Here is a 115,343-nt window from a genome sequence, read left to right as displayed (position 1 = left end):
CTGCTGCTTCTGAGTCGGTAGCCAAACTTTTGAAACTCGCAGCTATGGGCGACATTGAAGATTTTTTTCAGGAAACGGCTAATCTGGAAATTCTGGAACCAAGATTAGTGCCGTTTGTCACGAACTTACGCCAACTTGCTAAGGGATTTCAGCTCAAACAAATTCGGAGGATTTTAAAGCAGTATATCGAGGGGCAGTAGCTCGTCGGTTTTTCGGGTTTGGGGATTTAAATCGTTACCAAGCAAATGATGTCCGCGCCAAATTAAATCAATTCTGGTTGCACTCATACATGATGTTAACAGTTAACTGTTAACTGTTAACTGTTAATTTACTATTTCGATGAAGAGAGGATTTGATGTCAAATCAACAATCAAGATATTTAAGCATGGTTTGGTATCTAATAGTATCGGCTCAATTACCTGACATAAAATGTGTTTGTAGTGAGAAAGAAAGTCCTCAACATAAATTTTGAGTCGCGCCGATCTGGGTCAATTTTACGGTATTTTATGCTATTTAAAATAAGAGTTTTCTGGTAAAATAACCTGTAAAGTAGCCTTTCATCGCTAGACTGAAGTCGCAGGGGTTTTAGGCTATTTGTTGACAGTAGAGTTTTTGAGAGAGTTGGGATTGAAATTACTTTGCCTCAGTAACGGCCACGGAGAAGACGCGATCGCCCTTCGCATCTTGCGGGAACTGCAACAGCACCCGCACCCCCCAGAATTAGCCGTGTTTCCGCTAGTGGGCGAAGGGCAAGCTTTCGCTCAACTAGAAAACGCCCGCATCATCGGCCCGGTGCAGCGGATGCCTTCGGGCGGATTTATCTACATGGATGGAAGGGAATTTTTGCGGGATGTCAAAGGCGGCCTGCTGCAGTTGACCGTAGCTCAGTTTAAAGCGATCCGCGCTTGGGTGCGATCGCAAACACAGTCTGGCAATCAAGACGCGGTGATCTTAGCCTGCGGCGATATCGTACCGCTGCTGTTTGCTTGGCTCGCTGGCGCGCCCTATGCTTTTGTCGGTACCGCCAAGTCCGACTATTATTTGCGGGACGAGAACGGGCCTCTGGCTCGCAAATCCGGCTTGTTTGCTTGGATTTCGTCGCCGCGATCGGTTTATTTCCTTTGGGAGCGCTGGTTGATGACGAGAAACCGCTGTCGCGCCGTTTTTGTCCGGGATGCGCTAACCGCCGAGACTTTAGAAAAGCTGGGAATTTCCGCCTACAATCTTGGCAATCCCATGATGGACGGACTCGAACCGGAAAACCCAGCCAGTTTTTACGGCCCTGATGCAGAGTTTCGGGAAAAGGAGCGATCGCTCGTCATCACCTTACTCCCCGGCTCTAGAGCGCCGGAAGCCTATGCTAATTGGCAGCTAATAGTAGAGGCTGCAGGCGGAATTTTGTCCTTGTTTGCCGATCGTAAACTGTTATTTTTCGGAGCCATTTCTCCCGAGTTAAACTTAGAAGCTTTGCGACCTATATTAGAATTTTTCGGCTGGCGACAAGACGGCGAAATAAAAACGCAGCGGCGAGAAGGAAGTATTTTGCGGCCTCCCGTTTCTAGCCCTCAAGAAATTCGGCAAGAATTTCCTAATTTGCTATTGCCCTTGACCTTTGTGCAGAGAAACGCCACGATGATTTTAACTCAGCAAAGTTTTAACGATTGTTTGTATGAAGCCGATGTAGCAATAGCAATGGCTGGAACCGCTACAGAACAATTTGTCGGTTTAGGAAAACCCGCGATCGCCATTCCCGGAAACGGCCCGCAATTTACCCCCGCCTTTGCAGAAGCCCAAAGTCGCCTGTTAGGCCCGTCATTAATTTTAGTCAAACATCCCGCCGAAGTTGCCGGCGCAGTACAGTCTTTGTTCCGCGATCCCGACAGATTGCAGTTAATCGCTGAAAATGGCTTGCGCCGCATGGGAGAACCCGGTGCCGCCGCCAGAATTGCCGAGTGTTTAATTCAGCGGTTCGGTAATTCTAAATTGCCTCCAATACATTAGGGCATAGGCCAAACCGGGCATAGGGCATACTTTACCACGCTTGAAAACCGCTATATGTTGCTACGGAATATCTTTAATTCAACTTTCTATAAAAACAATCTTGTTCGCTAACTACTAATACTAAATCCACGTATCCGAGCCATTTTTGTCATTGTTCGCGAACAATAACAAAAATGGGATGACAAACCCGGATTTAGTATAATTTCCGTTGTTCGATCGTTGGGAATGCAAGTCCCGGTTTGTATTACGGACTTTAGTCCGCAATATGAAAGCGGACTGAAGTCCGCACTACAAACCTATTTTATCGTCGTTTTTCAAGTAAGGTTCTATAAGGGCACACCCTACTAATACTGCACTCAAAAAAAATTAATTCCTAGTTTTTTCCCAAGATGGAAACCTGAAATTAGCCTAAGAAATTTTAAAATCAGACTTCACCAAAACACCCGGTTCTCGCTGCATGGGAAGCACATCTAAAGTATCCAATTGCGCGCAATATTTTAAATCTTCAATCACGCCCATACGCAACAGGCGCTGGCCGTGACTGGCTTTTTCCAACAATTCGTGCAGCCGATCTTGCCACTGCCAATAAAGAGCGATCGCCGCAAATACTTCATCGTTACCAGCAAAATCGATCGCCGGAATACCGCTTTCTGATAGCAGGCTTTGGGCGATCGCCCCAGCACAAACCGTATCCTCCAACGAATAACTCCCTTCCCAACCAGAACCCACAATCCAAATACTTTCCGGCTTTTTGCTTAACAAAAACTGCACTACAGATTTGCGGTTAATCAAAGCCGCCGTCAGCACAGTTGCAGCAGCTTGCACTCGTTGCAAAGCCCGAGTACCGTTAGTTGTACTGATAAAAATGCGCTTCCCACTCACCTTTTCTCGCGCGCAGTCCAGCGGAGAATTCCCCATGTCAAAACCGTCAACTTTGCCTCCGCCACGCTCTCCAGCCCGAATCCGCTTGTCTGCAGGCCATTTTTCGCTCTCTGCCATCAGCTTATCTAAGTCGCTGAAAACTTGGACAGCTTCCGCCCCATTATTCAGGGCCGTCGCCATTGTCGTAGTCGCCCGCAGCACATCAACTGCGATCGCGCAAGCCGGCATTTTGTCCGCTGGCGTAAGTTCCGGGGTATGGTAAATAAAAAGCTTCACTTTTGGGCAACCTGCAATAAATCCTCATAGGCAATAATAATAGAAAATGACGCTCTCACCCCTAATATGTCAAAACAGCTCAATTCAAATCCCGCCCGCAGCGCCATTACTGCACCAATTCGACTCCTGGCAGGTTTCACCTATCCTTTTCGAGCTTTCACGCTGATTTGGCAAACTCCCAAGCTGTGGAGTTATGTATTAGTTCCCGTCTTACTAAATTTTCTAATTGGTACCGGACTTTATTTAAGCTTGCTATTTCCCAGTTTGGCAGGCATAGACGTTTTAGTAGCCGATTTATCCCTCCGATTTAATGATTTAATTGCGAATTTGCCAGCTTGGCTGAGCTTTTTGGGCGGGTTGACAGTTGCTTTCGGCTGGCTGCTGCGCGTACTCCTAGTGTCAGGACTTTTGCTAATCATCGGATTTTTGTTAGTGCAGTTTGGCGTGATTTTAGGTTCGCCCTGGTACGGCAAACTTTCCGAACAATTGGAACTGCTGCGGAACGGTCAATTGCCCGCAGAAGCCCCAATGAATTTGGCTAGTGTTTTTGGGGATATTCAAAGGGCGATCGCCTTTGAACTGCGAAAAATACAAATTTTGTTGAGCGTCGGCATACCCCTACTGTTGCTAAATTTTATCCCTGGCTTCGGCTCTATTCTTAGCACTTTGGGCGGCGTAGCTTTGGGCGCGACTATTGTCTGTTTAGATTTTTTAGATGCACCTTTGGAGAGAAGGCGCAGGCCTTTTCAGGAGAAGTTAGAAATAATTTGGGCAAGTTTGCCGGCTAGTGGCAGTTTTGGTTTAGTGTGTTTGGGTTTGGTGAGCATTCCGCTGTTGAATCTGTTGGCAATTCCGCTGTGCGTGACGGCGGGAACTTTGTTTTTTTGCGATCGCATTTGGCCGGCCCGCTTTGCCTCAGAAGAAACAAGCACCGCTCCAGAAACTAACATTACAACTTAAAAAACTACGGAGATGCTTCTACCTTCTCCCCAACCAAACGCTGGGGAGTAGCTCAATCGGTATAGCGCGGTGCGATTAATCTTAAATCTTGGACTTAAATGTGGTATTCTCTGCAAATGGGCGGCAAATAAAAACTCAGTAGTAAGGTCAAAACTACTGGGTTTTATGCTCATAATTGAATCAATTCGTTAAATCCGTCAGTCCTGGACGTATCAAGACAGATGATTTACTGCATCAACCCTCAATGCGAACAACGCGAAAACTCTGCTGCTGCTCAAAACTGTCAAGCTTGCGGCACGGCTTTATTAATTGCCGATCGCTATCGTATCCTTAAACCAGTGCGATCGCCCAATCCCGCCCGCCCCACAGACATCTTAGAAGTCGAAGATTTGGGAACCGGCGAAAACGAATGGGGCACAGTCAAAATTTTTAAAGTGTTCAAACACAGCCACAATCCCCATTTACTTCGCTGCTTCCAGCAAGAAGCGCGAGTGTTAATTTGGCTGGGGGGAAAAGCCGGAGTTCCCCAAGTTGAACCAGACGGTTATTTCCAAATTAAACTCGGCAACAATTCCCAGAAATTGTGTTGTTTGGCGATGGAAAAAATCGGCGGAGTAAACTTGACAGAATTCTTAACTAAAAACCAACAGGTTTCTCAAACACTCGCCGTTAATTGGCTGCAACAATTGCTCGCTATTTTGCAAAAAATCCACAAATATCATCTCGTACATCGGGATATTAAGCCATCCAACTTGATGCTAGAACCCGATGGGAAATTGAGATTAATTGACTTCGGCTGCGCCACCGAAGCAGGCACAGATACCGCACCCATCGGTTCTGCTGGGTACTCCGCGCCCGAACAAATTGCCGGAAAACCAGAAGTGCGATCGGACTTTTTTGCCCTAGGGCGTACTTTTGTACATTTATTAACAGGCTTAAAGCCGATCGACTTTCCCGTCAATCAAAAAACTGGTAAAATCAACTGGAAAAACCAGGCCGTAGATGTTGACCAGTCCTTTGTAGACTCGATCGACGAATTGATGGAACCGCTACCCGAAAACCGGCCTGAAAATAGCCAAGCTATTTTAGAAAAACTCAAAAATATAGAGTTTTTGATGACCTCCACAGAACCAAAGTAATAATTCCCGATTCCCGATTCCCGATTCCCGGTTCCCGATTCCCGGTTCCCGATTCCCGGTTCCCGATTCCCCAATCAATAAATCTGTTCCAACTTGCGAAAATCTCGCTCAACTTCCGCCCACAAAGCCCGATTGTGAGGGTCAGTTTTTACAGCTTTTTTCAAATAAATTCTCGCCTTATCAACCTGCTTTTCCTCGATCAAATGCCGCCCCCAGCGCTGATAGGCGATCGCCTGCCACTGTCGCACTTCCCGATCTTCAGGAACCCGCTGCGCCAAACCCTCAATCAGGGCGATCGCCCGGGGGAACCTCTGATATTTCAGCAACTGCTGCAACTGAAAATAAGCATCTTGCTTTAACTTTTCTTCCGCCGCCGACAAATCCGGGCTATCTGGAGTCGGTTGCTGTTTCCGAGTCACCTTAACTGTCTGCGATCGATCTTTCACCGCTGCAGCGGGCGGTGTCGAAGTAGGCGCTACTGTTGAACTAGCAGTTGTTGACTCCGCAACATCGGCGGGGGCTATATTTACCAGGAACTTATAAGCCTCAGTAATAGCAATAAACTTATTCTTAGCCTGTTCGTTTCCCGGATTCACATCCGGGTGATACTGTCTGGCTAACTTTCGATAAGAACTCTTAACTTGCGATAAACTCGCACCAGATCTGAGTCCTAACTGTCGGTAATAATCTGCAATATCCATTTAGCATGAATCAAGTTTTATAATACCATTAAATATGGCAGAATCCTTAAATGTAAAGATTCTGCCATATTTTACTGCCAACTAGGTCGTAATGCGAGGTTTCCCCGCACTACTGAATCGAAAAAACAACTTACGGACGATCTTCGACTACTCTGTCAATCAAGCCGTATTCCTTGGCTTCCTCAGCGGACATGAAATAGTCGCGATCCATGTCTTTCTCGATTTTCTCGATCGGCTGTCCGGTATTTTTAGCATAAATACCGTTGAGTTGGTGGCGCAAGCGCAAAATCTCCTTCGCCTCAATCTGAATGTCCGTTGCTTGTCCCCGCGTGCCCCCAGAAGGTTGGTGAATCATAATCCGCGAGTGAGGCAAAGCCAACCGTTTCCCCTTCGTACCCGCAGCCAGCAGGAAAGAACCCATCGAAGCAGCCAAGCCCACACAAATCGTCACCACGTCCGATTTAATGTGCTGCATGGTATCAAAAATAGCCATGCCTGCCGACACCATCCCGCCGGGGGAATTGATGTACAAAATGATATCCTTACCCGAATCTTCCGAATCCAGATACAGCATCACGGCGATGATTTGATTGGCAATTTCATCGTCAATATCTTTACCTAAGAAAATAATCCGTTCCCGGTAAAGACGATCGTAGATATTAATCCACTGAGTATCATAACCACCAGGCATTTTGTAGGGGACTTTTGGCACACCTATAGGCATAATTCGGAACTCCTTTTAGTTGGTAATTGGTAATCGGGGATTTGGAATGGATTATTTGTTATTAGTTACTTGTTCTTAGTTACTTGTTATTAGTTACTTGTTATTAGTTACTTTCGAGTTTTTGGTGATAACAACCAATAACCAATAACCAATAACCAATAACCAATAACCAATAACTAATAACCAATAACTAATAACCAAATTAGATGACTCCAGCCGGCAGTGGTTTAGCCAATTCTTCCGAACTTTCTAGAACGCGATCGATCAAACCGTATTCTTTAGCTTCCTGGGGCGTCATGTACAGCAACCTATCCATATCTTTAGTAATCTTTTCGATCGGTTGGCCAGTACAGCTTGCAAAAATATCGAGCATCGTGGCCTTATTTGCCAGCACTTCCTTCGCCCGAATTTGAATGTCGCTGGCTTGACCCCGCGTGTAAGCCTTGGGTTGGTGCAACACGATCGAAGCGTGCGGCAAACTAGCCCGAAAGCCCTTTGTACCGGCCGCTAGCAGCATCGCAGCCATGCCCATTGCCGAACCGAGGCAAATAGTGTGCACGGGTGGCTTAATGTACCTGATCGTGTCGCAGATAGCGAAGGCTTCGGTTTCAAAGCCGACGGGTTCCCCGCTGTAACCAGAAGTGCCTGTTGAGTTGATATAGATTTTGATCGGCTTATCCGGGTCTTCGTACTGCAAGAACAACAGTTCAGCAATAATCAGTTCTGTTACCGCAGGCACCAGAGGCATACCGAGATAAACGATCCGCTCCTTCAGCAACAGGGATGGCAAATCGGGTGGTGGCGTCCGAGAGTTGCCTTCCCCGTAGTATTGCGATTGCACAGCTTTAATTGGTGTGTTCATAAACCGAAATGTTGCCTGAACTGATGGAGCTATTCTTAAAGAAATAGTAACGCAATCTTTAGGTATCCCGCATGAAAGTTAGTTTGCTCCCGGTCTTAAACGACCCCAACCTTGACGCGATCGCGCCCTCAACCCAGCGCCAGCTAGCGATTTCAGTGTCTGCGACGGCAAGCTCGATCGACTCCAGCGTACCCTTAAATCTGTGCCTGATTCTCGACCACAGTGGGTCGATGGGCGGACGGCCGTTGGAAACCGTCAAACAAGCCGCCGGACGGTTGCTCGACCGGTTGAAGCCTGGGGATCGCTTTTGCGCGGTGGCTTTCGATCACAAAGCCAAAGTCCTCGTCCCCAACCAAATTGTGGAAGACTCCGCTAGCATTAAACGCCAAATTGAGAGGTTGCGACCGGCCGGCGGTACAGCAATTGATGAGGGCATTAAGTTAGGTATTGAAGAGTTGGGGAAAGGCAAAAAAGAAGCTATATCTCAGGCATTTCTACTTACTGACGGCGAAAACGAACACGGCGACGACAGTCGCTGTTTGAAGCTGGCGAAACTCGCCGCCGAGTACAATATGACTTTAAATTCTCTGGGCTTTGGCGATAACTGGAATCAGGATATTTTGGAAAAGATTGCTGATGCTGGCGGCGGTGCTTTGGCTCACATTCAGCGGCCCGAAGATGCGGTTGATGAGTTTGGAAAATTATTTACTCGCATCCAAGGTGTAGGTTTGACTAATGCTTATTTGCTATTTTCGCTGATGCCAAAAGTGCGGTTAGCCGAACTTAAACCGATCGCCCAAGTTGCTCCTGATACGATCGAATTACCGGTACAGCAAGAGGGCGATCGCTTTATGGTCCGCTTGGGAGATTTAATGAAGGATGTAGAGCGAGTAGTTTTGGCTAATATTTATATTGGACAGTTACCTGAAGGTACGCAGGCGATCGGGCAATTGCAAATTCGCTACGACGATCCGACTGTCGGTGAAGGTTTACTTTCCGATCCTGTGGCAGTTTCCGCTAATGTCCTGAAAGTTTATCAGCCGGCACTTAACCCGATGGTGCAGCAGCATATTTTAGCTTTGGCTAAATACCGCCAAACTCAACTCGCCGAAACTAGATTACAACAGGGCGATCGCGCCGGTGCCGCCACAATGTTACAAACGGCGGCTAAAACTGCTCTGCAAATGGGCGATAAAAGTGCGGCCACAGTGCTGCAAACTTCTGCTACTCGCTTGCAGTCTGGTGAAGATTTGAGTGAGGCCGATCGCAAGAAAACTCGGATTGCTTCTAAAACTGTTCTTAAGTAGTGTAATGTGCGGTTAATTGCGATCGACCCCATAGTTTGTAGTAAGGACTTTAGTCCTAATTGACTAAAAGTCGCAGAGAGGGCTGAAGTCCTTACTAGGAAGTGGTTTATAATGTTTGTACCACCTATTATAGAGTGCTTGTATGAGCCAGACAATATCTGATAAAGTACGCTGGACTACCGCTGATTTGGAACTATTGCCCGATAACGGCGATCGTTACGAACTTATTGATGGAGAGTTATTTGTGACTAGAGCACCGCATTGGGGGCATCAAGAAGCTTGTGGTAACTTTTACCTAGAGTTGAAAACCTGGTCGCGATCGACTGGTTTGGGAAGAGCCGCCATCAATCCAGGTCTTATTTTCACGGACGCTGATAACGTTATTCCTGATGTAGTTTGGGCCAGCAATGAACGCTTGGATATCTTGCTAGACGAAGCCGGACATTTAACCGCCGCCCCCGAGTTAATTGTTGAAGTATTGTCTCCCGGTACAGACAATGAAAGACGCGATAGAGATTTGAAACTCAGACTCTATTCTGTACGAGGAGTACAGGAATACTGGATTGCGAATTGGCGGTTGCAACAAATTGAGGTTTATCGCAGGGAAGAAGCAAGTTTAAGGCTTGTTGCTACACTGTTGAGGAATGATGAATTGACATCGCCTTTGTTACCCGGTTTTAGTTGTTCTGTCGCTCAGATTTTTGCTTAGAATTATGAAATACTTTTACAGGGCGATCGCCCTTTGGGGATTTGTGACAGTTTTTGGTGGCATATCTCCTGCCATTTCTACAAAACCCTCACCAATACTAATCGTTCAAAATACTGCCGAAGACCTATTCAACAGTGGTTTAGCCAAATCAGAAGCTGGAGACATCCCAGGGGCGATCGCAGATTATACCGCAGCCATTCGCCTCAATCCCAACTACGCCCAAGCCTACAACAAACTGGGCATCATTCACGGCCGCAACCTCAAAGACTATCCAGCAGCCAAAGCCGACTTCGATCGCGCAATTGAAATTAACCCCAACTACGGCGACGCCTACTACAACCGCGCCAGAGTCCGCGAGTTCTTAGAAGACAAACCGGGGGCGATCGCCGATTATCATAAAGCAGCCGATCTCTATCAAAAAGATGGCAATACCAACGATTATCAAGATGCCATCAAGCATCTTGAAATGCTGCAAGAATAAATGGCTTTTGAAAACATAGTATAATACCTTCGATCTGCGTTCATCCGCATTCATCTGCGGTTAAACATTCCAAATCCACCATTCAAAAAATGTCCGTAACTTCCACTATCACCGTTACCGTACCCGCCACAACCGCCAACCTGGGCCCAGGATTCGACTGCATCGGCGCTGCTTTAAGCCTCTACAACCGCTTCCAATTCTCCCGACTCGAACCCTCAGCAACCGAGAAACTAAAAATTACAGTTACGGGCCAAGAAGCCGCAAAAGTCAAGACAGACGACAGCAATCTGGCTTATCAAGCTTTTCTCAAGTTATACGATCGCCTCCAACAATCGCCGCCGCCCGTAGCCATACATATAAATATGCAAGTGCCGCTGGCTAGAGGCTTGGGAAGTTCCGCCACAGCTATTGTGGGCGGGTTAGTCGGTGCAAATGAATTAGCCGGAAAGCCTTTGAGTCAGGTGGAAGTGATGCAGTTGGCGATCGAACTTGAAGGCCATCCCGACAACGTTGTCCCCGCTTTATTAGGAGGTTGTCGCCTCGCTGCTAGCAATACACCAAGCGGTTCCTGGGAAATTTGCGATATTCCCTGGCATCCTAATATTGTGCCCGTGGTAGCGATTCCCGATTTTGAACTTTCTACAGCCGAGGCGCGACAAGTTTTGCCCAGCGAGTACAGCAGGGCTGATGCGATTTTCAATGCCGCACACCTCGGTTTGCTGTTGCGGGCTTTGGAAACTGGCAATGAAAACTGGCTGCGCTGCGCCCTCCAGGACAAAATTCACCAACCTTACCGGCAATCTCTGATTCAGGGATATGAAGCAGTGCAAGAAGCTGCATTCAAGGCAGGGGCTTATGGAATGGTAATTAGCGGTGCCGGACCAACGCTTTTAGCTTTAACGGATGTTACTAATGCTGTTGCGGTTGTGAGGGAAATGGCGGCTGCTTGGATGGAATTTGGGGTGAAGGCTGATGTAAGGGCGATCGCGATCGACACCCAAGGCGCGATAATTTCTAGTTAATTAGTCCTACATTTAGCTTGACAAAATACATACTTTGTGTAGTGTGAAAGGGCGATCGACCTTTCACACTTTTTTTTGTTTTTTTGTCCAAGGTCTTAACAAAACTGCAAGTAGCTCAATACAATGCGATCGTGTGCAGCCTAAGTATAAATCCTCATGCTAGAACAAATCAGCAATACATATCCCTGGTTAAGCCCACATTCCGCACCCTCAACTGTCACCATCGGTATTTACTTATTTTTATCGAGCCATTAAGCTACAAATTATAGTTTGATACCGTATATTAACGGATATTAAAAATTTGAAACGCATAATTTATCACTTTAAAAATCGATTATTCTGGGTAATTATGCTGTGACACTAAGCGCGTGCGGAATGTGGCGTTGCTGATTTACGGTATGAAAGGCTAAATATGCAAGTCATAGAAACCAGAATCCACAAAACTTCTGAATTTTCAACTTATTTTTTTCATACCCTGATTAAGCAACGCCCGGAATGTAATTAAGCACCATTATTCTTCTTCGTAAAACCTATCCAAACTTATGTTTCTTCGGGTTAGCCCCATATAACACATTTGGGATTTTGTCCAGAGAATTCCGAAGAACCCGACTTTTCCGACTTTAGAACCCGATTTTTCCGACTTTAGAACCCGACTTTTCCGACTTTAGAACCTGAATTGTGCGATTAGACTGTTAGTGGGACAGATAATATAGTTGTTGCGGCTGCCTGCAAAAACTAACCCTGTCAAGGTTGATACAGCCCTGTGAAAAATTAAGAGGATGGGCATCTAAATGCATAACATAAAAACTTAATTAGTCAAATTTGGGTGCAAATGTGACTAATTAAGTTTCAGCTTTGGGCTTGAATAACGTCAAGCTGTTGGCCTGATTGTTTGGCGGCAAAGTTACACAAAAAACACAAAAAGTTCCCCAAAAAAACTCGATACTTGACCTTTAAAACACTTCCCTATCTAGCCTACAAAGGCTCGAACAAGCAACATAATTAATCCGGTGCAGAAAAACTACTTTAGGTTAAACCCAAAATCAAAAGTAAGCTGAATTTCAGGGATAAATCGTCATGTCAAATTCTCAATTCGTTAATACCTCATGCTTTCGTAGTTGCTCTGAAGATATAGAGAAAACGTTCTGGCAGCTATGGGAGCAGAATCGAGATTATTTTTACCGTTGCTGTCTCAAGTGGATGGGCGGTAATTCTATGGATGCGGAAGAAGCGCTCAGTCGCGCAATGGTCAAAGCTTGGGATAAATTACCAGACTATGCCGAAAAAATCACTAACCTCCGAGCTTGGCTCACCCGCTTAACCCATAATCTCTGTATAGATATACATCGAGAACGTCGCCGAAAAGCAATACAAATAGACAATATTGAGGACATAGCGACTATCGATAACTCAGCGGTTATTTCTGGTTGTGACTCTCCTGAATTAGCACTTCTAAATCATGAGTTGGGACAGTACCTGCGCGAGGCCATAAATTCTCTTCCTTATCGACTGCGCGCTCCGTTTACTATGCGTTACTGCGACCAGATTTCCTATCAAGATATAGCCCAAAAACTCGCCATCTCTCTCGATAACATTTACAAGCGTATCCAACAGGCGCGAGACATTCTGCAAAAGCGTTTGAGCAGGTATTTGTCAGGGTTGGATGATGCTCTGTTAGATTTTTCCAAGGTTGGCAAAAGGGAAAAGCTGGTGGTGGAGAGTTCCCAATCTCAGGAAACGATCGCATCCGACTCGATCGCCCCGATGACAGAGAACATTGGCGAGACAATTAATTATCAGGTAACAGCAATATGTCTAGAAACACTACATTCCGGGTCGTATCGATCGCTCAGTCCTCTGGGGTGGAGTTGAATGCTTACCTGGTTGGAGACTCCAAGCCAACCCGACAAGAGCAGAAGCTGAAAACATTAAGTGAGTACGTGCAGCAGTATCCCTCTGGGTGGAAGAAGCGGTTGGAATTGGCGAATCTGCTGTATGAAATGGGTCATATCGAGCAGGCGGTTGAGGAATATCGCCAAGTAATAGATCGGCAGCAACCACCATCGATCGGCGTGCGGTTGCAATTGGCGAAACTCTTGCAGCTTATGGGACAAGAGGTTGAGGCAGTAGCGGTTTATGAAAGTGCCTCGGCCAATGCACGCAATGAGGCGACTCGGCAGCATATCAGCGGATCGATCGCACTCTGTAGAAATGACACTCAGGCAGCGATACTCGCTTTTGAGTCGGCGGCTTCCCTAGAACCAGATAATGCGGCTCACTGGCTGGCGTTGGGGCAGGTGCAAATGGGGAGAGGGGATGCGGTTGCAGCTTTGCGAGCCTTTGATACGGTTTTGTCACTCAACCCGGATGATGTTGTAGCGCTGATTGACAGCTACGACGCGAGTCAGGCGGTGGGGAATGTGCGCCAAGCGCAGCGCAGGTTGAGCAAAGTGCTAGAGGTGGCTCCGGGTGATTTCCGAGCGCTCAAACGACTGGCGGATACTCGTTGCCGGATGAGATTGGTATCGGGTGAGGAGGGGAAGCAGACTAAACAGATAATTAGTTCTGTGCTGCAACTGGCTCCTGATGCGGCGGATGCCCGCGAGTTGCTGGCATATTATCACGTTTTCCGGGGGGAGTCGGCTAATGGAGTTGGGGTGTTGGAACGGTTTACTGAGGAACACCCGAATCATCCTAGGGGTTGGTATTCCTATGGGCGGTGCTTGTTCCATACGGGGGAATATCAGAAAGCGGCTGAGGCGATGCTGAAGGCTTATCGTCTGTATCCGCAGGATTGTGAAATTTATCGGGCGTTGTGCGAGATTTTGCCTGCTGCCTCTCCCCCAGTTCCTCTCGATCCCCCCTCCGCCCCTCTTAAAAAGGGGGGAACCAGTCTCAAAGTCGCCCTCGATCAGGGGGATTTAGGGGGATCTAACCGTCAAGTAACCCTTACATCAATAGTAGAAGAGATGCTCGATCGTTTTCCTGAACGCTGGAGTGTTTGGACGACGGCGGGGCGGGTGTTGGTGGAAAGTTTTCAGGAGATTGAGCGAGGGTGTGGTGCCTCTGTGCGGGGGACGCAACTTGAACCGCAGTTACCTGATGCTTGGCTTGGTCATGGGCGGGTGTTGGCGCTGGCGGGGAAACACCGGGAGGCCGTGGAGGCTTTGGTGCAAGGATGGCAGTTGCTACCAAAAGATGGGGGTTATCTGCAATCGGTGTCTGCTGCGGTGTGGCTGGGGGAGAGTTATCGAGTGTTGGGGGATGAGGTGGCGAGTCGGAAATGGTTGGAAAAGGCTTGTCATTTCCGGGAATTGATGGAGTTTGACCCGGCTATGGCTGGTTACTGGCAAGGGAGGGCGTTGTTGGGGTTGGGGGATGTGACGGAGGCAGTGGAGGCGTATCGAAGTGCGCTGAGTCGGCGGTTGCTCTACCCTTTTCGCGGTGAGGTTGAGGAGGCTGTGAAACGGTTGAAAGGTAAGAGGCGAAAGGGCGATCGGGCTAAAGCGTAGATCCTTGACTTCTTCGGGAAGGCGGGGATCTGAACCTCTCAGAGTGCATTGAGTTAGGAAAAAACAGCCTCTAACTCGAAAAATTCAGAAATTGACCTCTGGATTCGTCTTATAGGTGTAGAGACAAAAATAAAATTTCGTCTCGACGAACAACCAAAATCACACTAATCTCAAAGGAGGCTAATTATGAGACGATTTTTATTTTAATAGGATAATATTTAATCAGTTAAACTACATTTGTAAGCTGATTAAATATGAGTAAAAATAGATGTAGGGTGGGCACTGCTCACCCTACATCTTTTGTTGCTGACGTTAATTCAATAACACAATCTGGTGCAATGGCTGGAAATTATAGTTCTTGTGCTGAGGGTGCATTGAGGTAGGAAAAAATAGCCTCTAACTCTAAAAATTCAGAAATTGACTTTGGGAATCGTCTTAATAGTGTAAATATAGTTTAAATGGAGACAATCATGCCCGCATATACATTTAAGGTATTTCTTGCACGACCAGCTACATCGCCGCTAAGTTGGAACTTTAACACAACGGTTGTTACGATAGCTCAAGATCAAAATCAAGCTGCAAATCAGGCTTTGCAAGAGGCATATCAACAATGGGTCACATCGGTAATTCCTGAGCAATTACCCCTTCTTAATGTTTGTCGTCATCAAGTAACTCTTCAATATCAAAATAAAGAGACCAACGTTAACTTGGTATCCACAAATGAAACAAATGGAGTTCAGTATACTCTTACAGTTATCAACAATTCCAGCAATCCTACTAATATTGCTGTTTTCCAGAATGACCCAGAAATTGGTGCCAAGAATGTATTCCCTTTAGCATGGTTTGTAAAGTTTGCTTATCCAAAAACAACCATCAAGTTTAACTGGACAATAAGCTACAACTTTTGCTGGTCGGAGACGGGGGAACTAGCACCAGGAGTGGTTTTTGATGCAACTCAATCACCAGTTGCTGGTTTACAAGAGAAAAACCAAATTTTGTTGGATTATGATCCAAACAATCAAGCCTATTTCTTCAATCCAATTACGCCAGAAACAGTGACACCATTAGGAATACTCCACGTCAAACAATCTGCCAATGTACCGCTCAAGCAAGCAACAGTAGGAATAGGTATGTCAGGCTCAGGAACTTTTGTTGTCCAAGCGCAGCCCAACATAACAGTGAACTTTACCCCCCATCCGAAATATTACGTTCTTGCAGGCACATTTACGGAGGGCCAGGTACTTGATATTTCAGAAACGACAAACGCACCGGAAGTAGAGTTCGGCCCAGGAGTATATCAAATGACAGCAACCCTAAATCCAGATAACACATGGACTATTAAACCAACGAAACAAGCGAACAGAATCTTTCTTATGTCAAAGGCGACTAACCAGTACGCAATTTGGGGGGAATAATGCGATCGCTCTTAAATAGACATCCCCGAAAATAGTCAAAGCTTTTCTCTTACTGCTCTTGAGTCATTTTGCACAGTTCAATGACACACAATAGATTCAGCGATTTAATCAGTGGCAAATTATTGCATATTGCTGATTGAGTGTGACTGAAACTAACTGTAGGGTGGGCAATGCCCACCCTACTTAATAAGAAAGTTATCCAAATTAAAACTGCCAAAGTAAAAGCCTAAATCGTGCCTGTAGACAAACTCCTATAACTCATGGAACTGATTTGGTTCTTTAAAACCCTCAACAAATACATTGCCTCCTACAAATGGCAATTCATTTTACTCTTTACCTGCCTGATATTCGACGCAGCATTCGATTCAGTCTTCCGAGCCAGCTTAAAATTTATCATCGATGCCGCCATCGTTCCCCAAAACTATGGCCTTCTGGTTCTAATCCTGTCATTGCTAGTTGTCGGAGCAATTCTATATGCCTGCATCGGCTTGCTAGGAATTTTCCTAGGAGCGCGCTTGGGCATTTTAATCACCAACAATATCCGACACTCTCTATTCGAGCATCTCCAAAGCCTTTCAATGGAGTTTTTTGGACGGCGTTCAGCCGGGGATATAGTCAATTGTCTCATCGCCGATGTCCAAAAGGTGGAAAATGGTGTAATTACAATGGGGCTGACAGTCGTTGTTTTAGAACTGTCTAACTTCCTATTTACTCTAATTTTCCTCTTCTTGCTCAACTGGCAATTAGCCCTGCTCAGTTTAATCGGTTTAACCCTCTGCACCATTGCCCCAGCAAAAATAGCCAGCCTTGCCACCGAAGTCGGCTATAAGTTGCTGCAAAAAGAAGGACAGATTGCCAGCGTTATCGAAGAGAATATCCTCTCGCAAACCGTTGTCAAGATATTCGGGCTGGAGAACCAAATGACTGAGAATTTTTCCACCGATTTGAATGACTTAAAACAGGTTTATGTCCGGGCAACCTTTCTCTCCTACTTAGTGCAGAAAGTTCCCATGATTGGTTTTGTCTTGACGCAGCTTATCGTTTTAAGTATCGGTGCTGTCATGACATACCAGAATATTATTTCCGTAGGCACCCTTGCCTCCTTTCAAGTTTTAATGCTAGGATTGAATCTCAATATCCTCGGTTTAACTTCGTCACTGCCTGCATTTATCGATGGAGTAGCAGGGCTGCAACGCATCAGCGATATCTTATCAGAAACTCCGGCGATTCAGGATGCACCGGATGCGATTGATTTACCTCACTTTTTCAGCGATATTAACTTTGAAAATGTTACTTTTAGCTACTCCCAAGATAGAGGAGGAGTTAAAAATCTCTCCCTAAAGATTCGCCAAGGAGAATTCGCGGTATTTGTCGGTGAAAGTGGAGCAGGCAAAAGTACAATTGTCAACTTGCTAACGCGATTTTACGACCCGGATAAAGGACGCATTCTGTTTGATGGAATTGATTTACGTCATGCAACAGTACGCTCCCTCCGTTCTCAAATCGGACTGGTTTCTCAGGATGTAATTCTGTTTAATTGCTCCGTGCGGGAAAACATCCGCATGGGCTATCTACAAGCCACTGACGAACAAGTCGAAGTCGCAGCCAAAGCCGCCGAGATTCACAAATTTATTTTGTCCTTACCCCAAGGCTACGACACACCTGTTGGTGACAGGGGCGGACAGTTATCAGGGGGACAACGGCAAAGAATTGCCTTAGCTAGAGCCTTGGTGAGAAATCCAGCCATTCTAATTCTCGATGAAGCCACATCCGCCCTCGACCCCTCGACGGAAGCCGAAATCCTCGCCACCATCGAGCGCATCACCAAAGAACGCACAGTGATTTTCATTACCCACCGCATGGCCCATGCGTTGCGTGCGGATGTCATGTACGTGCTGGAAAACGGCAGCTTGGTTGTTAGCGGTTGACACACAGATTTGACCTGTACTGAACATTTTGGAGTTAAAAATTATGACCGGCACAAATGATTACAAATGGCTAATTCCCTCTTCTCAAAACCTTGGCTCGAAATCTCTTGAAGAAGAGAAAGATATCTGGGATAAAAACCACGAAGATTATACCAACACCTCTTTCAGCATCACCCAAGACCCCAAAATCTGCAAAACCCTAATCCGTCCAGAGCGCTCTCCCGGCTATGATATTCCCAACTCGCCTGACATCAAAGTCCTAATTCCCGGTTGTGGCTCGGAAATTTATCTTCAGAAAACTTTACTAGAATTTTGCCCCCAAATTGGACAAATCTACTGTACCGATTTTTCCAAAACAGCCATTGAAAAAGCACAAGCACACTGGAAAACAGCAGATGGAGATTCGCGACTCAACGCTCGGCAAATCGTGTTTGAGGAAGTTGACTCCACGCGAATCACCGAACAAAAACCTGAGTGGAACGAGAAATTTGATTACGTCCTACTCGCAAATTCCGTGGTTTCCAGTGAAGATAAAACCAACCGCGAGATGATTCGGGAATTTGGTAAAGTTCTCAAGCCAGGTGGCAAGATATACGGATATTTTCCAACCACCTTATGCTTCTTAGAAATTGCCTATTTCAGTCGCAAACACGCTCACTGTGTTACAGAGGGATTTATCGATGTCTACGGCAATAAAGTTTGGGATGCTGAGTGGCAAACTGCCCAGATTTATTACACTCCCTTGCGGTTAAATCGCATCTTTAAAGAAGCGGGATTAAAACAACTCAGTTTGGAGATGCAGTTTTTGGACTATGAGCCTTTTGTTTCCATGTTTAAAGAGATGATAGATCATGACGACCCGGATATTTTTCTCTGGCATCTTCTAGCCCGTTATGAGAAAGAGGCTCTCGGTTGAGGGTTTTGGCAAAGCACCTGCATTGACAAAGAGCACATGATGAAAGTCTCAGAAATCCGGTTTCTGCGTAAATTTATCGTGACTCAAAACTCGTAAAAACCGGGTTTCTAGCTACCTATGCGTGGCCTCAGAAACCCGGTTTCTGCGTAAATTTATCGTGACTCAAAACTCGTAGAAATCGGGTTTCTAGCTACCTATCGCGTGGACCATGAAACTGTCCGAAGTATTGTTACTAAAAAATTAAAAATATCTCAAAAAAGAGTAAGTTGATCAATTGACAACAATTCGATAAACTTTACCATAATTAGGAAGAATGCCTCAACTCAAAGAGGAACTGATAGAAGTATTTGAAGGCTCGGAAAATTGGGCAATGGGAACTTTGAGTTTAGTGGATTAGCTGGTGGAAGCTCAGGAATCTTTTCCCAAAAGCTTTCAAACTATAAAAAAGTGGTTTGGAGAGATTAGCAACTATTTTGAAACCAGAACAACTTTCTTGAGTAGTCGAAGGAATTAATAACAAATTAAAACTCATTAAACGCTCGGGGTATACATTTATAACTTTTCACAACTTTCAGCTAATAAGTTTGTTGAATTAGCATTGTACTCATTAATTTTGTATGGTCAATACGGTAGAACCAAGATTCTTAGGAATTGGGTTAATAAGTTTGAGTTTGAGAAGATTTTGGATATCCAACGCTTTGTAAAAGAATGATTACATAACCCCAGTCTCTCAAAGAAACCGGAGGTATGAGATTATTCTAAATGTGCTTTCATCTTTACCTTAAATTCAAGTAGTTTAAACATGGTGATATCGCGGACAGTGATCGAACAACCATCTCCAAATTTTACTGTACTCAAATAATACAATATTTGACAGTCATCTTTTTCCCAATAAAATTCTTGTTCGATCGCTTCTCCTCTCTCAACTACTTCTACAAGTGAATCAAACAGTGTCGGAGTAAGTTGATTGAACATTTTTTTCAGGATGGTTTTACCCATGAGGTTTTCTCGCTTTTGACCAAATAATTTGGCAAAGACGGGGTTGACCACCAAACACCGAAAATCGTGAATTTCTTCGGTTATCGGATCTCTCACCGCTTGCACAGCGGCAATTCCATCTTTGGAAGTATTTAATAAATTTGCAAGTAAAATGCGAGATTGGTAGAGAATTTCTGCGGTTTCTTGATGTTCTTCGATTTGCTTCCTCAACTGTTTTTTTTGTTTTTGGATAGTTAGTTGAGTTTGAATCCGAGCGATGACTTCTTCTGCTTGAAAGGGTTTGGTAATATAATCGACTCCGCCTACTTTAAAAGCTTTTACTTTATCTAAAACTTCATCTAGCGCACTTAAAAAAATTACCGGAACTTCTGAGGTATTTTCATCAGCTTTTAGAGCTTCACAGACTTCATATCCATCCATTTCTGGCATTTTAATATCGAGTAAAATGACATCGGGAGTATTATGGTGGATTGTTCTTAATGCCATCTTACCGTTAGTGACGCTGCGAACTTTATAACCCTGTTTGTTCAATACTTTTGTTAAAAAATGCAGGTTTTCGATCAAGTCGTCAACAATTAAGATATTGCCTTTGGGGTCGGAATTTTCCTCCGTGTCGTTTTCTGTTATTGTTTCTTCATGGCAATTGGGTGCGCCGCCAAGGGCTCTTACTACCCGTCGAAAGTTATTTTTGGTAATTTTTTGCCCGCAGGTGTCTGAAAGGTGTTTCCATAACAGGGAGGCTAAATCTTTAATATGACCGATGGTGAGATATAAGCTTTCGGCAACGCTATGATAGGTTTCGTTGTCCCAGGCAGCTTTGAGGATTTCTTTTTCTAAGGAAGTCAGTTGTTTACCTGTTTTGGCTTGTAGGATTGCTTCTACCAGTTGCAGTGCTTCTTCAAATCTCATGATTGGCTCGGTATCGTATGGCAAAGTTTGTTATTCCTGCACCTTAGTTAATCTTGCTCATATTTTAAGGAAAATCAGTATCATTACGGTGGTTTTTTGCCCAGAAATGAAATTTTTCTAAATCTCACATCTTGCACCAAGGTTAGAAACTGGGTTTCTTGCGACTGCTTTTACCTTTAGCCTAGATTTTTTGTTGAAAATCCCGGTTTAGATCGCCTGAGTGCGGTTTTTAAGTAGTAGTTCCGAATTAATTACACGTAATATCGCCTGAAAGCCCTACAGCGTAAAGAGTCTTTCTGTAATTAATTTTCCGAAGGTTACTTAACCCCATGAGCTACAGTAGCACGGGCAGATGATGAAACAACGCATGGGAGATTGAAGTAACTCCCGATACACCCTGACAAATTTAATAAACATCAAGGTGAACCGCCTGTTTCACAAGCAGTCAGGATGCTTGCCACACAGGAAGTTTTTGATAATTATCATAGTTCTTCATCGCCTGTCTCCAAAGCCGCCACAGAAGTATATTTTTTCACATGAATGTATAAAATAAAACTTAATTGTTAAAAAAAAAATCGTAATAACCGATAGTAAAAGTTGAGAATGGCCCAATGAGGATCTAAAGTTAGCCTAAAGTTCCATCCCCTTTAGCAAAACCCTTCCTAAGATAGAAGATAGGGACGATCGACCTCAAAGCCGATTAGCGGGGCAAACGGCAAGCACCTGAAAATCCCCAACTAACCAGCCGCAAGACAGGGAGAACATCCAAATCATGGTAAACGCGCCAACAGGGGAAACCCGTCTCGGCCAGACCGAACAGGTACAAGCCTTAGACCGCGATTGCACGACTTTATCCCGTCACGTACTCCAGCAACTCCACAGCTTTAGTGCAGATGCTCAGGATCTCAGCGCTTTGATGAATCGCATCGGGTTGGCTGCTAAGCTGATCGCGCGCCGACTTAGCAGAGCCGGGTTAATGGCAGATGCTTTAGGGTTTACAGGGGCTGTGAACGTGCAGGGAGAATCCGTCAAAAAGATGGATGTCTATGCTAATGAAGTGTTTATCTCGGTATTCCAGCAAAGCGGACTTGTCTGTCGCTTGGCTTCGGAGGAAATGGAAAAACCCTATTACATTCCTGAAAACTGTCCGATCGGACGCTACAGTCTGCTCTACGACCCCATAGATGGTTCTTCCAATCTTGACATCAATCTCGATGTCGGCTCAATATTCAGCATCCGCAAGCAAGAGGGGGACGATGCAGATGGTTCTGCCTCCGACTTGCTGCAACACGGACACAAACAAATCGGCGCAGGCTACGTACTCTACGGCCCCAGTACCATACTGGTTTATTCGATCGGGCAGGGCGTTCATTCCTTTACCCTCGACCCCAGTTTGGGCGAGTTTATTCTAGCCACCGAAAATATACAAGTTCCCTCGCGCGGCCCGATTTACAGCGTTAATGAAGGTAACTTCTGGCAGTGGGAGGAATCTTTGAGGGACTACATTCGTTACGTCCACCGCAGCGAAGGTTATACCGCCCGCTACGGCGGGGCTTTGGTGGGAGATTTCCACCGGATTTTATTCCAGGGAGGCGTGTTTTTGTACCCCGGAACGGTGAAAAAACCGGAAGGCAAATTGCGTTTGCTCTACGAATCGGCTCCCTTGGCGTTTTTGATGGAGCAAGCCGGCGGGCGGGCAAGTACGGGAGTTCAAGACATTTTAGACGTTGTGCCGACCAAACTGCACGAGCGATCGCCCTTGATTATCGGCAGTAAAGAAAATGTAGCGATGGTCGAGTCTTTTATTCAAGATCGATCGCGCAATCCTAGAACTGTCCAAGAGTGAAGGAAGTTCGGCAACGAGCAATGTACGGGATGTAACGGATGTCAGGAAGAAGGAAGAGGGTTTTAACTTATAACTTTCGACTCCCAATTACCAATTCCCCATTACCAATTTTCAATTTTCAATTTCCAATTTCCAAGTCCCAATTAACAGCTATCAAATTGTAGGAGTTACAGTAATGACAGCAACACCAACGAATCACCTGTTAGAAATCAAAGAAATTGGCCAAAGTATCTGGATGGACAATTTGACTCGCGATCTGATCGAGTCCGGCGAACTCAAAAAGATGATTGAAAGTCGGGGACTGCGCGGGATTACATCTAATCCGGCTATTTTTGAGAAAGCGATCGCGGGTAATGTGATTTACGATGCGGATATCGAAGCGGGCATCCGGGCGGGTAAATCTGTAATGGAGATTTACGAATCTCTGGTATTTGAAGATATCCGCAACGCTTGCGACATCTTCGCCCCAGTTTACGCAGAGTCGAAGGGTTTGGACGGCTACATTAGCATTGAAGTGCCACCGACGATCGCCAACGACACAGAAAGCACGATTAGCGAAGCCATGCGCTATTACCAAGCCCTCGGCAAAGAAAACGTGATGATTAAGATTCCGGGAACCGCTGAAGGTTTGCCAGCAGTTGAGCGAGTCATTAGCGAAGGCATTAACGTTAACGTGACTTTGCTGTTCTCGGTTGACAGCTACGTCGAAACCTTCTGGGCTTACATTCGTGGTTTGGAAGCGCGGGTGGCTAAAGGTTTGGATGTGAGCAATATTGCTTCTGTTGCCAGTTTCTTCTTGAGCCGGATCGACATCAATGTCGATGGCAAGATAGACGAGAAACTCAAAAATGTCACAGATATTTCCACAAAAGCTAAACTGGAAGCAGTGAAGGGGAAAGTGGCGATCGCCAATGCGAAGGTAGCTTACCAGAAGTATAAAGAGATCGTAGCGAGCGATCGCTGGCAAGCTTTAGCAGCGAAGGGAGCGAAAGTACAGCGCTTGCTGTGGGCTTCCACCAGCACCAAAAACCCCAACTACAGCGATGTCATGTACGTCGATGAACTAATCGGCCCCGACACCGTTAACACTTTGCCGCCGAACACCGTTGAAGCTTGTTTCGACCACTGCGATGTCGCACCCCGGATTGAGAACAACGTTGAAGAAGCTTACACGCTGATTGAAAGTCTCAAAGATCCCGACATCGACATCAACTTGGATCAAGTGATGGCAGACTTGCTCTTGGACGGGATTGATAAATTCGTCACCCCGTTCCAATCCCTGATGGATTCCTTGCAAGAGAAAGTGCAGAAGTTGTCACCCGTCGCTTAGGCAGATATCTGTATCCTTGAAGGCAGAAGCATTTAGGAATCGGAGTAGATAATTATTTGGGTTCTTAAATGCTGAGTTTGAAATCCTCTCTAGGAATTTTGAGATTAATGGATGTCATAGTTCCTAGAGAGCAAAATCATCTGCCTCCTCTAGCAGTATTAAGAACCGATTAACTCTCTCACCCACTAACTAGCAGAAATGACCGCAAACTATCATGGTGTCTTGGCAGGGTTAACATCACTAGAACAAGGAAAATAAATAATGGTAACGCTACTTGAAAATCCGTTGCGCGTCGGTTTGCGAAAAGAACGGGTGCCGGAACCACAAATTCTGGTAATCTTCGGAGCTTCTGGGGATCTCACCCAGCGCAAACTGGTACCTGCAATTTATCAGATGAAGCGCGATCGGCGCTTGCCACCGGAAACTACCGTGGTGGGAGTAGCCCGCCGCCCTTGGAGTCACGATTACTTCCGAGAGCAAATGCGCGAAGGCATTGAAGAATTTGGCGGCGGCATTGGCAATGAAGAATTTTGGCAAGATTTCGCTCAAGGTTTGTACTACTGTCCGGGCGACATTGACAACCCCGAAAGCTATCAAAAACTCAAAGCTTTCTTAGCGGAACTCGACGAAGAAAGGAGAACTCGCGGCAATCACATATTTTATCTCTCGGTTTCCCCGAACTTTTTCCCAGAAGCAATTAGGCAACTGGGCGCGGCTCAAATGCTGACCGATCCAGTAAAACACCGCTTGGTAATTGAAAAACCCTTCGGCCGCGACTTGAGTTCGGCAAAAGCTCTCAACCGAGTCGTGCAGAAGGTTTGCCAAGAACAGCAAGTTTACCGGATCGACCACTATTTGGGTAAAGAAACTGTTCAGAATTTAATGGTGTTCCGGTTTGCTAACGCGATTTTTGAACCGCTATGGAATCGGCAATTTGTCGATCACGTACAAATTACAGTGGCAGAAACAGTAGGTGTAGAAGACCGGGCAGGTTACTACGAATCCTCTGGGGCGTTGCGGGATATGCTGCAAAACCACTTGATGCAGATTTTCTGTCTGACGGCGATGGAACCACCGAATTCATTGGACGCTGACAGCATCCGCACCGAAAAGATGAAAGTTCTGCAAGCAACTCGCTTGGCAGATTTGAATAATTTGGACTTCTCAGCGATTCGGGGTCAATATTCCGCAGGTTGGATGAAGGGCAAACAGGTGCCGGGGTATCACGATGAACCGGGGGTTGCAGCCAACTCGACGACGCCAACTTTTGTGGCGATGAAGTTTATGATTGACAACTGGCGCTGGCAGGGAGTGCCTTTTTACCTGCGAACCGGCAAACGGTTGCCGAAAAAAGTTAGCGAAATTGCGATTCAGTTCCGCGAAGTGCCGCTGTTAATTTTTCAGTCTGCGGCCCAACAAACTACTCCTAACGTTTTGACGATGCGGGTGCATCCGAATGAAGGAATTTCGCTGAGGTTTGAGGCGAAAATGCCGGGACCGGATTTGCGGACGCGGACGGTGGATATGGATTTCAGTTACGGTTCTTCTTTTGGGGTGACATCTTCGGATGCTTACGATCGCCTGTTAATTGATTGTATGCTGGGCGACCAAACTTTGTTTACCCGTTCTGATGAAGTGGAAGAAGCTTGGCGGGTGGTAACGCCGGCGTTGATGGCTTGGGAATCGTCCAACGACCAAGATTTGGTTCCTAAATACGAAGCGGGTACTTGGGAACCTGCAGAAGCAGAACTGCTAATTAACAGAGATGGCCGCAAGTGGCGCAGACTTTAAGAGTAATTAGTCAGCAGTCATTAGTCATTAGTTATAGGTCAGCATTAGTATTAGTGATTAGCTAAGAACGGCTAACTAAGAAGGGCTAACTAATGACTAAGAACCAATGACTAAGAACCAATGACCAATGACTAATGACTAATAACTAATAACAAAGGAGAGAAGATTTATGACGATGACACCGATGAAAGCTCCGCCTCTGGTTTCGCTACAAAGTCCTAAAGATGTGTCGATCGACCAAATAGAAGCAGAATTGAGTCAAATTTGGGAAAGTTACAGAGAATCAGGGTCAAATGGCGATTTTCCGATCGCTAGTAGGGCAACAACTTTTACTTTTGTAGTCTACGAACCGGAAGAAACTCAGCGGTTATTAGCGGATCTGGGGTTTTACGACGGGCCAGTGGACGGTATTACTGGGCCCATGACGGCATCTAGCATCAGGGCGGCTCAAAAAGCTTATGGGCTGCCGAGAACTGGCAAACCTAACGCTGAATTGCTGGCGACTTTGCGGGAAGAAGTGGCTCGCAAAAATTCCAATGGCGAGGAGATGGGATCGAGTGGTTTGGGTTCGGGGGGTTCGGGCGTGGCTGACGCGATTGTAGCTGCCAATCCCTGCCGGATTATTGCTCTGTGCCCGACGGCGGGGGAAGATACAGGCGTGCAGGCTCAAGTCGCTGCTTATTGTCCGGTTCACAAGCGCACCACTGGCAACCTGATCTGCTGCGAGTACATTACGCTGCGGGGTACGGAAGCTGCTTTGGAACGGGTGAGCGGCATCGTGACGGCGTTGACGATCCCGGATTTGCCGACGCTGCTGTGGTGGAAGGCGAATCCTGATGCCGATCGAGGTTTGTTCCAGCGGCTGGCGACAATTAGCAGTTCTGTGATTGTTGACTCTAGCAGCTTTGCCGAGTGTGAAGCTGAATTGCTGTTGATGCAAAGTCTGATCGAGGAAGGAATTCCGATCGCGGATCTGAATTGGCGTCGGCTGGCGGCGTGGCAGGAGTTGGCTGCTGAGGCTTTTGACGCGCCGGAACGTCGCGCGGCGATTCGGGAAATCGATCGGGTGACGATCGATTACGAACAGGACAATTCTACTCAAGCGCTGATGTATTTGGGCTGGCTGGCGAGTCGGCTTCAGTGGCGTCCGGTTGCTTTCAAACAGGAAGAGGGCGATTACCACATCAAGCGAATTAAATTTGCGGGGCCGGACGAACGGGTTATCGAAGCCGAATTAGCTGCTATTCCTACTGCTGATTCGGGCGATGTCGCGGGCGATTTGATTGCTCTGCGTTTGAATTCTACAAACGAAAAGGCTGACTGCGGTACGGTTCTGTGTTCGGAAGTGGGCGGCTGTATGCGGATGGAAACGAAGGGAGGCGCTCAAACCGATCGGTTTAACCAGGTGAGTCCTCTGTTTGACCAAGTGACGGAACATTTGCTGGGCCAGCACTTGCAGAGTTGGGGCCGAGATGTGCTTTACGAAGAAAGTTTGGCAGTGACGGCCGGGATGCTGAAGTTGGCTAAGCGGTAAAGAGAAGTTCGGCAACGGATTGTGTAACGGATGTAACGGATGTAACGGATGTCAGTTCGATGTCCGTCGGAATAAGGAAGAAGGAATAAGGATTGAGTTAATATTCAGTGGGGCAGGCAATGTCTGCCCTACTTTTTTAGGAGTTATGAGTTAGAATTTATGAGTTTTGAATTAATAATTTTCTTTGACTCAAAACTATAAATTACTTCTAAAAAGCAACGAAATTACCTATATTCTTCTTCTCATTCTTCCTTCGCGGTCTTCGCGTCTTCGCGGTTCGTTAAATATGTATGTATTATTTGAAAAGTTCGAGAGCAATACTCATAACTTTATAACCGATCTATTTTCAGTATTTTTTGTAACTAATCTAGAACTATGACTTTAGTAATTGCTGGCGAACGCAGCGGGGCGGGAAAGACGACTGTGACGATCGCCCTTTTAGCTTATTTAATCCGTCGCGGCTTGAATGTTCAATCTTTTAAGGTGGGACCCGATTACATTGACCCGATGTTTCATGCTTTTGTTACTGGTCGCCCCTGTCGAAATTTAGACCCGGTGTTAACGTCTGAATCTTATGTAAAAAAGTGTTTTTCTCGTCATATTGAAGATGTCGATTATGCCTTAGTTGAAGGGGTGATGGGGCTATTTGATGGGGTTTCTCGGAAGAAAGAAGAAGAAAGTTCGGCAACGGATTTCGTAACGGATGTAACGGATAGAAGTTCGGCAACGATTGTACGAGATGTAAATGATGTAAATGATTTAACGGATTTAAGGAAGCCAGAAGGAAAACAACACTATTCTATTTCCTTTGCTTCTACGGCTCATGTTGCTCATTTGCTGAATTTGCCGGTATTGTTTGTGATAGATTGCAGCAGGCTCTCTGGTTCTGTGGCTGCGATCGCCCACGGTTTTCGTTCTTTTAACCCTGACCTTAAATTCGCTGGTTTGGTGCTGAATCGGGTGGCGAGCGATCGACATTTGGAACTGCTTCAAGATGCTCTAAAACCGCTCAACTTACCTATTTTGGGCGTTTTGCGTAGGGATGAGGCTGTTACTATTCCCGATCGACATTTGGGGCTGATTCCTGCTGAGGAGTTGCCGAATCTTCATGCTGCGATCGATAAGTTGGCTGATTTGGCTGCTGTTAGTTTTGACTGGGAGCAACTTTTACCTTTGTTGGCTGCGACTCGAAATGGTGGGGGTGAGGGGTCTGAGCAACTTTCGTGTAGGCACAGTCTCCCTTTGGGAATTATAACTCAAAAAGATGATGTTGTCAACTCTTTGGGAAAACAATTTGGGGTGAGGATTGCAGTTGCGCGCGATCGGGCTTTTAATTTTTACTATCAGGACAATCTTGATTTGTTGGAAGAGTTGGGTGCGGAGTTGGTATTTTGGAGCCCGCTTGATGACTCGGTTTTTCCTGACAATGTGCAAGGGTTATATTTTGGTGGTGGTTTTCCCGAAGTGTTTGCTCAAAAATTGAGCGGTAATGTTTTAATTCGGGATGCGGTAAGAAGTGCTATTTTTTCGGGAATGCCGACTTATGCGGAGTGCGGCGGTTTGATGTATTTGTGCGATTCTATTGTAGACTTCGATGGCAATTCTTGGCAAGGGGTGGGTGTGTTGGAAACTGCTGCTGCGATGGGTAAGCGTTTGACGCTGGGATACCGGGAGGCTGTGGCGGTGAGGGATAGTTTGGTGTTAAATGCTTTTGATGCGGTTTGGGGTCATGAGTTTCATCGATCGCATTTAACTGTGGAACCGAGTAATCCAGTTTATCACAGTTGGAGGTATGGGAAGCGGGGGGAAGTTGAGGCGGTTGCTGAAGGTTGGGGGGTTTGTCAGGTGCACGCTTCTTATTTGCATTTGCATTGGGGTGCTCGCCCTGATATTCCGGCTCGTTTTTTGCAGCAGTGTGCTGAGTTTGATTGTAAGGGTGTTTTGGGCGATCGGACTTAATTAATATTTTTTTTGACGAACCGCGAAGACGCTAAGGGCGCTAAGGAAGAGGGGAGAGCATTCTGCTGATGCGTTATTGTAATGGTATTTTAGACGATCGAGAAAGCTAATTAGATTTTTTTTATTTTATTAACCGCAGAGGACGCTGAGGGCACTGAGAAGAGAGAGGGTTGCTGTATTAGAATGTTTTTGATGAATGCTGGGAGGGGCTGTTGGGATTTATGAGTGTATCGATTTCGACTAGGCGGTTATTGGCGCAATGGGTGACACCGGAAAATTTTCGGAGTTACGGTCAAGTTATTTTTGCGAGTGTTGATGGTAAGTCTTTTGATGCTGAGGATGCTCAATTAAGTTTGCAAAACGGTATTCCTAAATTTTACATTATGCGGTTGTACGAGAACGATCGCAAGTTTGGTAAAATTACTCGGCACGTTGAATGTACTCAGTGTTTGGGTTCTCTGGATGGGAAGAGTTGGTTGATGGCTGTTGCGCCTCCTGGAAATAGCGATAAACCGAGTTTGGAGGATATTGTTGCTTTTCGGATTCCTGGCAGTTGTTTTATTAAGTTAGAGGTGGGAACTTGGCACGCTGGGCCTTATGTTGAGGCGGATTTTGTGGATTTTTACAATCTTGAGTTGAGAGATACTAATGTGGTTGACCATTTCAGTTTTGATTTTGTGAAGCATTACAATCTGGAGTTTGAGATTGTCTGAATAAACTCACATATTGGATTTAATAAATGACGGTCGTACTTACTAGGAACCAGTAGGTAAATAGGCTATTTTTGAATAAAAGTACAACAGAGTTATGCGCCAATGTCGTTTGTTTGGTGCGGGCGATCGCCAAATGGTAATATTGCGATCGATGATGATGTCGTGTCTAGTAGATTGTGGGAGTTCTGATGGGTTCGTAGTGCGGACGACTGTCCGTTCTCTTGTCGCGCACGGTCGTCCGCACTACCAACCTTTTTTGTGACGGTAATCGACCGATTTTATCTGATACAAGGCTGGACTGTGGCCCCTCATCTCGGAACTTAGTTAACGCGAAATTAACATTCAAAGCAATTTAGTTGTTCCTCTGTTTGTAAATTAGCATAACTTTAGTTATTAGGATAATCTTTGTGCTTTGAATTTGATACAAATTTTACAAATATTGCGATATTTTTTATGGTTAATTTTTTGATTAATGTCACTTTACAATGTCGTAATATCACCGATTCTAAGCGCCGACAGTGAGGCAGGTTAAGGAGTTGTAGCAACATGACTTTGACGCAAGTTTGGGATACCACGGCGCGCAATATCCGTGGTACACTTTGGCAAATGCTAATATATTGGATATCGCTCACAGGATGGTTGATATTTTTAAAATAACGGAAATGTATGAACTAAAATCTTGTTTGAGCATAGTAAATTTTATGGTAGTAAACTTTTATAAATTTCCGAGGAAATCTACGAAATTAATGTGGAAAAATCTGCTTTTTTATACTATGCCATCAGGATGCGTGCGGGGGTTCGGTATGTAATTTCGGGAAAGTTGCTGGCGGAAACAGTATCAGCTAAAATTTGTTTTCATGATATTTGACAAATTACATTAGAAACTGTTAAATTATGACTCAAGGTGCTATTCCTGATGAAAGTCCGAGAAATTTGGTAGAACAACTGCTGCTGCAAGATGCTAAGGCTGGTAATTGCATAGTGATTCATTGCGGTACAGATAGATTATTGGGAGATGCGCCGAGACTGATTGCTGTTTAGGGCGGAAATGCTGAATACTGGGATAAAATGACAAGTATTGAGGCTTTTGAAATTAATGGATCTTCCGTACAAGTTCATTGGTTTCGGAACAGTCAGACTCTTCAAAATGTGGAGCTTAAGTTCAAGCGACAGTATCCCAAAACAGCCCCTAAAAATCTGTAGGTAATCAAGTTATGAAAATTCGTTGTATTGCTAAGACTGGTGAATCTCTTCCTGAAGAATATATAGATCCGCCACGCGGTTACACTAGAAAAGTTGAGTTACCACTAACTATAGGTAAGGAATATGTTGTTTATGCTATCCGAGAATGGAAAGGAACTATTTGGTACTACATCTGCAATGATAATTCTAGCTATTATCCTATCCATAATCCGGCACCGATGTTTGAAGTGGTTGACAGTAGAGTTTCTAAGTATTGGCGGTTTGAACTTTCGTCCAATGGATTGTTAATGATAGCGTTTGAGCAGTGGTTTACTGACCCTTATTTTTATGATAAGCTGACCGACCAGGAAGAGGCGGAGGTTGAGATTTTTGAGAAGGTTAAGGAATTAATGGATGCTGAAGATTTTACTTTGCCTCCGCTTGATGTTGCGGTTGAGAAGTTGCGGGAAACTGTCAGTGTTTGAGTAGGAAAGTGCGAAAGTCGATTTATTTCTTTACCAGCTTGACTCAGATAGCTTGAAATGGTATCAAAGAGGAATAACCAGAATTGGGGAATAAAAATGAACGAAAAAAATGAACTAAATAGAAGCTATGAGATACTAAACGGCGATGATGATGTTTTGTTATTGGGTAAAGCTACTTTTACGGTGCGCCGATTGAAAGAGCTAGCGGCTAGGCAGTTTAGGAAGATACTTGATATTAGGATTAAGGATGGCATGGTTGATTTTTCTTACATGATGAGAGAGCTACAGATTAATGAAGAAACCCAAATTATGGGAGGGAATATAAACTGGAAAACCTCTCAACAAGGAATCGATTGTCAACTTCTCAAAATTGGTTCTAAAGGTTGGCAAAAAGGAAAGATTCAAATAGAAATTAATGGAGGTTTAGAATTTTCTGGGAAAACGCAGACATCTATAAAGTTTTTCCCAGATGAACCACCAAAGCAAAAATCGCCTTTAGATGATATCAGACAATCCGAGGAATACAAAAAACTGAGTAATAATAACTGACTGCCCGATCGCCATTACAATACAATAGTCGATCGCACTTATATCTGAATTTGGGATTTTTTACCGCAGATGAGGGCAGATGAACGGGGATGAACGCAGATGTTTTTTAGATAGGGCTGGCGCTGATTTATTTTCGAGTAGCTTGGATTGTGTGGGGGCAGTTTGGGCGATCGCTCCGAGGTATGGCGCTGCTGTAGAATATTATGCAAGGCCCGGACGATCGATCGCGATTGAGTTTGCACCCAGTACCCGCCAGAACTTTGTTCGCCACAGTTAAATAGAGGTATCGCAGGATTGCGAATTGCGGTTGCTGACGGGTATTTCGCTACAGGGGCCAAACCCGAAGCAATGGATGCTGTAGAAATAGTTGCAAAAGCCTTGACAAATGCTTTGAAATGTGGTATGCAAGCAGAATAAGCAACAACAAACCCCCCAAAAATCGGGGGGCTTGAAACTGTTAGCATACCGGAATCCGATCGCGCCAAGGCGTTGATAATTACGGCTGGCGAGGGTGGAAACTTGCGGGAGAATTTGCGATCGCGCCCTCAAGACTTCGATTCTGCCACGCGCGATCATTTTTTAGCGGGAACCCCGATCCCTGCCACTTGGTACGTGCAAGCGCAGAGATTCAGACAGTGGTATCGAACTCGAATTGCGAAATATTCCAACATACAAATATGATTCTCGCACCCGCAACCCCGATCGCGCCTCCTGAAATTGGTGTCGAGAAAACGGTCGTCGCCGGACAAGAAATATTAGTGTGTCCTAATCTGGGACTGTTCACCCAACCCTATCATTTATAGGCTTGCCCGTTCTTTGGGTGCCCCTATAGCGGCCCGGCGCTTTGCCCTTGGGGGTACAAATTATCGGTGCTCCCTACAGCGAAGCGGTGATTCTCCGAGTCGCTGCGGTACTAGAATCGCAAGGCATTATATCTGCCGAATCAATTTAGTGCTATTTCTAGGGTTTGTTGTTGCGGTGGAAGCGTCTCTTAGTGCGTCTGGCAATAGCTTTGCGCTTCTGCTTTTCGAGGGGGGTTTCAAAGTGGCGGTGCTTTCTCATGTCGGGAAAAATTCCCGCTTTGGAAACTTGTCGCTTAAACCGTCGTAGGGCTGACTCAATCCCTTCATTTTCGCCTATTACAACTTGGGTCATTATTTCTCCTTAGTGTTTGTCAGATCAAGTTTTATCATATCAAGGTTTTTGACCGCGCGACCTGTTAAAGGTCGGGCGATCGGTCAAAACCCCAAAATTATAGCAAATCCGCTGCCATCACCGCTCTTGATTATTTAGTTTGCACAGCCAGACTTTGTATGTCAAGGCGCGAATTAGATTCGCGCGGTTGAATCAGTTTGGGCGATCAACTGATTTTCCTGCCGCAGGTAAGCTTGAATAAACGGGTCTAATTCCCCGTTCATCACATCTGCGATGGCGGTTGTTTCCACCCCAGTCCGCAAATCCTTGACCATTTGATAGGGGTGAAAAACGTAGTTGCGAATTTGGTTCCCCCAAGCTGCCTCTACCATGTCGCCGCGAATCTCGGCAATTTCCGAAGCCCGCTGTTCCTTAGCAATCACCAACAGCCTAGCCTTGAGTAATGCCAAAGCTTTTTCCTTATTTTGCAACTGACTGCGTTCTTCGGTACAGCGGACGGCCAAACCAGTGGGAAGGTGAACGATGCGGACGGCCGTTTCTACCTTGTTAACGTTTTGTCCGCCCTTCCCGCCCGCGCGGGAAGTTGTGATTTCTAAGTCTTTTTCTGGGATATCCAATTGTACGGATCGATCGAGCACCGGCATCACTTCCACGCCCGCAAAACTCGTTTGACGCTTGTCATTCGCGTTAAAAGGCGAAATTCTGACCAAACGGTGAGTGCCTTTTTCCGATCGCATATAACCGTAAGCGTAGCGGCCGACAATTTCCAAAGAAGCTGATTTAACACCTGCTTCCTCTCCCTCGGAAATTTCCATTAAATGTACTTTGTAACCTTGACTTTCCCCCCAGCGGGTGTACATCCGCAGCAGCATTTCGGCCCAATCTTGAGCATCCGTGCCGCCCGCCCCGGCGTTAATTGTCAAGACTGCGCCGCCTTCGTCGTATGGCCCCGATAGTAATTGTTGCAGTTCCCACAGGTCGAGTTCGCGGGTTAATTGAGCAAGACTCGATGAGGCTTCTTGGAACAAAGACTCGTCGGCTTCTAACTCCAGCAGTTCTAAAATAGCTCTAGCGTCTTCTAGGCTAGTCTGCCAGCCGCGGTATTGGTCTAAATGAGATTTGAAGTTGTTGAGTTCTTGGAGGGTTTCTTGGGCTTTATCCTGGTCGTCCCAAAATGCTGGTTGGGCACAGATTTGCTCTAAATCTTGAATTTTGGCTGTAAGTGCGGGGATGTCAAAGATAGTCCTGGGTTGTACCCAGTCGATCGGACAATGTTTCGATATCGTGCTTGATGTCTAGAACTTCCACTGTGAGTTTTCCTAGTTGTGGGGTGTTATATTAATTTTAGCTTGCTGCTGACTTGTTGTTGCACAAATACTAAGAACGTTTTTTAACCGCAGATGAACGCGGATGAACGCAGATGTTTCTAAATATACTGCGAACCTGTGGAATTGAAGGCTTTACCGCATTCGTGAGCGCATACGTCCAACCTTTTGGAACATGAAAAACTTTTTGTGAGGTCTTCGCGAAACCAATCACAGGCGATCGCCTCTTTCACTGATTTAGTTCTGAGAGAATTAAATCCATTGCCGTACTTTTCAATTAAAGCCAGCATTTGGGGTCTGTAAGTGTCGTTATAAACAGCGTATTTAGTATGGCTGACCCAACAGCAAGGCCAAAGTTCCGCTTCAAAACTGATAAAAATCTCTTTGGTGGCTTGAGTTTGGCAGCTAATTTCTACATTCCGGTAGTAATTATTTAGGCTGCCAAATGTTTCTACAGCTTTGATAAATTGGTCTCCCTGTGGATTTTTATATTGTTCCAATGATGGGGGTTGGAGTTCTTCGCTGGCTGGCTGTGGTGGGATAGGCTGATTTTGAGCTACTGCTTGAGAGGTTTCGATAGCTATAGCTTGATACCAAGCATAATTTGCTTTTTCTGGTTGCCCCAACTGCGTTAAAACTCTAGCTAAATTGCGATAAGCTCCGGCAAAATTGGGTTTAAGCTCGATCGCCTTTTGGTAATAAGCACTAGCTGGCTGCCACTGTTTCTGTTGAGCGTAAAGACTGCCGACATTAGCATAAACTTCTGGAAAATTAGGCTGAATTTTCAGTGCGTTTGTATAGCAGTCGGCTGCTGCTTGCATCTTCCCCATAGCTTGGAAAGCATTTCCTAAAGTTTTACAGGCTGCTGCAAAGTTAGGTTGGATTTTTAGGGCTTGTTGGCAGGCTGCGATCGCCTCTGAGAGCTGTCCTTGTTTCAAACAGTCCTCCGCTTGTCGGTGCAGCCCAACAGCCGTCTGTGTTTGATTTGGAGGGGCTGACGCATTAGTTGTTGCTGGTGGGTTCGGGCGATCGCTCTTAGCATCTACCTGAGAGTTTTCTGCCTGCTGAAGCTGTTGATTTGCGGACTCTTTGTCATAAATTTCTTTTGTTACAAAACGAGAGGTAGCTTTCGGTACAAACTCGACAAATCCTAATTCTTGGGCTAAATCCCTGGCTGCTTCTACTTGGTGCTGGTTGTGTTCAAATATCAAGTAGTGCCATACAGCTTTTCCGCCCGCTTGGATAAAAGCCTTAACCGACTGCATTATCCTGTCCCAGTTGGTATTTTGGCGGTAAATGCTGTTAGTATCAGCCAATCCGTCGATGCTAAAAATTACGCGATCGTGTTCTCCTGTCATCGCCTGCGCCAGGGCTTGCCACCAGTCTGGATTGCGTCCGCTACCGTTGGTGTACAGGCAGATTTTAGGAACTCCCATCCGATGCAAATATTCGATCGCCCCAATTGTGGTATTGCTAGTCATAGCATCGCCGTAGTTGCCACACATATAGATCAAATCCAACTGAGAGCAAAACTCTTGTGGGAAAATTCTCTCAATATCCTCCATCTTTAATTCCGCCCCCGGCAAAATCGGGTTGTCGGTGCGCGGACATTGGGGACAAGCGGCATTGCACCGGGAAGTAATTTCTAGGCTGACTATCCTGATATCTTCATATTTTAAGTACATAACTGTTATTAAATTGAGTTGTGATTAATTTTGAAATCGCGATCGACAGAATTAGTAGAATCAATCTCAACTATAAAATCTCAAATCGACCGATCGCTCTCTTGGTTGTAAATCTTAATCAAAAACCGCAGCCGGATGTCGATCGAGCTGCGGTTGTTTTTAAGCTAAACTGGCATTGATTAATCGCGGCCGTTGATAGCAATCAGCAGGCGCAGAATGAAGATGAACAAGTTGATGTAGGTCAAGTACATCGACAAAGCTGCAGGCAAATACTGGTCGTCGCGGTAGCTGCGGGGTAGTATGTAAAAATCGACGATCGCAGCGCCAGCAAAGATAAACACGCCGATGCCGGAAATGCCAATTTCTAACCAGGTTGGGGTGTAGACTCCAAATAGAGAGAGTAAAAATTGACCGCCAACGACGACTAACAAAGCAATCACACCTAAACTGATGGTTTTGGTGATGGCCATGCCGTCTTCTTCCGACAAGTTGGAACCAATTTGGCGGGCGGCGATAAAGGTAATGCCACAGCCTAGGGCTGCAAAACCGATGCCGCCGATGCCGACACCTTCGGATCTGAGGGCTGTAAACACCAATCCGCTGAGGGTGTAGCCGGTAAGCAGACTGTAGGTTGCCAGGAGGGGTAAGGCGGTACTATTGTTGCCTTTTTCGGCGACACCGCGAGCAACAAAGAATAAAACTAATTCTAGGACGATCGCGGCGATGAATGTGGGAAAAAAGATTCCCGGATAGTTGCGAATGACTCCGAGGCCGCCGTAGGTGCCGACAGCGGTTAAGACAAGTCCGCCACCGACGAAGGGGAGGGCGTTGGAGATTACATTGGGGCCTACCAGTGCGTGGTTTTTGGCCTCGCGCACGGCTTCGCGGAAATTGCTGGTGTTACTCACGAGGATTTACCTAATGTTGGCTGAAAGTTGATATCTTGGGACTTGCGCGCGGCAAAAGAAACCGGGTATGCACTAAAATACGCGGGTTTGAACCTGTAGTTATGCTGAAAAAGCCGGTTTCTCACGCGGCGCGCAAGTCTTGTATTTCTATTCTGACAGCTTTACACTTTGTTTGCAAAACCTGGTCGAGTTTAAAGATTTGATAAAGAACCGGGGTGAAATCACCCTCAAGTAGGAAACTATTGTTTATAATCGACTGCGTACATGGTGTGCAGTCTCGCTACGCCGGAATTAGCACAGTCTAATTAGGATTGTCTGACGCCACAGAGATATTCTTTAACTTAATTAACAGGTTGATGTCAAGGTCGATCGAATCGCAGATGGCACAGTTGAATAAATTTGGGATTTTAGATTTGCGATTTGCGATTGAAAGCTTTATGCTAAAGGGAGGGGGCACAGTTGATTTGAGGTTTTTGATGGCCGGCAAGAGTTGAAACTAGGGAGAGAGAATCTCCACAATTTAAAATCTCAAACCTGAAATCGGTTCGGTTAGTTGCACCTGGTAGCTCAGACAGGGAATTCCAAGAAAATTAATGAATAAATTTAGTTCGTACCGACCAAATTCTCAACAGGTAATGTCTAATGCTCACCTTTTTTGCTCGTAAATTATTGTCACCCGCAGCCGGAATTCTTTTGACTGCTACTGCGGTGATTTCCTTTGGCCAAGCTGCTTTTGCAGGTAATGTCAGAGACATTTCTGTCGCTGCTGCATCGCAGGGTTCAGAATATTGGCTGCTGGCTCAGGTTGGTCAACCCCCCCAAGGTACAACTTCTCCGAGCCCGAACCCGCTAAAGGTAAACCGGGCACCCGGGCCTGTGAAAATTCCCGAACCTTCGACGGTGGTAGGGTTGGGTTTAGTGGCGGGTTCGCTGGCGGTGACTCGTCGGAGAGCGAGAGTCGGACGATTTTAGATTGGGAGATGGATTTATATAGCCTTTCTCAGTAATTATGAGGTGCTATTGGAGTGGGCATGGGGCATGGAGCATGGGGCATGGGGCATGGGCAGGAGTGGAATGAGTCCACCTCACCAAGCTTGAGAACCGCTATAGCCTTTTCAGGTATTCGTGCAAGAGTAAGCTGTTTTGCATTTAAATTGAATGTCAAAAAAAAATCCCCTTCTTGTGGGGAGTAGGGGTTGGGCAGGAGAGCCCGCCCTGAACATAGGATTTAAATCTCCGACAGCTTAATTCTGACTTCTGACTCCTGACTCCTGACTTCTAGCCTTAACGAAAAGACTTTTTCAACAAGCCCTGTTTAAGGATTTTAGCCGATCGCATCCCTCAAAGCATTTTTAGTCATAGCTGCGATCGACTGTTCAGTAGCTTTCGGCAAATGATAGTATTTCCCGCCAGAAGTCTTGGCCAACTCCTTCGCAAAGCCAGTCGAAATAAACTTGCTCTCAGTATCAATCACCAGCAACTGCATTCCCAGGCCGCGAATTTTGGCAGCAATTTCTAACAATTCCTGCTTAATATCAGGCTTTTCTCCATCTAACATCGGTTCGCCCAAAGAACGGGCCAAAGGAATATTACCGCGCCCGTCAGTAATCGCGACAATCGCCACTTGACCGATATCTCCAGACTGCCGCGCGTTGATTCCCACGCGCACCGCCTGCGTCAAACCGTGGGCTAGGGGCGAACCACCGCCGCAGGGCAACCGTTCCAAACGCTTGCGGGCCAAGGCTATCGAGCGAGTAGGCGGCAGCAATACTTCTGCTTGTTCTCCGCGAAACGGAATCAGCGCCACTTGGTCGCGGCTTTGATAAGCTTCGGTGAGCAACTGCATGACAGCACCTTTGGCCGACTGCATCCGGTTGAGGGCCATCGAACCGGAAGCATCCACGACAAATACCACTAGAGCCCCAGCTTTTCTGGCCAAGCGCTTCGCCCGAATGTCTCCCTGTTCCACAAATACGCGCTTCTCTCGATTTGGACTCTCGCCGGCGGTGGGTTCCTGGTCATAATTCCTGTCGCGGCGGGCTTTTTGGTAGGGTGCGGCGGCTCTGAGGGTCGCATCTACAGCGATGCGGCGGACGGGGCCTTTGGGCAATACTGGCTTGACGTAACGACCTCTATCTTCCGAGAAAATGGTGCTTCTACTGCCGGATTTACCTTGGCGGTTGGCGTTCTGCGCGAAGAACAGCACGTCGGGGTCGAGAATTACGCCTTCGGGGTCAAAGAGAAATTCTTCGGGAATGTTGGTTTCTTCTTGTTCTTCGGGAGGTTGGTCTTCTTTGTCTTCTTCTTCCTCTTCTTCTTCTTGTTCTTGTTCCGATTGTTCTTGGGGTGGCGGTGGCGGTGGCGGTGGCGGTGGGTTTTCGTCTGGGGGAGTTTGGACGATGGTGGCGCGGGGTACGATGACGAGTTCTACGGCGCGGCGCAAATCTTCGGCGTTAACTTCTGTGCGTCCTTCGATGGCGGCGGCGGCTTTGGCGACGCGACAGGCGAAGATTTCGGCGCGGTGTCCTTGGACTCCGCCGCGCAGGGCTTCTTCTACTAAGTAGGCAATTTGTTCGCGGCTGATGGTAACATCTTTGAGCCATTCTCTGGCGAGGATGATTTGGGTTTTGAGGTTGTCGGTGTCTTCGGTGTATTGGTTGAGAAATTCTTGCGGGGAACTGGAGTAGGATAGGGCTTGTTCTACTGCGTATACTCTTTCTTCTAGTTCGAGTGCTGCGTCGGCGGAAAGTACGATCGCGATGCGATCGAGCAAATGTTCTCTGAGCGACCCTTCTTCGGGGTTGTAGGTGGCAATGAATAGAGGTTTACAAGGGTGTTGGAAGCTGATGCCTTCGCGTTCTATTTGGTTGCGACCTTCCGTTAATACTGTTAGCAATTGGTTGGAAATGTTGTCATCGAGCAGGTTGATTTCGTCTACGTAAAGTACGCCTCGATTTGCTTGGGCCAGGAGTCCGGGTTGAAATACGGTTTTGCCAAATTTTACTGATTGTTCGACATCGACGGAACCTAAGAGTCGGTCTTCGGTGACACCCAAAGGAATTTGAATGAAAGGTGCGGGAATAATTTCTGTATTTGGGGAGTTAGTATTTGTGGTGTGGGCATCTTGCCCGTTTTCTTCTAATATAAAAGATGTCTGTTCTGCAATGTTTTCATCGGGTTCGGCGTTGCAAAAAGAGTCTTTAACAATTTCAATTGGTGGCAGTAGGGAATGCAGGGCGCGGGCCATTACTGATTTTGCGGTACCGCGGCGACCGGCGATCGCCACTCCTCCCAATCCGGGATCTACTGCTGCTAAAAGCAGGGCTAATTTGATTGCTGCTTGCCCGACTACGGCGGTGAGGGGAAAGGCGGTTGTGGAAAAGCTAAGGTTGGCTGCGGGCATAGGATTTTCTGATGTTCGGATCTAAAATTTTGAACTTAATTTTTAGCTTACTACTTGAAGTATTTTAACTTCTAAAGGGAGAATTACGGTAAAAGTTGAGCCGACTCCGATTTCTGATACTACCTCTATTTGACCTTGCAAAAGCGTGACTAGCCGCGATACTATGGCTAATCCCAGGCCGGTGCTGTCGGGGGGATACTGCTGTTTGCGGGCTTCTCCTGCTTGAAAAAAGGGGTCAAAGATGCGGTTGGTATCTTCGGGGGCGATGCCGATACCTGTATCTGCAATGGCGATCGTCCAATTTGCTTCTCCAGCGCGGCTGCAACTTAATTCAATGCTACCAGATTCTGTATAGCGAATGGCATTACTCAGAAGGTTGGTGACAATTTGTTGCAGCCGCTGTCCGTCGGCGACTACTTGTTTGGGGGCGCAGTCGCTGGTAACAGCAAGTTTTAGTCCTTTAGCATCAGCAATTGGCTGCATCATTTCTACTACGGAGTTAATTAGAGATTGTACATTAGTTTGCCGCAGGTTAAGTTTAATTTTGCCGGCATCGGCGCGAGCAAGTTCTAGGGCGTCGTTAATCAGGCGCAACAACTGTCTGCCGTTACGCAATACTCGCTCGATGTGTTCGATGCCGGGGAGGGTATCTTTGATTTCTGTTTGCGCCCTTCCTTTTCGCAAAAATAGCTCTGAATAACCGATGATTGAGTTGAGAGGTGTTTTGAGTTCGTGAGCTAAATAGGAAAGGTTTTCTTGGTTGACGCTGACGAGGCGATTGAGTTCTTGATTTGTGAGTTGTAACTGACTTTGGATTTGTTGGAGTTCCCGAAGCTTCTGAGCGACGTAGCTATTGAAACACTGGGCAATTGCTTCGTCTATTACGGCATCGATGAGGCGAAAAGCTTTGAATACTTCGGCAGTGGTTCCTGCTAGCAATTCTGCTTCTAATTCTGAGAATATTACTTGACGCAATAAATGGTATTCCCTGGCTACTTCTGCGGAGTCGTAGCCTTGTTCGGCTCTAAGAAGTCCGTGATCTAAACTGGCTTCAATTATTACCTTTATGTCGCTGTTGCGATATTGGGAAAGCAATGCGGCCATCGCCGCCAACAAATGGGGTATGTGATTTTTGATCGCTGAGTGCGTTAAGGTGTCTGCACTTTCAATGTTCCGATCCTGACGTACTGCTTCAATCCAGTTTTTAAGGATCGTATCGGTTTTATCGGCGAGCATTTGGCTGTAGTCCATGATGTCTGCGTGGGGGTTGAGTTTGGCAGATATTGCCCATGCTTCATTGTAGTTGAGCGATCGCCCGATCGCCATATCAAACTTCGGGCGATCGCAACCCTGCTAAAAGAAGTAGTTTTGAGGTGATTTTTCCCCCGTGCTGCTCTCTCCATGACTAGATCCCAGCTTTTTTATGCCAAAAGTGACACTTAAACGTCTTGACAGAAGAGCTTAAAAGTAGTATGTTCGCTGACAACCAGAGGTTTTAATTTTTAAGCTTTAGTTTTGTCAGGGGACTAAATGGAAAACGTGCAAGCTGCGATCGCTGCGGCAACATTTATCGGTGTAGTTTTCTTAATAATTACAGAATGGATACACCTGACAGTTGCGGCATTTTTGGGAGCGCTGATTCTGGTTTTTACCCACGTGATGACGTTAAATAATGCGATCGAATATATCGGTCGCAGTCACGGAACCCTGGGTTTATTTTTTGGAGTCATGGTCATGGTGAGAGCCTTTGAGCCGACCAAAGTATTCGATTATTTGGCAACTCAAATGGTGCTGTTGGCGAAAGGAAAAGGCAAAAATTTGTTGCTGGGTATTGTGGCGATTACTACCCCGATTTGTGCAGTTTTGCCCAATGCTACCACAGTCATGCTGCTAGCACCATTAATTCCGCCAATGGCGCAAGAAGTGGGTGTCGATTTTGTACCATTACTAATTTTAATGGTATTTGTAGCCAATAGTTCGGGACTGCTGACAATCGTGGGAGATCCGGCGACATTCATTGTAGGCGATGCGATTAATATGAGCTTTGCCGATTACCTGATGAAATTAAGTTTAGGCGGCGCAATTGCCGTAGGAGTAATAGTCATTCTTCTGCCGTGGTTGTTCCCCGAAATCTGGCACAAAGAATTAGAGGATTTGGCACACTTGCCACATCCCAAAATTAATCACCCGCGAGTTTTAGGAGTGGGCGGCTTAATCATAGCTTTTGTGCTGCTATTTTTTGTTGTGGGAGAGTCTCTGCCCGTGCCACTTTCACCAGCAGCCGTTGCTTTGTTGGGGGCTGGTTTGGCAATGCTTTTAGCTCACCACTCCAAGATAGATTCTGTCAACAATATTTTGCGGGATTTAGATTGGAGTACGCTGCTATTTTTCATGTCTACTTTTGTACTGATTGGGGGTTTAGAAAAAACTGGAGTGATTGCCAGTATATCGGGAATTCTAGCAGTGATTTTGGGTAAAAATATTTTTTTGGGTTCGCTAAGTTTGTTATTTTTTGTGGGTTTAATGTCCAGCGTGGTGCCGAACATTCCGCTAGTGGTGGCGATGGTCCCTTTGCTCAAACAGTATGTTGTTAACATCGGGTTAGCCCCTGTGGAAGTCCTAGATCCCGATTTTGCAGGGCAGTTTCCTCTGGAGGTATTACCGCTGTTTTATGCGATGATGTACGGGGCAACTTTAGGAGGAAATGGCACTTTGGTAGGAGCTTCTTCTAATATAGTTGCAGCAGGAATTTCTGAATTGCATGGCAGGCGGATTTCTTTTCAAACTTTTCTGCGTTACGGGCTTCCTGTGATGGCGTTGCAATTGGTGGTGGCTGCTATTTATGTAACTATTCGGTTTCTGATTTGAAGGAACAGGGAACAGGGAACAGGGAACCGGGAACAAGAGCGATGTGAAGAGAAATTGGTTGGTAATATCAAAGTATCTAAAATCGCCATTAAACGAGTTACGCATCACCTCTATATTGCAGGTTTGCAATGGGTACCTTACCCCTATTGAGTAGCGCGTCAAACCACTTTTTACGTAAGTCGTGCAGTAGCTACTCCTAAAGACGTATTGACAAGATTGGGCGCTAGTGATAAGTTAGGTTGAATTGGCTATAAAAGTCAAGCCTAATCCAGCGCTGCGCGATCGAACAATTTGCAAAGACTAGCGTGTGGCTGGAGCGGAGGAACCAATTTTAGGGGCGAATCTCTACAGAATTAAAGAGCCAAGTTAAAAGTTGCCAAATTTGAGTGTAATTTTTGATTTTGAAATCTTTAGAGAAGGACATCTCTCAGTCCTAGCCCGTCAGCTAACTTCGCAGGCATTGAGAAGAGACTGAAGAGTCAACTTGTCTTCAATAGATAGTTTGGCTTCATCAGTGTCTCCGGTTGGTATTGTTCAAGATTCTTATACCGCCCCTGACTCTGAGGAGATTGAAATGTCAATTCAACTTAATTTATCTGCGATCGCAGTTGCCGGAGTTGCAGCATGGAAGCGGGCAAAACCCGTTTTTATCCGAGATACCGTATTGTTGCCGGCGGCTGGTTTTTTGGGAATTCTTGGGGTGTGGTGGATTGTTGCCAGCTTCAAGAGCGATTTGATTCCCACTCCCTATCAGGCGTTAATCGCTAATTTAGATTACATTTTGCATCCATTTTACCAGCGCGGGCCTGGAGATTTAGGCATTGGCTTGCTGCTGCTAGCGAGTTTGCGGCGGGTGTTAGTGGGATTTTTGCTGGGTGCTGCAGTGGCGATTCCTGTGGGATTTCTGATCGGGATGTCGAAACCGGCAATGATGGCGCTCAATCCGCTGATTCAAATCTTCAAACCGGTGTCGCCACTAGCTTGGCTGCCCATAGCTTTATCGATTTTTAATTTAGCAGAGCCGTCGGCAATTTTTGTCATATTCATTACCTCTTTGTGGCCGACAATTATCAACACAGCTTTGGGAGTTTCTAACGTTTCCAAGGATTATATGGATGTAGCGCGAGTGTTGGAAATGCCGCGCTGGAGGCGGATTACCAAGATAATTTGGCCGGCGAGTTTGCCATACATTTTTACAGGTTTGCGGATTAGTTTGGGGATTGCTTGGCTGGTGATTGTGGCGGTGGAAATGCTGACAGGCGGTGTGGGAATTGGCTTTTTTGTGTGGGATGAGTGGAGCCGTTTGAATCTGAGTTCGGTATTTTTAGCGGTGTTTGTAATTGGCTTAACTGGATTGTTGCTCGATTGGGGGGTTGGCAAAGTTCAGGAATTGGTGACACATCGATCTATCGAGAGTCATTAGTCATTAGTCATTAGTCATTAGTCATTAGTCATTAGTCATTAGTCAGCAGCGAACAGTTAACTATCAACTGTCAACTGTAAGGTGCGTCGCTGCTCATCGATGGTCGATTTTTGTGTGTGATGGTTGGTGGCGACGCACCCTGCAACTATCAACTATCAACTGTCAACTGTCAACTATCAACTGTATATGAGCAACAAGTTTTCCAATGAATGGAATCGCCGAGAGTTTTTGCAAGGAATGGGAGCGGCGGCGGCGGGTACGGCTTTATCTGCTTGTGGAATTAGCGCGGATCGATCGGCAAAAGGACTCACTGAAGAAGCGGAAGCGGTAAAGCCGCTCGTCGATTCCCGAACCTTAGAAAAACCAAATTTAACCGTAGGATACGTGCCGGTTAACGATTGTGCACCATTTGCGATCGCCTGGAAAAAAGGATTTTTCCGCAAATACGGTTTAAACGTCAAACTCAACCGCGAAGCAAGCTGGGCCACCTCCCGCGACGGCCTGATTTTCGGGCGACTCGATGCTTCCCCAGTGGTATCCGGCGCCGTCACCAACGCCCGCATCGGTGCCGAAGGAGCGCGTCACGCACCCATGTGCGCGGCAATGACAATTCACCGCCACGGTAACGCGATGACGATGAGCAAAGCGATGTGGGATTTCGGCTTGCGCCCCTGGCACGAATACAACGGCAATTTAGAAGAATTTGGCAAACAATTTCGAGGTTTTTTTGATAGTCAACCTGTAGAAAATAAAGTCTGGGCTGTTGTCTTGAGTTCGGCGATTTACGAATACTTTGTCCGCTACATATCGGCGGCAGCCGGTGTCGATCCGTTCAAAGAATTTCGGGTAATTATTGTGCCGCCGCCTCAAATGGTAACGAATATGAGAATCGGGGCGATGCAGGCTTACATGGTGGCCGAACCTTGGAATACGCGGGCAATTCAAGGCAATTCGGGAGTGGGTTTTACCTTTGCCCAAGGCAAGGAAGTTTGGCTGGGACATCCCGATCGCCTTTTGGGAGTAATGCAATCGTTCATTGAGGAAAATCCGAAGACTTATTACTCGCTGGTTAAGGCAATGGTGGAAGCTTGTCAGTATTGCAGCCACCCGGAAAATCGCAATGAAATAGCGGCGCTGCTGACTGAGCGATCGTTTACGGGGGCGAAACCGAAAAAAGGGGCGATCGACAAATTTACGCGGCCGGCAATAGTAGGGGAATACAACTATGGAGGGTTTGACGGAAAAGACCGCACCATACAATCGGAAGATGCAACTATTTTCTATGACATTCCTAAGAATTTACCTCAAATACCGGGAAATCATTCAACATTTATGTGGCAATCTCAGAGTCTGTGGCTGATGACTCAAGCCGCTCGCTGGGGACAGATTAAAAAAGTGCCCAAAAATGCTGATGAATTAGCTAAAAAAGCTTGGAGAACCGACCTTTACCGCAAGATTGTGGCCGAAATGGCGATCGATTGTCCCAAGGAGGATTACCAAGTGGAACCTGCGGAACTTTTTATTGATAAAAAGGCATTCGATCCAAGCGATCCGGTGGGTTATTTGAATAGTTTTGAAATTAGAGCCAACCGCCCTCAATCTTTTTTTCAGTCTTAATTTCTCCAGTCTTGGGCGCAAAAGCTAAGGCAGAATCCCAAGTAGGATGCGGCACAAGCACCGGTGCTTAGGCCGCACCCTACATAATTAGGTTATGCGTGCAGCACCTTACCGCTTACACAACCAGAATCAGAATAAATTAAAATTAACCCTTTACAACTTTTTAGGAGAATACCGTGACTCAATCCACTTCTAAATCTACCCCAACCAACGACCAAGTTAACAGCCAATCAGAGTTTCTGGAAATAAACAATTTGTTCAAGTCCTACAAAAGTGCGGACGGCAAGGAATTTAGCGTTCTGGAAAATATCAACTTAAGTATTGGAGAAAACGAATTTATTTCGGTAATCGGTCACTCCGGGTGCGGCAAATCAACGCTGCTGAAAATAGTGGCAGGTTTGGAAAAACAAAGTGCGGGAATGGTGACACTTCAAGGCAAAGAAATTCGTAAACCGGGAGCCGAGCGCATGATGGTATTTCAGCACTACGGATTGCTACCGTGGCTGACGGTGCGGGAAAATATTCGGCTAGCAGTTGATGAAGTTTTGCAAAATCTCAGCCGCGCCGAGAAGATTAGCCTGGTCAACGAACACCTAGCAATGGTAAACTTAACAGCAGCAGCAGATAAATATCCCGATCAAATTTCAGGGGGCATGAAACAGCGGGTTGGGATTGCGCGAGCTTTGGCACTTCGTCCGAAGATGTTATTAATGGATGAACCGTTTGGAGCGCTCGATGCTCTGACTCGCGGCAAGTTGCAGAAACAGGTACTGGATATCTGGGAAAATCACAGACAAGCTGTAATGATGATTACCCACGATGTGGACGAAGCTATCTATATGTCCGATCGCATTGTGCTGATGACAAACGGCCCGGCGGCGACGATAGGGGAGATTTTGGCAGTGCCTTTTTCGCATCCGCGCGATCGCCAAGAGTTGCGGGAATCTCAGGAGTATTACGAACTTCGCAACTATGCTTTGAATTTTCTCGATCGCTACTTTACTCAAGACGAATAACAGCCAACGAACAGACAAAACAATTCACTTAACAGAGGTCAAGCCTGTGAATCTCAAAACAATCTTAGCCCGTTTTGAAAGTGCATTGGGATACCAAAACTTAGCGGAAGACATGGTGTTGCTGCCGGAGCCAAAAGTGCCTGTTTCTCAAAAATCAAAATCTACAAATTCGGCAAAAGCTATCAATTTTATTGTCGGTTACAACAATTCTCCCAAAAGTCAAACTGCACTGGATATTACCCTTTGGATGGCGCATCAAACTCGTTTAGTAACAACTAAAGAAGTCACGGTGCAAGTCGTCTACGTGCTCGACGAAGCGCCCAACAGTTACGGCGAAGATACTGGCAATTTTGCTGCGACAAATGCCGGGGCTGCGAAGCCAAAAAGGTCAGCTTTAGAGGAAATATCCGCCTTTCATTGTGCAGCGCCTGCGATCGTTTTACCCCCAGCCGAAATCCAATCGGCATCTCGGCGAACAACTTGGATCGAGCCGCCTTATTTCCGAGCAATTTTCGGTCAAAATAATCAGTACCAGGTAGCAGATATGTTGCTGTGGCAAGCCCGCTGTTTGGCCCAAGAATGGCGCGGTTTATTCAAAGCTCATTTGTGCATCGGGCGGGTTGCTACAGAACTGAGAAATGTGGTAGAGTTAGAATCTGCAAACTTACTGTTTTTGGGGTGCAATTCTGGCAAACACCGGCTGATTAAGGAACTAGGTAATAATTTTCCATGCTGCGTGCTCGGGATTCCTCCGGCACTCACCTATCAGATGGAGTTTCAAGCTGAAGAAAGTTTGAGCAAGTTGCAGTTCACTACAGCTATATAGCAATCCTAAATGATTTGCTTGCATTATACGCGAGCAAGACGATCGCACTACAAGGATTCTGGTATCGATCGATTTTGCGACTGATTTAGGACTGCTATACCTGCAGGTTAAACTTGTTGAAACTCAGGCAAAACTTGTATATGTAAGGTGCGCCACAAGCACCCTACCGCTATAATTCGTGCGCCAAACTAGATCGAAACAGTCCAGGACGCATCAATACCATCAATACCAAAGAAACCGGGATTAAAGGCTATAACCTGTGTATTTTCGCCCATCAACCCGGTTTCTGCGTCCCTGACAGAACAAATTAAAAAGTGTTTCCTCGATCGAATTCCCAATTACGAGACAATTAGGACTTTTTTGATGATGGAGATTTTTAAGATTACCGTTAAGAAAAATTATCTGCATCCGATCGCAGACAGTTCGTTAACTAATTTTATCCTACCCCGACACACAGAGCGCAGGATGCGATCTATCGAGCGTCTCTCTTCCTCCGTCAAAGTCTCGTCAAAAATAGCGGCCATCAAACCGTAGCGATCGGCCAAAGTAATGTAGCCATTATAATTCACTTCGGCGAACAGCTCGCCCAAAGCAGATGGAATCAGGCTGACAGGAGTTTGCATAGAGATTGACTCTCAACTTGACGCTAGGGCGATCGCACTTTATCTGCAGTCACAGAGGGCGATCGCACTTTCATAGTTTCTATGTAAATCTCCTTAAAATCAGTGACACCAAACAGCCAAAACTTGTGACAGCAACCAACAGAATTTGTGAACTAAATCACATTCAATATGTGCAAATTATGCCGTCCTTTGCAGTTGCGTTAAAGCGCCAACAAAACAACTGCAAACTTAACTTTTTCTAAAGATTGTAAATCGGCACTTCTTCCACCGGTTCAGCCAACTCAAACTTAAACACCCGGGAATAGAAATAAAACTCCCCATCAAGAGTTCTCTTAATATTTTCAGCGCGGCGAAAACCGTGCTGTTCCCCCTCATAGGTAACGTAAGCAACCGGCAAACCTTTAGCTTTCAATATCTCTACCATCATTTCCGCTTGATTCGGCGGAACAACCTTATCTTCCAATCCTTGAAAAAAGATTACCGGACAAGATAAACGTTCAGCAGAATGAATCGGAGAACGTTCTACATACAAATCTTTGCGTTCTGGATAAGGCCCAATTAATCCATCGAGATAGCGCGCCTCAAACTTGTGAGTATCAGTAGCCAAAGCCTCCAAATCGCTAACCCCATAATAGCTAGCACCGGCCTTAAACACATCCCGGAAGGTCAGAGCGCACAAAGTCGTGTACCCCCCTGCACTGCCACCGGCGATCGCCATTCTCTCGCCATCAGCCAAATTTTTTGCAGCTAAATATTTAGCACCATTAGCGCAATCATCAACATCAACAATTCCCCAACTATTTTGCAATCTTCTTCTGTATTCTCTACCGTAACCAGTGCTACCGCCGTAATTAACATCAAGCACAGCAAAACCGCGACTCGTCCAATATTGAATTCTCAAATTCATGCCGCTAGAAGTAGCAGCAGTTGGGCCGCCGTGACTTTTGACAACCAGTGGCGGTTTTTCACCCGCAGGTGCAGCAAAATCTTGATTTTTCGGGGGATAGAAAAAGCCGAAAGCAGTCATACCGTTTTCCGTGGGAAACTCTAGCATTTCCGGTACAGAAAGATAACCAGAATCGATACTTAAATCGCTCGATTTTCGTAAAATTTTCCGTTCGCCACTTGCTAAATTTAATTTAACAATAGCAGTAGATTCAGTAGGCGAACCCGCCAGAAAAACCACAGTTTCTCCCCGCGCTTTCACCGACGAAATATCAGTATAAGGCAGCTCAATTGTTGTTAGCTGCTTTGTCGCCAAATCGAGACTGGCTAAATGCCACTTACCTTGCTGAGTGTAGGTACAAATAATTTTGCTTTCGGAAACCACCGCATAGGTAGACATTCCAAAAACCCACTGAGGAAGACCGAATTCAGCCGCCATTTCACACAGAGGTTCGACTTCTGGTTTTTCTTGCAAGCTGAGATTAACAGTTCTGTAAAAATTCCACCAGTTCGACTTGTCAGAAACAAAATACAAAACTCCATCGGGCGACCATTCCGGTTGAAAAATCGACTCGTCAGCGCCACCAGCTACTAAATATTTTTCGCCTAAAGAACCGCCACTCTTAATTTCTGCTACCCACAATTCTGTCCCATCCCACGGCATATTTGGATGGTTCCAAGAAATCCAGGAAAGTCGAGAACCATCGGGACTCAAACGAGGAGAAGCATAAAAATCGTTACCTTGAGTTAAGATTTGAATATCTTCGCCGTTATCTAAATTAATGCTAACAATAGTATTGACAGATTCCCCCTCACCGGCACCGTCTTCGCGCACGCAAATCAAGCGATTTCTTTGCAGGTCAACAATCATATCTGCGTAGCAATTCTTAGCAGCAGGTGTGAGAGGTTCTGGTTGAGAATCTAATGCTTGACAATAAATACGTTGGTCGGCAAAATGAGAGAAATACACCACACCGCCGGCTACTGCAAACGAACCGCCGCCGTATTCGTGAACGCGAGTGCGAACGTTGAAAGGCTGGGGCGTTACATCAGTTATTTTACCGTCTGGAGTGCGCCGCACAATGACACTTCTACCGGCTTCCGACGGTCGTCCTTCTACCCAGTAAATATCCGATTCGTCCATAGCAATTTGTCCGAGTCCGACAGTTCCCGAAACAATTAAATCTGAGGTGATGGGAGATTTCCAAGAACCGTAAGGCGATGTGGTATTCATAAAGTAGAGACAGTTGTGTTTTGAGAACGAAAAAATTAATATAGCAGTTTTAAATCTGATGAAATAGAGGACGCGGTAATGCTGTTTTTCTACCCGACTCTGTACTTCAGTCAACTCAAAACCGCTATCTTGGTATTTTACCAGAAATAATTGGTTTAAAGCCTCTCCTTTTTAAGGAGAAATTAAAAGAAGACTGTTCGTTAGGGGCATTTTCTTCCTTCCAGTTAGAGGTTGCTCTCATCTGTTTGCTGTCAATCAAACAAAATATTTTTGAGAAAGCATACACAACTGCGATCGCCCGGAATAATCAGTTAGGTGCGAAAATAAAAATGGTAAATTGGGGCTTGCTGTGCGGCACCCACCGCAGATGAGTTACTTTGTTATGTTTTTGATAACTCGTTCGAGTGAATTTGCTTCTTGAGTTTTGCCTTGCTTTTTCAATAAATCTCTGGCTTTTTTAAATGATTCTACTGCATCTGATACTTTATCTTGTGCGTAGAGAACTTGCCCAAACATATAATGAAATTCTGGGACATTCGGTTTGAGACGAATTGCGGTTTGAAAATTGGGAACTGCTTCTTCTAGTTTGTTTTGATTGGCTAGAAGGCTACCTAAGTTAGCGTAAGCTTCGGCTAAATTAGGGTCGATTTGAATTGCTCTGCGAAAGGCTGCTTCTGCACCTTCTGTATCTTGTTTGGCAGCCAAACTTAAGCCTTGCTGAAAATATTCATTGGCTCCTGTATTTTGAACTAAGATATTTTTTACAGGTGATTCTGCCCGCACTGGCAAAGAAATGTTTGCAGCACAAACTAAAGCTACTGTCAACAGGCTGGTGCTGGCCGTCACACCTAAAAATCTATCTTTTTTGTATCCGCTTAACATTGGCAATCAACCTTATTTTTCAAGCTATAAAATGTTGGTTAGAGGGTTTAATCAGTCTCTTCTAAAAATGTTTGTACTCGACCGTTAGGTCTCAAAACTACTCGGATTTTCGGGATTTTTCCGTTGGAAACGGGAGAAACAAAGGGCTCGCCGACTAAGGGCATATTAACTTGTTCGATATTATCGGATGCTGCTTTTCCCATCGGCACAATAGTTTTAATTGACCCGTTTTCGTCGATCTGCAGGCTGTATTCCAAAGTTTGTTCCATTCCTTCGGTCGGCTTCCAGCGTTCTTCAAAGTAAGTTCTAGCTTCTGAAACTTGAGGAATTGTATCAAATAAAGTGCGATTTTTTTTGCTCGCTGCTGCTTGATTGTTGTCTGCGGACTCGGCTTGGGGTTGGGTGTCCTCAAGGGGTGGGAGTTCGGTACTGGCGGGGGGGAGAATTGGCTTGGGGAGGGGGGGGAATGGTTGCAGGGGGGGCACGGGAATTCTGGAAGCGGACAGGGAGGGGGGAAGGGGGGGCGGTACGGCGGGAGCTAGTCTGGGGGGTATGGGAGGGAGTTGGTAGGGTACTGTTGCGGGTATTTTGGCGACGGAATTTGGCTGTTCTGAGGGGGCGGGAATTGTGATGATTTGCCCTTGGGGGAGGGCTGGGGCGGTCTGTGAGGTGGCTGGTGCGCTGCTGTTGGGGGGAAATAGCAGGGCTGGCTGCTGGATGGGGCTGGGTTTGTTGGTGGTTGGTGCTGGGGCGGGGGCGATGGGGGGCAAGCTGGGGCTGGGGGTGACGGCGGTGTTGATGGGCGGGGGCGGTAGGGGGGGTAAGCCTGGTGTTGGGGATGCGGTGGGGGATGTGGTTGGGGCAGGAATTGGGCTGGGGGATGCGCCGGCAGCTAGCTGGGGCTGTCGTGAATTGGCGATCGATTGGGGATTGGCGGGGGCTGAGGCGGTTTGTGAGGCGGTGGGGGGTCGATCGAGCATTTTGATAATTCCTGTCGTCAGGCCGGCGCTAGCGACCAGCAGGGCTGCTACTTTGAGTCCGGCTGCTGAGGGCGATCGTCCGCGCTGGCGGTTGAGGTTGGGGAGGGCGATGGCTTCGGCGGCGCAGTCATCTAATGCTGTGGCTAAGTCAAACAGTTGCAGGGTGCTTAGGTGTACTGCAGGCCCGGATTCTGCGGGGGTTAAAGTGCCTAAAAATAAGTTGTGGGCGAGCAAGCCGCGAGGTTCTAGGCGGGGCCCAACTGGCAGGTAGGAAGTGTTTGGGGCGATGGTTCCGGGTTCGGATGTGTTGGTTGGTCGATCGAATGTAACGACATGGCGCGCGACTTCTGGCGAGTCTGGATCGCTTGCGGTTAGGCTTTTTTGGGAGTTGAGGTTGCTTTCCCAATCGCGGGATTCGCCCAGCAAGTTTTGGACGTAGTTGCTGACTGCTTCGTGGAGGGTTTCGAGTTGAGCGCGATCGCCCCTGAGAGTAACGTGTTCGGTATCTGGTAGTCTGGGGTCGTCGAGCCGCAACTCGAAATTTAAAGATTTAAATACGGGTTTGCCGGCCCAGCGAGATAGAGGCGAACTTTTGGCTGTTATTTCCAGCGTGCAAGTAGGGGGCGTGTACCGTTTGCGAATCATAGCTGAAAGGCTGTTGGCTGTTGACTGTTGACTGTTGACAGTTGGCTGTTGACTGCTGACTGTTGACTGTTGACTGTTGGCTGTTGACTGTTGTTTAATTCTTAGCGCGGTCTAACAAAGCTAGCCAGAGCCGTCTGTGACCGCCGGGACTGCTGTAAAATAGCAAATCTATCAGGAGTTTGAGGGCTAGGTTAGTTAGTTCTTGTGCCGATAGGTTTTCTGCATCTTCCATGCGATCGGCATAGGTGTTGCTGAACCTGTCAATATAATCTCCTAGCAAAGCGACTGTATGAGGTTCGCGGTTTTGCTCTGCCATTTGTTCTAGCAAAGCGACGGCGCGGCGGATTAAAGCTTGGTGCTGTTTTGCTAAATGACAGCCGATCAAAACGAGCGATCGAGCTTCTTCCACATCTAGTTTTTTGCGCCCTCCCTGGCCTTTCCGCAGCGGGTTAGATTGGCGCAGCCGCCACAATGCCACGCGATCGGCTACCATTGGCTCTAAATTCAGTTCGGCTGCTACTTTGAGCATCGCGTCTGAACCAATTTGTGCGAGTGCTTCTAGGGCTAACAGCACTAAATCCAGTTGGGCTTTAATGTTGTCCAACTGGGTGGGTTCTGGTGCTTTTTGGGTCAATTCTTCCCAGTTGGGAGATGAACCTGTTTGGTTTGTGGGAGCGGAGGGCTTTACGGTGGAGCGCATGGCTTGGGCACGGGAAATAAGACTGGTTGAGGCTGAATATCCTAACAGGTATGCGGTGTTGACGGGTTTGCGGCCGCCGGACAACAGCATAATCTGTTAGTTTTTCTCCATAACTCGTTGTTTTGATTCCGGCAATTCTATTGTTTGACGAATTTTGCTAGTCGAAGGTTGCGGTTGCAAGTTCGATCGAGCGCAACCCCAAAAACCCATAAATTTTCACCCCCAACCATCCTAGGCCGCAAAGTGACCGAAATCAATGTAAATAAGCGATCGTCACGCCTCCACCTCCTTCTTTTTGACTGGCGAGCTCGAAGCGGGAAACCTGCGGGTGAGTAGCGAGGAATTCGTGCACCCCGCGCCGTAACTGTCCCGTACCTTTGCCGTGAATTATCCACAGCACGCCGTATTCCACTGCTTTGGAAAGTGCTCTGTCGATTTCGATTTCCGCGTCTGAGACTCTCGCACCCCGGAGGTCGATCGAATTATTAGCAGTGCGAATGGCAATTTCGGGATTGGGTTTTGCAGGTTCCGCCGCTGCTTGCTTAGCTTTAGCCGTAGCGATTGCTTGGGCTTGGGCTGCTACCTTGGCTAGTTGAGCTTTGGTTTCAGGTTTTTGACCGTCGAGGGATTCAATTTCTGCCAGTTTGACGGTCATTTTCATGATCCCAAACCGCACGCTCAATTCTTCGTTAGCATCGGGGCCGCTGAGGACTTCGGCGGTTTGGCCGAGGCTGGGTATGCGGATGCGATCGCCCGCTTTTGGCATAAAACCCGGTTTTGGTTTCGCCGGTTGTTGCCTTGATGGCAGATGTTTTTGGGAAATTTGATTTAAGGTATCTGTCGCCAATTGGGCATTTTGAGCCGTTTTGTCGCCCGACTGCAAGCGCCGGATGATTTGAGCAATTTCTGATTTTGCCGTGCCTATTGCCTCGTTTACCGCCACTTCCTGAGCAATTTTTAAGTCTCGCTCCCGCTCTTGCAAAGCCGCTGCTTTTTGAGAAACTTCTTTGTGCAGTTTTTCGGTTTGGTGCAGCAGTTGAGTTGCTTCTCTGGCCTTGGTTTCCTGTTTGCGGCGCTGTGCTTCGAGTCCCGCAATCACTTGATTGACGTCGGCAGAAGCTCCGCCTACATAGGTTTGAGCTTCATCGACTATGGATGCTAGCAAACCGAGTCTTTTGGCAATGGTGAGGGCGTTTGAACGTCCGGGAATTCCCCACAGCAAGCGATAGGTTGGCTGCATGGAATTGTCGTCAAATTCTACTGAGGCATTTTCAAAGCGGGAGTCTTGATATTTGAGGGCTTTGAGTTCGCCAAAGTGGGTGGTTGCAACTGTTAATAGGGAATGTTGGGCGAGATATTGCAATAGGGCGATCGCCAATGCACTGCCTTCTGAGGGGTCTGTCCCCGCTCCTACTTCGTCTAGCAAAACTAAAGATTTGGGAATTGGGAATTGGGAATTGGGAATTGGGAATTGGGAATTGGGAATTGGGAATTGGGCATCTTGCCCTGAGCGAAGTCGAAGGGTGGGCATCGGGAATTGGGCATCGGGCATTGGGAATTGGGAATTTTCTTCTCCTTCTTCTTCTCCTGCACTTTCCCCCTGCGATTTATTAGTCAAAACTTCTAAAATGCGGCTGATGCGGCGGATGTGGCCGGAGAAAGTAGACAAACTTTGCTGCAAGGATTGTTCGTCACCTATATCGGCAAGAATGTTGTCGAACCAAGGCAATTCTACGGGTTCGCGGGCGGCGACAAACATTCCGGCTTTTGCCATTAAAGCTGCTAATCCCAAGGTTTTGAGGGTGACTGTTTTGCCGCCGGTGTTGGGGCCGGTGATGGCGACGACGCGGATGTGCGGGTTGATAGTTAAATCGACGGGTACAACTGCAAAGCCTTGCTCGTATTGCTGCTGCCAAACTAATAAAGGATGGCGCAACTGGCGGAGGGTGATTGGCGATCGCAAATTGGGAATTAACGATTGAGTTTTTGCTAAGTTTTCCTCCTCTACTTGCTGTTCCTCTTGTTCCTCATCTACTTTTTCGGGATTTTTGGGTGGTAATTCTGGCTCTGCCAATTCGATAAATTTCGGCGGGTTTGCTTGCAACCAAAAACCGTAACGCGCTTTAGCTGCTGCTAAATCTAAAGTTGTCACTACCACCAACAATCTGTCTAAATCTGGTTTTACTGCTGCGACTTGCTCGGTGAGGGCGCGGAGAACTGCTTCTTCTTCGGCTTGTTCTTGCCGGAGCAACTGCCGCATTTGGTTGTTGAGATTGACTGTGTTGTGGGGTTCTACATACAGTGTTGCGCCACTGGCTGAGGAGTCGTGAACGATGCCTGGTATGGCATCTTTTTGGGGAGCTTTGACGGGAATGACAAAGCGCGAGCTTCTTTGGGTAATTACTTGTTCTTGGACGGCGTTGGATTGTCGCTGCAAAATGCCTTGGAGTATTTGATAAATGCGATCGCGCAACTGTCGCATTTGAACTCTAATTCCTGCTAATTTAGGAGTGGCTCTGTCTGCTACTTGAGCGCGATCGTCTATACACCGATGAATTTCTTGCTCGATTTCGGGATAAGTCCGCAATTGGGAAGCCAATTCTTTGAGTATCGGCACATCCGTTGCAGAGTCAACGATCCGGCGCAATTGCCTCGCCCCCGCGAGGGTGGTAGCAATTGCCAGCAATTCTTCGCCGCCGAGTAAACCTTGCAGTTCGGCTCGCTGCAGGACACTGCCGATGTCTTGGATTCCTTCAAAACTCAAAGCACCGCCAGGACGGCTTTCTAACTGATAAGCTTCTTCAGTTTGCGCCTTGAGTTCGGCTGTCTGAGCTTGAGTTTCGGGGATTTGGAGGTCGAGGGCGGCGGCGACGCCGAGTTTGGTAGCCGCGAAGGTAGCCAAGTGCTGACACAGGCGCGGCCATTCTAATAGTTCTAGTGTTTCGGCTTGAATCAAAGTTGAGATGGTGTTGGTAATTGGCATTCCCAGGCGCTGACCGAGAAGGTGAATTTGACGGCAGTATTTTTTTATTTTAAAGTTTTTTATGGTTTCCGCGTGCAACTTAAGAAAGTATCTGCGATCGCCCTCGGTCGATTTTCCGTTTTCGATTTACTCCACAGAGGAATAGAGGTTGAACTAGGCTTTAAAATTTTGATCTTTCCACGGCGGTGGTCGCGATCGGCATCCGTTTTTAGTCTCGGCGCTCAATTATACCATTTTTCAAATTTTATGCTACGTTATTTGGGAAATATTTATGTACGCTCCGCATCTTACTATCCTCTTTTAAATCCCGAACAGCTTAAAGCAAAACTCGTATTTGTAGTGACACTTTATCAAGTTGGTATAACATCGCGCAGCTATCGGGGTGAATTGCCACACACAATCTAGATGCAGGACAGCTTAGGGTGTTAGGGAGAAAAGAAACACTCGAATTCAATTGATTGTGCGCTCTGGATATGGCTTTTTTGACTGTAACAATTTTTGAGGGCGCTGATTTGCTTGGTTTTGAGAGCGGCAAAATCGATCGCGCGGTTAAGCACAAGAGAGGCAATGCGGGTTGAAAAATGTGGGCAATCACAAGGTTGATAGCGAGACAGTCAACACTCAACACTCAACAGTCAATCTTTCTCAGTAATTCTTTACAAACAGCCTTTGGATATCGAGGCAAAATAGATGTGAACTGTTTAAACTTTCAATAATGAGTAGAACCTTAATTCCTGTGATTCTAGCCGGCGGTAAAGGCGAACGTTTCTGGCCGTTGAGTCGCAAGCAGCGGCCCAAGCAGTTTTTGAGTCTCGACGGTAGCGGTAAGAGTTTGCTGCAGACTACTGCAGAAAGACTTTTGGAATTAGGTAACGCTTGGGAGGATTTGTGGGTGGTAACGTCGGAAATGTTGGCCGACGGGGTGCGGGAACAGTTGCCGCTTTTACCTCAAGAGAATTTGCTGGCGGAACCCCAGGGCCGGGATACTGCGCCGGCGGTGGCTTGGACTGCTATAGAAACTGCGAAGCGTTACGGTGAGGATGCGGTTGTTGGTTTTTTCCCGGCGGATCACTGGATTGGGGAACCGCAGGAGTTTGTCAAGACTTTGGAGGCGGCGGCGGATTTGGCGAGAAATCAGGATGCGATCGCCACTTTGGGTGTCAAACCGAGTTATGCTTCTACTGGTTACGGCTACATCGAACAAGGCGAGGAAATTGGCAGTTTTGGCGGTTTTCCGGCGTACCGGGTGGCGAGATTTACCGAAAAGCCCGATCGCGCAACTGCTGAAGAATTTGTAGCCAGCGGCAAGTTTAGTTGGAACGGCGGAATTTTTGTGTTTCGAGTCGGCACAGTCTTGACAGAATTGCGAAATCATGTACCGGAAATGATGGCAGCTTTGGAAGCAAAAGGTGCTGCTGCTTACTCCGAATTGCCGAAAATTAGCATTGATTACGCGCTGATGGAGAAGACGCAAAAAGCCTGTGTTTTGCCTGTGAGCTTTAGCTGGGACGATTTGGGAGATTGGAATGCGATCGGGCGTTTGCTGCAAGGCGACAAGCCGAATGTCGAGTTAGCAAAACACGTCGGAATTGATACCAAGGAAAGCATATTTTATGCAGCGGATGACAATGAAGTGATTGTCACCATTGGTTTAGAAGATGTGGTAGTTGTCAGGGATGGGAATGTGACGTTAATTGTGAAAAAGGACAGGACGCAGGAGATTAAACAGGTCATCAAAGTGTTGGGAGAAGATGACAAATTGAAAGATTTGTTGTAAAGGGCGGCACCGCAATAAAAAAACAGGTTCGTAGTCAGGACTTCAGTTTTTTCTTACTCAATAAAGCCAGAAAGACTAAAGTCTTTACTACGAACCTAGGAAATTTTAGTGACGCAACTCGCATCTGTCAACTATTTACATAATTTCTGCTAAATCCAACACAAAACCAGGCAGTACATCTTCCCCCGACACAGTAGCAGGATTTTGGAGAATTTCCACACTTTGACCGGGGCGATAAATTTCTACCCGCCGATTTTGCCTGTCAATTAACCAACCCAATCTCGCACCGTTATCTATATATTCTTGCATTTTCTCTTGCAGCTTTTTCAACGAATCAGTCTTCGAGCGCAACTCGACCACAAAATCTGGACACAAAGGAGCAAAACTGTCTTTTTGTTCCGGTGTTAAAGCATCCCAGCGTTCTTTTTTGACCCAAGAGGCATCAGGAGAGCGATCGGCCCCATTGGGAAGTTTAAAGCCTCCAGAAGAGTCGAATACAACTCCCAGTTTAGTTTCACGGTTCCAGACTCGAAGTTGAGATGTTAAATCGGCATTACGTATGCTAGTTTCACTGCCTGTTGGTGACATAATAATTAATTCCCCTGATGCTGTACGTTCAAATTGATAATCGCGGTTGTTCTGACAAAGCTGAAAAAATTGCTCGTCAGTTAAGTTGATGGATAATTCGATCGAGGTTGCAGGAGATTGGATGGCAATCATGTTTTTTATAGGGTTTGAAACACATTAAAAATTTGGCTGGTAATAACTTACTTATTCAAGTTTTTGACACAACTTTTAAACTCAATAAATTTAATCATAAAAATATCATGTCTGCTTTAACTGTATATTAACATGAGGATTAATGCTACGGCCAAAAACCGATCGCCCTCCCCCACACCCCAAAGTAGGCGCAGCGCAGCTATCCCTCTTCAGAAATTGCGCCCATTCCCACCCTTTCGCCCAATTTATTCCTCAAGACAATGGTCAGCTTGGTTAACAGCGCTATCCTAGTAGTTATATTGCTACCAAAGTCGATCGACCAGGAGGCCCCTTGTTCAGCCTAGTTCAAAACACTTCTCGCAAAGGAGAAATCCTAGAGGTCGTCTTCCGCAACGGTTGGGACTACATGAAAAGCCTCCTAACCGGCCGCAAAACCGACGCACCCAGTCTCCCAACTCCCGCTGTTCTCCGCAACATCCTGGTAGAATTAGGCCCAGTTTTTGTCAAATTGGGACAATTGCTGAGTACCCGTCCCGACCTTTTGCCGGCCGCCTACATCGAAACCCTCTCCACCCTACAAGCGGAAGTACCGCCCGTACCGTGGTCGGAAGTAGAATTTATCGTCCGCAAAGAACTCAAACAATCTCTCGAAGATACCTTCGCCAAATTTAACACTCAAGCCATCGCCGCAGGTTCGATCGCCCAAACCCACAAAGCTACCTTAAAAGACGGCCGCGAAGTCGCCCTGAAAGTTCAGCGCCCCGGTATAGATATTGTCATCGAACAAGACATCGCCGTACTCCGAGGTTTGGCCGAACTTGTCATGCTCACAGAATTCGGTCAACAATACGATATTGTCGCCCTAGCCGAAGAATTTGCGATCGCCCTGCGTGCAGAACTAGACTTCATTCAAGAAGCCAGCTACACCGACGAACTGCGCCGCAATTTATCTAAAAGTAAATGGTTCGACCCAAAACAAGTTGTTCTACCAGAAATCAACTGGGAGTTGACCACCAAAAAACTCTTAGTAATGGAATGGCTGAACGGAGTACCGATTTTATTAGGCGATTTGCAAGGAGTTGGACACAAAGGAGATATAAATGCCGAACGCGAAGAAATTACAACGCTACTTTGCCGCGTTTTCTTCCAGCAGTTATACATCGACGGATTCTTTCACGCAGACCCGCATCCCGGCAATTTATTTTATCTCAAAGACGGTCGGATTGCCCTGCTAGACTGCGGCATGGTCGGCCGATTAGATCCGCGCACCCAGCAGAATTTGACAGAAATGTTGCTGGCAATTGTCGATTTAGACGCTCAGCGATGCGCTCAATTAACATTAGAAATGGCAGAATTTGCTCAGCCTAAAAGTTTAGCTATTCTCGAAAACGATTTGGCTCGAATGCTGCGAAAGTATTATAATGTTAGCTTGTCGCAAATGAACTTATCGGAAATATTTTATGAAGTGCTGGAAATTACCAGAAACAATAAAATTAGGCTGCCAAGTAATCTCGGTTTATACGCAAAAACTCTAGCTAATTTGGAAGGGTTGGCACGTTCTTTCAATCCAAGATTCAATATTGTAGAGCAGGTAAAACCGCTGATGACCGATATGTTTCGGCGTCAGTTGTTGGGAGATGACCCGGTGCAAGCTTTGCTGAGAACTGCCCTGGATCTGAAAAGCTTGTCTTTGCAATCTCCGCGACAGGTGGAAGTGCTTTTAGAGCGGGTGACTTCGGAAACTTTGAAGTGGAACTTGAGCATAAAAGAACTCGATCCGTTGCGCCGAACTTTGGGTGATTCTGCGAACAGACTTTCTTTTAGTATTGTCGTAGGTTCGCTGATTGTGGGGGCGGCAATTATTTCTTCTAACGCGCAAACTGCTCAATTATCTTTTCTGAGCAACGGTTTGTTTGGGGCGGCGAGTTTTTTGGGTTTTTGGTTGATTATTAGCATTTTGCGTTCTGGTCGTTTGCGGAGTTGATTGTTAAGGGGAGATGGGGGGAATCAGGAGATATAGCAATTTTTTCGGGAGACGCGAGTAGTCCCTCCCAACTTCCGAACTAAGGACTAAAATCCTTACTACAAACCTATTTAGGATAAAAGTCAAGTTAAGGATTATGGAGAAATGAGCGAGATTAACCAAGTATTGGGAAAGGACAAATTACCGGAATTGGGGTTAGTCTGCATTACAACATCCGATGCCGTTCGCTTTCGCACTGTCACGCGGAAGCGACTTTTACAGCTTGCCGAAAGTGAACAAGAAAAAGTGTTGCGCGAGCTTTATACAGACAACTTAAAACGGCTTGACAAAGCGATTGATTTCTGCAGTGCAAATAACATTAAATTGTATCGCATGACTTCTGCACTTTTCCCTTTTGCAGATACAGATTTGGGGGAAGCAGTGCTGCACTCAATGGCTGAGGAATTGCGGAGAATCGGCGATCGCGCAATTTCCCTCAACATCCGTTTGGTACTCCACCCGGATCAATTTGTTGTCCTCAGTTCCGACAAGCCTGATGTCGTTGCAAACAGCATTAAAATTCTGGCAACTCATGCTTTAATCTTAGATATGTTGCAACAACCCCGATCGCCCTACGCACTGATGAACATTCACGGCGGTAAGGGCGATCGCGCTTCGCAACTCACATCAGTCATCCGCGATTTACCCGAATCAATTCGATCGCGCTTAACTTTTGAAAATGACGAATACGCTTACAGTTCCTCAGAACTTTTAGAAGTTTGTCTCGATACCTCAGTCCCGATGGTTTTTGATGCCCACCACCACGTCATTCACGAACATTTAGCAAGTTACGACGATCCCAGCGTTGCCGAAATGCTCGCAGCGGCACGCACAAGTTGGTCGGTTCCTGAATGGCAATTAGTGCACATATCGAATGGCAGAGAATTTTTTGCCGATCCGCGCCACAGCGATTTAATTACAGAAATGCCTAATTGCTATTATCAGGCTCCGTGGATTGAAGTAGAAGCTAAATTCAAAGAATTAGCTATTGAAAAGTTGCGCGCCGAATGGTTGTCTGCGAATGTTCCACAATTTAGCAATGTCTCGTAGGGTGGGGTTTTACAAACCATCTTTGCCTAACACGAATAATCTCCAAAACCCGCCCCGCCCAACGGTAAATCCCAATCTACCTTTTTGTTAATACCAACTATAAATTATGTGTGGACGATACACTTTAACTACTTCAGGTCAAATCATAGCCGAATTCTTCAAACTTTCGGCAGTTCCCGACATCAAACCGCGATACAATATCGCCCCAACTCAATCAGTTGCCACAGTCACAGTTTCTCAAGAGCAAATGCAGCGACAGTTCCAATTTATGCGCTGGGGTTTGATTCCAAGTTGGGCAAAAGACATGAAAATAGGCAGCAAGATGATTAACGCGCGATCGGAAACTGTCGCGGAAAAACCTGCTTTTCGCAGCGCCATCAAGCACAGGCGATGTTTGATAGTCGCTGACGGTTTCTACGAATGGCAACAGCAGGGAAAGAACAAACAGCCTTACTATTTTCAAAAGGCAGACGGCGAACCTTTTGCTTTTGCCGGTTTGTGGGAAAATTGGGAGTCTCCAGAAAAAGAAAACATTGTATCTTGCAGTATAATTACTACCGCTGCTAACGAAACAGTGCAGCCGATCCACGATCGAATGCCGGTGATTTTGCCCGACAGCGCTTGGGAAGAGTGGCTCGATCCTTCTGTTAAAAATGCTCAGGAAGTTTTGCCGCTGTTAAAGCCCTATGCTGCTGCAATGAAAGCAAAGGCGGTAAGTGCGATCGTCAACAGTCCAAGTAGAGACACTCCCGAATGTATTAGCGATCGGCAATAAATGATGGGAGCGGACAACACCGAGATAGTGTCAGTTATGATGTAAAATGATGTTTGAGTTGTAGCTTTGGTTTTATAAGGATCAGTTTAAGTCAGTTGTTATTTGCTCAAACATTTTTTTATCTTAACATCAGTTAGAGGAGAAAAAATATGATTGGATACGTTACAGTCGGCACCAACAATCTTGAACGTGCAGCCAAGTTTTATGATACTTTGCTTGGGGAAATTGGCGCTCAACGATTCATGGAATTCGACCGATTTATCGCATGGAGCGTTTCTCCAGAGATGCCAGGATTTGCTGTTGCAAAACCCTTTGATGGCAACGAAGCAACTGTTGGTAATGGCGTAATGATCGCACTTCAAGTTGACAGTCCAGAAAAAGTCAACTTAGTTTATAACAAAGCGATCGAACTTGGCGCTAAGGATGAAGGAGCAGTGGGGTCAAGAGGCACGTTACCGGGGTTTTATGTGGGATATTTTCGGGATCTAGATGGGAATAAGCTGAACGTGTTTTATATGATTGGGCCAAACACTTAAGATTTTTATTTTTCGTGAGGCGAGCCTAAAAAAAGCTATTTCCGATCGTTAGCTATTAGTTATCAATCCATACATAAGAGTTGATAACTAATAACTAATGACTGATGACTAATGACTAAATTAGCTGTCGTACATCCGCGCTTCAGCCGCCTCGGGATTTTCCTCGCAATACTCGTCAAAAGCCGTTTTCTCAAGCTTCATCGATCGCTGGTGAGAAGCCTCAGCCTGCATTTCCTCTACAATGTCCCACGCTACCGCGCACTCTCTAGAAGTAGCGCCTTTTTGGGAACAGACTGTTCTAGCATCCGCGATCGCCCTTTCGATTTCTTCCTCAAATAAAACACTTTTCGGCTTATCAACAAAATCGCTTTTTGTCAAGATATCTGTTACCGAAATAATGCCAAGCAGCTTATCCTTAATCACCGGAGCTCGGCGGATGCGAGTATTGGCGAACAACCTCGCCACGTATTCTACACCCAAGTCTGGATTCACCGTAATGCACGGTTTGGTCATAATCTCAAAAACGCGGACTTTTTGCGGGTCTACTCCGTAGGCTGTTACTTTGTAAACAATATCGGTTTCCGTAACAATACCGTAGGAGTCTTGTTCGTGGCGGCGTTCCACAATTAGCGCGCGCAGGCAAAGTTCGTTCATCGTCGCCACTGCTTCAGCTACCGTGGCCGAACCCCGAATGGTAACAACTTCTGTTGTCATAATATCTTGGGCTTTCATCATCATTTTTAATTGCTCCCCGGTTATAAAGTCTAGTTCGTCCCGATTTTAGGTCGAAAATTTGATTTCCTATCACCATCATAAAACTTCAAGACTGAGGCAACTGTTACGATAAATCAAGGATGGCGAAGAAAGAAGGAAGTTCGGCAACGGATTGTGTAACGGATGTAACGGATGAATGTTAAAGGAAGAAGGATGATGTTGAGGCTTGAGGGAAGAAGGAAAATTGTCCCCACTCTCCCCATCTCCCACTCTCCCCATCTCCCCATCTCCCACTCTCCCACTCTCCCACTCTCCCACTCTCCCCATCTCCCACTCTCCCCATCTCCCCATCTCCCACTCTCCCCATATCCCCATCTCCCTATCTCCCCATCTCCCCATCTCCCCATCTCCCTATCTCCCACTCTCCCCATCTCCCACTCTCCCACTCTCCCACTCTCCCCATATCCCCATCTCCCACTCTCCCCATTTCCCCCTCTCCCACTCTCCCACTCTCCCCATTTCCCCATCTCCCCATCTCCCCCATCTCCCCTCCGGGTCTGAAAGAAGCAAAAGTTAACACAAACAAAGCAAGTGCTTACGCTCGCAGAGATCCCCGCCTCTGATAAACTTGATGGCTGGGAGTGCAAAAGAGCACAGGCAAGCATCAGAAGTTGGGAGAATAAAGTTTGTGGACAATGTAATCGGTTTAGAGATTATCGAAGTAGTCGAGCAGGCAGCCATCGCTTCCGCTCGCTTGATGGGCAAAGGCGAGAAAGATGAAGCCGACAGAGTGGCTGTAGAAGCCATGCGCGAGCGCATGAACAAAATTCATATGCGCGGCCGCATTGTGATCGGTGAAGGGGAACGCGACGACGCACCCATGCTTTACATTGGCGAACAAGTAGGTATTTGTACTCGCGAAGATGCTAAAGATGTCTGCAACATCGATGAATTGATCGAAATTGACATCGCCGTTGACCCCTGCGAAGGAACTAACCTAGTTGCTTACGGTCAAAACGGTTCGATGGCAGTTTTGGCAATCTCTGAAAAAGGTGGTTTGTTTGCTGCACCGGATTTCTACATGAACAAATTGGCTGCTCCTGCGGCTGCTAAGAATCATGTAGATATTCGCAAAACGCCAACCGAAAACCTCAAAATTATCTCTGATTGCCTCGGCCGCAGTATTGAAGATTTGGTGGTAGTGGTCATGGATCGCCCCCGGCACAAAGATTTAATTAATGAAATTCGGCAAGCAGGTTCAAGAGTTCGCTTGATTAGCGACGGCGACGTTTCGGCAGCGATTTCTTGCGCGTTTTCTGGTTCCAACATCCACGCGCTGATGGGTATTGGTGCAGCACCCGAAGGTGTGATTTCCGCAGCAGCAATGCGCTGCTTGGGCGGTCACTTCCAAGGGCAGTTAATTTACGATCCGGCTGTTGTCAAAACTGGTTTGATCGGTGAAAGCAAAGAGAGCAATCTCGCCCGCCTTAAAGAAATGGGTATCACAGACCCAGACAAGATTTACAATGCTGAAGAGTTGGCATCTGGAGAAACTGTTCTGTTTGCAGCTTGCGGAATTACTCCCGGAACGCTGATGGATGGAGTTCGCTTCTTTGGCGGCGGCGCTCGCACTGAGAGTTTGGTAATTTCTTCTCAGTCGAAAACAGCTCGGTTTGTGGATACTATCCATATGTTTGACCAGCCGAAATCTCTGCAATTGAATTAGTCATTAGTTAGCGGTTAACTGTTGGCTGTTGACTGTTGATTGTTGACTGTTAGCTGTTGACTGTTGACTGTTAGCTGTTAACAGTCACCCGTGATTGGTAATTAGCGATAAACTAAGAACTAATAACAGGTGACTGTTAACAAGTAAGAAATAAATAGTGACAAATCACAGATATGAATATTGCAGTCGTAGGTCTCAGCCACAAAACAGCCCCGGTTGAAGTTCGTGAAAAACTGAGCATTCCAGAACCGAAGATTGAAGCCGCGATCGCCCAATTGCGCGGCTACCCCCACATTCAAGAAGTTGCCATCCTCAGCACTTGCAACCGCTTAGAAATTTATATTGTTACCAGCGAGTCTGAGCCTGGAGTGCGAGAGGTGATTCAGTTTCTTTCTGAATGCAGCAAAGTTCCCTTGCTGTCTTTGCGCCCTCACCTGTTTATTTTGCTGCACGAAGATGCGGTGATGCACTTGATGCGAGTTTCTTCGGGCCTCGATAGTTTGGTGCTGGGAGAAGGACAAATTTTGGCTCAGGTGAAACAAACTCACAAACTCGCCCAGCAGTACAAAGGTGTGGGCAGAATTTTAGAGCGTTTGTTCAAGCAAGCTCTCACAGCAGGGAAGCGAGTTCGCACCGAAACTAGCATCGGTACGGGTGCGGTGTCGATCAGTTCGGCGGCGGCAGAATTGGCTCAATTGAAAGGTCAGCATTTAGCTAGTAGCCGCATTGCGATTATCGGTGCTGGTAAAATGTCGCGGCTTTTGGTGCAGCATTTGCTCTCGAAAGGGGCGAGCCATATTGCGATCGTCAATCGATCCGTGCGGGGCGGCCAGGAGTTAGCAAATAACTTTAAAGATGCCCAATTGCACTTGTATCTGCTGTCGGAAATGATGCAGGTAATTGCAGATTCTGATTTGGTTTTTACCTGTACTGCTGCTACAGATCCGCTGTTAAATAAAGCTAAATTAGAAGCTGTTTTAATCGTGAACCGCCCTTTGATGTTGGTGGACATTTCAGTGCCGCGCAACGTTGATTCGGACGCGAAGGAAATCGCTCATGTCAAGTCGTTTAATGTGGATGATTTGAAAGCAGTGGTAGCTCAAAATCACGAAAGCCGCCGCAAAATGGCAATGGAAGCTCAGGGTTTGCTGGAACAGGAAGTAGAGGCTTTTGATGTCTGGTGGCGCAGTCTGGAAACTGTTCCTACTATTAGCTGTTTGCGGGATAAGATAGAATTGATTCGGGAACAAGAGTTAGAAAAAGCTTTGTCACGTCTGGGCTCTGAATTTTCGGAGAAACATCAAGATGTGATTGAATCTTTAACAAGGGGGATTGTGAATAAAATTTTGCACGATCCGATGGTACAGTTGCGCGCTCAGCAGGATATTGAGGCACGCAGACAAGCGATGCAGACTTTGCAAACGCTGTTTAATTTGGATGTGGATGTCAATCAGCAGTACAGCTAGCTGGTCATTAGTCCTTAGTCATTGGTCATTAGTTATTAGTCATTAATGCTGTCTCCACTCGCGAATGTTATTAGTCATTGGTCGCTTGTTATTGTTGAAAATTATCAATTATTCTCAACTAATGACTCTTCTTAACTAATGACTAATGACTACTGACTAATGACTACTGACTAATGACTACTGACTAATGACTATTTTTAACTAATTATTAATGACTATTAAGCGAATTTATCAATTAATTTTATTGCTTGTTGGGCTGTGGTTAATTTTTGAATTTTCCTCTCGCGTTGCGGCAGAAATTTTCTGGTTTCAGGAAGTGGGATATCTTCAGGTTTTGCTGTTAAAGCTGACAACTCAAGGGTTGCTGGGGACGATCGCAATTACGGTTTCTTCTGCCTTTTTGCTGGGAAATTTGGCTTTGGCGCGCCGCCTGCAACATCCGGCGGAGGAAATCAAATCGCCGGGGGCGGCGGGGCTATTCGCTTCGCCCTGGGCGAACAAAACGGGGAAGAATTACGACGAATTACCTGTTGCTAAATCTCAAATTACTTTTTATTGGCTGCTGTTGGCGGTATTCGGATTGAGTTCGATCGCCACTTTGACAGTAATTCACTGCGGGCTGTTAGCTGCCAACAGCTTCACCTATCTCGGTATAGGGGGCAATGTGCCTCCACTGCCCATAAAGTTAGGAATTGAGTCAATTCAGCCAGGGCTGGTACAGCTATTTTCTGGGCGGTGGCAGTTGGGCTTGCTGCTGGGCACAATGTTAGCTGTGGCAATTAAGCCGGATTTTTGGCTGCGGGCGATCGCTCTTTTTCTCAGTGTGGCGATCGGGATTGTTGCAGTCAGTCGCTGGACAAACGTTTTACAATATTTCCACCCTACTAATTTTAATACAACCGACCCTATTTTTAACCAAAATATTAGCTTTTATGTATTTATTTTTCCAATTTTAGAGTTGCTAAGCTTAGGGCTGACAGTTGTATTTTTGTACGGTTTAGTCTCTGGTGCTTTAACATATTTGCTGTCGGGAGATAGCCTGAGTAAAGGTAGATTTTTGGGGTTTTCGCGATCGCAGCAGCGCCATTTGTACGGCTTAGGTGCAGCTTTCATGCTAGCCACCTCACTCCGGTACTGCCTGGGGCGCTATGCATTGATGTACTCGCGCGGAGACGTTACCTACGGAGCGAATTACGCTGATGTAACGGTGCGGCTGCCCGTCTACGGATTGTTGAGCGTGTTGGCTGGGGCGATCGCACTTTTGATGCTGTACCAGGTTTGGCAATTCAAAACTCCCAATAAACTGATTAAAAAGATTATTTTAGTGTGGATAATTTTGAGTGTTTTGGGAGGTTGGCTGCTGCCAAAACTTGTGCAGCAACTGCTAGTCAGACCAAACGAAATAGCGCGAGAACAGCCGTACATCAAACGCAGCATTGCCTTTACTCAAGAAGCTTTTGACCTCAAAAAAATAGAAATAAAAACTTTCGATCCAGCCGGGAAACTTACATATGAAGACTTAGAAAGAAATCAACTGACTGTTAGCAACATCCGGCTGTGGGACAAACGGCCACTGCTGGAAACCAACCGACAGTTGCAGCAAATCAGACCGTATTATACATTTCCTGATGCGGATATCGATCGCTACACAATCAAAAAGAAAACCGCAAAAAAGGGAGAAACTGAAAGCCAGCAAGTAATTCTGGCGGCGCGGGAACTAGATTATGCAGCAGTTGCGCCGGAAGCTCAAACTTGGGTGAACGAACATCTGGTGTACACGCACGGTTACGGCTTTACTCTTTCTCCCGTAAACACAGTCGGTGTCGGCGGTTTACCCGATTATTTTGTTAAAGATATTGGAGTTCCAGCCGAGAAAGGAGAGACTGCTTTAGATATAACTAGCGATCGAATTCGGATGAGTCTCCCGATCGGCTATCCGCGCATTTACTACGGTGCCCTCACAGATACAAACGTGATGACACCGACACAAGTCAAGGAATTCGACTATCCCAGCGGCGAAGAAAATGTTTACAACAATTACAACGGTAGAGGCGGAATTGCGATCGGTTCTCTGTGGCGGCGCTGGCTGTTTGCTAATTATCTCAAAAATTGGCAAATGGTACTGACTCGCAATTTTACGCCCGAAACTAAATTATTGTACCGCCGAAACATTAACCAAAGAGTTCGGGCGATCGCTCCTTTTTTGCGCTACGATTCCGATCCGTATTTGGTAGTAGCAAACGCCAATTTGAGTAAAAATGATATAGAAAAAAACAACGCTAAAAATCGTCAAAAAAATCAGCCTTCTTCCTCAAAAACTAATAATAACGATCCTCCTAACTATCTTTACTGGATTATCGATGCCTATACAGCGAGCGATCGCTACCCGTATTCCGATCCGGGTCAAAATGAATTTAACTACATCCGCAACTCAGTAAAAGTAGTCATTGACGCTTACCACGGATCGGTTGACTTCTATGTTGCCAATCCCTCAGACCCGATTATCAACAGTTGGGCTCAGATATTTCCCGGACTATTCAAACCCCTTGACCAAATGCCTCTGACTATCCGCAAACATATTAGGTATCCCGTAGATTTGTTAAACGTTCAATCAGAACGCTTGCTAACTTATCACATGGAAGACCCACAGGTATTTTACAATCGGGAGGATTTGTGGCGAGTTCCTATGGAAATTTACGGTAACGAACAGCAGCCGGTAGCACCGTACTATTTGATTACGAAACTGCCGACGGAAACTTCCGAAGAGTTTATTTTGCTGCTGCCATTTACACCAGTAGGCCGCAACAATTTAATTGCTTGGATTGCAGGGCGATCGGACGACAAAAATTACGGAAAATTGCTGTTATACCAGTTTCCCAAACAGCGATTAGTTTACGGCCCGGAACAAATAGAAGCATTAATCAATCAAGACCCGGTTATTTCCGAACAAATATCTCTCTGGAATCGGCAGGGTTCAAAAGCAATTCAAGGAAATTTATTAGTTATTCCAATCGAACAATCTTTGCTGTACGTCGAACCTCTTTATTTAGAAGCGGAGCGCAATAGTTTGCCAACTTTAGTCAGAGTTATTGTTGCCTACGAAAACCGCATCGTCATGGCAGAAAATCTAGACTTAGCACTCAAGGCAGTTTTTCAAGAAAAATCTACGAATAAACCGCCAATTATTCGACCTGTAGAATCACCAGTTCCGGCGGTGAATTGAGCGGCGATACCGGGAGGGAAACGGTCTTAAATCCTGTCCGGTCTAAAATTGATTGGTTCGCAGTGAGGACGACCGTCCGCTTTTTTACAATACTAATACTGTTCACTTAGGATCGACAATGAGATCAAAAGAAACAGCATTTTTAGGGTCTTGCCAAAGCCCGCCGCACAAAATCGATCGCGCGCTATTCAGTGGCAAACAGGCGCTCTCCCAGGGCTGTAAGGAACCACAGCAGCCGAATTCGCCACCAATTCAATCTCCCCCTTAGCATTAATTATCCAGCCTTGAGCCTCCACAATAGGCTCTTTCACGGCCTCGAAATTATGCTCGCTGCTGACTCGTTCCCTGGGACTAGGGGGTAAACCGCCGCGCCCAGTGATGACAAACCGACTTGTCCTTTGGCCTCTAGTTTGACAAGTTTGTGCAGGTGCCGGGGGAACTCCGAGGATTTCTGGTTGATTTAATCCTTTTACGGGATCAGTATCGGGTGTTCTGAGTTCGACATTACCGTCAATTCCTAATTCTGAACTGGCGTCGATGTCGCTGTCTAAAGATTGAAAAATGCCTTCGGCAGTAATGATAATATTCCCGCCTCGGCCTCGGACTGCGTTGGCGCGGATGTCGCTATTTTCCTTAGCAATTAAAAACTTGGTGTTAATATCGATATTGCCGCCGGTGGCAGTACCGAAGGCGTTAGTAGTAATTTGACTGTTACCCTGCAGTTGCAAATCCGGTGCTTGCAAGGTGATGTTTCCGAAATTGCCGGCTTGGGTTGTGGCTTTAATTGCGCCGCTATCTAAACGAATTGAGTCGGCCGCAATTGTTAAATTTCCTGCTGCGCCTTTGCCGTCGGCACTGACAGTAACTGCTGCGCCATCTCGGACAGTTAATTGCCTGGTTTGAACGGTTAAAGTGCCGCCGGCACCTGTTGAATTGTCAGATGTATTGGCATAAATTCCGCTAGCAGCACCGGAGTTGCTAACTAAATCTTGACCGAATCTATTGAGTCGATCGCCAAAAGTGCGATCGCTCCCAGAAAAGCTTATACTTTCAGAAACGTTCAACTGAATATTTCCCGCACTGCCCTCGCGGTTAGCAGTAGTCAACACTTGCGCGCCGTTAACGACTTCCAAGGTGCGGGCATTAATCGCAATACTGCCACCGCTACTGGAATTGAGAGTGCGCGAACTGACAACAGCGCCGTCAGCCAGCCGCAGCATATCAGAATTAATTGTAATTTCTCCGGCGTTGCCGATCGCACTTGGTTCAGTCGGCGTAAATATGCCGCTAGACTGTCCGCCAGCATCAACACCCGCCAGATTGACAGAATTAACATTAATTTGAATACTGCCGCCGTTGCCGACACCAAAAGTATTGGCAATCACAACAGCACCGTTTGTCGCCGACAGCGAATTAGCACTGACGCGAATATTTCCGCCTTCTCCAACTGCTGTGTCTTTGACACTGCTGTACAAACCGCTGGACTGTCCAACTCCCAAAGCCGACGAGAATCGACCGGTACCATCTAAGGTAATGCCGTCGCGGACTGTCACCGTTAGATTTCCAGCATTGCCCCGGGCGCCGGTGCTAGCAGTAATCACAGCACCATTAGTCAAAAACAGCGAACCCGCGGCGATATTAATGCTACCACCCTGACCGACTGCGTTGTCGGATGTCTCCACTCGGTTGTAGATACCGCTGGAGAAAACCTCGGTTTCGGAACTCGTCCCATCCAAAATCACTGTATCGGCGACGTTAACGTTGACGCTGCCGACATTCCCGCGTCCGTAGGTGCTGGCTTGCAGGGCAGCCCCATTAGTTATCGAAAGCGAGGCTGCTGTGAGATTGACATTGCCTCCGTTTCCTGCGGCTGCTTTTTCCACCCGACTGTACGCACCGCTGGAGAAGCCGTTTGTTTCATCAAAGGAAGCTGCACCGCTGAGGTTAATATTGACGTTGCCGGCATCTCCGCGCCCGTAAGTCCCGGCGTATATTTGACCGCCGTTGGTGACAGAAAGCGAGTTGGCTGTGAGGTTGACATCGCCGCCGGTGCCTGTAGCGTCTGACAGCACTGCATTAGAAAGAAATGTGCCTTCACCGTCGATCGCGATCGCACCCAACGCGCTAACATAAATATCTCCACTTCTAGCGCCCGCCGCACCCAGCCCTAGATTGATTCCCGCCCGCACTGTGCTGCCTTCTGAAGCGTTGAAGTTGTGAGCGTTGACAATAACATTCCCGCCGCCTGCTGCGCGCACGTTGATAGCCGCCTCCTTTGTTAGAGATATATCGCCTCTTTCGATGCCGGTGGGAAAAACTAAACTCACATTGTTACCGAGGAAGTTGAGCGGCACAGTTCCAGAGCCAGCAACGGCTGCGAGTTCTACTCTACCGCCGGGAGCAAGTAAAACTCCGCCTTCCAATCTCACATCGCCGCCGGCAAGTATCAGACTGTTGCCCGATCGCACTTGCAATCCGTCGGTCGATCGATTTACGATACTTCCAGAAGGCTGTCCGTATTGCAAGCCCAGAGGCACGCTAACGATTAACAAAGGCGTATTTTGTCCGGGAAAAGTGGCAGAGAAATTCGCCCCACCGCCAAAATCTACAGCATTCGCCGTAGTCGCCAAAAACGAACCGCCAATATTTAACGAAGCATTCGGGCCAAAAATAATCCCGTTAGGATTGAGCAAAAATAGATTTGCAGTACCGTTAGCTTTCAACTCGCCGTCAATATTAGAAATCGAGCCACCGGTAATGCGGGTGAAAATATTTTGGATGTCTGCTGAATTGTTGAAAACAGCCGTGTTTCCCGTCAAAACCGAAAATTCTCGAAAACTGTGAAATAGATTGCTTCCGGCTGTCGTGCCGCCCTCTATCGAGCTGTTTTTGCCGCTGACTGTCACGGTAGAATTGACTGGTAGCGTGGTGTCGGGGACGATTTGGGCTATGCTGGGGGTTATGCTGGGGGCGATCGGGTTAAAGCTAAAAAATATTATACCGAGCCATAATTTGCGAGTTCTCAGTTTCATTAATCAACTATTTTTAAATTAACCTCAAATTGTACCGTTTGGCGTGTTAATTGTATATAGAAATTTTGGCGGGATTTTGATTTTTTTTATAAACCGCGAAGACGCAAAGGACGCGAAGGAAGAAAAGAGAAAAAGCGTTAGATTTTTTTAGCAATATGAAAGGCGGAAAGATAGGAAGCTTTGATGCTGTGGCCGCAGTTTTTTTCTAGCGCTTCTCCCAAATTTGCTAACAAAGAATTTCTATTCTCTTCTTTCGCGTCCTTTGCGTCTTCGCGGTTCGTTCAAATTACTTATATTAAAATGCAAAATTATGCTTGAGTTTCTGCTTCAGTAAAAATTGGCGGCCACAGTTGACAAATTGGCAATTCCCAACCGGAAAAAAGTTCGGCTACTGTTAAAACATCTTCGTTTCCCAATACAATTGGTTCGCATTCCTGACGGTAAACTGTAACAGTTTGTTCGTCTGGATCGATCAAAATTCCTACTTGCGCTCCTAGTTGGATAAAATTCAGGAGCTTTTTTTCTAGCGGTTTAATGCGATCGCTCTGTGATTTAATTTCTACTACCAAGTCTGGGACTAATTCTCCGAAATAACGGGGACTTTCCCTCAGACGCGCGGCCCGCACAAAAGAAACATCGGGTGCTGTGAGGTTAGCATCCGGTAAAATAAAGCCGCCTGCGGAGTCAAAAATTCACCCCAAACGGCGGGGATAAACCCAATTGGCGAGCAGCCAAATGAAAAGTACACCTATTTCGCTAGATACAATATCTGATGGGCCCACAATGATAATCTTCCCGTTTTCTAATTCTAATTGGTAATCTTGATCGGCTTCTTTGAAGGTTTTTTGAACTTTTTCTAAGTCTTTGACTGTCATCATAATATTAATTTTTCCTGATTCTTTTCAGGCGCGTTACGTTAATCTCTGTTAGATTTGAGATGATATATTGGAGCGATATTTTACTCTGAAAATCGCAGATTTTCAGCAGATGTAACGGGGATAAACGGAGATGATTTTAAGAAAATTTGGTCGTGAATGCTGGGGGTTTCTTGGAGATTGAAGAATTATCTGCGACTGACTGCTGTTTGATTATTCTTTTGCAGAAAAGGAGTTGCCGCAGCTACAGCTTTGGGCTGCATTGGGATTGTGGAACCGGAAACCTCCGCCCATCAAGTCTTCTGAATAATCTAAGGTTAGTTGATTGAGATATTTTAAGTGCTGGGGGTCGATCGCTACTTGAATTCCCTCGGACTCGCATACAGTGTCTTCTGGGTCTGCGGCATCGTCAAATGCCATTGTATAGGATAAACCGGAGCAGCCGATCGGTTCTACGCCCAGACGAAATAAAGCATTGGGGTTTGGATGTTTTGACTTGAGGCGCTTTACTTCTGTGGCTGCTGTTGGGCTCAGATGAATCATGATTGGTAATTTGTAATTGGTAATTGAAATGTAGGGTGCGCAATGCGCACCTTACCAGGAGATTTTCGGGTGCGCAATGCGCACCTTACTGAGAGTAAATTACTTGGCCTTTTCGGTGCGGGCGTAATCGTCTTGAAAGCGGATAATATCATCTTCTCCGAGATATTCGCCATTCTGCACTTCAATTAAAATCAGGGGGATAACTCCTGGATTTTCCAAACGGTGAGAAATGCACTGAGGAACGTAGGTAGATTGATTTGTAAACAAAACTTGTTCTGTTTCGCCGCAGGTAACTTTTGCGGTACCGCAAACTACGATCCAGTGTTCGCTGCGGTGGTGGTGCATTTGCAGGCTGAGGCGGTGTCCGGGTTTAACTTCGATTCGCTTAATTTTATATCCAGGGCCTTCTTCTAGGGTGGTAAACGAGCCCCAAGGGCGCAATTCTGTAGCGGCTATTCCGTTGGATGCTGCTGATGCCAGCAGAGTAGATATTTGAGAAATTTCTTGAGTTTGAACCATGATTTTCACTCCTTGAGGATTGCTTGCTGAATCCTTTGGTAAACGACGTTGGGTTTTGAGGGCAGCTAATTTGTTGTTAAAATCGCAGCCCACCCGCGCGGACGAGTTAGCGAACTGTACATTTTTACCGAGAAATCTTATCAGCCCGATCGACCTGCCTTAACAACCATAGCAAAATTACCCTAGCTACTGTCACCCGGTATGCGATCGAATTTACCAATCTACATCAACTCTTCACAGAACTTACGCATTTCAACGTAATTGTGATTAGTCACGCAGTCAAGGCTACGTACAGAATCTCACAATTGCTGTAGATTTAACAAGGGCGATCGCGCCCAGGCCCCGTAAGCTACGGTTTTTTTTACATCGAAGGACGGTTAACTCGAATCAATTTACCGTTCAAAGTATCCAGGGTAGAAATAGCATCATTAATTCGCGTCGCTTGTCTTTCCCAGTTGCTATCTTGAGTACAAATAATAATACCAGCATGGTCGGGTTGCGATCGATGCAGTCGAATAAAATCCCCTCGATTGAGAGTCAAAACTGCTCGCTCATTACTCGCTACAAAAGCCAATACATCCTCATCAGGAATTCCTAATCCTGCGTTTCCGGCTTCTTGAACTGTTAAAACATCGTGATCTAAAGGTCGCAGAAACTCAACTACTGGCAACGGATACTGTTCGTCTGCATAAATTCGTGCCATGTTTTAGGCTTCCTCATTTTCTTTAATTGCTAGTTCAATTTCGTCTGGGTAAGCATCAGCATAAGCCCAAGCATTGACTAAATCAGCAGCAGTCAAATGGGGATAGCACTTAAAAAGTTCAGCATCGCTGCATCCGAGACGGCGATAACCCACAAGTACCCAAACTTGTATGCGAGTATTGCCAACACAAGCATCGCCGCCACACACGCCGGGAGTCTTTTTAATGCCTAGAGAACCGTTGGCTAAAGTTTGAAGTAAAATTTCTATAGCGGCTGCTTTATCGGCTGAATTTAAGGAGGCTAGATCGATTTTTAATTCGGTGAATATCATAGTTTACTATCCCATTTTTACAGATAGAATATTCTAGCTCAATTATAACGTAATAGGACTTACGCATGGCCCCAGAAACCGGGTTTTTTACAAAAAAACTTCGTTACTGTGCACAGATTCGATCAAAAGCCAGTTTCTTTGTCTGAGTCAGTAAGTCCTGAACTTTACTCTATCGGAAAACCAGGAATCAGTCGCTCTATTTCTATCATCAGTTGCATAGTTTCTTTGAGCGCCACCACCACCTTTTGATAGTGCAGCACATCATCAAAAGATAAAGTGCATTTGGCTTTTTTGCGGTCTTTGAGCCATTTTTCCCACACCTGATAACCGCCAATTTTAAACTCCCAAACTTCGGATACGATGCCTTCAAAATAGCGGACTTTGTTAATGTAAACTCGTTGTTCTGCGGGTTTATAGGTAACTTCGGTAATGGCATTGTCACCATCGCCATTCATTTTAATAATCAGCTTATTCAGCGGTTGGGAAAAATTGCATAGAATGTATTGCTTAAAGCTGTGCACTGACAATCATAACTTGTTCTCTGGTTGCCATTGCTAAAATGGCTAAAACTTTTGGATCTAAAGGCTTCAAATCTGCCAAGCGATGGGATGGTGCTTACAGAACAATGACCGCAATATCGAACTGTGGGAATTTTTGTGCATAGCGATCGCCCTTAACTACAACCTACGAAATATTCTCATAATAGCGTTGAATCTTATCTGAAAAAACCGGAAGTTCTCCCCTCAACCTGACAAGTAATTCATCAACAGTCAGGGGTAGATTTTTCAAATCCTCAACTTGTTTGCTGACTACATTAGCCATCAAATCCGGTGCAACCTCATAAAGACGATTCAGAAAAACATCGGGGTGCATAGCTGTAATTCCCCAAGGATTTAAAGACTCTCGTGGAAAATCTCTCAGGTTGGATGTAACAATAACTTGAGCTTTAGCAACTACCGCAGCCGCAGAGACATGGCGATCCCCTGGATCGTTAGTCATCTGTTGAATCAAATTCTCTGGAACTTCAACCATTGCATTAGAAAAAGCTGCCTTAAGTGCAGCCTCAAAACGCGCCACCCTCTCACTTTTCATCCTTCCAGTATTAACAAGATTGCGAGTTGCACCGTCTCAAATTTCTTGCGACCAATATAAATCATACAACCCAATCTCCGCAGCACGAAATAGCGTATCGCGCAAGTGCATAGGAAATATCACGCAGGAATCCAAAACAACACGATAAGGAATCAACCTGCTAGCTGTATACTCTGGTCTCATGCAATTCCTCTTCCTGGCTAAACTCAGCTAATTCCTTGAGAATTTCACGGCGCTTAACACTACGCTGCTGTTTGTATGCGATCGCACTTGCCAAACTAATCCGCCGCTGGTTTCCTAATTTTCCATAGGTAATTTCCCCGTCATCTAGTAATTTGACCACAAATTCTGGCGACACATTCAGCAAACTAGCAGTTGCTTCAACAGTCATATCTTGCTCAATCGGCCCTAAAGATACTGCTTTACCAGCCGCCATTAAATGTGTGGCTTGACACAACAATTGATAGAGAGATTCAGGAAGTGCGATTTCTTCCCCGCCCACTTCCACAAGTTTTACTTTTAATGTCTCAGAATCACCATTTTCTATCTTGAGGGATAGCATTTTATCCAACAACTTGATAGCAATTGTTTCTGCTTCTGTCGGTAAAACCGGATCTAGGAGTATTTTTTGCCCGTTCATGAAAATGTTTCCTGAATACGTTGAATGCTATTTTGACAATGATGCAAGATTTCAGTTGACATCCTAATTATTTCTCTCTCTTCTCTGACTCTGCGTTCTCTGCGTTCTCTGCGGTTAAATCATTCCAATCTAGACGCGCTAATAATTAGATATTTTTTCAGCATAAATATTTAGCCCGGAGTTCCTAACACTTAACTCATCGGTTATAAATATTTTTGCACGATCGATCGCACCAGCAATAATTTTTTCCTGCATCTACCCAATACAGTAAATCTATATATAATACATCATACTAGATCGATCGTCATCCCGCGCTCTGCTCTAGATCGCAATTTTTTGATCACTTTGAGAGACTTATCCAAATGAATAGCAACGGACTGCCAGCAAAACAAGGCCTTTACGATCCGCAGTTCGAGCACGATGCTTGCGGAGTCGGGTTCATCGTACACATGAAAGGAAACAAATCCCACGAAATCGTCGAACAGGGACTAACAATCCTGCTGAACCTCGACCACCGGGGGGCCTGCGGCTGCGAACCCAACACCGGAGACGGAGCGGGAATTTTGATGCAAGTGCCGCACAAATTCATGAAAAAAGTAACGGCGGCCCTCAACATCCAACTTCCAGAAGCCGGCGAGTACGGAGTTGGCGCGATTTACTCATCGCCAAATCAGACGGAACGCGAAAACGGCCAGCGCATCTTTGAGGAAATCGCGGCAGAAGAAGGCCAAGAAGTGCTCGGCTGGCGCGAAGTTCCCACAGACAACTCGTCCCTCGGCGACACCGCCAAATCTAGCGAACCCTTCATGCAGCAAGTGTTCCTCCGGCGCGCCGCAGGTATAGACGAGGCTGCCTTCGAGCGGAAACTGTACGTCATCCGCAAACGCGCTCACAACGCCATCCGCAGGACGGAAGTAGACCCCTATTGGTATAATTCCACACTCTCCTGCCGGACGATCGTCTACAAAGGAATGTTAATGCCGGTGCAAGTGGGAGATTACTATCCCGACCTCCACGACCCCGACATGGAAAGCGCTCTAGCCCTAGTTCACTCGCGCTTCAGCACCAATACTTTTCCGAGTTGGGAACGATCGCACCCTTATCGCTACATCGCCCACAACGGCGAAATCAACACCATGCGCGGCAACATCAACTGGATGCACGCGCGGCAATCCTTGTTCGAGTCGGAGTTGTTCGGAGACGATTTAAAGAAAATCCCGAACTTAATCAACATCGAAGGTAGCGACTCGACAATCTTTGACAACGCTTTAGAATTGCTATATTTGGCCGGGCGTTCTTTACCCCACGCCGTAATGATGATGATTCCCGAACCTTGGACGGCCCACGAGTCCATGAGTGACGAGAAAAAAGCTTTCTACGAATACCATTCCTGCTTGATGGAACCTTGGGACGGCCCGGCTTCCATCGCATTTACTGATGGTACATCGATCGGCGCAGTGCTCGATCGCAACGGTTTGCGCCCTTCCCGCTACTGCGTCACCAAAGACGACTTAGTAATTATGGCATCCGAAGCCGGAGTTTTGCCGATCGCCCCAGAAAGAATCCTATCAAAAGGCCGCCTGCAACCGGGGCGGCTGTTCCTAGTAAATACTGAGGAAGGCCGCATCGTTTCTGACGAAGAAATTAAGACCAAAATCGCCACAGAACACCCGTACCGCCAGTGGATTGACCAGCACATGGTCGAGATTGCCAAACTCCCAGATGCGCCAGCAGTCGCAGAATCCGACCCCGAAACATTGATCCAGCGCCAAATGGCCTTTGGCTACACCTTTGAAGAACTGCGGTTGCTGTTAGCGCCAATGGCCACAAACGGCGTGGAAGCTATCGGTGCAATGGGTGCAGATACGCCGCTAGCTGTTTTGTCGAACCGACCAAAGCTGCTTTACGAATACTTCCAGCAACTGTTTGCTCAAGTTACCAATCCGCCGATCGATTCGATCCGCGAAGAAATTGTCACTTCTGCCGAAACGACGATCGGCGCCGAACGCAATTTGCTGAAACCGGAACCGGAAAGCTGTCATTTAATCGAACTGAAAACACCAATTCTCAGCAATGAAGAATTGGCAAAACTCAAACAGGTAAATACAGGTAATTTTCGCTCTACTACACTGCCGATTTTGTTCGACCCAAAAACAGGAGTAAAAGGACTAGAACAAGCCTTAGAAGATGTGTTTGCAGCCGCAGATAGCGCGATCGCCTCTGGGGTGAATATCATCATTTTGAGCGATCGGGGCATCAATTCCGACAAAGCCTCAATTCCGGCGCTGCTGGCGGTTGCGGGCCTCCACCACCACTTGATCCGTCAAGGTACGCGCACGCGGGCGGGACTCGTTCTCGAATCCGGCGAACCGCGAGAAGTGCACCACTTTGCAACTTTAATCGGCTACGGTTGCGGTGCAATTAATCCGTATTTGGCCTTCGAGACGATCGCCGATTCGATCAAACAAGGTTTGCTGCTAAATGTCGATTACAAAACAGCTTGCAAAAACTACATCAAAGCCGCAACCAAAGGCGTGACCAAAGTTGCATCAAAAATCGGGATTTCCACAATTCAAAGTTATCGCGGCGCGCAGATTTTTGAAGCAATTGGCTTGAACAAATCCGTAGTCGATAAATACTTTGCTTGGACAGCTTCCCGGATTGAAGGTGTAGACTTGGAAGTTATCGCCCAAGAAGCAATTTTGCGCCACACCCACGCCTTCCCAGAACGCCCCAGCAGCGGACATACTCTCGATGTCGGCGGCGAATATCAGTGGCGAAAAGAAGGTGAAGCCCACTTGTTTAGCCCGCAGACAATTCACGCGCTACAACAAGCAGTTCGCGAAGGAAGTTACCCGCTTTTCCAAAAGTATTCTGCCCTGGTAAACGAACAAAACCAGCAGCATTTTACCTTGCGCGGTTTGTTGCAATTCAAGCAGCGGGAATCAATCCCGATTGAGGAAGTCGAACCCGTGGAATCTATTCTCAAACGCTTCAAAACTGGGGCGATGAGTTACGGTTCAATTTCCCAAGAAGCCCACGAATCTTTGGCTGTAGCGATGAACCGCATTGGTGGTAAATCGAACACCGGTGAAGGTGGCGAAGATCCGGAAAGATATACTTGGACAAACGATCGCGGCGACTCGAAAAACAGCGCGATCAAACAAGTTGCTTCTGGGCGTTTCGGCGTTACCAGCTTGTATCTTTCCCAAGCCAAGGAACTGCAAATCAAGATGGCGCAGGGGGCAAAACCCGGAGAAGGCGGACAGTTGCCTGGTAAAAAAGTATACCCGTGGATTGCGAAAGTACGGAATTCGACTCCTGGTGTGGGTTTGATTTCGCCTCCTCCTCACCACGACATTTATTCGATCGAAGATTTGGCCGAATTGATTCACGACTTGAAAAATTCCAACCGGGAAGCGCGGATTAGCGTCAAATTGGTGTCGGAAGTGGGAGTCGGGACGATCGCCGCTGGGGTTGCGAAGGCCCACGCCGATGTGGTGCTCATCTCCGGCTACGACGGCGGTACCGGCGCATCGCCGCAGACTTCGATCAAACACGCGGGATTACCTTGGGAGTTGGGATTGGCCGAAACTCATCAAACTTTGGTACTCAACAATCTCCGCAGCCGGATTGTTGTCGAAACCGACGGACAAATGAAAACCGGCCGCGATGTAGCAATTGCTGCCTTGCTTGGTGCGGAGGAATTCGGTTTTGCTACCGCGCCGCTGGTGACATTGGGCTGCATCATGATGCGCGTATGTCACCTGAACACTTGCCCGGTGGGTGTTGCAACCCAAGATCCGCTGCTGCGGAAAAACTTTACCGGCGATCCGGATCACACGGTAAACTTTATGACCTTCGTCGCCCAGGAAGTCCGGGAAATTATGGCGCAGTTGGGTTTCCGCACGCTGAATGAAATGGTGGGGCGGACTGATGTTTTGGAACCTCAGCAAGCGGTGGCGCATTGGAAGGCCAAGGGTTTGGATTTCTCGAAAATCCTTTACCAGCCGGATGTTGGGGCGGATGTCGGGCGCTACTGTCAGATGGCGCAGGATCACGGGTTGTCCAAGTCGATGGATATGACTGTGTTGTTGGATTTGTGCAAAGGTGCGATCGAAAACGGCGAAAAAGTGCACGCCAAACTGCCGATTACCAACATCAACCGCGTTGTGGGCACAATTCTCGGCAACGAAATCACCAAACGCCACTGGGAAGGTTTACCCGACGACACCGTGCACCTGCACTTCCAAGGTAGCGCGGGACAAAGCTTTGGCGCATTCGTACCCAAGGGAGTCACCCTAGAGCTCGAAGGCGAGGCCAACGACTATCTCGGCAAGGGCCTGAGCGGCGGCAAAATCATCTTGTATCCGTCGCCAGCTTCTACCTTTGTCGCAGAGGAAAATGTGATTGTCGGCAACGTGGTGCTTTACGGAGCAACCGCTGGTGACGTTTTCATCCGGGGGATGGCGGGCGAACGTTTTGGGGTGCGTAACTCCGGCGTGAATGCCGTAGTTGAGGGTGTGGGCGATCACGGTTGCGAGTACATGACTGGCGGCAAGGTTGTAGTTTTGGGTGAAACCGGGCGCAATTTTGCAGCGGGTATGAGTGGCGGTGTTGCTTACATTTTGGATGAGGCGGGGGATTTTGCTACTCGCTGCAATATGTCGATGGTGGATTTGGAAAAATTGGAGGATGTTGAGGAGATTGCTGATTTGCGGCTGATGCTTCAAACTCATGTTGATTTGACTGGAAGTGCGAAAGCGTCGAAGGTTTTGGCAAATTGGGATGCGATGGTGCCGGTGTTTGTGAAGGTGATGCCGCGGGATTACAAGCGGGTGTTGCAGGCTATTGAAAGGGCGATCGCATCGGGTTTAAGCGGTGATGATGCGCTGACGGCTGCGTTTGAAGAAAACGCTCGTGATGTCGCCAGAATTGGCGGTAGCTAGGGTTTAGCATGAGGAATGGGTAATGGCTGTTATCAATCAGCAATTACCTATTCCTCACTAGCGATCGATTACCAATTATTAACTACAAACTATCAATGTTACAAAATATCACTAATACTGAGAATGCGCTCATTGAAGAAATTATTAAACGTTGGCAACCGCGATCGAGTCGATGTGGTCGCCTAGTGCAACGGTTTGATAGCGTTTTGCATTGGCATTACAGCGTTGCTCTATCGGATGCGTCTGCGATCGGTTGGGGGCCGGAGCGATCGGGCAGTCCATCAGATCGAGGACGCTTGGCTATCGAGAAGCTAGGGGATAATTTTCATGATGCCCTGAAAGTTCCCTATCTCGCTCGATCTGCAATTCTGACCAATTTAATTGCTTCTGTCCCGGCGTTTCACGAGCAATGGAATTATGGTGTTCAAGGCTGGAATTGCGAGCAGTGGGCGCGTTTAGTAACGACCGGGCAACCGATTTCGTATCAAATCAAACATCAAGGTTTGGGAATTTTCGACCTATTTGGTACGCTGTACAATCGCGGAGAGGCGATCGCGCACCTCAATGGTCACAGAGACTATGCGACTCAACGAATCCGCGCGATCGCTGACAAATGACTGACAAATCATTATGGTTTATAATGAAGTTGTACTACTGTGAAGCACTCTTCCAAAATGCTTATGCCAATCCAATTTCAGTTTCATCCAGAGAAAGCTATTGAAGCAGCAGCAGTGCTCTTAAAGCTGCACGGTAAGCCTATGAAATATTTAGGCTTATTGAAGATGCTTTACATCGCTGACCGTATTTCATTGCAACGCATAGAGCAACCGATTACTGGCGATCGTTATGTATCTATGGATTATGGTCCCGTCCTCAGTGGTGTTTATGACCTGATTAAGGGGAAGCCCATTGATAATGCCTTACCTCTCTGGTCTAAGTTCATTGCCAGGAAAAATGAACATCTGGTTTACCTGTTGGACGATCCGGGGAATGCAGATCTTTGTGAAGAGGAGGAGGAAATTATTCAAGAGGTTTATCAAGCTTTTGGACATCTCGATCCTTTTCTGGTTGCTGAGTGGACTCATCACCTTCCAGAATGGAAATATCCGCACGGTTCAGCCATTCCGATTGCTGTAGAGGATATTCTAAAAAATGTGGGTAAGAGTGACGAAGAAATAGCCGAAATTCAGGATTCAGCCATCCGAGAGGCATATCTAGACGGGGTTTTGATGGGTAACACTGACGAAAAAATAGCCGAAATTCAGCAGTCAGCTATCCGGGAGGCATATCTGGATGAGGTTTTGAATGGCTAGCATCATCATTAATTTGGGAGATGCTTTTTTGCTGGATACACCTCCCAACAGCGAACATCTATATATTGCCATTGCACAAACTTCTGAAAGCAGCTATCTCTTCGTTAACGTCACTAGCCGCAGACCTAATTCTGAAGATGCCTGTATTCTCCTACCAGGTTCTGGTGTGCCAAGCTTTATAATCCGTGAGTCTGCGATAGCTTACAAATTTGCTCGTGAGATGAATGCTACTGAACTAGCTGGATTAATTACGCCTGGTAGTCCTATTCCAAAAGGATCTTGTTCAGTGGCTGTTCTGGAACAGATCCAGCAGGGTGGTTTGGTTTCCAAGCGGTTGAAGAATAAGTATAAAGTCGCCCTCAAAAATTTCTTGGGAATATAGAGGTAGAGATTTTCCCCGTTTGATTACGTTGATTCCCGATTAACAAGTTAACAGAGGACTATATGAACTATCAACTTTATTCAGATGTCATCTTGCTCTGCAACCTTCCTGAAGAAGGACTTTATGCTGGCGATATCGGTACAGTTGTAGAACAGCATCACGGTGAAGGACTAGAAACAGGTTATAGCGTTGAGTTCTTCGATCTGTTGGGAAACACTGTAGCAGTTGCGACGCTACCTGGAAGTTATTTGCGATTTGATTGATCGACAACCGATCGCAATTGAACTCACCCTCGAATTGCTGTTGCCCCACCCGTTTGATATAATATTGTTACTAGATTGTAGAATAGCAATCAAAAGGAAAGAGATAATTATGACCGTCGAACAAGCCATTTTGGAAAATGTGAAGGTCTTATCGCCCGACCAACAACAAGAAGTCTTAGCTTTTATCAAATTCTTGCAGTCCGATAAATGGGAAGATATCTATAAAGGACGCTTCAAAGAACTGCAACAAAAAATTCGTCAAAACACTGATATCGATCCTGATGATGACCCCACTGAGACAGTCATCGAAGGGATTCAGCAAGGCTTCCATGAGGCAATTACCGGACAAACTCTCCCCTTGTCTCAACTGTGGGACGGCATCGATGACAACTGATCCGCAACCGATCGCAATTGAACTCACCCCCCGATTTCAAAGAGACTTGCGAAATTTAGGCAAACGCTATCGCAACATTCGCAACGACATTCAGCCTGTAATCGAACAACTTCAAGCGGGGGAACTTCCGGGCGATCGCATTCCGGGAATGGAGTACGAAATTTTCAAAGTCAGAATTAAAAACAGCGACATTCAAAAAGGCAAAAGTGCTGGCTACCGTGCTATTTATTACCTCAAAACTAGCGATTCGATCGTTTTGGTGACTATCTATTCTAAATCAGACCTATCAGACATCGCGGCCGAAACAGTTCGAGAAATTTTAGCCCAATACGAGCAAAAATTTCCCGAAGCAGAATAATTATGAACTATAAACTTTATTCGGATGTGATCTTGCTGTTCAACCTTCCAGAAGAAGGGCTTTATGCCGGCGATATCGGTACGGTTGTTGAACAGCATCACGTTGAAGGACTAGAAACAGGTTATAGCGTTGAGTTCTTCGATCTGTTGGGAAACACTGTAGCAGTTGCGACACTACCTGGAAGTTATTTGCGATCGCCCACAAGTGCAGACCGACCTACAGTTAGACTGGTTAATAGTTTGGCTGCGTAAGTAGAGGCAATTGTGGAATGGATAAATTAACAAATTAAAGCCACTTGAATAAAATGACAAAAAAAGGTGCAATAAGTGGCAGACCCTTCAATCCATCAAAAGCGGGCGGAAAAATTCTCAACTTATCTTATCAAAATGTTAAAATTACTGATAAAGGCGTTTCCTTAGTTGAAGCTCATGTTCGCAGATTTAATCCAGTTGGTGAAGCTGAGCTAAAAATGGTAGAAAGGTTAAGAAGTATCGCTACTCAAGCCCTTGTTGCTGAGCCTGTTGATTTACGCTTCTATACTCACGAGTTGCGCGAGTATCTGAGGTATAAAAAACTAGGCTATCCAACGGGACAGCCAACAAACCCCGACGATGCTTATGAACTTTGGAACAATGCTCATACAGCTACTCTTGAAGATTATAAATTAAAAGAAGGATTCGGTATTTTATTTCATCCAAGCGTAGAGGACTTTTAATGAAAAACCTAACTCAATTAACCCAGCTAGAATTAGTGCTGCTGGAATTAGTAGCTAAAGGTCAAGGAAAGTGGAGTTGGTACGAACTCGCGAATGCACTTTCTCGTCGAGATGTACCGCGAGAACCTGACATGATGGTGGTCTTAAAAAAACTGGCTGCTGATGGCTTTGTTAAACGATATATCGAAACAGGTTCGCCGCGCGACAGATGGGAATTGACAGCGGAAGGGTCAATTTTGCTGACAGACGCAGCCGCAAATCGGCAGCGCGAAAGTATGCGTTATGCAATTGCGATTAAAAAAGCCAACAGCAATTATTCTGCTTACGTTCTAGATTTACCGGGATGTGCGGCAACAGGTACAACTCTCGAAGAGGTAGAACAGCAAATTAAAGAAGCAATAGTCTTGCACTTGGAAGAGTTGCGACAAGCAGGTTCGTTTATTCCTGAACCGAGGACTTTGTGCAAATATGTTGAAGTTTAACTTAGAAACTAATTTTGTAGTTTGCATTAACAATCAAGATTATCCAGTATCCTTGGAATTGCGAAAAATCTATCAGGTGATACCGGATATTCGCGCTGCGAAACATCAATATATCCGAGTTATTGATGAATCTGGCGAAGATTATTTGTATCCAGTTGCATATTTTGTGCCGCATTGCCGAAAGCCGTAGCAGCCGTATTTGCATAGCCCACCCGGCGGTTGAAACCAATTTTTTGACTTTTTAGACACTACCTGCAGTCATGATATTGCCCGAAGGCGATCGCCCTCAAAATATTTACAACACTAAATCTGGTAGGCGATTTATATCTAGCTGTTATAATAGATAAACCTGAGCATTAAAATCGCAAATGTATGACAGCAAAAATACACCTCAGCAACTTGGATAATTCCTTAGCTTTGCCAATACCAGACTATATTGTAAAATTGTTCAACCTGAAAGCAGATGATTCAGTAATTTGCAGTATAGAAAATGGAAAAATGGTCATAGAGCCTATAAATCATAAAATTTCAAAATACACCTTAGATGAACTATTAGCAGGCGAAATAGAACCCAGCGAAGAAATCTCTTGGGGAAAACCAGAAGGAGAAGAAGTTTGGTAAACTACATCCCCGAACGAGGTCATTTCATTCGCCTCAATTTCGATCCTCAAGCAGGACACGAACAAATGGGTACTCGACCTGCACTGGTTGTGAGTCAAACTAAATTTAACCGAAAAATGGGGTTTGTGTTTGTCTGTCCCATTAGCACCACACAACGCAAAAATCCGTTTTATATTCCCATTCCAGAAGGTGAAACGGTGACAGGTGTAATTATGACTGCTCAACTCCGTTATGCAAGATTATCGCGCAAGGCAAGCAAGTTTGATTGGTGAATGTCCAGAAGATTTAGTTAAAGAAGTATTGAAGCGAATTGAACCTATTTTGTTTGAAAATATGATTCTTGATGAGTAGTTAATCATCAATAACCAGAAGCGATTTAAATCGCCAAGTTATCTCTCAAAATTAATAGGAAAACCATCCTGAAATACCAGCAATTCTCCCGGCTGAATCTGCGTCCAAACTTCATCATCCGTAAGCGGCAAAGTGGCAATTACAGCCACGCGATCGCCTTCCTGTGTCAATTCCCGGAAATCGACAGTTACATCTTCATCGATCGAGTGCGCCCTAGCAAAAGGTGCTTGTCGCACAATATAATGCAGATTAGTAGAACAGTGTGTAAATAAATGTTCTCCATCAGAAAGTAAATAATTAAAAATTCCGTGCGCTGCCAAAGTTTTAGTAATTTCGTTCAGAACATCGTAAATTTCCGTCAAAGCAGGCTTGTTTTGAGGGAAACTTTCTCGCAACTTTTCTAATATCAAACAAAATGCTTTTTCGCTGTCAGTTTTGCCTACAGCTTGATAAAATCCCGCACTTTCAGGATGAAAATTTTCCAGATTACCGTTGTGAGCAAACACCCAATAGCGTCCCCAAAGTTCCCGACTAAAAGGATGGCAATTTTCCAGAGAAATTTCGCCTTGAGTAGCTTTGCGAATATGAGCAATCACGTTAGTTGAATGAATGGGATAGCGGCGCACTAATTCAGCAACCGGAGAATCAATAGCAGGTTTAGAGTCTATAAAAAGGCGACACCCCAAACCTTCAAAAAAAGCAATTCCCCAACCGTCTTGATGAACGTCAGTTCTGCCACCTCTTGCAGAAAAACCCTCAAAAGAGAAGCAAATATCGGTTGGAACATTGCAGTTCATTCCCAGTAATTGACACATGGCTTTGACCTCTCTGGAGTTGGGATTGATGGCGCAGCTCTTGGCAGCTACAGATTGGTAATGATAGTATTATAGTATAAATTGATTTAGTTTCATAAAATAAACAGAATAATTTGGATTGTTTAACCGTAATGCTACTGAAATCAAAACAATGGGTGAATCGAAGCTATCTGGTTCGCTTGGAAGCATCTCCGGCTTGGCAAAAAGCATTTTTTTACGACTTGCGAAAGGAACCGCTGGCGGGCATTGTATAGCAAGCAACCGGGGAACCTCGCACTACAAATTCTTTCGGATAGATGCAGCCCTGCTATTTGTCCGTTTTTTTTATTCAATTCATGTAAAAGTAAATTTTAGGGAGGGAAATCAGAAAATTGTTTGAGATTGTTTAAAACTATTTGAGGCTTACCTTTGTATTGTTCTATCTTACCGCTGATATACACATATCCCCGTCCCATACCCGCATAACGCTTCTCGATTAGCCGCTTCAAGGGAGCCTTTTCATCAGTTTTAGCATCAGGTATCCACAAATCTAATCTATGATACGAGGAACCCGCATAAATTCTAGCATGACCGCCGATCCATTGATTAATTCCAGACAGTAAATCGCAGAAAATAGTAATAGGTTTAGCTGTCTCAGAAGCTGCTAAAATTTTCTGGTAGTGCAACCTCACAGAAAGCGCTTCTGTAGTTGCTTCACACAAGCGGAAATCTTCAACAATCGAGCCGCGCATCGACCACCAAGGCAGTAAAATAGTATAGTTGCGACAGGGAATTTTGGCATTGGTAATCGGATTCCAAATCATCAAATTGTAAGCTTTTGCAGCCGATTCTGCTTCAGTCATTGGTCGGTGATACAATCGGGAGCGCCCGTATTTGACAAAGTAGGGACTCCAGCCTTGTTGAATCAGTTTGAGGTTGTAATTTTCTCCATCTTTATGTACGTAACAGAGGAGACGGCCGTAGTTGTCGCGATGTTTTTCTAGAGCAAGTTTAACCGGATCGTCTGTATCAAATTCTATGTCAATTTGAGCAAATTTACCATCTGCTGTAGTGAAGTATTTTTTAGCCATTTCCGAAGCTGCTTTGCCGGCTGCTGTAACAGGTTTTGAACTGTTGGAGTAACTTTCTTCTGTATCGACGCAAATTAGCCGCAGAGACTCGGTTTTGCCGTCGAGAGAAATTTTGATGCTGTCGCCATCAACTACTTGAGTTACTTGCAGGTTCTGAATTCTGGTTGCCATATTTTGAACCTTGTTGGACTTGAGATTAGATTCGCATATTTAGGCTAAATTGTACATGAGTTTGCTGCCCAAAGCAATTAGTGAGAACAGATCGCAGTCAAGTGCACCCAAAAACACCCTACTGATTAGTGTTGGTATTTTTGATATTGATTTTTGCAAGTTGCTGCGTAACTTATTAAGTCTGGGAAAAAAGCCGTAAAATCTGATTCAAGCTGCTGATAATTAACTGTCAAATCTTCCACTCCACCTGCTAAGTTATTTGTCCGCTTGATTCTTGCCGACATTCGATGGAGAGCAATATCTATTCCGCTAATTTCCTGATAAGAACCGAGCAAGTCGCGGGCGATTATTTGCGGCATAATCCGCTGAAGTGATTCGGGCAATATATCGCGGTTGTCTTGCAGGACTTTGTAGGCTAGGCGGGCAAAATCGCAGAGTGGAACTTCTGAATATTCCAGCCAATTTTTAGCTAAAAAGTGGTCGTAAAATACGTCTATCAAAACTCCAGCAAACCTGCGTCTCTGGGCGCAAACCAGGCTTGTACTCGATCGCACTACTGCATGAGAGTCCGTGTAGCGATCGACTTTCCGGTGCAAATCGATGCCGTTTCTAATTTCCTCGGAATAAAGATTGACTGCCGAACCCTTGACAAAATCGCCTAAGAGGTTGCCAATCAGCGATGCTGGCGTACCGTCTGATAAGAATAGATGAGCCAAATAATTCATTGCTACAGTAAAAAAATCTAAGATAGCATAGGGAGAAAGAGTAATGGTTATTCTCGAATGTGTAAAACCGGGTGCTAAACTCGGTCAAATTATTCTGGCCGTCGATCTGACTGTTGCCGGTTCAGTCGATCGCGTTTTAGCAAAAATTCAACACTTAGGATATGACCCAGAAATCCGTCATGTCAACTATCCGTCTGGAGTTCACGTCTTAGCAATTCTCAAAGACGAACAGCATTCAGAAGCAGTCGATGATGACTACTTGCTAGAAGATTGGCTGCAAGTAAGGTCGGAAATTAACAGCGATGCCGTTCATTTGTGGCGAGGTAAATAAGCGAATTAACAATTAAACCGCAGATGAACACAGATGTAAATCTTATCTGCGTTCATCCGCGTTTATCTGCGGTTGCACAGCCCTAAGAACCGCCGCGCAACTTATCCAAAACAGTCCGATCTTCCAAAGTCGAAGTATCCCCAGAAACCTCTTCTCCGGCGGCTAAAGAACGCAGCAAGCGGCGCATAATTTTACCGCTGCGCGTTTTCGGCAAAGCATCGGTAAATCGAATTTCGCCGGGACGGGCGATCGCCCCAATCTCCTTAACAACGTGCTGCTTCAATTCCTTCTCCAATTCTGGACTCGGTTGCTGCGAGTCATCCAACGTCACAAAAGCGACAATTTCCTCACCTTTAATCTCATCCGGTTTGCCAACAACCGCAGCTTCCGCCACCGCTGGATGCGACACCAAAGCCGATTCAACTTCCATCGTACCGAGTCGGTGTCCGGCGACATTAATTACATCGTCAACGCGGCCCATTACCCAGAAATAACCGTCTTTATCCTTGTGGGCACCGTCTCCAGCAAAGTAGACAAATTCGCCATTTTTGGGGTGCAAATATTCCCAATAAGTGCGGCGGAAACGATCGGCATCGTTGTAAAGTGTACGCATCATTCCCGGCCAAGGATGTTTGACAACTAAATAACCGCCGCTTTGATTAGTTACTGATTCGCCATCTCGATCGACGACATCGGCAACAATTCCGGGAAAAGGAAGGGTGGCAGAACCGGGTTTTGTAGGAATTGCACCGGGCAAAGCGGCAATCATAATTCCGCCCGTTTCTGTTTGCCACCAAGTATCGACGATTGGACAATTTGAGTTGCCAATTACGCGCTGATACCACATCCAAGCTTCTGGATTGATCGGTTCGCCGACTGTTCCTAACAATCGTAAAGATGACAAATCGCGCGCCTTGGGCAAGTCTTCACCCATTTTCATAAAGGTGCGAATTGCTGTTGGTGCGGTGTAGAAAACAGTGACGCCGTATTTTTCAATTACGTCCCAAAAACAGCCGGGATTCGACGCGCGGGGCGCACCTTCATACATTAAAGTTGTTGCACCGTTGGAAAGCGGCCCGTAGAGGATGTAACTGTGGCCTGTAATCCATCCGACATCGGCAGTACACCAATAAACATCGGTATCTTGCAAGTCGAAGATCCACTTGGTTGTCATGTGGGTATAAAGGTTGTAGCCACCGATTGTGTGGACGACTCCTTTCGGTTTGCCTGTGCTGCCGCTGGTGTAGAGTACGAATAGCATATCTTCGCTATCCATTGGTTCGGCGGGACAATTTGCTGAGGCGTTTTTTTGCAGTTCGTGCCACCAAATATCGCGCCCCGGTTCCATCTCAATTTGTTGTTTGGTACGCTGAACTACGAGAACGTTGGTAACGCTTGGTACGGCGTTATTTGCTAATGCTTTATCGACTTGTGCTTTGAGGCCGACGGCGGTATCTTTGCGGAAGCCGCCGTCGGCGGTGATGACGAGTTTTGCTTCGCCGTCCTTGAGGCGATCGCGCAATGCTTCAGCGCTAAATCCGCCGAATACTACGCTGTGTACTGCACCGATTCTGGCACAGGCTAGCATGGCGATCGCAGCTTCGGGAATCATGGGCATATAAATGCCGACGCGATCGCCCTTTTGCACTCCCAATTCTTTGATGACATTCGCCATTTGGCAGACTTCGCGGTGGAGTTGCGCGTAAGTCAGCGTGCGGGAGTCACCGGGTTCGCCTTCCCAGATGAGGGCGGCTTTGTTTTTGCGCCAAGTGGTTAAATGGCGATCGAGACAATTGTAAGAAATGTTAATTTTGCCATTGACAAACCATTTAGCAACAGGTGGCTGCCAGTCGAGTACGGTATCCCACTTTTGGAACCAGTCTAATTCTTGGGTAGCGAGTTCGGCCCAAAATGCTTGGGGGTCAGCAGCGGCTTTGTCGTAGAGGGCGCGGTACTCTTCTAAGCTTTTGACCTGTGCTTTTTGGGAGAATTCAGCCGTGGGCGGGAATAGGCGTTTTTCATGCAGAATTGATTCGATCGTATCTTGTGACATCGCTGTTAGTTTTTTCTTCAGTTACTCTTTGTAACTATTGTTTGCATAAGTTGGGGCCAAAGTATGTTTATTTTCCTTAAGACAGGGGCAATTTTGTCAATGTTGGGGATGTGTGAGAATTATGGTAGCGGTAAATGCTCAATTTTATCTTGGTACTCATCATCAAACGATCCTTGATAAATCAAAATCAGTTCCTCAATATTTTGACCGATACTCAGCTTGGAATTCAGGATAAATATTCCTGGGATATGGCGATTTTGCTCTAGATGATCTGTTAAATGAACGGGCATAGAGCGGCGATTGTTGGTAACGAGAATGAAATTGTGGATTTCGCACCAAATGAGAATTTCTGGGTCGAGAGTCCCTTTGGAAGGTGCTGTTAGTTCTCCCACTGCGAGAACAACCAGATCGGGATTGCGCCTGCGAATTTGGTTAACATATGCAGGATCGACATTTTCATCAAACAGATACTGGATTGCCATCAGCTTTTCTCATTGCATCTCTTGCTGCTCTCAGTTTGCGGATTTTTTCATACACTGGACGAGGATTGCGGCGCTGTTCTTCTCGCATTTTTTCGCCCCATTCCAGCCATTCGGTTATGTACTTACCGACTGCTTCTTTGTTGTGCAGGTAGTACAAAATTGTTGCATAAACTTGTTCGAGGGTGAGGGATGTATAAATGTTAGCGATTTCTTCGGGAGTTCGGGCGCGAAACAGGTATTCGTAAAGAATGGTTTCGATGCCGATTCGGGAACCTTTGAGCCGAATGTCGTCAGGTCTTAGGAAGTTAAAATATTCTTCTAGCTGCATGGCTGGTTCTGGGTAATATCTGGTATGATTGTATCACAAGTAATTGTCTGTTTGGGGATTGAGATTGTTTACGGTTTTTTCGGAATGATTTAACCGCAGAGAGCGCAGAGGAAGAGAGAGATGAATGATTCTGATACTAATGGGTTTTAATGGTTGCTTAAACATCATCAATTTATCCCAATTTTAAGATAAGATTATACTAAGTTTGCAATATACTTGACAGGAACAGCCGATCGCACAAAAGCCATGATTCAAAATTGAGAAGCCAGCCAACTTTCCCTAAATGACGTTCGCTGCCTTCTCCAACTGGAAAGACAAACAGCAGGTTCTTTTGCTGAGTCTTTATTTGTGGAACCGCTGACTGATTTTGAACAGCAGGAATTATTGCAAATCAGCAATGACTTTTGGCGCTATCTAGAAGTGGGGAAGGTTTAGGAAGAATTGGTTAAGTTTTTATCACTTTCACCGTTGATGAGATTAACGGAATTTTTAAATTTCCTGTTGTGCTGACAATGGAAGATAGGATTCCGATCGAGGTTTAAGATGGAGATACTTTGATTAAAGGGCGGTTGGATATTCTCGCTGTGAATGGGCCGGAGGCGGAGATGGGGACGGCAAAGTAGACTTGAGTTGCAGAAGTCACGGGTTAGATACATAAACCGCAGGTTTATGGTAGATCAATACTGATTGACGCAGATGATTTTAGAGTATTTTCCGATTTTTTAAATTCAATGCTACTGATGCCGACAGTCAAAACTGAAACTTTCAAAAGCCCGATCGCCCGTAACCCATTTTCAACTCATCGAATCCGCGCCGCAACATTGAAATAAGATTAACAAAAGTTCGATCGCGCGCAAGTACCAAAAAATCGGCAAGGAGTCGCACCAGTGGCAGAGGGCGAAGGCACACCAACATCAACACAGACAGACAATCGGGACTATTCCTGGCCATTTTGGCCGATCGTCCCAATATATCCCTACGGCAAGCGGCGCACCATCCGCAAAGAAATAGTCAAAGACAAAATCTGGACTTTTGACCAACTGCAAGGCATTTTCTACGTGATTGTGCCGGTGCGGATGACAGTTATTAAACTAGAATCCCAAGGCCTTCTAGTCTACGCCCCCGTCGCGCCGACTCGCGAGTGCATCCGCTTGCTAAACGAGTTAGTAGCAGAGCACGGCGAAGTTAAGTATATTTTGCTGACAACCGGTTCGGGCATCGAGCACAAAGTGTTTGTCGGCCCGTTTGCGAGGTGTTTTCCTGCAGCGCAGGTGTTTGTCGCCCCGCAGCAGTGGAGTTTCCCCATAAATTTGCCCCTGAGTTGGCTGGGTTTGCCGGCAAAACGCACCTCTGTACTGCCCCGTGACAGCAGCAACACGCCCCTCGCAGGTGAATTTGACTGGGCAATCCTAGGCCCGATCGACCTCGGTTTGGGCCGCTTCGCTGAAGTTGCCTTATTTCACAGGCAGTCGCGCACGCTGATGCTAACAGATTCCGTCGTTTCCATCCCCGAAAACCCGCCCGCGATTCTCCAACTCGACTCTTACCCGCTGCTGTTTCACGCCAAAGACACCGCCTCGGATGTGGTGGCAGACACCGAGGAAAATCGGCGCAAAGGATGGCATAGAATCGCCTTATTTGCCATGTATTTTCGCCCCAGCGTGCTGGAAGTGCCGCCCTGGTCGGGGGTGTTTGACAGAGCTATCAAAGCGCCAGAACGCTCTAGAAAAGCTTATTTTGGGTTGTATCCGTTCCAGTGGAAACCTGGTTGGGCGCGATCGTTCGAGGCTTTGCGGGGCGGAGGGCGGTTGTTGGTTGCGCCGGTTTTGCAGGCTTTGATTCTCAACCGCGCGCCGAGGGAAACTCTCGATTGGGCGGATCGAGTCGCGAGTTGGGATTTTGAGAGGATTGTACCTTGTCACTTCGATCGCGCGATCGACTCCCGCCCCCGCGAATTTCGGCAAGCATTCTCGTTTCTAGAAAAATACTCGCCTGTTAATTCTTTACCCGAAGATGATTTAAAATTGCTCAGGGATATTGATGCCGGTTTGAATAAAACGGGTTTAGTTCCGCCTGCAAAAGACAAGGTTTGAAACGAGGCCACGGGAGTCAGATCCTCCATATCTGCCTTCCCAAGCAGAGCACGGAAACGAGAAACCGAAAAAATTAAATCTTTGACAATTGCTGGAGGTTTATTCAATTATCTCATTAAATTATCGATCAGCTCATCCACCCTCAAAAGTTCTTGAATAATTTGCTCTACCCTCTGCAATTCATTTATAGGATTGAGAACTCTAATAGTTTTAGCAGATGTCGCTGAAGTATGTACCGCAACACCTCTTTCCTCCCCAAACGTATTCATCGTACCTAGCCAAGCAGAATCTAAATCATCGGTATCTATCCCTATTGGCAAAAGCAACGCCAGAAGGTTAGCTTCTTTAATTCCATGATTTTGGTCAATTACTCGCTTAAAACTCTTAATAGCTAAATCTATTTTTTTGTTTATTTTTATTTTTTCCTCCTTAACTTTTGTACTTCCCTTCGTTGGATTAAGTGTATCTGGCGGTACTTCCATCATTTGACCCGAAAAGGCAAGCAAACAGATTAAAGTATGGCAAGTCTTACCCTGGCTATCCCAATTATTTTTAGCATTAAGGGCGACTTCCCAAACTCTGTCCTCAAAATAAGCCTCAATTTCGGCATGAACGAAAACTCTGTAAGTAAGAGTTAATGCTAACTGCCGATCCGAATATAAACTTGTAGGGCTAACTTTAGGAATAAATTGTTTTTTTAATCTATTTAACTCCTTGGTTAGAGTCCGAAATCTCACTGATTTTGACATACCTATGAATAACTTACCTCAACCTCAAACCGTTAAATATAATACGGTTATCCACAAGTTCAGGTACATTAAACTTTACATCCAAAACCTTTAACAAAGCTTTGCCCCATAGTGAAAGACGAGTATGAGTTTCACGAATGCTAGTTGTGCTTTTCTCAACAGATTCTCTGAATTCGCTATTAGATGATGAACATAACTCTTTAAAAGCATTTGCCACAGCCACCGGATTCTTTTCAGCAGCGTCTCTAATAACTGGATATGAAAAATAAAAAACCATGACATCTAAAATGGCTCGATTAAACTTGCTTCGGTAAGTATTAGAACTACTTAACCACACACGAAATATATTTTCTTGTCCAAATATTTTAGTGGTTGTTTTCACTGCCTTTTCAAATTGGCTAACTGTATATCTGACCTCATTTTCTTTTTCTTTCCAATCTTTATTTAATTTTTTGCAAGTCATATCCAGGAACACTTTAAGATTACCGCGATACTCGGATAAGAAATGATGAAATCCTACATATCGCAGCAATAATTCGACATCGCGCATCCGAGGATCGGGATTTTTGGACTTAAGTATTTTTCTTAAAGCCGGATTTTCAATTGATTCATCATCTAAAAAATTGATAAAATCACCTGGATGTAATGCCTGCCTTAGTTCTTGTGGAGATAGCGGAGTATTTTCTACATTCAAACGTAGAAAAATTTTGTATAGTAAACTTTCTGTCTTCCAATTCCGAATCAATGTAGTACGAAGAGTTTGATTATCGAGTGCATCAAGTACAGAACTATGAATAAGATCGTTTTTTAGATCCTTATGGGTACAACCATTGAGTTCTGGCATAAATTCTAAGTCTTTCAAAGCAAAACTATCGTTAGTAGTTTCGCTCATCCCGTAAAATTGTAGAATCGTCAGCAAGCGTTGTTTGCCATCAAGGACTACAAATTTGCCGCGTCTTTTGTCTGGAGAAGCTAAAACTATTTCTGGAATAGGAAATCCTAGGAAAATTGATTCAATAAACCTACTTTTACGAGTTATATCCCAGGCATCTCGTCTTTGAAATCTGGGATTTAGTTGAATATTATCACGAACAAGTTGATCGAGTATGGTGGCTGTTGTCCAGTCATTTCCAGCCACAAGAATTTCGGATATCTCGTCTAATACTGATTTTGGGTTGCCATTAGATTCAAGCTCATCATCTAGAGCTTCATCTTCCTGCTCAAAGCTTACTTCTTCTTGTTCTTGTTTTTCCAAGAGTTTTAGTTCAGGCATGACTGTACTCTACTCGTGAGTTTAATTTGGATAGACTATGTATTACCTAAGTATAGCACAAGTCAAAAGACTGAAGTTTGCTCTTTACCGACAGCGAGAGTATTTTCTACCTAAATTATCAGTTTCGGAACTTCCCTAACCTGTTGAAATATTGTCGATTCGTGCGTCGCTGTAATATTTTACATCTTTATTTGGGGATGTCAATAGCGACGCACTCTACGAATATTTTGTAACTTAAGCAACTACCCAATTTCACGAATTTTTCAACTTAAACTCATCAAATTTTACAACATTTGACGTGGGTTTCCGCGTATCAAAATAATAGCTGCTAACCGTACCGTTCCCAGTTTCAAAAATACTGAAAGCCGTAAGATCGTTGCTCTCAATATACGGCAGCGGCAGCCCGGTTTTCCCCAACAAAGGCGCTACAGTCGGCACCACAGGTTCCAATCCGTTCGGGTCTCCAATAGCGCTGTAATCCTCCCGATATGCCGGCGGCACAAATCGGCGCTTTTCCCCTACAAACGCACCGTAACTGTTGCCTACATTAGAAGTCTCCAAAAAGTGCATTCCGCTGGAACTCACAAACCGATTCCACAAATGCGAGTGTCCGTACAATACCAACTGCACGCCCGCTGTTTCTAGCAGCGGCACCACATCCCGAATCAGATAATCTTGCTGTTTCGGATATTCGTAACGCACCATCTTAATCTCGCCATCCTCAGTGCGATCGACTATTTGTACCGGGTCAGTATAAGCAGGTACAATATTGTCGCCGAGAGAATGCGGCGGGTAGTGAAACATCACAATTTTATATTTTGCCTGCTGAAATTGGACACTGTTTAATTCTTTTTCCAGCCAAGTATATTGATCGCTGCCCTTGACAATTGGCTCGAAAATATGCTGTCCGTATCCCCATTTTTCGGGACGGTCAAAATCTTCGTCCCGTTCCCGATATCTGCCTCTGGCCTCCGGGTCTAAATTCGGAGTCCGCCAGATATTTGTAACATACAAAGTCACTAACCGCACGTCCCCAAAAGTCACGGCATAATAATTTTGGTCGCTTGGTAAGCTAAAAATTTCGTTGTAGGTATCGCTGTTAAAACTATTATTTTTTAACAAAACATCTTGATTTTTTACCCCATATTTTTGAGTGAGGTATGGATATATTTTCTGGACTGCAGCGCGGGGGAAAGCATCCTTAAACTGGTCGTTCAGGGTGCTGGTAGTTGAAAACCTCCCCATGATTTCATGGTTCCCAATTGCCGGAAATAAGGGCGCGTGCTGGATCAGTTCGCCGCCGCCGTACACTGTTTTGATGCCGTTTTTGTCGAGTTCCGAGAAGGCGCGGCCTTGCAAAGCCGGGAAAAAGGCGCGCCCTCGGTAGTCGTCGAACCATTCGGAAGCGCGATCGGCTATATTAATTAAATCCCCAGCCATGAAAACCGCGTCAACTTTATCAATTGTTTCTGTTACTTTCTGGAGATTGGCTGCTGTCATCGGCATCAATTGATGGTCGGAAGTGAGAAGGATTTTGAGCGGTATTCCTGCTGCTGGTGTCGGAGAAAGTGTAAAAACTTTGCTGCTGACAGATGTGCCGTCTTTTTTGTAGCTGGTTACTAGATAAGGAATCCGCACATCGGGCGTTAAATTGCGGACTTCTGCTTCATGCCGCCAGATGTCGCGCACAATGGGATTGTTGTTAGTTATTCCCTGTTTCATTTCATCGGGAATTTGCGAGTCTTTGTCTTCTCTGGTGCGGCTTAGCTTGGTAGTATTTGCTGCGACAGTTTTATTTAAGTTTTTTCCGTAACTAACAGTGTTGCGAGTACCTAGAAACTCGGTAAACCACACAACTCGCACCGAGTTTGCTGTGGGAAATTGCAGAAACGGGTCGGTTAAAAGTTGGGGTTTATTGAAGAATGATTGTACAATCAAACTTAGTAAGAGGACAATTAAAATCAAAACAGCAAAAAACCACAGGTTGCGAGAAGAACCTTGGGAAATTTCTGATTTATCTGGTAAGGGTGTTAACATAAGTTATTAGTTATTAGTTATTAGCTTGTAGGAAAGAGTTTCATTTGCCAAATAGAAATCCTAACAAATACATCTAAATCTGCCTTTTAAAAAATAAACTGCCAACGCTATCAAAAAGTTAAAAAATCAGTAAAATATCTCACATCTAACAAACCTCAACCATTTTTTCACATCTTCTCATCTCTGCATTCCCTTTCTCTGCATTCTCTTTCTCTGCGCCCTCTGCGTTCTCTGCGGTTCATAAAAAAAATACTTTGCACCAATTATTTAGACTTGCTACACACAAATCTTACCACCATCTGACACCTAAAATATCCAATAGAACAGACGGTTTATGGGTTGTAAAAGTTGGCAGGTTTCAAAGAGGAAGATGCTGATGTTTTGTGTTCTATTGCGGTAATTTTTCGCATGGCGCAGGCTGTCAACAATCCCCAAAAAAAGTTCGCGGAATGGTGCCCAAGTCTATTTTGCCGGAGGTAAAAATTTGTGAGCGCCAACTCTGAGGTGGTATGATAGCACGCGACTGAGTAAACAAGCTCGATCGCGATCGCACGAATTACACAAATTTATCACTGCGGTGGGTCGATCGCGATCGCACGAGCGTTAAAAATTCAGCTTAAGATTGGGATAAGTTGCAAATCTTATTTCAATCGAACTCAGCATGAAAAACCACACTGACGATTTTGCCAAACAGGATTTAGTCGATCGGGCTTTTGGAAGTCCAAACATCCCCGATCCCACAGCGTGGGTAGACGAACATTATTTTCTAGCTAATTTCGCCAATACTCTGGCCCACCTTCAAGAACATTTATCTGATGACAGTCGAGAAATCGGCGAGAGTGGCGACTCTGGCGAAGCGAGATTGTCGATCGACGGTAAAATTAGAGATATGTTGAAAGCTACTTTTAGCGATGACTGTTGGCAGTATGTCGAAGGTTTATTGTGAGTTGGGTCAACTTGTACCTCGATCGCTTTAGATCGCAAACTAAGCTGTACTGCATTTCAATTGTACATTAGACAAGATTGCAAAAATCCTCAACTCTTCAGGAAATTATTTGCGTTTATCTCGGTTTATTTGCTTGAAATGTGCGATCCTGTGACTTATGCCAGAGATGATTAAAACTCATCAAATCATCTGCTGTCTTGACCTCGGACATTTTTAAAATCCTTGTGATTTATTATACTTTAGGTTTCGCGTAAATTAAGATCGTCAGGAATTTTAATCGATCGCAAAAACTCGGCACTTTCCTCCGGCAAAGCACTATTGATAAACATCCCGCTACCCAACTCAAACCCAGCCTGCTTTGTGACTCTGGGAATAATTGCGATATACCAATGAAAGTATTTGGTTCCTTGTTCGGCAGTGGGAACCGATCGAATACTATAATTATAATCTGGATCGTTCAATCCGTAATAAAGCTGAGCGAGTACAGTTTTCAAAGTATCAGCAAGACCAATAATTTCCTCATCAGTAATATCATCAAACGAAGACGAATGCCGGCGCGGAAAAATCCAAATATGAAAGGGCGAAAGTGCAGCAAAAGGGATACAAGCGACAAAATCTTTGCTTTCAAAAATTACTCTCTCACGCGCCGCTAACTCATCTTCCAAAGTCCGGCAAAACAAACATTCTCCAGTGTCGTCAAAATATCTAATAGCTTCGTCGATCCGCCTGCGAAATTGGTTAGGCACAACGGGCGTAGCTGCTATTTGCGAGTGCGGATGTTCGATAGAAGTTCCGGCAGTTGGGCCGTGATTTTTAAAGATCACAATTGTTTCAATATAAGGATATTTTCTAATTTCTAAATAGCGCTGGCGGTATACTAAAAGTATGCTGGCAACTTCTTCAACGGTCAACAAAGCAGTAGTCAAATCATGTCGCGGGTGTTCGACAATTACTTCGTGAATGCCGATTCCCGACATCGTGCGGTAAATTCCTGATGATATCCTGAGCCGTTCTGCTGTCGGGGAGAGGGCGGGATATTTGTTAGCCATTGCTCTGACTTTCCAGCCAGTGTGCTCATCTGTCAAACGGCAAGTTTCTAAGGTTCCGTCTTCTTCGTTTCCCACACAAAACGGGCAATCGGCACGGTATGGCGGCACTGCTACAATCGTTTTTTTTGTGTTAGCAAATTTGTCCGGTCTTTTTGCCCGTTCGGTGGCGATGATTACCCAATCTCTGGTAATTAGATTTTGTCTAAGTTCAGACATTTTATTACTTTAATTTAAAAGGTTTAATCGTTTTTAAGTATAAATAAAAACTTGCATTATGTCAGTAGCTGGTTGCGGATATTTAATAAATCTTGATATTGAGGTGGGAAGGTATTAAAGAGATGGTGATGAATAAAGTTAACTAGAGCAATAGTGAATTGCCAAGAATTATGATAAAATAGATTCATCGCCACAGCTAGGAACTAATCTATGGTTCTCCAAATTAATCCCGCGAAACAAGAACCGGGGGCAGAGAAACCGGGTTTTTCACCTAATTAGTCTGCCCAAACCAAATATTTTCCCAAAAAACCTGGTTTCTAAACCTCCGAGTGCATAATTTTATCTAAAAAATTATTGCCCATTCCTCCCAATGTTTCTCAGAACTGTAAGTAATAGTCCGCCTCACCGAACCCGCATCTAAAACATAAATACACAGCGAATTCTACACCTGCTTAATCAACATTTAAATCTTCTGCTGAAGCTTCACAAAGTCAAAAAATACTCAAAAACACTGTACTGCATCCACCTTCGGTATCCACACAGCAACTTGTGCAGCCTAGTCCGCCGCTTGGGGATCACCAGCGGAGACTGTTAGCGATGGTTCTGATCGACACAACATAGATGAGTTTTTCGGGAAAATCGAGGTTTAGAGATTGGCTGAAGAGCAAAAGGGCGATCGCACTTTCCGTTTTTCCCGAACCCATCGCCACCCTCAGCAGCACATTTTCGCGGTTGAGAATTTGGCGGATTGTTTCTATTGGGAATTGTCGGGGTTGAAATCCAGTCAGCGCGCGAAAGTATTCGTTGATGTCAGTACCTGTATAGAATGTCTTCAGGGGCAAAAATCCCGTTTGTGCGATCGCGCACAGAAGCTGATATAATCCTAAGTTTCTGTACGCCATATTATATCCGCTCAACTACCATAATAAAAACGGTTTGTAGTCAGGACTTTAGTCCGCATCAATGCGAACACTTTAGCCCTCATTACAAACTAATTTTATGACGATCGTGCGAGCAGATATAATATAATTCCTCAAGAATCTACAATCAAAACCCCAAAATTGATATGACTCAAAACTACCGCATCACTCTTTTGCCGGGAGACGGCATCGGCCCGGAAATTATCGCTGTAGCGGTAGATGTCCTGAAACTTGTCGGCAAACAATTGGACATCCGCTTTGAATTTCAAACAGCATTAATAGGCGGCGCTGCTATTGACGAAACAGGCCATCCGCTGCCCGAAAAAACTATGGAAAAATGCCGCAACAGCGATGCAGTATTACTAGCAGCCATCGGCGGTTACAAGTGGGATAATTTGCCGCGCGAACAGCGCCCGGAAACAGGATTATTAGGAATGCGCGCCGGATTGGGATTGTTTGCAAATTTGCGTCCTGCAACTATTTTACCGCAATTAGTCGATGCTTCTTCCTTAAAAAAAGAAGTTGTCGAAGGCGTGGATATTATGGTAGTCCGCGAACTTACAGGCGGCATTTATTTCGGCAAACCCAAAGGCATTTTTGAGACAGAAACCGGGGAAAAACGCGGTGTAAATACAATGGCTTACACCGACTCGGAAATTGACAGAATCGGGCGAGTCGCTTTTGAGACTGCCAGGAAGCGCGGAAAAAGGCTATGTTCCGTTGATAAAGCGAATGTTTTGGATGTTTCGCAACTGTGGCGCGATCGCATCATTTCCCTTTCCCAAGAATATCCCGATGTCGAACTTTCTCACCTCTACGTTGACAACGCAGCAATGCAGTTAATTCGCTGGCCAAAACAGTTCGATACCATAGTCACCGGCAACTTATTCGGCGACATTCTTTCCGACGCGGCGGCGATGTTAACTGGTAGTATTGGAATGCTACCTTCTGCTAGTTTAGGAGCAAGCGGGCCTGGAGTTTTTGAACCAGTGCACGGTTCCGCGCCGGACATCGCCGGACAAGATAAAGCAAATCCCATCGCCCAAGTTTTAAGCGCGGCAATGATGTTGCGCTATGGGTTAAATCAGCCGGAAGCTGCTAATAAAATCGAGCAAGCAGTTATCAAAGTTTTGGATAAAAATTACCGCACGGGCGATATCATGTCAGAAGGCATGAAACAGGTCGGTTGTCGGGCGATGGGCGATGCTTTAATTGAAGTTTTGCAAGGTTAATTTCGCTGCGAGGGTGCTTCTTACCCTTTACTCGTTATATCAATTCCGGTTGCACTCATACATGATGTGAACTGTTAACTGTTAACAGTCAACAGTCAACAGTGAATTTACTATTCCGATCAAGAGAGGATTTGATATTACTCGTTCCCAGGCTCTGCCTGGGAACGCATTTCATGAGGCTCTGCCTCCATTAAAACAAAGCAAACGAGACAGAATTTTGGAGGCTCAGCCTCCAGATATCAATTACCAGGATCTGCCTGGTAATTATAAATTATATACTTTAACCTTCCGCAGTCAACATATTAAATTGCTCCGTATTAATGCGATTTGCTTGATACAAAATTTGAGCAATTTCTGAAAGCGCTAGTACAGAATGCGCGCGATAACCGTTGGTCTGCAATTTATCTTTTACACCCTGTTCGTGGTCGATCAAAACCACAATATCTTCTACATTTAACCCCGCAGATTTTAACTTGCCCGCACCTTCCATCACGCTTTTGCCACTAATCAAAATATCATCGACTACGACAATCGTTTCTCCCGCCTGAAAATGCCCTTCAATTAACTTACCCGCACCGTAAGTTTTCACTTCTTTGCGCGGAAAAATCATCGGGCGTTCCATCCGCAATGCTAAACCAGTTGCTGTGGGTAAAGAACCGTAGGGAATTCCGGCAATGCGATCGAATTTTAAATCCTTGAGAATGTCTGCATAGGCGCTGACAATTTGATGAAAGATTTGCGGAATTGAGATGATTTTTCGCAAGTCGATGTAATAGGGAAATACTGCGCCCGATGCTTGTACGTGGTCGCCAAAAACTACGCAGCCGATGTCATAAAGTTGCAAGATTAAATCGCGGTTGGGTTCTGGTTGCAAAAAACACACGTCGGGCAGCCACAATTCGCAAGTTGGACTGCCTGCGATCGCCCGCAGCCTCTGTTCGTTAATTTTATCCCGCAATTTCTCAATTTCTCGGCGCGGCTCTTGTTTCGCGAACAAACTCGGAGGAATTGGCAGCAATAAATCCTCACCATTCTTGCTTAAACCGGCCGCCAGCAGTTGTACGAGGTCGTTCTCTTCTGCGATGTCATTTTCTTCGGCGATGTCTCCTTCAACTAAAATCAGCCGTTCTGGAGCCGCTTGGCGGATACGCGCCAACAAATCGGGCATTACTCCTACTTCCAAACCGAGTTTTTCGGGAGTTCCCCAAGTCTGAGAGAGTCGGACTAATTGCAAGTACAAAGGGTTGTCTGCTGTCGGGTATTCTTGCAACGCGGCGGCTGACGGGTTGGCAGTGGCACAGAGGACAAAAACAGTTTTTCCGGGATATAATAAAAATGGTGCTACTTCGTCGAATCCGGCATAGGGACTTAGAGTAATAGCGTCAAATTGCCAGTCTTCAAATACGGTTTTGGCAAACACTCCGCTGGTGTTTAAATCGCTGTGTTTGGCATCTAAAATTACGGGAATATGGCGGGGAATTATTGTTAAAATTTGTTGCAGCAGTTCCCAGCCGGGGATGCCGAGAGATTGATAAAAACCGAGGGTGAGTTTGCAGGCACAAATTAAATCGGCTGTTTGGTCGATCGCACTTTTGAACCTTGCCAACAAATCAGTCACAAAACTTTGAATTTCTTCTCCAGTCATCGAAACCAGCGCCGGCAAGGTTTCTGGGTCTGGATCTAGGGCTAAATACAGCAAACTTTGATTGCTTTCAACAGCCGCTAACAGTTTATCGAAAAAGTGGCTTTTATTGGTCATATTTGGTAGGGGAGGTAAGGGGAAATACAAATTTGACTCAAAAACTGGGATTGGTGTTGTGCCGCAATCAACCGAGCTCCGTTGAAGTTTAAATTAAGAATCTTTTATAATTGTAGAAGGTAAAGACCATGAAATCTGTAACTTTTGGAGCAGTTTTATTTGGACTGCTTTTCGGGTTGGCCGCAGGGGTGATTGCAGGTAATCTTCAGCAACTAAATTAGTTGCTGCAAACTAACCAGTGTCGCGGATGCGATTTGAGAAGCATTCCCCTGCCACAAGCTAGTTTAGTAAATGCCGATTTGCAAGGGGCGGATTTGATATCGTTTCCGGTTGCATCGGAATGATGTTGACTGTTGACTGTTGACTGTTAACTGTTAATTTACTATTCCGATGAAGCGAGGATTTGATATGAGAGGTGCAAATCTCAGAGAAGCTAATTTATCCAGGGCAAATTTCAGCGGGGCTTTTTTGCGACAAGCTAATTTAATTGGGGCAGATTTGACCGGGCCAAATTTGGATAATGCTAAGCTAAAAGGGGCGACTTAGGTTGACGGTAGTATCAAATAAGCTGTACTGTATTTAAATTTAACTTTTGGGCTGCGTCGGAATACCTAGTTTACTCATTGTTTAAAAAAAATAAGCGTACAAATAGAACTAGAACCTAAAGCAATATCCGCCTTAGAATGTGGATGGTAATGAATGATAAATTCGATCGACTTTTCGACTTGGGACGACTTGCTGCAACGCTACGTTGATGCTGGGGGCCGTGTTAATTATGGGCGCTGGAAAGCTGAGGGGGCAGATGTTTTGAGCGCTTGGCTGGCAACTTTGGCAGATGTAGATTTAGCTGCTGTTACGGATGCGGATGCGCGGCTGGCGTTGTGGCTGAATGCGTACAATGCGATCGCAATTTCTCAAGTTCTCGAAGTATACCCGATCGCGTCCATCCGTCCCAAAATTTTAGGAATTCCGAATTGGCTAGCTTTTTTGGATTTCTTCACCCGTTCAAACTCGATTATTGGCGGCAAAAAGTACAGTCTCAATCAAATCGAACACGCAATTTTGCGGCCCTCCTTTGCGGAAGCGCGCATTCATTTTGCCTTAGTTTGCGCTGCACTCGGGTGTCCGCTGTTGCGTCGCGGCGCTTATTTTCCAGAGTCGGTACGGGCGCAACTAGAGGCTGATACCAGCAGTTTTATTCGCAATCCCGATAAGGTGCGGTACGATGCTGCGAAAAAGACGCTTTATTTGAGCAAAATTTTTGAGTGGTACGGGGAGGATTTTGTGCAGGCGGCGGGTTCGGTGGCTGAGTATGCGGGCGGTTATTTGAGGCCGGAGGTGGCTGTGGATGATGAATGGGCGATCTTTTTTTTGCCTTACGATTGGAGTTTAAATCAAGTTGAGATTTGAGATTTTCCCAAAGCAGCAGTTATTTTTGATGGTTGATATATAGCCTTTCTCGTAAAGATGAGGTATGTCCGGTAATTGGTAATTGGGAATTGGGAATTGGGCATTGGGCATTGGGAATCGCAAGTGCCTATAGAACCCATTTGATATCTATTCTGCGTAAATCTCAGAAACCGGGTTTCTCTCTATATTTATCGTCATCCAAAAACTCCAAGAATACCCGGTTTCTCGCCCCTTGCGTAAATCTCAGAAACCAGTTTTTATCTATATTTCTCGTCATCCAAAAACTCAAAGATGTCAAATGGGTTCTATAGACAAAGCTGCATAAATATTTGATTGATGAGTTAACCGCAGATTTCAAGCGGATAAACACTGATGGACGCAGATAATTTAATATAGTCTGCCAATGAGTTTCAACAGTTGACAGCTTGCTTGTTGACAGTTACCTCTTCCTTCCGCGAAGAGGTTTGCGGGTGAGGGAAATTAATTTTTCCATTCTTCCGACAAGGGGGAAGCTTTAAACCCATTTTTTCTGGTCAAAAGCAGGATTTTAGCCTGCGCTACAAAAGTTATTGGAGATGTCTAATGAACAAATCTACTCTCGCTCGATCGCTCTTTTTCCTGTCTGTGTTCGCCTGCATCCAAATTCCCGCCGCAGCATTTTCGCAACCTGCAACTCGCTCTGGCTACGAAACAATTAATCCTAAACGGTTCATAACCGATCGCAAAATTACGGTTTCCAACCCCAAAGATATCGCAGCCAAACTCTTTATTCTCGATCGAGAATCTGAAGGCAGAAAAAGCGATGGCATTTTGGTTGAATATCCCACGCGAGAAACCGCCGTAATTGTTCATACAGTCGTCGGCTTGGCTGACGATTCTGTTGCGGGAATGCGCCACCGCATCGAACTCAGGCTCAGGCAAAATAAGTGGGAAATTGTCTGGATTGGCCGACAATCGAAGTGTCAGCCAAATCGCGGACACCAAAATTGGGCAAGCGGCCGCTGTAAGTAGAAAGATCGATCGGCTTTTTGCTCAGTACCAATCAGCGCCCGGAGAAACCGCACCGCAACAAGATGAATCACCCACAATTAAATTGGTTTGTAGTAAGGACAAAGAGTCCTTATTCGCTCAAATGCGGTTGAGAAGACTCAAATCCTCACTACAAACCGATCGAACTTCTCAGTTTACTTGCACATGATCAAATTTCCAGCCGAGATAAATCCCGGAACAGGCCCTGAAATCTCAACCCAGTTGCGGTTTTCTCCATTCTTGTCTTTCACTAACTGGAAATTCGGCACAAGCGTTACTTGACCGTTAGCTGCTACGCCACCTTTAATCGCAGCAGTCTTTGAAGGCTCTGCGCGAATAGCCAGACCCTTGGGCGCTACCCGAGGTTCTACCTGGCGGCACAGACTGACGGGGCCTGTCGCTGCTGGTGCTGGTGTCGCTGCGGGCGCTGGTGTCGCTGCGGGCGCTGGTGTCGCTGCGGGCGCTGGTGTCGCTGCTGGTGCTGGTGTTGGTGCGGGCGCTGGTGTCACTGCTGGTGCTGGTGTTGGTGCGGGCGCTGGTGCGGGCGCTGGTGAGGGCGCTGGTGCTGGCGTTGGTGCGGGCGCTGGTGAGGGCGCTGGCGTTGGTGAGGGCGCTGGCGTTGGTGCCGGTGCTGGTGCGGGTGCTGGTGCGGGCGCTGGACTTGGGGAAGGATTTTGACTAATTGTGCAGGAAGCTATATTAGCCTCGTTGTTGGGGTATCCGGTAGCAATGTATCCTTTTACCGGAGAGGTAATTTGAATCCAGAGGCGACCGTCGGAGGCTTTAACAGAAGTCGCACCTTGGAACAGTGTTATCTGAGTATTCATTGCTACACCGCCCACTCTTGGGGATTTGGGGTCTGGGTTCTGACGAACGGTCAAACCTTCTTTGGGAGTGACTTTGCGGCAAAGGGGGCCTGTTTGGGCTATTTGAAAGGTGGCGCTGTTTTCAAAGGAAATATTTTCAGCATCCTGACTGGTGGTGGATATGGGTGGGGCAGCATGACCGATCGCCTGAGCCTGCAAACTTCCGGCTACAAGTGCGATCGCGCCCAGCAATACAGCGGGCTTGTTCCAGCAATTCAAGTTTTTCATCCGTTCAACTCCTCATCTCATCAAAACCATTATCTTTATTGGAGGTCAATATAGCAAAAAAATCGATTTGTATTCCATAAAAATGTTTTACATAACATTGTTTATCCTTTTTACTAAAATTTTATTCAAAAAAATTAATCTTTGCTGAATTAAGCCAAGACAAATTAAGGTGCTGCACCTGTCAATTGCTGGCTATCTTAGAACCGGAGAGGGAAAAGGGAAAAGGGGGAGGCTCAACAGTCAACAGTTAACAGTAGCTTAAATGCGTGAGTGTCGATCGCACCTCAGTCGATCTAGCCACCAAAAGTCCCAATCGCTAGCATTCCTGAAAATTCCCTAATCTGCAGATATAAAGTCAACTGTTTAATCGCCCATCACAAATCACAAATCTAAAATAGACTGTTGAAACCCGCCAAATCTGGTATTTGGAGTCTATTCTAATAATTTCCAATCTAAAATCTAAAATCTAAAATCTAAAATAGATAGACTGATGTTTTTTGTTTCAATCTATCAAAAGACTGATCTTTTTAAATAGAGCGTCGTTGCATAAGCTCTATCTAGAGAATGGTTCAGTCGATCGCTGCGATAGGGTAGAAATAGAATGTCAAACTTCAATTTTTAATCTATGAAACTGAATTATTTTACCAAAGGGCTTTCGACTGTCGGGCGCTATCTAGCTGCAACCGTGCTTTGCGTATCAGCAATGGCATTTGTTTGGCAGGGTGCGTATTTCTCGAACACCGCAGCCCTAGCCTCTCCTGCTATAAACTCCATCGCAGCAGCAGATATTGGCGATAACGTGCAAGACAAAGCCAGCAAAGATGCTGGACGCACCAAGAATTTCATCAAAGATACAGAAGAAAAAGTTAAGGACGCCGCCAAGACAAATGCCGCCAAAGTCGATCGAGCATCGGATAATGGTAGTTTCGTAGAGCGCAAAGCGAAGGAAGATGCAGCTACGATTGAGAAAAGAGCCGAAGAAGATTCTGCTCGCACTCAAGAAGCAGTAGATAACACCAAGAACGCTGTCGAGCGCGTTGTTGACAGCATCAAGGATGCTTTTAACTAGACAATCAATAATATAGTGTTGGCTCGCTCCACCACTGTCAAACTGGTTCGTAGTCAGGACTTTAGTCCTTTTTGCCCCAAATACTAAAGTCCTCACTAAAAACCAAAAGTATTAAAGGTTCGTAGTGAGGACTTTAGTCATTCTTTTTAAGGTTTGATCGTTCGGAATGCGAGTCCTTCTTTTCCCAAATACTAAAGTCCTAACTAAAAACCAATCCAATTCGGGTGAAACTCTTCAGACATCAGAGCGTGTTTTTTCGCCCTTTTCTCATACCTGGAAACCAACAGCATCACTCTGCATTTAGCCAAACCTCCAAACAGAGCCTCAAACCGATCGCAATTCATCATTTAAAATTGCCGCAAAAAGCGCAAATCGCTAGAATAAACCCGGCGAATATCGTCAATTTCATAAAGTACCATTGCGAACCGCTCCACACCAAAACCCGCCGCAAATCCAGTATATTTTTCTGGATCTAAACCGACTCCTTTAAGAACATTCGGATCGACCGCGCCGCAGCCCAAAACTTCTAGCCATTTGCCGTTCCACTGCAAATCAACTTCAGCAGAAGGTTCTGTAAACGGAAAGTAACTCGTGCGGAAACGAATCGGCAAATCTTGCCCAAACATTTGCCGCAAAAACTCTTTAATTGTGCCTTTTAAGTCAGTAAATGTCAGGCCTTCACCGATCGCTAAAAGTTCGATTTGGTGAAAAACTGCTGCGTGAGTAGCATCCACAGTATCGCGGCGGTAAACGCGGCCGGGAGAAACAATCCGAATCGGCGGTTTGTGCTGTTCCATGTAGCGAATTTGCACCGATGATGTCTGAGTCCGCAGCAAGTCGCCTCCCGGCAGATAAAATGTATCTTGCATATCCCGCGCCGGGTGGTCGGGCGGGGTGTTCAGCGCCTCAAAGTTGTAATAATCTGTTTCCATTTCCGGGCCGTTGGCGACGGTGTAGCCGAGACCGACAAAAATATCGAGAGCGCGGTCTATGACGGCGTTTAAGGGGTGAACGCGGCCTTGGGGGCGAAAAATCCCCGGCATGGTGACATCGAGGGTTTCTGAGGCTAATTTGGCTTGGATTTGGGCAGTTTGGAGGCCGGCGCGTTTGTCTTCTAAGTCGGCTTGCAGGGCTTCTTTTACCGTATTGGCGATCGCGCCTACTTTGGGCCGCTGATCTGGCGACAGTTTGCCCATCATGCCTAAAATCTGAGATAGTTGGCCTTTTTTGCCAAGGTAGCCGACGCGCAACTGTTCGAGTTGTTCGAGGGTATTCGCCGTGGCGATCGCACTTTTGGACTCTTGACCGAGGATTTCTAGTTGAGTTTCAATATCGCTTAGTTGGACAGTCATCTTGATTTTAGATTTTAGATCTGAGATTTTAGATTGAAGGCTGTTTTGAACCAAGCTGAGTTTACCGCAATCTTGGCACTACCGGCTTGTATATTTGAGATTTTAGAACAAACCTTGAAAAATGGGCACTGCGGGCGATCGTTAGTCATTAGTCATTAGTTAACAGTCAACAGTCAACAGTCAACAGTGTCACCGGAATTGTTGATACAATTAATCTGCGTTAATCTGTATTTATCAGCCCTCATCTGCGGTTTAAAAAAAAGATAATTTATCACCGCAGATGACAATTGATTGACGCCGATTCACGCAGATGCAGAGAAATCATTAGTCAATTGTAAAATCCTGTCAACAGTCAACAATCACTGACGTTGCAACCAGGGTAAACGCATCTTGGTAGACAATGCTGTGCGTGTGAGTTTGTGCGCGATCGCAATTATCGATTTTAGCCGGTTTAGCCACCCGATCGACCGCGCGACATTATTTTGGGTATTTTTGCTTAGGCGATCGTGGATGGGGCGATCGACCTTTCGGCTCAAATCCGCTGAAATATAAAGTATTGCGGGTATGCAGACAGCAGTGGGCCTTCCTGCGGATATCGGTAACAGTCGATCGAATTTGAATTCAATTGCCGACAACTCAAGAGAATCTATTAAGATATATAGACTTGCCCAAATCTTGCCAGTTCAAGATTGCAAGTTCAGACTCTACTGGAGCTTCTCATGTTAGCCGAGCTAATCTCTTCCAGACGCATACTCAAAGCCAAACTCCTCGACTTCTTAGGACTTCCCGAAAATTGCGAAGACAAAACAGATAACATCGTCAACCGAATTGTATCCGTACTAGAAATAAACGCAGCCGAACAACAAAGATTTTTGGAGACATTCAAAAGTGAATTAGCCGTCGCTCCGGTAGAATTAGAAGCAATGCTCAAGTGTTCGCCAGCAGAACGGCAGCAGTGGATCGAACAAGGCAAACTTCCTATTTTAGAATACCGCTCTTTCCTCAAATCTGGAATTCATTTAGAATATCCCGTTCACGACAGAAGATTCATCTTAACTCTCACGCCAGCAGACATTAACAACTGGCGCAAAGAGCCCAAAGCGCCGCTCAAAACTAATGGCCAAACAGCGGCTGCTGTCAGTACAAAAAACCCCGAAGAAAACGAACAATCCCGAATAGCTTTTAGTTCAGCTTGGGAAAAAATAATTGCCGACTGGAAAGAACAAGGTTCGGCGGAAATTTCTGCAACCTTCCAGCTAGCTTACTGGACAGTTTGGGCATCACGGTGGGCAAAAGAAAATCAGATCAAAAGTCAAGGAAGTGAATCTAAGAAAATCTACGAAACTCACCAGCAGGAATGGTACCACCGCAAAAATCAAGCAGTTAAGTTACTGATTGAAATGCCCTACGCCATGCTTTACTTTTATCGTCCTCCCGATGGTGACAAATTATATCTGGAACTGTGCGACGACCACCAGGATATGATGAAAGATGACTACTATTGGGACAAGTGGGAGTTTTTTAATCAGAATCGCAAACTGGTAAATAGATGCCGCGAATGCGTGTACTGCGAAACCAAAGATTATTACTCGCTTTACTATCTCGAAATCAAGAGCGATAAGTTTCCCGATTTTAGTTTTTCTTACCACACGCCGTACACCATCGGCCGAAAATTTTTGCCGCATCCCGAAACGCTTCCTCCCGTTGACCACGTAGAACAAGACGGCATTTTTCGCTTTGGCCGCCCGCTGCTACAACAAGAAAAAGTTATTCACACAGAAAAGGATGTGTTGCTCAAGTTTGAGGCGGCTTTGGCTGAGGCCAAAAAGTTTGTTTAGTCAGTAGTCAGTAGTCAGTAGTCATTAGTCAGTAGTCATTAGTCAGTAGTCAGTAGTCAGCAGTCAGTAGTCATTAGTCATTAGTCATTGGTTTAAAAGTAGAGTAATGTGCACGCGCGCCGACTTGAGAAACCCGGTTTCTTTTAATATTTATCGTCACTCAACCCACAACTTGTAAAAGCCCGGTTTCTTGTTCGCGCACTCACGACCAGAGAAACCGGGTTTCTTTCAATATTTATCGTTGCTGTTACGAATAATCGTAGAAAACCGGTTTCTTACCGTGATAGATCCGTCCGTTACTACTAACCAATAACCAATAACCAATAACCAATAACCAATAACCAATAACCAATAACCAATAACCAATAACCAATAACCAA

107 protein-coding genes, 3 pseudogenes and 1 riboswitch (1 of these 111 running past the window's edge) are annotated in these 115,343 nt (G+C 45.8%); of the genes and pseudogenes, 64 read left to right on the top strand and 46 right to left on the bottom strand.

From position 1 onward, the window contains the following. Together QUA01_RS15200 and QUA01_RS15195 are read left to right on the top strand one after the other, a co-directional pair. On the top strand, nucleotides 1–200 hold the 3' portion of the coding sequence (locus tag QUA01_RS15200) for a PAS domain S-box protein (RefSeq protein WP_333090463.1). It extends 4,996 nt beyond the left edge of the window; only the last 200 of its 5,196 coding nucleotides appear in the window; its start codon lies off the left edge, out of view; it ends in the stop codon at nucleotides 198–200. A 427-nt stretch (nucleotides 201–627) separates the two neighbouring features. Then, nucleotides 628–2,001 (top strand): lipid-A-disaccharide synthase-related protein, encoded by a 1,374-nt coding sequence (locus QUA01_RS15195; RefSeq protein ID WP_194069475.1) that lies wholly within the window; start codon nucleotides 628–630, stop codon nucleotides 1,999–2,001. 408 nt (nucleotides 2,002–2,409) lie between these two features. On the opposite strand, the gene QUA01_RS15190 is transcribed toward QUA01_RS15195, so the two are convergent. Beyond that, nucleotides 2,410–3,159 (bottom strand): 2-phosphosulfolactate phosphatase family protein, encoded by a 750-nt coding sequence (locus QUA01_RS15190; protein WP_194069476.1) that lies wholly within the window; start codon nucleotides 3,157–3,159, stop codon nucleotides 2,410–2,412. A 66-nt stretch (nucleotides 3,160–3,225) separates the two neighbouring features. Between QUA01_RS15190 and QUA01_RS15185 the strand changes: the two genes are divergently transcribed. Together QUA01_RS15185 and QUA01_RS15180 are read left to right on the top strand one after the other, a co-directional pair. Further along, on the top strand, nucleotides 3,226–4,119 hold the full coding sequence (locus QUA01_RS15185) for an EI24 domain-containing protein (RefSeq protein WP_333090461.1): 894 nt from the start codon (nucleotides 3,226–3,228) through the stop codon (nucleotides 4,117–4,119). Between the two features lie 221 nt (nucleotides 4,120–4,340). Beyond that, the gene (locus QUA01_RS15180) at nucleotides 4,341–5,258 is read left to right on the top strand and encodes a serine/threonine protein kinase (RefSeq protein WP_333090459.1); all 918 of its coding nucleotides are present in this window, start codon (nucleotides 4,341–4,343) and stop codon (nucleotides 5,256–5,258) included. Between the two features lie 74 nt (nucleotides 5,259–5,332). On the opposite strand, the gene QUA01_RS15175 is transcribed toward QUA01_RS15180, so the two are convergent. From QUA01_RS15175 to QUA01_RS15165, 3 genes are all read right to left on the bottom strand, one after another. After that, nucleotides 5,333–5,959 (bottom strand): J domain-containing protein, encoded by a 627-nt coding sequence (locus QUA01_RS15175; RefSeq protein WP_333090458.1) that lies wholly within the window; start codon nucleotides 5,957–5,959, stop codon nucleotides 5,333–5,335. A gap of 130 nt (nucleotides 5,960–6,089) precedes the next feature. After that, on the bottom strand, nucleotides 6,090–6,683 hold the full coding sequence (locus QUA01_RS15170; RefSeq protein ID WP_194069733.1) for an ATP-dependent Clp protease proteolytic subunit: 594 nt from the start codon (nucleotides 6,681–6,683) through the stop codon (nucleotides 6,090–6,092). A gap of 202 nt (nucleotides 6,684–6,885) precedes the next feature. Further along, nucleotides 6,886–7,545 carry an ATP-dependent Clp protease proteolytic subunit gene (locus QUA01_RS15165; RefSeq protein WP_333090456.1) on the bottom strand — a complete coding sequence of 220 codons (660 nt, stop codon included), beginning with the start codon at nucleotides 7,543–7,545 and terminating at the stop codon, nucleotides 6,886–6,888. 71 nt (nucleotides 7,546–7,616) lie between these two features. Between QUA01_RS15165 and QUA01_RS15160 the strand changes: the two genes are divergently transcribed. From QUA01_RS15160 to QUA01_RS27440, 10 genes and pseudogenes are all read left to right on the top strand, one after another. After that, nucleotides 7,617–8,852 carry a vWA domain-containing protein gene (locus QUA01_RS15160; RefSeq protein ID WP_194012960.1) on the top strand — a complete coding sequence of 412 codons (1,236 nt, stop codon included), beginning with the start codon at nucleotides 7,617–7,619 and terminating at the stop codon, nucleotides 8,850–8,852. Nucleotides 8,853–8,994: 142 nt separating this feature from the next. Next, nucleotides 8,995–9,561: a Uma2 family endonuclease gene (locus QUA01_RS15155; RefSeq protein ID WP_333090455.1), complete on the top strand. Its 567-nt coding sequence runs from the start codon at nucleotides 8,995–8,997 to the stop codon at nucleotides 9,559–9,561. Between the two features lie 4 nt (nucleotides 9,562–9,565). Beyond that, nucleotides 9,566–10,042 carry a tetratricopeptide repeat protein gene (locus tag QUA01_RS15150; protein WP_333090454.1) on the top strand — a complete coding sequence of 159 codons (477 nt, stop codon included), beginning with the start codon at nucleotides 9,566–9,568 and terminating at the stop codon, nucleotides 10,040–10,042. Nucleotides 10,043–10,131: 89 nt separating this feature from the next. Beyond that, entirely contained in the window at nucleotides 10,132–11,064 is a 933-nt protein-coding gene (gene thrB / locus QUA01_RS15145) for a homoserine kinase (protein ID WP_333090451.1), read from the top strand. Between the two features lie 1,077 nt (nucleotides 11,065–12,141). After that, complete coding sequence (locus QUA01_RS15140) at nucleotides 12,142–12,936, top strand: RNA polymerase sigma factor (RefSeq protein ID WP_333090450.1); 795 nt, start codon at nucleotides 12,142–12,144, stop codon at nucleotides 12,934–12,936. Further along, nucleotides 12,876–14,576, top strand: coding sequence for a tetratricopeptide repeat protein (locus QUA01_RS15135; RefSeq protein ID WP_333090449.1), 1,701 nt, complete (start codon nucleotides 12,876–12,878; stop codon nucleotides 14,574–14,576). Before QUA01_RS15140 ends, QUA01_RS15135 begins: the two co-directional genes overlap by 61 nt. 470 nt (nucleotides 14,577–15,046) lie before the next feature. Continuing rightward, nucleotides 15,047–15,991: a hypothetical protein gene (locus QUA01_RS15130; protein WP_333090447.1), complete on the top strand. Its 945-nt coding sequence runs from the start codon at nucleotides 15,047–15,049 to the stop codon at nucleotides 15,989–15,991. Between the two features lie 260 nt (nucleotides 15,992–16,251). After that, nucleotides 16,252–17,919 carry an ABC transporter ATP-binding protein gene (locus QUA01_RS15125; RefSeq protein WP_333090445.1) on the top strand — a complete coding sequence of 556 codons (1,668 nt, stop codon included), beginning with the start codon at nucleotides 16,252–16,254 and terminating at the stop codon, nucleotides 17,917–17,919. Nucleotides 17,920–17,962: 43 nt separating this feature from the next. Beyond that, on the top strand, nucleotides 17,963–18,835 hold the full coding sequence (locus tag QUA01_RS15120; protein ID WP_333090444.1) for a class I SAM-dependent methyltransferase: 873 nt from the start codon (nucleotides 17,963–17,965) through the stop codon (nucleotides 18,833–18,835). 412 nt (nucleotides 18,836–19,247) lie between these two features. After that, nucleotides 19,248–19,431 (top strand): annotated as a pseudogene (locus QUA01_RS27440) (transposase); the annotation flags it as partial. Between the two features lie 157 nt (nucleotides 19,432–19,588). On the opposite strand, the gene QUA01_RS15115 reads toward QUA01_RS27440, so the two are convergent. Continuing rightward, nucleotides 19,589–20,767 carry a response regulator gene (locus QUA01_RS15115; RefSeq protein ID WP_333090443.1) on the bottom strand — a complete coding sequence of 393 codons (1,179 nt, stop codon included), beginning with the start codon at nucleotides 20,765–20,767 and terminating at the stop codon, nucleotides 19,589–19,591. 748 nt (nucleotides 20,768–21,515) lie between these two features. Between QUA01_RS15115 and fbp the strand changes: the two genes are divergently transcribed. The 10 genes from fbp (at nucleotide 21,516) to QUA01_RS15065 (ending at nucleotide 32,132) form a co-directional block, all read left to right on the top strand. Then, the gene (gene fbp / locus QUA01_RS15110) at nucleotides 21,516–22,589 is read left to right on the top strand and encodes a class 1 fructose-bisphosphatase (protein WP_333090442.1); all 1,074 of its coding nucleotides are present in this window, start codon (nucleotides 21,516–21,518) and stop codon (nucleotides 22,587–22,589) included. Nucleotides 22,590–22,764: 175 nt separating this feature from the next. Next, nucleotides 22,765–23,919 (top strand): transaldolase, encoded by a 1,155-nt coding sequence (tal, locus tag QUA01_RS15105; RefSeq protein WP_333090441.1) that lies wholly within the window; start codon nucleotides 22,765–22,767, stop codon nucleotides 23,917–23,919. A 261-nt stretch (nucleotides 23,920–24,180) separates the two neighbouring features. Beyond that, on the top strand, nucleotides 24,181–25,710 hold the full coding sequence (gene zwf / locus QUA01_RS15100; RefSeq protein WP_333090439.1) for a glucose-6-phosphate dehydrogenase: 1,530 nt from the start codon (nucleotides 24,181–24,183) through the stop codon (nucleotides 25,708–25,710). Between the two features lie 169 nt (nucleotides 25,711–25,879). After that, nucleotides 25,880–27,244 carry a glucose-6-phosphate dehydrogenase assembly protein OpcA gene (gene opcA / locus QUA01_RS15095; RefSeq protein WP_333090438.1) on the top strand — a complete coding sequence of 455 codons (1,365 nt, stop codon included), beginning with the start codon at nucleotides 25,880–25,882 and terminating at the stop codon, nucleotides 27,242–27,244. 375 nt (nucleotides 27,245–27,619) lie between these two features. Then, complete coding sequence (locus QUA01_RS15090; RefSeq protein WP_333090436.1) at nucleotides 27,620–29,203, top strand: cobyrinate a,c-diamide synthase; 1,584 nt, start codon at nucleotides 27,620–27,622, stop codon at nucleotides 29,201–29,203. 221 nt (nucleotides 29,204–29,424) lie between these two features. Then, entirely contained in the window at nucleotides 29,425–29,916 is a 492-nt protein-coding gene (locus QUA01_RS15085; RefSeq protein WP_194065341.1) for an ureidoglycolate lyase, read from the top strand. 94 nt (nucleotides 29,917–30,010) lie between these two features. Beyond that, nucleotides 30,011–30,178, top strand: coding sequence for a hypothetical protein (locus QUA01_RS15080; RefSeq protein ID WP_333090434.1), 168 nt, complete (start codon nucleotides 30,011–30,013; stop codon nucleotides 30,176–30,178). Between the two features lie 632 nt (nucleotides 30,179–30,810). Then, on the top strand, nucleotides 30,811–30,957 hold the full coding sequence (locus QUA01_RS15075) for a hypothetical protein (protein WP_333090432.1): 147 nt from the start codon (nucleotides 30,811–30,813) through the stop codon (nucleotides 30,955–30,957). Nucleotides 30,958–31,130: 173 nt separating this feature from the next. Further along, complete coding sequence (locus QUA01_RS15070) at nucleotides 31,131–31,583, top strand: hypothetical protein (RefSeq protein ID WP_333090430.1); 453 nt, start codon at nucleotides 31,131–31,133, stop codon at nucleotides 31,581–31,583. 96 nt (nucleotides 31,584–31,679) lie between these two features. Next, nucleotides 31,680–32,132, top strand: coding sequence for a KGK domain-containing protein (locus tag QUA01_RS15065; RefSeq protein ID WP_333090429.1), 453 nt, complete (start codon nucleotides 31,680–31,682; stop codon nucleotides 32,130–32,132). 38 nt (nucleotides 32,133–32,170) lie between these two features. Here QUA01_RS15065 and QUA01_RS15060 read toward each other — a convergent pair whose 3' ends face one another. After that, nucleotides 32,171–32,596 carry a hypothetical protein gene (locus QUA01_RS15060; RefSeq protein WP_333090428.1) on the bottom strand — a complete coding sequence of 142 codons (426 nt, stop codon included), beginning with the start codon at nucleotides 32,594–32,596 and terminating at the stop codon, nucleotides 32,171–32,173. A gap of 213 nt (nucleotides 32,597–32,809) precedes the next feature. Between QUA01_RS15060 and QUA01_RS15055 the strand changes: the two genes are divergently transcribed. Then, nucleotides 32,810–32,935: a hypothetical protein gene (locus QUA01_RS15055; RefSeq protein ID WP_333090427.1), complete on the top strand. Its 126-nt coding sequence runs from the start codon at nucleotides 32,810–32,812 to the stop codon at nucleotides 32,933–32,935. Between the two features lie 157 nt (nucleotides 32,936–33,092). On the opposite strand, the gene rpsU is transcribed toward QUA01_RS15055, so the two are convergent. The 3 genes from rpsU to QUA01_RS15040 all read right to left on the bottom strand — a co-directional run bounded on the left by rpsU (nucleotide 33,093) and on the right by QUA01_RS15040 (nucleotide 36,297). Continuing rightward, nucleotides 33,093–33,287, bottom strand: coding sequence for a 30S ribosomal protein S21 (gene rpsU, locus QUA01_RS15050; RefSeq protein ID WP_006632476.1), 195 nt, complete (start codon nucleotides 33,285–33,287; stop codon nucleotides 33,093–33,095). Between the two features lie 173 nt (nucleotides 33,288–33,460). Next, nucleotides 33,461–34,595 (bottom strand): peptide chain release factor 2 gene (gene prfB, locus QUA01_RS15045; RefSeq protein ID WP_333090426.1). Its coding sequence is split into 2 segments (ribosomal slippage): nucleotides 33,461–34,522 and nucleotides 34,524–34,595, totalling 1,134 coding nucleotides; the frame shifts between segments, so codons are not numbered across the junction. 118 nt (nucleotides 34,596–34,713) lie between these two features. After that, the gene (locus tag QUA01_RS15040; RefSeq protein WP_333090423.1) at nucleotides 34,714–36,297 is read right to left on the bottom strand and encodes a tetratricopeptide repeat protein; all 1,584 of its coding nucleotides are present in this window, start codon (nucleotides 36,295–36,297) and stop codon (nucleotides 34,714–34,716) included. A gap of 20 nt (nucleotides 36,298–36,317) precedes the next feature. Here QUA01_RS15040 and QUA01_RS15035 point away from each other — a divergent pair, with 20 nt between their 5' ends. After that, the gene (locus QUA01_RS15035) at nucleotides 36,318–36,476 is read left to right on the top strand and encodes a hypothetical protein (RefSeq protein WP_333090421.1); all 159 of its coding nucleotides are present in this window, start codon (nucleotides 36,318–36,320) and stop codon (nucleotides 36,474–36,476) included. Here QUA01_RS15035 and QUA01_RS15030 read toward each other — a convergent pair whose 3' ends face one another. Next, entirely contained in the window at nucleotides 36,477–37,205 is a 729-nt protein-coding gene (locus QUA01_RS15030) for a Bax inhibitor-1/YccA family protein (protein ID WP_333090420.1), read from the bottom strand. 642 nt (nucleotides 37,206–37,847) lie between these two features. Here QUA01_RS15030 and QUA01_RS15025 point away from each other — a divergent pair. Next, on the top strand, nucleotides 37,848–38,177 hold the full coding sequence (locus tag QUA01_RS15025) for a PEP-CTERM sorting domain-containing protein (RefSeq protein WP_333090418.1): 330 nt from the start codon (nucleotides 37,848–37,850) through the stop codon (nucleotides 38,175–38,177). Nucleotides 38,178–38,529: 352 nt separating this feature from the next. Here the strand turns inward: QUA01_RS15025 and bchD are convergent, their stop codons facing one another. Next, a complete protein-coding gene (gene bchD / locus QUA01_RS15020) occupies nucleotides 38,530–40,608 on the bottom strand; it encodes a magnesium chelatase ATPase subunit D (protein WP_333090417.1) in 2,079 nt (692 codons plus the stop codon). 42 nt (nucleotides 40,609–40,650) lie between these two features. Continuing rightward, nucleotides 40,651–41,934, bottom strand: coding sequence for a sensor histidine kinase (locus QUA01_RS15015; protein WP_333090416.1), 1,284 nt, complete (start codon nucleotides 41,932–41,934; stop codon nucleotides 40,651–40,653). Nucleotides 41,935–42,138: 204 nt separating this feature from the next. On the opposite strand from QUA01_RS15015, the gene QUA01_RS15010 reads away from it, so the two are divergent. From QUA01_RS15010 to QUA01_RS14990, 5 genes are all read left to right on the top strand, one after another. Further along, nucleotides 42,139–43,476, top strand: coding sequence for an ArsB/NhaD family transporter (locus QUA01_RS15010; RefSeq protein WP_194070981.1), 1,338 nt, complete (start codon nucleotides 42,139–42,141; stop codon nucleotides 43,474–43,476). A gap of 282 nt (nucleotides 43,477–43,758) precedes the next feature. Continuing rightward, nucleotides 43,759–43,951, top strand: a riboswitch (cyclic di-AMP (ydaO/yuaA leader). Between the two features lie 99 nt (nucleotides 43,952–44,050). Beyond that, nucleotides 44,051–44,899, top strand: a complete 849-nt coding sequence (gene ntrB / locus QUA01_RS15005; RefSeq protein WP_194070982.1) for a nitrate ABC transporter permease — start codon at nucleotides 44,051–44,053, stop codon at nucleotides 44,897–44,899. A gap of 186 nt (nucleotides 44,900–45,085) precedes the next feature. Then, nucleotides 45,086–46,516 carry an ABC transporter substrate-binding protein gene (locus QUA01_RS15000; RefSeq protein WP_194070983.1) on the top strand — a complete coding sequence of 477 codons (1,431 nt, stop codon included), beginning with the start codon at nucleotides 45,086–45,088 and terminating at the stop codon, nucleotides 46,514–46,516. 176 nt (nucleotides 46,517–46,692) lie between these two features. Continuing rightward, nucleotides 46,693–47,532: an ABC transporter ATP-binding protein gene (locus QUA01_RS14995; RefSeq protein ID WP_333090415.1), complete on the top strand. Its 840-nt coding sequence runs from the start codon at nucleotides 46,693–46,695 to the stop codon at nucleotides 47,530–47,532. A gap of 46 nt (nucleotides 47,533–47,578) precedes the next feature. Further along, on the top strand, nucleotides 47,579–48,358 hold the full coding sequence (locus QUA01_RS14990) for a universal stress protein (RefSeq protein ID WP_333090414.1): 780 nt from the start codon (nucleotides 47,579–47,581) through the stop codon (nucleotides 48,356–48,358). A 398-nt stretch (nucleotides 48,359–48,756) separates the two neighbouring features. Here QUA01_RS14990 and QUA01_RS14985 read toward each other — a convergent pair whose 3' ends face one another. From QUA01_RS14985 to QUA01_RS14960, 6 genes are all read right to left on the bottom strand, one after another. Then, the gene (locus QUA01_RS14985; RefSeq protein WP_194070985.1) at nucleotides 48,757–48,981 is read right to left on the bottom strand and encodes a hypothetical protein; all 225 of its coding nucleotides are present in this window, start codon (nucleotides 48,979–48,981) and stop codon (nucleotides 48,757–48,759) included. Nucleotides 48,982–49,219: 238 nt separating this feature from the next. Continuing rightward, on the bottom strand, nucleotides 49,220–51,160 hold the full coding sequence (locus QUA01_RS14980; protein ID WP_194070986.1) for a S9 family peptidase: 1,941 nt from the start codon (nucleotides 51,158–51,160) through the stop codon (nucleotides 49,220–49,222). Between the two features lie 372 nt (nucleotides 51,161–51,532). After that, nucleotides 51,533–52,042, bottom strand: a complete 510-nt coding sequence (locus QUA01_RS14975; protein ID WP_194013158.1) for a tetratricopeptide repeat protein — start codon at nucleotides 52,040–52,042, stop codon at nucleotides 51,533–51,535. A 47-nt stretch (nucleotides 52,043–52,089) separates the two neighbouring features. Next, nucleotides 52,090–53,667, bottom strand: coding sequence for a DUF4335 domain-containing protein (locus QUA01_RS14970; protein ID WP_333090410.1), 1,578 nt, complete (start codon nucleotides 53,665–53,667; stop codon nucleotides 52,090–52,092). Nucleotides 53,668–53,761: 94 nt separating this feature from the next. After that, a complete protein-coding gene (locus QUA01_RS14965; RefSeq protein ID WP_194070935.1) occupies nucleotides 53,762–54,367 on the bottom strand; it encodes a DUF3038 domain-containing protein in 606 nt (201 codons plus the stop codon). Nucleotides 54,368–54,620: 253 nt separating this feature from the next. After that, complete coding sequence (locus tag QUA01_RS14960; protein ID WP_333090530.1) at nucleotides 54,621–57,323, bottom strand: endonuclease MutS2; 2,703 nt, start codon at nucleotides 57,321–57,323, stop codon at nucleotides 54,621–54,623. Nucleotides 57,324–57,377: 54 nt separating this feature from the next. On the opposite strand from QUA01_RS14960, the gene QUA01_RS14955 reads away from it, so the two are divergent. Further along, nucleotides 57,378–57,755, top strand: coding sequence for a hypothetical protein (locus QUA01_RS14955; protein WP_333090408.1), 378 nt, complete (start codon nucleotides 57,378–57,380; stop codon nucleotides 57,753–57,755). A gap of 310 nt (nucleotides 57,756–58,065) precedes the next feature. Continuing rightward, on the top strand, nucleotides 58,066–59,127 hold the full coding sequence (locus QUA01_RS14950; protein ID WP_333090406.1) for a mannose-1-phosphate guanylyltransferase: 1,062 nt from the start codon (nucleotides 58,066–58,068) through the stop codon (nucleotides 59,125–59,127). Between the two features lie 135 nt (nucleotides 59,128–59,262). On the opposite strand, the gene QUA01_RS14945 is transcribed toward QUA01_RS14950, so the two are convergent. Beyond that, nucleotides 59,263–59,847, bottom strand: coding sequence for a Uma2 family endonuclease (locus tag QUA01_RS14945; RefSeq protein WP_333090404.1), 585 nt, complete (start codon nucleotides 59,845–59,847; stop codon nucleotides 59,263–59,265). Nucleotides 59,848–60,178: 331 nt separating this feature from the next. Between QUA01_RS14945 and QUA01_RS14940 the strand changes: the two genes are divergently transcribed. The 4 genes from QUA01_RS14940 (at nucleotide 60,179) to QUA01_RS14925 (ending at nucleotide 64,231) form a co-directional block, all read left to right on the top strand. Continuing rightward, nucleotides 60,179–61,831 (top strand): ABC1 kinase family protein, encoded by a 1,653-nt coding sequence (locus tag QUA01_RS14940; RefSeq protein WP_333090402.1) that lies wholly within the window; start codon nucleotides 60,179–60,181, stop codon nucleotides 61,829–61,831. Nucleotides 61,832–61,975: 144 nt separating this feature from the next. Beyond that, complete coding sequence (gene uvsE / locus QUA01_RS14935) at nucleotides 61,976–62,920, top strand: UV DNA damage repair endonuclease UvsE (RefSeq protein ID WP_333090401.1); 945 nt, start codon at nucleotides 61,976–61,978, stop codon at nucleotides 62,918–62,920. 106 nt (nucleotides 62,921–63,026) lie between these two features. After that, complete coding sequence (locus tag QUA01_RS14930) at nucleotides 63,027–63,695, top strand: SOS response-associated peptidase (RefSeq protein ID WP_333090400.1); 669 nt, start codon at nucleotides 63,027–63,029, stop codon at nucleotides 63,693–63,695. 149 nt (nucleotides 63,696–63,844) lie between these two features. Further along, nucleotides 63,845–64,231 (top strand): VOC family protein, encoded by a 387-nt coding sequence (locus tag QUA01_RS14925; protein ID WP_333090399.1) that lies wholly within the window; start codon nucleotides 63,845–63,847, stop codon nucleotides 64,229–64,231. Between the two features lie 120 nt (nucleotides 64,232–64,351). On the opposite strand, the gene QUA01_RS14920 is transcribed toward QUA01_RS14925, so the two are convergent. Together QUA01_RS14920 and QUA01_RS14915 are read right to left on the bottom strand one after the other, a co-directional pair. Further along, nucleotides 64,352–64,969 (bottom strand): CP12 domain-containing protein, encoded by a 618-nt coding sequence (locus QUA01_RS14920; protein ID WP_333090397.1) that lies wholly within the window; start codon nucleotides 64,967–64,969, stop codon nucleotides 64,352–64,354. Nucleotides 64,970–65,041: 72 nt separating this feature from the next. Beyond that, complete coding sequence (locus QUA01_RS14915; protein ID WP_333090395.1) at nucleotides 65,042–65,320, bottom strand: hypothetical protein; 279 nt, start codon at nucleotides 65,318–65,320, stop codon at nucleotides 65,042–65,044. Nucleotides 65,321–65,633: 313 nt separating this feature from the next. On the opposite strand from QUA01_RS14915, the gene glpX reads away from it, so the two are divergent. The 3 genes from glpX to QUA01_RS14900 all read left to right on the top strand — a co-directional run bounded on the left by glpX (nucleotide 65,634) and on the right by QUA01_RS14900 (nucleotide 71,360). Then, on the top strand, nucleotides 65,634–66,671 hold the full coding sequence (glpX, locus tag QUA01_RS14910; RefSeq protein ID WP_194067500.1) for a class II fructose-bisphosphatase: 1,038 nt from the start codon (nucleotides 65,634–65,636) through the stop codon (nucleotides 66,669–66,671). Between the two features lie 173 nt (nucleotides 66,672–66,844). Beyond that, the gene (locus QUA01_RS14905; RefSeq protein WP_333090390.1) at nucleotides 66,845–68,137 is read left to right on the top strand and encodes a glutamyl-tRNA reductase; all 1,293 of its coding nucleotides are present in this window, start codon (nucleotides 66,845–66,847) and stop codon (nucleotides 68,135–68,137) included. 211 nt (nucleotides 68,138–68,348) lie between these two features. Continuing rightward, nucleotides 68,349–71,360 (top strand): UPF0182 family protein, encoded by a 3,012-nt coding sequence (locus QUA01_RS14900; RefSeq protein ID WP_333090389.1) that lies wholly within the window; start codon nucleotides 68,349–68,351, stop codon nucleotides 71,358–71,360. A gap of 188 nt (nucleotides 71,361–71,548) precedes the next feature. Here the strand turns inward: QUA01_RS14900 and QUA01_RS14895 are convergent, their stop codons facing one another. From QUA01_RS14895 to QUA01_RS14855, 9 genes and pseudogenes are all read right to left on the bottom strand, one after another. After that, a complete protein-coding gene (locus QUA01_RS14895; RefSeq protein ID WP_333090387.1) occupies nucleotides 71,549–74,392 on the bottom strand; it encodes a two-partner secretion domain-containing protein in 2,844 nt (947 codons plus the stop codon). 308 nt (nucleotides 74,393–74,700) lie between these two features. Beyond that, nucleotides 74,701–75,267: pseudogene (locus QUA01_RS14890) on the bottom strand (Uma2 family endonuclease). Between the two features lie 213 nt (nucleotides 75,268–75,480). Further along, on the bottom strand, nucleotides 75,481–75,810 hold the full coding sequence (locus QUA01_RS14885) for a HesB/IscA family protein (RefSeq protein ID WP_333090386.1): 330 nt from the start codon (nucleotides 75,808–75,810) through the stop codon (nucleotides 75,481–75,483). Between the two features lie 99 nt (nucleotides 75,811–75,909). After that, the gene (locus QUA01_RS14880) at nucleotides 75,910–76,329 is read right to left on the bottom strand and encodes a phosphomannose isomerase type II C-terminal cupin domain (RefSeq protein WP_194012284.1); all 420 of its coding nucleotides are present in this window, start codon (nucleotides 76,327–76,329) and stop codon (nucleotides 75,910–75,912) included. Nucleotides 76,330–76,690: 361 nt separating this feature from the next. Continuing rightward, nucleotides 76,691–77,032: a DUF5615 family PIN-like protein gene (locus QUA01_RS14875; RefSeq protein ID WP_333090385.1), complete on the bottom strand. Its 342-nt coding sequence runs from the start codon at nucleotides 77,030–77,032 to the stop codon at nucleotides 76,691–76,693. A 3-nt stretch (nucleotides 77,033–77,035) separates the two neighbouring features. Continuing rightward, complete coding sequence (locus QUA01_RS14870; RefSeq protein WP_333090383.1) at nucleotides 77,036–77,362, bottom strand: DUF433 domain-containing protein; 327 nt, start codon at nucleotides 77,360–77,362, stop codon at nucleotides 77,036–77,038. 164 nt (nucleotides 77,363–77,526) lie between these two features. Continuing rightward, on the bottom strand, nucleotides 77,527–77,883 hold the full coding sequence (locus QUA01_RS14865) for a type ISP restriction/modification enzyme (protein ID WP_333207982.1): 357 nt from the start codon (nucleotides 77,881–77,883) through the stop codon (nucleotides 77,527–77,529). Nucleotides 77,884–78,046: 163 nt separating this feature from the next. After that, a complete protein-coding gene (locus tag QUA01_RS14860; protein ID WP_333090378.1) occupies nucleotides 78,047–78,454 on the bottom strand; it encodes a PIN domain-containing protein in 408 nt (135 codons plus the stop codon). A 160-nt stretch (nucleotides 78,455–78,614) separates the two neighbouring features. Beyond that, nucleotides 78,615–79,094 carry a helix-turn-helix domain-containing protein gene (locus QUA01_RS14855; protein ID WP_333090377.1) on the bottom strand — a complete coding sequence of 160 codons (480 nt, stop codon included), beginning with the start codon at nucleotides 79,092–79,094 and terminating at the stop codon, nucleotides 78,615–78,617. A 362-nt stretch (nucleotides 79,095–79,456) separates the two neighbouring features. On the opposite strand from QUA01_RS14855, the gene gltB reads away from it, so the two are divergent. From gltB to QUA01_RS14790, 13 genes are all read left to right on the top strand, one after another. Next, nucleotides 79,457–84,043, top strand: coding sequence for a glutamate synthase large subunit (gene gltB / locus QUA01_RS14850; protein WP_333090376.1), 4,587 nt, complete (start codon nucleotides 79,457–79,459; stop codon nucleotides 84,041–84,043). 95 nt (nucleotides 84,044–84,138) lie between these two features. Further along, nucleotides 84,139–84,660 carry a hypothetical protein gene (locus tag QUA01_RS14845; RefSeq protein ID WP_333090373.1) on the top strand — a complete coding sequence of 174 codons (522 nt, stop codon included), beginning with the start codon at nucleotides 84,139–84,141 and terminating at the stop codon, nucleotides 84,658–84,660. A gap of 63 nt (nucleotides 84,661–84,723) precedes the next feature. Then, entirely contained in the window at nucleotides 84,724–85,356 is a 633-nt protein-coding gene (locus tag QUA01_RS14840; protein WP_333090371.1) for a Panacea domain-containing protein, read from the top strand. Beyond that, a complete protein-coding gene (locus QUA01_RS14835; protein WP_333090368.1) occupies nucleotides 85,349–85,738 on the top strand; it encodes a hypothetical protein in 390 nt (129 codons plus the stop codon). The genes QUA01_RS14840 and QUA01_RS14835 overlap by 8 nt, the downstream gene beginning before the upstream one ends. 62 nt (nucleotides 85,739–85,800) lie before the next feature. Beyond that, complete coding sequence (locus QUA01_RS14830) at nucleotides 85,801–86,001, top strand: DUF4926 domain-containing protein (RefSeq protein WP_333090366.1); 201 nt, start codon at nucleotides 85,801–85,803, stop codon at nucleotides 85,999–86,001. Nucleotides 86,002–86,110: 109 nt separating this feature from the next. Continuing rightward, entirely contained in the window at nucleotides 86,111–86,395 is a 285-nt protein-coding gene (locus QUA01_RS14825) for a DUF2281 domain-containing protein (RefSeq protein WP_228049972.1), read from the top strand. After that, nucleotides 86,385–86,753 (top strand): type II toxin-antitoxin system RelE family toxin, encoded by a 369-nt coding sequence (locus QUA01_RS14820; RefSeq protein ID WP_333090364.1) that lies wholly within the window; start codon nucleotides 86,385–86,387, stop codon nucleotides 86,751–86,753. Before QUA01_RS14825 ends, QUA01_RS14820 begins: the two co-directional genes overlap by 11 nt. A gap of 2 nt (nucleotides 86,754–86,755) precedes the next feature. Further along, nucleotides 86,756–87,004 (top strand): DUF4926 domain-containing protein, encoded by a 249-nt coding sequence (locus QUA01_RS14815; RefSeq protein WP_333090362.1) that lies wholly within the window; start codon nucleotides 86,756–86,758, stop codon nucleotides 87,002–87,004. Between the two features lie 53 nt (nucleotides 87,005–87,057). Further along, complete coding sequence (locus QUA01_RS14810) at nucleotides 87,058–87,468, top strand: hypothetical protein (RefSeq protein ID WP_194067516.1); 411 nt, start codon at nucleotides 87,058–87,060, stop codon at nucleotides 87,466–87,468. Beyond that, nucleotides 87,468–87,950, top strand: a complete 483-nt coding sequence (locus QUA01_RS14805; protein ID WP_333090360.1) for a type II toxin-antitoxin system HicB family antitoxin — start codon at nucleotides 87,468–87,470, stop codon at nucleotides 87,948–87,950. The genes QUA01_RS14810 and QUA01_RS14805 overlap by 1 nt, the downstream gene beginning before the upstream one ends. Next, entirely contained in the window at nucleotides 87,937–88,140 is a 204-nt protein-coding gene (locus tag QUA01_RS14800; protein WP_194067517.1) for a hypothetical protein, read from the top strand. Before QUA01_RS14805 ends, QUA01_RS14800 begins: the two co-directional genes overlap by 14 nt. A 182-nt stretch (nucleotides 88,141–88,322) precedes the next feature. Further along, nucleotides 88,323–88,571: an AbrB/MazE/SpoVT family DNA-binding domain-containing protein gene (locus tag QUA01_RS14795; protein WP_194067518.1), complete on the top strand. Its 249-nt coding sequence runs from the start codon at nucleotides 88,323–88,325 to the stop codon at nucleotides 88,569–88,571. Further along, on the top strand, nucleotides 88,565–88,843 hold the full coding sequence (locus QUA01_RS14790) for a type II toxin-antitoxin system PemK/MazF family toxin (RefSeq protein WP_228049973.1): 279 nt from the start codon (nucleotides 88,565–88,567) through the stop codon (nucleotides 88,841–88,843). The genes QUA01_RS14795 and QUA01_RS14790 overlap by 7 nt, the downstream gene beginning before the upstream one ends. Nucleotides 88,844–88,960: 117 nt before the next feature. Here QUA01_RS14790 and QUA01_RS14785 read toward each other — a convergent pair whose 3' ends face one another. From QUA01_RS14785 to QUA01_RS14775, 3 genes are all read right to left on the bottom strand, one after another. Further along, on the bottom strand, nucleotides 88,961–89,737 hold the full coding sequence (locus tag QUA01_RS14785) for a class II glutamine amidotransferase (protein ID WP_194067519.1): 777 nt from the start codon (nucleotides 89,735–89,737) through the stop codon (nucleotides 88,961–88,963). A gap of 350 nt (nucleotides 89,738–90,087) precedes the next feature. Next, complete coding sequence (locus tag QUA01_RS14780; RefSeq protein ID WP_194067520.1) at nucleotides 90,088–90,978, bottom strand: thermonuclease family protein; 891 nt, start codon at nucleotides 90,976–90,978, stop codon at nucleotides 90,088–90,090. Nucleotides 90,979–91,103: 125 nt separating this feature from the next. Further along, complete coding sequence (locus QUA01_RS14775) at nucleotides 91,104–91,703, bottom strand: acyl carrier protein phosphodiesterase (protein ID WP_194067521.1); 600 nt, start codon at nucleotides 91,701–91,703, stop codon at nucleotides 91,104–91,106. A 43-nt stretch (nucleotides 91,704–91,746) separates the two neighbouring features. On the opposite strand from QUA01_RS14775, the gene QUA01_RS14770 reads away from it, so the two are divergent. After that, nucleotides 91,747–92,034 (top strand): hypothetical protein, encoded by a 288-nt coding sequence (locus tag QUA01_RS14770; RefSeq protein ID WP_194067522.1) that lies wholly within the window; start codon nucleotides 91,747–91,749, stop codon nucleotides 92,032–92,034. An 82-nt stretch (nucleotides 92,035–92,116) separates the two neighbouring features. On the opposite strand, the gene acs is transcribed toward QUA01_RS14770, so the two are convergent. The 3 genes from acs to QUA01_RS14755 form a co-directional block, all read right to left on the bottom strand. Then, the gene (acs, locus tag QUA01_RS14765) at nucleotides 92,117–94,087 is read right to left on the bottom strand and encodes an acetate--CoA ligase (RefSeq protein WP_333090355.1); all 1,971 of its coding nucleotides are present in this window, start codon (nucleotides 94,085–94,087) and stop codon (nucleotides 92,117–92,119) included. Between the two features lie 119 nt (nucleotides 94,088–94,206). Then, nucleotides 94,207–94,569 (bottom strand): DUF5615 family PIN-like protein, encoded by a 363-nt coding sequence (locus tag QUA01_RS14760; RefSeq protein ID WP_333090353.1) that lies wholly within the window; start codon nucleotides 94,567–94,569, stop codon nucleotides 94,207–94,209. Continuing rightward, nucleotides 94,547–94,897, bottom strand: a complete 351-nt coding sequence (locus tag QUA01_RS14755; RefSeq protein ID WP_333090351.1) for a DUF433 domain-containing protein — start codon at nucleotides 94,895–94,897, stop codon at nucleotides 94,547–94,549. Before QUA01_RS14755 ends, QUA01_RS14760 begins: the two co-directional genes overlap by 23 nt. 887 nt (nucleotides 94,898–95,784) lie before the next feature. On the opposite strand from QUA01_RS14755, the gene QUA01_RS14750 reads away from it, so the two are divergent. Then, nucleotides 95,785–96,990: a DUF4336 domain-containing protein gene (locus QUA01_RS14750; RefSeq protein WP_333090350.1), complete on the top strand. Its 1,206-nt coding sequence runs from the start codon at nucleotides 95,785–95,787 to the stop codon at nucleotides 96,988–96,990. Between the two features lie 107 nt (nucleotides 96,991–97,097). On the opposite strand, the gene QUA01_RS14745 is transcribed toward QUA01_RS14750, so the two are convergent. From QUA01_RS14745 to QUA01_RS14735, 3 genes are all read right to left on the bottom strand, one after another. Then, nucleotides 97,098–97,739: a HEPN domain-containing protein gene (locus QUA01_RS14745; RefSeq protein ID WP_333090349.1), complete on the bottom strand. Its 642-nt coding sequence runs from the start codon at nucleotides 97,737–97,739 to the stop codon at nucleotides 97,098–97,100. Between the two features lie 13 nt (nucleotides 97,740–97,752). Further along, the gene (locus QUA01_RS14740; RefSeq protein WP_333090348.1) at nucleotides 97,753–99,012 is read right to left on the bottom strand and encodes a DUF262 domain-containing protein; all 1,260 of its coding nucleotides are present in this window, start codon (nucleotides 99,010–99,012) and stop codon (nucleotides 97,753–97,755) included. Nucleotides 99,013–99,264: 252 nt separating this feature from the next. After that, nucleotides 99,265–101,049, bottom strand: a complete 1,785-nt coding sequence (locus tag QUA01_RS14735) for a metallophosphoesterase family protein (protein ID WP_333090347.1) — start codon at nucleotides 101,047–101,049, stop codon at nucleotides 99,265–99,267. Nucleotides 101,050–101,710: 661 nt separating this feature from the next. Here QUA01_RS14735 and QUA01_RS14730 point away from each other — a divergent pair. Further along, on the top strand, nucleotides 101,711–101,995 hold the full coding sequence (locus QUA01_RS14730) for a hypothetical protein (RefSeq protein ID WP_194008076.1): 285 nt from the start codon (nucleotides 101,711–101,713) through the stop codon (nucleotides 101,993–101,995). Nucleotides 101,996–102,234: 239 nt separating this feature from the next. On the opposite strand, the gene galT is transcribed toward QUA01_RS14730, so the two are convergent. From galT to QUA01_RS14715, 3 genes are all read right to left on the bottom strand, one after another. Then, complete coding sequence (gene galT / locus QUA01_RS14725) at nucleotides 102,235–103,260, bottom strand: galactose-1-phosphate uridylyltransferase (RefSeq protein ID WP_333090344.1); 1,026 nt, start codon at nucleotides 103,258–103,260, stop codon at nucleotides 102,235–102,237. Nucleotides 103,261–103,743: 483 nt separating this feature from the next. Then, nucleotides 103,744–103,839, bottom strand: a complete 96-nt coding sequence (locus tag QUA01_RS14720; protein ID WP_333090342.1) for a CRISPR-associated endonuclease Cas2 — start codon at nucleotides 103,837–103,839, stop codon at nucleotides 103,744–103,746. Further along, on the bottom strand, nucleotides 103,836–104,162 hold the full coding sequence (locus QUA01_RS14715) for an ATP-dependent RNA helicase (RefSeq protein ID WP_333090341.1): 327 nt from the start codon (nucleotides 104,160–104,162) through the stop codon (nucleotides 103,836–103,838). Before QUA01_RS14715 ends, QUA01_RS14720 begins: the two co-directional genes overlap by 4 nt. 164 nt (nucleotides 104,163–104,326) lie before the next feature. On the opposite strand from QUA01_RS14715, the gene leuB reads away from it, so the two are divergent. Further along, the gene (gene leuB, locus QUA01_RS14710) at nucleotides 104,327–105,412 is read left to right on the top strand and encodes a 3-isopropylmalate dehydrogenase (RefSeq protein WP_333090339.1); all 1,086 of its coding nucleotides are present in this window, start codon (nucleotides 104,327–104,329) and stop codon (nucleotides 105,410–105,412) included. 280 nt (nucleotides 105,413–105,692) lie between these two features. On the opposite strand, the gene QUA01_RS14705 is transcribed toward leuB, so the two are convergent. Beyond that, nucleotides 105,693–107,171 carry a bifunctional orotidine-5'-phosphate decarboxylase/orotate phosphoribosyltransferase gene (locus QUA01_RS14705; RefSeq protein WP_333090337.1) on the bottom strand — a complete coding sequence of 493 codons (1,479 nt, stop codon included), beginning with the start codon at nucleotides 107,169–107,171 and terminating at the stop codon, nucleotides 105,693–105,695. Between the two features lie 221 nt (nucleotides 107,172–107,392). On the opposite strand from QUA01_RS14705, the gene QUA01_RS27435 reads away from it, so the two are divergent. The 4 genes from QUA01_RS27435 (at nucleotide 107,393) to QUA01_RS14690 (ending at nucleotide 109,592) form a co-directional block, all read left to right on the top strand. After that, a complete protein-coding gene (locus QUA01_RS27435) occupies nucleotides 107,393–107,515 on the top strand; it encodes a pentapeptide repeat-containing protein (RefSeq protein WP_369293279.1) in 123 nt (40 codons plus the stop codon). 64 nt (nucleotides 107,516–107,579) lie between these two features. Further along, nucleotides 107,580–107,717, top strand: a complete 138-nt coding sequence (locus QUA01_RS14700; protein WP_333090335.1) for a pentapeptide repeat-containing protein — start codon at nucleotides 107,580–107,582, stop codon at nucleotides 107,715–107,717. Nucleotides 107,718–107,870: 153 nt separating this feature from the next. Next, nucleotides 107,871–108,581 carry a DUF547 domain-containing protein gene (locus tag QUA01_RS14695; protein ID WP_333090332.1) on the top strand — a complete coding sequence of 237 codons (711 nt, stop codon included), beginning with the start codon at nucleotides 107,871–107,873 and terminating at the stop codon, nucleotides 108,579–108,581. A 582-nt stretch (nucleotides 108,582–109,163) separates the two neighbouring features. Beyond that, a complete protein-coding gene (locus QUA01_RS14690) occupies nucleotides 109,164–109,592 on the top strand; it encodes a hypothetical protein (protein ID WP_333090330.1) in 429 nt (142 codons plus the stop codon). A 173-nt stretch (nucleotides 109,593–109,765) separates the two neighbouring features. Here the strand turns inward: QUA01_RS14690 and QUA01_RS14685 are convergent, their stop codons facing one another. Then, on the bottom strand, nucleotides 109,766–110,704 hold the full coding sequence (locus QUA01_RS14685; RefSeq protein WP_333090329.1) for an SH3 domain-containing protein: 939 nt from the start codon (nucleotides 110,702–110,704) through the stop codon (nucleotides 109,766–109,768). Nucleotides 110,705–111,329: 625 nt separating this feature from the next. On the opposite strand from QUA01_RS14685, the gene QUA01_RS14680 reads away from it, so the two are divergent. Next, on the top strand, nucleotides 111,330–111,773 hold the full coding sequence (locus tag QUA01_RS14680) for a hypothetical protein (protein WP_194067535.1): 444 nt from the start codon (nucleotides 111,330–111,332) through the stop codon (nucleotides 111,771–111,773). A 347-nt stretch (nucleotides 111,774–112,120) separates the two neighbouring features. On the opposite strand, the gene pheS is transcribed toward QUA01_RS14680, so the two are convergent. Further along, nucleotides 112,121–113,125, bottom strand: coding sequence for a phenylalanine--tRNA ligase subunit alpha (gene pheS / locus QUA01_RS14675; RefSeq protein ID WP_333090327.1), 1,005 nt, complete (start codon nucleotides 113,123–113,125; stop codon nucleotides 112,121–112,123). A gap of 719 nt (nucleotides 113,126–113,844) precedes the next feature. Here pheS and QUA01_RS14670 point away from each other — a divergent pair. Further along, nucleotides 113,845–114,963, top strand: a complete 1,119-nt coding sequence (locus QUA01_RS14670) for a hypothetical protein (protein WP_333090325.1) — start codon at nucleotides 113,845–113,847, stop codon at nucleotides 114,961–114,963. A 302-nt stretch (nucleotides 114,964–115,265) separates the two neighbouring features. Here QUA01_RS14670 and QUA01_RS27430 read toward each other — a convergent pair. Beyond that, nucleotides 115,266–115,343: pseudogene (locus QUA01_RS27430) on the bottom strand (D-galactonate transporter); the annotation flags it as partial.

This window comes from Microcoleus sp. S36a_B3 (assembly GCF_036700745.1).
GTDB lineage: Bacteria > Cyanobacteriota > Cyanobacteriia > Cyanobacteriales > Microcoleaceae > Microcoleus.
The sequence above is the reverse complement of the archived record's forward strand: the minus strand, read 5'-3'. Positions and strand labels throughout refer to the sequence as shown.

Excerpts from the sequence above, each read along its gene's own strand:
- QUA01_RS15185 (WP_333090461.1), top strand. The coding sequence starts at position 3,226 with ATGTCAAAACAGCTCAATTCAAATCCCGCCCGCAGCGCCATTACTGCA.
- QUA01_RS15180 (WP_333090459.1), top strand. The coding sequence starts at position 4,341 with ATGATTTACTGCATCAACCCTCAATGCGAACAACGCGAAAACTCTGCT.
- QUA01_RS15175 (WP_333090458.1), bottom strand. The coding sequence starts at position 5,959 with ATGGATATTGCAGATTATTACCGACAGTTAGGACTCAGATCTGGTGCG.
- QUA01_RS15170 (WP_194069733.1), bottom strand. The coding sequence starts at position 6,683 with ATGCCTATAGGTGTGCCAAAAGTCCCCTACAAAATGCCTGGTGGTTAT.
- QUA01_RS15165 (WP_333090456.1), bottom strand. The coding sequence starts at position 7,545 with ATGAACACACCAATTAAAGCTGTGCAATCGCAATACTACGGGGAAGGC.
- QUA01_RS15160 (WP_194012960.1), top strand. The coding sequence starts at position 7,617 with ATGAAAGTTAGTTTGCTCCCGGTCTTAAACGACCCCAACCTTGACGCG.
- QUA01_RS15155 (WP_333090455.1), top strand. The coding sequence starts at position 8,995 with ATGAGCCAGACAATATCTGATAAAGTACGCTGGACTACCGCTGATTTG.
- QUA01_RS15150 (WP_333090454.1), top strand. The coding sequence starts at position 9,566 with ATGAAATACTTTTACAGGGCGATCGCCCTTTGGGGATTTGTGACAGTT.
- thrB (WP_333090451.1), top strand. The coding sequence starts at position 10,132 with ATGTCCGTAACTTCCACTATCACCGTTACCGTACCCGCCACAACCGCC.
- QUA01_RS15140 (WP_333090450.1), top strand. The coding sequence starts at position 12,142 with ATGTCAAATTCTCAATTCGTTAATACCTCATGCTTTCGTAGTTGCTCT.
- QUA01_RS15135 (WP_333090449.1), top strand. The coding sequence starts at position 12,876 with ATGTCTAGAAACACTACATTCCGGGTCGTATCGATCGCTCAGTCCTCT.
- QUA01_RS15130 (WP_333090447.1), top strand. The coding sequence starts at position 15,047 with ATGCCCGCATATACATTTAAGGTATTTCTTGCACGACCAGCTACATCG.
- QUA01_RS15125 (WP_333090445.1), top strand. The coding sequence starts at position 16,252 with ATGGAACTGATTTGGTTCTTTAAAACCCTCAACAAATACATTGCCTCC.
- QUA01_RS15120 (WP_333090444.1), top strand. The coding sequence starts at position 17,963 with ATGACCGGCACAAATGATTACAAATGGCTAATTCCCTCTTCTCAAAAC.
- fbp (WP_333090442.1), top strand. The coding sequence starts at position 21,516 with ATGGTAAACGCGCCAACAGGGGAAACCCGTCTCGGCCAGACCGAACAG.
- tal (WP_333090441.1), top strand. The coding sequence starts at position 22,765 with ATGACAGCAACACCAACGAATCACCTGTTAGAAATCAAAGAAATTGGC.
- zwf (WP_333090439.1), top strand. The coding sequence starts at position 24,181 with ATGGTAACGCTACTTGAAAATCCGTTGCGCGTCGGTTTGCGAAAAGAA.
- opcA (WP_333090438.1), top strand. The coding sequence starts at position 25,880 with ATGACGATGACACCGATGAAAGCTCCGCCTCTGGTTTCGCTACAAAGT.
- QUA01_RS15090 (WP_333090436.1), top strand. The coding sequence starts at position 27,620 with ATGACTTTAGTAATTGCTGGCGAACGCAGCGGGGCGGGAAAGACGACT.
- QUA01_RS15085 (WP_194065341.1), top strand. The coding sequence starts at position 29,425 with ATGAGTGTATCGATTTCGACTAGGCGGTTATTGGCGCAATGGGTGACA.
- QUA01_RS15080 (WP_333090434.1), top strand. The coding sequence starts at position 30,011 with ATGCGCCAATGTCGTTTGTTTGGTGCGGGCGATCGCCAAATGGTAATA.
- QUA01_RS15075 (WP_333090432.1), top strand. The coding sequence starts at position 30,811 with ATGACTCAAGGTGCTATTCCTGATGAAAGTCCGAGAAATTTGGTAGAA.
- QUA01_RS15070 (WP_333090430.1), top strand. The coding sequence starts at position 31,131 with ATGAAAATTCGTTGTATTGCTAAGACTGGTGAATCTCTTCCTGAAGAA.
- QUA01_RS15065 (WP_333090429.1), top strand. The coding sequence starts at position 31,680 with ATGAACGAAAAAAATGAACTAAATAGAAGCTATGAGATACTAAACGGC.
- QUA01_RS15060 (WP_333090428.1), bottom strand. The coding sequence starts at position 32,596 with ATGCTAACAGTTTCAAGCCCCCCGATTTTTGGGGGGTTTGTTGTTGCT.
- QUA01_RS15055 (WP_333090427.1), top strand. The coding sequence starts at position 32,810 with ATGATTCTCGCACCCGCAACCCCGATCGCGCCTCCTGAAATTGGTGTC.
- rpsU (WP_006632476.1), bottom strand. The coding sequence starts at position 33,287 with ATGACCCAAGTTGTAATAGGCGAAAATGAAGGGATTGAGTCAGCCCTA.
- QUA01_RS15040 (WP_333090423.1), bottom strand. The coding sequence starts at position 36,297 with ATGTACTTAAAATATGAAGATATCAGGATAGTCAGCCTAGAAATTACT.
- QUA01_RS15025 (WP_333090418.1), top strand. The coding sequence starts at position 37,848 with ATGCTCACCTTTTTTGCTCGTAAATTATTGTCACCCGCAGCCGGAATT.
- bchD (WP_333090417.1), bottom strand. The coding sequence starts at position 40,608 with ATGCCCGCAGCCAACCTTAGCTTTTCCACAACCGCCTTTCCCCTCACC.
- QUA01_RS15015 (WP_333090416.1), bottom strand. The coding sequence starts at position 41,934 with ATGGCGATCGGGCGATCGCTCAACTACAATGAAGCATGGGCAATATCT.
- QUA01_RS15010 (WP_194070981.1), top strand. The coding sequence starts at position 42,139 with ATGGAAAACGTGCAAGCTGCGATCGCTGCGGCAACATTTATCGGTGTA.
- ntrB (WP_194070982.1), top strand. The coding sequence starts at position 44,051 with ATGTCAATTCAACTTAATTTATCTGCGATCGCAGTTGCCGGAGTTGCA.
- QUA01_RS15000 (WP_194070983.1), top strand. The coding sequence starts at position 45,086 with ATGAGCAACAAGTTTTCCAATGAATGGAATCGCCGAGAGTTTTTGCAA.
- QUA01_RS14985 (WP_194070985.1), bottom strand. The coding sequence starts at position 48,981 with ATGCAAACTCCTGTCAGCCTGATTCCATCTGCTTTGGGCGAGCTGTTC.
- QUA01_RS14980 (WP_194070986.1), bottom strand. The coding sequence starts at position 51,160 with ATGAATACCACATCGCCTTACGGTTCTTGGAAATCTCCCATCACCTCA.
- QUA01_RS14975 (WP_194013158.1), bottom strand. The coding sequence starts at position 52,042 with ATGTTAAGCGGATACAAAAAAGATAGATTTTTAGGTGTGACGGCCAGC.
- QUA01_RS14970 (WP_333090410.1), bottom strand. The coding sequence starts at position 53,667 with ATGATTCGCAAACGGTACACGCCCCCTACTTGCACGCTGGAAATAACA.
- QUA01_RS14965 (WP_194070935.1), bottom strand. The coding sequence starts at position 54,367 with ATGCGCTCCACCGTAAAGCCCTCCGCTCCCACAAACCAAACAGGTTCA.
- QUA01_RS14950 (WP_333090406.1), top strand. The coding sequence starts at position 58,066 with ATGAGTAGAACCTTAATTCCTGTGATTCTAGCCGGCGGTAAAGGCGAA.
- QUA01_RS14945 (WP_333090404.1), bottom strand. The coding sequence starts at position 59,847 with ATGATTGCCATCCAATCTCCTGCAACCTCGATCGAATTATCCATCAAC.
- uvsE (WP_333090401.1), top strand. The coding sequence starts at position 61,976 with ATGAGCGAGATTAACCAAGTATTGGGAAAGGACAAATTACCGGAATTG.
- QUA01_RS14930 (WP_333090400.1), top strand. The coding sequence starts at position 63,027 with ATGTGTGGACGATACACTTTAACTACTTCAGGTCAAATCATAGCCGAA.
- QUA01_RS14925 (WP_333090399.1), top strand. The coding sequence starts at position 63,845 with ATGATTGGATACGTTACAGTCGGCACCAACAATCTTGAACGTGCAGCC.
- QUA01_RS14920 (WP_333090397.1), bottom strand. The coding sequence starts at position 64,969 with ATGATGATGAAAGCCCAAGATATTATGACAACAGAAGTTGTTACCATT.
- QUA01_RS14915 (WP_333090395.1), bottom strand. The coding sequence starts at position 65,320 with ATGGGGATATGGGGAGAGTGGGAGATGGGGAGATGGGGAGAGTGGGAG.
- QUA01_RS14905 (WP_333090390.1), top strand. The coding sequence starts at position 66,845 with ATGAATATTGCAGTCGTAGGTCTCAGCCACAAAACAGCCCCGGTTGAA.
- QUA01_RS14900 (WP_333090389.1), top strand. The coding sequence starts at position 68,349 with ATGACTATTAAGCGAATTTATCAATTAATTTTATTGCTTGTTGGGCTG.
- QUA01_RS14895 (WP_333090387.1), bottom strand. The coding sequence starts at position 74,392 with ATGAAACTGAGAACTCGCAAATTATGGCTCGGTATAATATTTTTTAGC.
- QUA01_RS14885 (WP_333090386.1), bottom strand. The coding sequence starts at position 75,810 with ATGATTCATCTGAGCCCAACAGCAGCCACAGAAGTAAAGCGCCTCAAG.
- QUA01_RS14880 (WP_194012284.1), bottom strand. The coding sequence starts at position 76,329 with ATGGTTCAAACTCAAGAAATTTCTCAAATATCTACTCTGCTGGCATCA.
- QUA01_RS14875 (WP_333090385.1), bottom strand. The coding sequence starts at position 77,032 with ATGGCACGAATTTATGCAGACGAACAGTATCCGTTGCCAGTAGTTGAG.
- QUA01_RS14870 (WP_333090383.1), bottom strand. The coding sequence starts at position 77,362 with ATGATATTCACCGAATTAAAAATCGATCTAGCCTCCTTAAATTCAGCC.
- QUA01_RS14860 (WP_333090378.1), bottom strand. The coding sequence starts at position 78,454 with ATGAAAAGTGAGAGGGTGGCGCGTTTTGAGGCTGCACTTAAGGCAGCT.
- QUA01_RS14855 (WP_333090377.1), bottom strand. The coding sequence starts at position 79,094 with ATGAACGGGCAAAAAATACTCCTAGATCCGGTTTTACCGACAGAAGCA.
- gltB (WP_333090376.1), top strand. The coding sequence starts at position 79,457 with ATGAATAGCAACGGACTGCCAGCAAAACAAGGCCTTTACGATCCGCAG.
- QUA01_RS14845 (WP_333090373.1), top strand. The coding sequence starts at position 84,139 with ATGTTACAAAATATCACTAATACTGAGAATGCGCTCATTGAAGAAATT.
- QUA01_RS14840 (WP_333090371.1), top strand. The coding sequence starts at position 84,724 with ATGCCAATCCAATTTCAGTTTCATCCAGAGAAAGCTATTGAAGCAGCA.
- QUA01_RS14835 (WP_333090368.1), top strand. The coding sequence starts at position 85,349 with ATGGCTAGCATCATCATTAATTTGGGAGATGCTTTTTTGCTGGATACA.
- QUA01_RS14830 (WP_333090366.1), top strand. The coding sequence starts at position 85,801 with ATGAACTATCAACTTTATTCAGATGTCATCTTGCTCTGCAACCTTCCT.
- QUA01_RS14825 (WP_228049972.1), top strand. The coding sequence starts at position 86,111 with ATGACCGTCGAACAAGCCATTTTGGAAAATGTGAAGGTCTTATCGCCC.
- QUA01_RS14820 (WP_333090364.1), top strand. The coding sequence starts at position 86,385 with ATGACAACTGATCCGCAACCGATCGCAATTGAACTCACCCCCCGATTT.
- QUA01_RS14815 (WP_333090362.1), top strand. The coding sequence starts at position 86,756 with ATGAACTATAAACTTTATTCGGATGTGATCTTGCTGTTCAACCTTCCA.
- QUA01_RS14810 (WP_194067516.1), top strand. The coding sequence starts at position 87,058 with ATGACAAAAAAAGGTGCAATAAGTGGCAGACCCTTCAATCCATCAAAA.
- QUA01_RS14805 (WP_333090360.1), top strand. The coding sequence starts at position 87,468 with ATGAAAAACCTAACTCAATTAACCCAGCTAGAATTAGTGCTGCTGGAA.
- QUA01_RS14800 (WP_194067517.1), top strand. The coding sequence starts at position 87,937 with ATGTTGAAGTTTAACTTAGAAACTAATTTTGTAGTTTGCATTAACAAT.
- QUA01_RS14795 (WP_194067518.1), top strand. The coding sequence starts at position 88,323 with ATGACAGCAAAAATACACCTCAGCAACTTGGATAATTCCTTAGCTTTG.
- QUA01_RS14785 (WP_194067519.1), bottom strand. The coding sequence starts at position 89,737 with ATGTGTCAATTACTGGGAATGAACTGCAATGTTCCAACCGATATTTGC.
- QUA01_RS14780 (WP_194067520.1), bottom strand. The coding sequence starts at position 90,978 with ATGGCAACCAGAATTCAGAACCTGCAAGTAACTCAAGTAGTTGATGGC.
- QUA01_RS14775 (WP_194067521.1), bottom strand. The coding sequence starts at position 91,703 with ATGAATTATTTGGCTCATCTATTCTTATCAGACGGTACGCCAGCATCG.
- QUA01_RS14770 (WP_194067522.1), top strand. The coding sequence starts at position 91,747 with ATGGTTATTCTCGAATGTGTAAAACCGGGTGCTAAACTCGGTCAAATT.
- acs (WP_333090355.1), bottom strand. The coding sequence starts at position 94,087 with ATGTCACAAGATACGATCGAATCAATTCTGCATGAAAAACGCCTATTC.
- QUA01_RS14760 (WP_333090353.1), bottom strand. The coding sequence starts at position 94,569 with ATGGCAATCCAGTATCTGTTTGATGAAAATGTCGATCCTGCATATGTT.
- QUA01_RS14755 (WP_333090351.1), bottom strand. The coding sequence starts at position 94,897 with ATGCAGCTAGAAGAATATTTTAACTTCCTAAGACCTGACGACATTCGG.
- QUA01_RS14745 (WP_333090349.1), bottom strand. The coding sequence starts at position 97,739 with ATGTCAAAATCAGTGAGATTTCGGACTCTAACCAAGGAGTTAAATAGA.
- QUA01_RS14740 (WP_333090348.1), bottom strand. The coding sequence starts at position 99,012 with ATGCCTGAACTAAAACTCTTGGAAAAACAAGAACAAGAAGAAGTAAGC.
- QUA01_RS14735 (WP_333090347.1), bottom strand. The coding sequence starts at position 101,049 with ATGTTAACACCCTTACCAGATAAATCAGAAATTTCCCAAGGTTCTTCT.
- QUA01_RS14730 (WP_194008076.1), top strand. The coding sequence starts at position 101,711 with ATGAAAAACCACACTGACGATTTTGCCAAACAGGATTTAGTCGATCGG.
- galT (WP_333090344.1), bottom strand. The coding sequence starts at position 103,260 with ATGTCTGAACTTAGACAAAATCTAATTACCAGAGATTGGGTAATCATC.
- QUA01_RS14715 (WP_333090341.1), bottom strand. The coding sequence starts at position 104,162 with ATGGCGTACAGAAACTTAGGATTATATCAGCTTCTGTGCGCGATCGCA.
- leuB (WP_333090339.1), top strand. The coding sequence starts at position 104,327 with ATGACTCAAAACTACCGCATCACTCTTTTGCCGGGAGACGGCATCGGC.
- QUA01_RS14705 (WP_333090337.1), bottom strand. The coding sequence starts at position 107,171 with ATGACCAATAAAAGCCACTTTTTCGATAAACTGTTAGCGGCTGTTGAA.
- QUA01_RS14700 (WP_333090335.1), top strand. The coding sequence starts at position 107,580 with ATGAGAGGTGCAAATCTCAGAGAAGCTAATTTATCCAGGGCAAATTTC.
- QUA01_RS14695 (WP_333090332.1), top strand. The coding sequence starts at position 107,871 with ATGATAAATTCGATCGACTTTTCGACTTGGGACGACTTGCTGCAACGC.
- QUA01_RS14690 (WP_333090330.1), top strand. The coding sequence starts at position 109,164 with ATGAACAAATCTACTCTCGCTCGATCGCTCTTTTTCCTGTCTGTGTTC.
- QUA01_RS14685 (WP_333090329.1), bottom strand. The coding sequence starts at position 110,704 with ATGAAAAACTTGAATTGCTGGAACAAGCCCGCTGTATTGCTGGGCGCG.
- QUA01_RS14680 (WP_194067535.1), top strand. The coding sequence starts at position 111,330 with ATGAAACTGAATTATTTTACCAAAGGGCTTTCGACTGTCGGGCGCTAT.
- pheS (WP_333090327.1), bottom strand. The coding sequence starts at position 113,125 with ATGACTGTCCAACTAAGCGATATTGAAACTCAACTAGAAATCCTCGGT.
- QUA01_RS14670 (WP_333090325.1), top strand. The coding sequence starts at position 113,845 with ATGTTAGCCGAGCTAATCTCTTCCAGACGCATACTCAAAGCCAAACTC.